This is a genomic window from Brevundimonas sp. SL161, assembly GCF_049896985.1.
GTDB lineage: Bacteria > Pseudomonadota > Alphaproteobacteria > Caulobacterales > Caulobacteraceae > Brevundimonas.
This window is the reverse complement of record NZ_JAFCVJ010000010.1, coordinates 1-111,608: the sequence shown is the minus strand read 5'-3', so window position 1 is coordinate 111,608 and position 111,608 is coordinate 1. Positions and strand designations below refer to the sequence as shown.

The window sequence follows — 111,608 nt, the reverse complement described above, 5'->3', positions numbered from 1 at the left end:
AAGCCGCCCGGGCGATGACCCGGTCGCGTCCCGTGGCCTTGGCCTCGTAGACGCCTTCGTCGGCGCGTTTCAGCAGGGCCTCAGGCGTATCGCCCGCCCCCAGGGTCGCCGCCACTCCGATCGATATGGTCACCGTCAGGTGCTCCTGACCGCCCATGACCCGGAACGGGGTCGAGCCGACGTCGCGGCGGATGCGTTCGGCAATGCGCTGGGCGTCCTCGAGCCTGGTGCCCGGCATGATGACGACGAACTCCTCCCCCCCCTGTCGGCAGGGCAGGTCAACGGCGCGAACGTTGGTGGCCAGCCGCACGGCGAACTCGCGCAGCACCTCGTCGCCCGCGTCGTGGCCGAAGCCGTCGTTGACCTTCTTGAAGTGATCGATGTCCACGACCAGCACCGAGACCGGCTCGCCGCCCTGGGCCGCCCGAGTGACAAAGGCTTGAAGCTGGCCCGCCATATAGCGGCGGTTGTGCAGCCCCGTCAGGGCGTCGGTGACGGCCATTTCCAGGCTGTAATCCAGCTTCTCCTTGAGGAAGTCGGTGTAGCGCTTCCTGCGGATTTGCGTCCGCGCCCGCGCCGCCAGCTCCTCGGGGTCCACGGGCTTCATCAGGATGTCGTTGACGCCCAGCTCCAGCGCCTTGACCAGCCGCGGCCGGTCCGACGGATCGACCACGGCCAGGATGGGCAGGTGCCGCGTCGGCTCGACCGACCGAACCTGGGCGATCAGGCGCAGGCCGTCGAACTCGGCGGCCGCCACATTGATGATCATCAGGTCGATCGCACCCCTGGACGCCAGCAGCCCCCCGGCCGCATCGCTCTCGACCGTCGGCCGGTGCTCGCGCGTCAGCTCCTCGGCGATCCGCTGCGCCTGGCGCGCATTGTCGTCGACGATCAGGACCCGGCCGCCCGAGCCGCGCAGTCGCCCGGCTCCGTCCGTCGTGACTCCCAGCCGCCGTCCGCTCTCCTCGCGCTCGCGCAGCTCGTCCATGACCAGTTTCAGCCGGGTCAGCGACCGCACGCGGGCGAACAGCACCACGTCGTCCAGCGGCTTGGTGACGAAGTCGTCGGCCCCCGCCTCCAGCCCCTTGATCCGGTCCTCGCGTCCGTCCAGCGCCGTCACCAGCACGACGGGAATATGGTTGGTGAGCGGATCGGCCTTAAGACGCCGGCAGGTCTCGAACCCGTCCATGCCGGGCATCATGACGTCCAGCAGGATGATGTCCGGCTGTTCCGCCGCCGCGAGGGTCAGCGCCTTTGCCCCGTCCTGACACGTCAGGACGTCATAGTATTCCAGCGTCAGCTTGGCCTCGAGGAGACGGACGTTGGCCTCGACATCGTCGACCACAAGAATACGCGCGGTCATTGAACGGCTATCCCACTGCTACCGGCTGGCTGAGGTGCTTCTTCACGGTTTCCAGGAAATGCATCACCGAGATCGGCTTGGAGATATAGGCCTCGCAGCCGCCCTGCCGAATCCGTTCCTCGTCGCCCTTCATGGCGAAGGCGGTCACGGCGATGATCGGGATATGGGCCAGTTCCTCGTCGTCCTTGAGCCATTTGGTCACCTCCAGCCCCGAGATCTCCGGCAGCTGGATGTCCATCAGGATCAGGTCGGGCATATGCTGGCGCGCCATGGCCATCGCCTGCATCCCCTCGCGGGTCTGCAGGATCTCATAGCCCTGCGAGTCGAGCAGATCATGAAACAGCTTCATGTTCAGCTCGTTATCCTCGACGATGAGGACTTTCTTGGACATCTTCACCCGGTCTGGCCGCCTCGACTGGCGCGGACGTCGCGCTGACAGGCATGCCGCTTCTTCGATTGGGATTGTGGCGGCCCAGTCTTAAGTTGGGGTGAAGTCGGGAATTCAAGCTTCACCATGAAAGCCATCTGTCGCGACTGCCTGTGGGCCGGGGAGGATTCGGTCGTCCGCTGCCCGTCCTGCGGCTCGCCGCGCGTGGTCTGCGACCCCGAGCTGGACCGGCTGTCGATTGCCCACCTCGACTGCGACGCCTTCTACGCCTCGGTGGAAAAGCGCGACCGCCCCGAACTGCGCGACAGGCCCGTCATCGTCGGCGGCGGGGTGCGCGGCGTGGTCTCGACCTGCTGCTACATCGCCCGCCAGTCCGGCGTCCATTCGGCCATGCCGATGTTCAAGGCGCTCAAGGCCTGTCCCGACGCCGTGGTCCTCAAGCCGGATTTCTCGAAATACGTCCCCGAATCGGAGCGCATCTTCCGCTTCGTCGGCGAGCTGACGCCCCTGGTCCAGACCCTGTCCCTCGACGAGGCCTGGATCGACCTGTCCGGCACCGAACGCCTCAACGGCGGCCCGCCCGCGCTCCAGCTGATCCGCCTCCAGAAACGGATCGAGGACGAGACCGGCCTCGGCGTCTCCATCGGCCTGGCCCCCAACCGCTTCCTCGCCAAGATCGCCTCCGAACTGGACAAGCCGCGCGGATTCTCCGTCATCGGCACGGCCAATGCCCAGACGCTCCTGGCCCCGAAATCCGTCCGCATCCTGCCCGGCGTCGGTCCCGTCTTCGGCAAGACCCTGGTCTCGGACGGTTTCGCCACCGTCGGCGACCTCGCCGCCGCCGACGTCCGCGATCTGGTCAAACGCTACGGCGAAACGGGCCTTCGGCTCCACGACCTCGCTCACGCTCGCGACGCCCGCTCCGTGAACCCCGAGCACGACCGGCGCGGCATGAGCGCGGAGAATACCTTCAACATCGACCTGACCGCGCTCGAGGCGCTGGAGGCCGAACTCTGGCCCCTGTGCGAGAAGGTCGCCTCCAAGGCCCGCCGCGACGGCGTCTCCAGCCGCGTCGTGGTGCTAAAGCTGCGCCGCACCGACTTCAGGATCGTCACCCGGCGCAAGACCCTGCTCGACCCGGTCCAGACCGCCCGCGCCCTGTTCGCCGTCGGCCGAGAGCTGCTTGCCCCCGAGCTCGGCCGACCCTATCGCCTGATCGGCATCGGCCTGGCCGACGTCCAGGACGCGGAGGACAGGCCCGAAGGCCTGTTCGCCTCATCCGAGCGCCGCACCCTCACGACCGAGACCACCATCGACGCCCTGCGCCAGAGATTCGGCGCCTCCGCCGTGGTGGCCGGGAGGGCGTTGAAGCCGAAAACAAAATGATTCCGCTCATCCCCGCGAAAGCGGGGACCCAGTGCTTTGGGCGAACGGCCTACGGAGCGAGCGCAGACAGGGATCCCGCGCACCGTGGCTTTGCTAAAACCTGCATCCCCGCCTTCGCGGGGATGCACGGAAATGTGGAGCGGAAGGGAGGGATTAACTCGCGCGATCTAGGATGAAGAAATGTCCGCCTTTCTCGACAAGATGCGCCGCCGCGGTGGCCGCTACCTCGGCGTCCGCCCCGCGCCGGTCCGCCCGCAGCGCGGTGTCTTCAGCCTGTCATTCGACGACATCCCGGTGACCGCCTGGACCGAGGCCGGCCCCATCCTCAAGGAGCATGGCGTCACCGCCACCTACTATGTCGCCGGCGGCCTGTCGGGCGGACAGAACCTGGGCCTGCCCCAGTTCACCACCGACCACCTCCAGGCCCTGTTCGGCGCCGGCCACGAGGTCGGCTGCCACTCCTTCGGCCACACCAGCGCCCTCGCGGTCTCGCCCGAGGCCTACGCCGCCGATCTGGACAGGAACGCCGCCTGGGTGGCCGAAAGGCTGGCGGGCCATGTCATGACGACCTTCGCCTGGCCCTACGGAGACGTCTCGGTCGGCGCCAAGGCCATGGTCGCGGACCGCTTCGCCCTCGCCCGCGGCGTCCGCGACGGCGTCAACGCCGGCAGCGCCGACCGCGCCAACCTCCAGGCCATCGGCCTCGAAAGCCGCCGCCTGCCCGGCTACGACCTCGATGCCCTCATGGCCGCGACCGCCGCCCGCAAGGGCTGGCTCATCGCCTACGGCCACGACGTCATGGACGGCCCGACGCCTTACGGCTGCACCCCGGACGACCTCGATCGCGTGATCCGGCTGGCGAAAGCGGCGGGGCTGGAGATCATGCCGGTGGGCGAGGCGTGGCAAAAGATGGCGGCCTGATTTCAGTCCCCTCTCCCGCAGGGGAGAGGGAGGGTGGGGGCCATACCCATCAACGGATCGCCCAAATCCGCTCTTAAAATCAACGCTCGGCTCTACCGGGAGCCTTTATCGCAAGCGCCCCTCGAAACCGTGCGACACTGCGGCTGGTCTTTGACATCGCCGCTCCAACACCCTCCCGGATGTAGACTCTGTCGACTCGGTCGACTCCCCTTTTGGAGTCGCACGACCCGAACGCTTCGAACGCTCCGTACGCTTCGGACGGTGTATTGCCGTTCGCACGCCTGGCCTCACCCCGCCCATTCGTCACACCAACACGAACCAGCCTGCACTGTCAGACCCGCGACAATTCAACACCTTAGCGCGACCATCCCGCGCCTTGACCTTCCCGCCCCTCGCCTATAGGTTCCGCGCCGAATTCAGACCCCTGTCGGGGCCCGCAAATCCATGCGTGGCCGGGCGGGGTTCGAAACAAACAAAGCCCATGTCCCTGCCCCCGGAATCGCGCGAAGAGGCGATCAAACGCCTCACCGACAGCGCTTCGTCTCTGGAGGCGCGCACTGCCCGCGAGGTTTCTCACGAGGCGGCGGGTCAGGCGGCGGCCGGTCAGGCGTGGCGGATCATCGCCGACCTGTTCGGCGGCGTGTTCGTGGGTCTGGCGCTCGGCGCCATCGTGGACTGGTATTTCCATACCAATCCTTGGGGTTTGATCGGCGGCGTCCTTCTGGGCTTCGCCGTTTCGGTTTGGATGGCCTGGTCGACGGCGCAACGCCTGATGGCCCAGGCGAAAGCAAGCGGAGTGGAGCCGAAGTCGGTTCCCTTCGACGATGACGAAGAAGACTAAAAGGCGCCCATGGCTGATCCGCTTCACCAGTTCCAGATCGTTCCCCTTGTCGACTTCGGCACGGTGACCCTGCCTGTCATCGGCGAGCAGCAGCTCGCCTTCACCAACTCGCACCTGGCCATGACCGTCGCCTTCGGCGTGGTCGTCCTGTTCCTTCAGGTCGTGACCGCCGGCGCCAAGGTCGTCCCGGGCCGCTGGCAGTCCGCCGGTGAGACCATGTTCGGCATGATCGACGGCATCGTCGATTCCATCATCGGCCATGATGGGCGCAAGCTGTTCCCGTTCGTCTTCACGGTCTTCACCTTCATCCTGGCCATGAACTTCATCGGCCTGTTCCTGACCTTCACGGCCACCTCGCAGATCGCCGTCACCGCCACCTTCGGCGTGCTGACCATCCTGCTGGTGCTGGCCATCGGTTTCGCCAAGCACGGCCTCGGCTTCTTCAAGCTGTTCGTCCCGTCGGGCGTGCCGTGGCCGGTCCTGCCCTTCGTTATCGTCATTGAGTTCGTCTCCTTCCTGCTGCGCCCGGTCACCCTGACCCTTCGTCTGTTCGGCAACATGATGGGCGGCCACGTGGCCCTGAAGGTCTTCGCCGGCTTCGTCGTGGTGGGCGTCGGCGGGTCCGTCGGCCTCGGCCTCGGCATCCCGATCGCCCTGCTGTCGATGGGCATGACCGTCGGACTGACCGCGCTGGAGTTCCTGGTGGCCTTCCTCCAGGCCTTCGTCTTCGCCGTTCTGACCTGCATCTACCTCAACGATGTGGTCAACCTGGGCCACGGGCACTAAAGCCTCCACCCAGTTTTCGTCCCTAACCAACCAACCTCAGACTAGGACTAAAGATTATGGAAGCAGAAGCCGCCAAGCTCATCGGCGCCGGCCTCGCAATGACCGGCATGATCGGCGCCGGCATCGGCGTCGGCAACATCTTCGGCTCGTTCCTGACGGGCGCCCTGCGCAACCCGTCGGCCGCCGGCTCGCAAATCGGCAACCTGTTCGTGGGCGCCGCCCTGGCCGAAGCCCTGGGCATCCTGTCCTTCGTTCTGGGCATTCTGCTCTACTCGGCCTGATCGCCGAACCCGATCAGGCGCGGCGCCGGTGATCCGGCTGCCGCGCCTTTTCGCCTGATTTCAGAACAGACGGACCATGGCTGCACAAACTCCCGAACTCGTACTTCCCGCGTCCGACACAGCCCCTGTCGATGTCGCGACGACGCATGCCTCGACCGAAGCCGCACACGGCGAAGGCGGGGGCCTGCCCCAGTTCGAGTTCCAGCACTGGTTCGGACAGATCGTCTATCTGATCTTCCTGTTCGCCATCCTCTACTGGCTGATCGCCAAGGTCTTCACCCCGCGCATGCGCCGCGTGTTCGACGAGCGTGAGACCACCATCTCCACCGCCGTCGCCACCGCCCGCCAGGTTCAGGCGGAGGCCGCCGGCCAGGCCGAGGCCGCCAAGGCCGAGGTCGAGAAAGCCCGCGCTGACTCGCGCGCCGCCTCCGTCGCCGCCAAGGCTCGGGTCACCGACGAGGCCAACCGTCGCGCCGCCGAGGAAGAAGTCGTCGTCAACGCCCGCATCGCCGAGGCCGAGATCGCCATCGGCAAGACCCGCGACGCCGCCATGGCCAATGTCGCCACCATCGCCGCCGACACAGCCTCGGCCATCGTCGAGCGCCTGACCGGCAAGGCCCCCTCGGCCGCCGAGGCCACCGCCGCCGTCAAGGGAGCCGTCTGATGAACATGTTCATGGAAGAGGGCTTCTGGGGTCTCCAGAGCGCCGAGATGTGGGTCCTTGTCGGCCTGCTGATTTTCATCGGCATCTGCATCTACGTCGGCGTGCCGAAACTGGTCGCCGGCCAGCTGGACGCCAAGGGCGCCAAGATCCAGTCCGAACTGGATGAGGCCCAGCGCCTGCGCGCCGAGGCCGAGGCTCTTCTCGCCACCATCCGCGCCGAGAAGACTGCCGCCGAGGCCCAGGCTCGCGACATGCTGGCCGCCGCCGAGGCCGACGCCCGCATCATGGAAGCCGAGGCCAAGGTCCGCCTCGAAGAGACCCTGGCCCGTCGCCAGGCCCTTGCCGAGCGCCGCATCGCCTCCGCCGAGATCCAGGCCACGGCAGAGGTCAAGGCCGCCGCCGCCGAGGTCGCCGCCCAGGCCGCCGAGACCATCCTCACCGCCCGTATCGCCGGCGCGAAGACCGACCCCCTGCTCGACGCCGCCATCGCCCAGATCGGCACGCGCCTGAACTAAGGGGCTAACGCCTGAAGTCATGCGAATGGGCGGCGCACCGGTCCGGTGCGCCGCCCTTCCCTTTTCCAGACCGCTCAGTGCGCCGGTGCGACGCCGTCCATCAGCTTGGCGGCGCGCTTCTCCCGCGCCACCAGCCGAGCGTAGACATTGCCCAGCACGATGCCGAACACGGCATGGCTGACCAGCATCCAGGCCACCATTCCGAATCCGCCCGAGCCGCGGAGAATCCGCGAATCGCCGAACAGGAACACTGCCACCATCAGCACCGCCCAGGCGCCGACGGCAAAGATGATCCCCTTGGTCTCAGGCGTCTGACCCGGCATCCGCGGACACAGGATCCCGAACAGGCCCCCCAAGATCACCGTGCCGGCGATAAAGTGAGCGATCCACCCCACGGCCAGGTTCCCGGGCATCCCGATCAGACTGGCGACAAAGAGTGGAAACGGCTCCACCCAAGGTCCAGCAAACACATTCACGGCTTCGAGTATTGAGACCGCGACCGTGGCGAACAGGCCGGCGATCATTCCCTTTTGTACGCGTGACATCATAACGACAGCGCCTCCCAACGCTTATTGTCTGTTCCGATAACGCGGGGAGGACTCTACGCCTCTCGAGGCGAGACACTAAACAGCCATATTTCACAAAGCCGTGCTTCGCAGTTGCGAAGGAACGGGAAAGCGTTGCCCTTCCTGCAACCCTTGCTAGAGTTCACATAGCAAGGGGAGGTGCCTGTGTTTCGTTCGAGCGTGTTTTGGGGGCGCCTGTCCCGACTCCCCTATTTACTCTCCGTGCTTGGCCTGTCGCTGATCCTGCTGTTGGCCCAGCCTTTGCTGCTCGAACTGCCGAACTTCATCGAGAGCGGACGGATTCTGGATTCACTCTGGCGCGGCGACTATGAGGTCTACGGCGCGGCGACTGACGCTGCGATCCAGCAGACGGACTATCAGACGGCCCGCTACGCTGCCCTCGCGGCTCTGACGATGGCTCTCTTCGCGGCTTTCCTGATCCTCAGCGCCCGTCGCCTCCGCGATCTCGGACGCCCCGGTCTCTACGCCTGGATCGCCCTGGTCCCGTTCGTCGGCGCCGAGGCCCTGTTCGCTGTGCTGATCAGGAAGAGGAACATGGCGTCCGTCCGGCCGCTCGAGCCTGACATGAACGCCCTGTCTGGATTTTTCAGCTTCGAAGGCCGCGCCCGTTGCAGCGCCTCCGCCTGGGTCGCCGCCCAGGCGGCCGAGACGCTCTTGGCCGCCCGCATCGCCGGCGCGCAGACTGCTCCCTGCTCGACGCCGCCATCGCCCACATCGGCCAGCACCTGAACTAGGCGGCGAACCGGACGCCCAGTATCTGCCCGGTAACGTCCCACAACCGCGCCGCTGCGGCTGTATCCAGGGCCTGGGGTTCGGCCTTCACCGGCCCGGGCGGACCCTTCAGCTCGTTCATCCGGGTCGCCCCCATATAGGCTCCGCCCTTCACGGTCGGCTCCGTCGCCGACATCAGGATCGGCAGGGCACCGGCCTGCTGCGAATGACTGATCAACGGCTCGATGAACGGCCGATACAGCAGGCCCATCACGGTTCGCGACACCGGCCGCCCGGTCAGCGGCCCGTTGCCGATCAGACCTGTCCGGGCATAGCCGGGATGGGCCACCACACTGGTCAATCCCCACCCATGGGCGGCGCTGCGGCGGTCCAGCTCAAGCCCGAACATCAGCATCGCCAGTTTCGACTGCGCATAGACCGGCCAGGCCTTATACTGGCGCGCATGGTTCAGATCGTCGAACTGGATACGGCCCCGGCGGTGGGCAATGCTGGACAGCTGGACCACCCGCGCCTGTCCCGCCTTCAGCTGCGGCAGCAACCGCGCGGTCAGGGCGAAATGGCCCGGGTAGTTGGTCGCCAGCTGCATCTCGAACCCGTCCACGGTCACTTCGCGCTCCGGCAGGGCCATGACACCGGCGTTGTTGACCAGGATATCGATCGGCCATCCCTGCCCCAGCACGCGATCCGAAAAGGCGGTCACCGACGCCTGGCTGGCCAGGTCCAGTGCTTCAAATCGTACGGCTGCGGCGGGCACGCTGCGGCGAATGCGTCGGATCGCCGCCTCGCCCTTCGTTGGATTGCGCGCCGCGATGACGACCTCGGCGCCTTTGCGGGCGAGTGCGAGAGCAGTCTCGAATCCTGTGCCGCCGGTCGAGCCGGTGACGATCGCCAGTTTTCCGGTCTGGTCGGGAATGTCGTCTGTCGTGAAAAAGGCCATGACGATCAAGTCGGCATGGCCTCCATCATTCACAAGGCGTCGAAGCTACTCGGCCGCGATGTTCGTGCCTTCCGGCGCGGTCCAGCGCAGCTTGGGCGAACGCGCCGCGCGGGTCTCGTCGAGGCGACGCAGGGGCGCATGGAAGGGGGCACCCTTAAAGCGGTCCACCTCGCCGGCCTTCGCCGCCTGGGCCAGCAGACGCAGGGCGTTGATGAACCGGTCGAGCTCAGCCTTGGATTCCGTCTCGGTCGGCTCGATCAGCATGGCCCCGTGGACGACCAGCGGGAAATACATGGTCATCGGGTGGAAGCCCTCGTCGATCATCGCCTTGGCGAAGTCGAGCGTGGTGATGTCCGTGCCCTTCAGCCATTCGTCGTCGAACAGGGCCTCGTGCATGCACGGACCCTCGGTGAAGGCGGCGCTCATCACGTCCGACAGTCGGGCCTTGATGTAGTTGGCGTTCAGCACCGCATCCTCGGCGACCTGTCGCAGGCCGTCAGAGCCGTGGCTCATCATGTAGCTGAGGGCCCGGGTGTACATGCCCATCTGGCCCTGAAAGGCGCACATCCGGCCGAAGGCCTGGGCGGCCTCGTCCTCCTCGCGCTCGACCAGGCGATAGCCATCCGCGTCATGCACGACCCAGGGGGCCGGGGCGAACGGGGCCAGGGCGGCCGACAGCACGACCGGACCCGAGCCGGGACCGCCGCCGCCGTGGGGCGTTGAGAAGGTCTTGTGCAGGTTGATGTGCATGGCATCGACGCCCAGATCGCCCGGGCGGACCCGACCGACGATGGCGTTGAAGTTGGCCCCGTCGCAGTAGAAATAGGCGCCCGCTTCGTGCGTCAGGCGACTTATCTCGAGGATGTCGCGCTCGAACAGGCCGCAGGTGTTCGGATTGGTCACCATGATGGCGGCGACGTCGGGACCCAGTTTCGAGGCCAGGTCGGCCACATCGACCCGGCCGTCTTCGGTCTGGGCCACTTCGACCACGGTGTAGCCGACGAAGGCGGCGGTCGCCGGATTGGTCCCGTGGGCCGAGGTCGGCACCAGCACCTTGCGGCGCTGCTCGTGCTGGCCCGAGGCCTCATGCGCGGCGCGGATGGCCATCAGGCCGCACAGCTCGCCATGGGCGCCGGCCTTGGGCGACAGGGCCACGGCGGGCATGCCCGTCAGTGTCTTCAGCCAGTGCGCCAGGGTGTCCATCAACTCCAGCGCGCCCTGCACCGTCGAGGTCGGCTGCAACGGGTGGATGTCGGAGAAGCCCGGCAGGCGCGCCATCTTCTCGTTGAGGCGCGGATTGTGCTTCATCGTGCACGAGCCCAGCGGATAGATGGCCAGGTCGATGGCGTGGTTCTTCTGCGACAGGCGCACATAATGGCGCATCGTCTCCGGCTCGCTCAGACCTGGCAGGCCGATCGGATCGCGGCGGACCAGATCGCCCAGATCAGACCCGTCCGTCTTCGGTTCGGGCAGGTCGACGCCGGTCTTGCCCCAGCCGTCGCTCTCGAAGATCAGGTGCTCGGCCTGCAACAGGCCTCGCCCGCCGGTCAGGGTCGGATACTTGTAGTCGTGATCATTCGCGGTCGGGGCGGTCGGACGGCCGACAGTGTTCATCGTGCTCATGATCAGGCTCCCAGGATCTTGGTCAGGGACTTGGCGAGGATCTGGATGTCGGCATCCAGGGTCGTCTCGGTCGCGGCGACCAGCAGGACGTCGTCCATGCCGGCGTCGGGCGCCAGTCGGCTGTAAGGCACGCCGGCCAGCACATGATGCGCCGCCAGTTGATCCACCACCTCGGCGGCATTCTTCGGCAGCTTCACAGCGAACTCGTTGAAGAACCGACCCGTCAGGATCTCGACCCCCGGAATGGCCGCCAGCGCATCCCGCGTCGCCAGGGCCTTCTCGTGGTTCAGCAGGGCCAGCTTGCGCAGGCCCGTCTCGCCCAGCAGGCTCATGTGGATGGTGAAGGCCAGGCTGCACAGACCGGAGTTGGTGCAGATGTTCGACGTCGCCTTGTCGCGACGGATGTGCTGCTCGCGCGTCGACAGGGTCAACACGAAGCCCCGCTCGCCGTCCGCATCCACCGTCTCGCCGCACAGGCGGCCCGGCATCTGGCGGATCAGCTTCTCGCGCGTCGCGAACAGGCCGACATAGGGTCCGCCGTAGTTCAGTGCGTTGCCGATCGACTGGCCCTCGGCGGCCACGATGTCGGCCCCCATCTCGCCCGGCGACTTCAACAGGCCCATCGACACGGCCTCGGTGACCACCACGATAAGCAGGGCGCCGGCGGCGTGGGCGGCCTCTGCGATCTTCGTCACGTCGGTCGCCGTGCCGAACACGTTCGGGGTCTGGACGACGACACAGGCCGTGTCCGGTCCGATCCGGGCGATGACGTCGGCTTCCGCGTCCACAGCGGCGGCCAGGACCTCGGTCTCGACGCCCACGGCGTGAACGACCGTCTCGGTCGCCTTGACGTAGTGCGGATGCACCCCGCCCGAGATGACCGCCTTGTTCCGGCGCGTCACCCGCGTGGCCATCAGCACACCCTCGGCCATGGCGGTCGAGCCGTCGTAGAGGGAGGCGTTGGCCACATCCATGCCCGTCAGGTTCGCGACCTGGGTCTGGAACTCATAGAGATACTGCAGCGTCCCCTGGGCGATCTCCGGCTGGTACGGCGTGTAGCTGGTCAGGAACTCCGAGCGCTGGATCACGTGATCCACCGTCGCCGGCACGTGGTGACGATAGGCCCCGGCGCCACAGAAGAAGGGCACGTCGCCCGCCGCCGTGTTCTTGCCCGCCAGCGTCTTCAACGCCCGCTCGACCTCCAGCTCGCCCATGACGCGCGGCAGGTCGACGAACCCGTCCCGCCGCGCCGCCTCGGGCACGTCCACGAACAGATCGTCGATCGATTTCACGCCGATGGCGGCGAGCATCGCCGTGCGGTCGTCGGGGGTCAGGGGCAGGTAGCGCATCTATTTTGTTCCGCTCATCCCCGCGAAAGCGGGGAGCCAGTGCTTTGGGCGAAGACCGTCGCCGGGGAGGACGAACCGCTCATCCCAGCCACCCTGCCTCGCGACAGGACTGGGTCCCCGCTTTCGCGGGGATGAGCGGGCAGATTAAAGCGAGGCCAGAAACGCGTCGTAAGCGGCGCGGTCCATCAGGCCGTCGATCTGGCCGGCGTCCGACACCTTGATCTTCGCGAACCAGCCCTCGCCTTCGGGGTCGGCATTGACGGTCTCGGGGGCGGTGGCCAGGACGACATTGCCCTCGATCACCTCACCCGACACCGGCGCATAGACGTCCGAGGCCGCCTTGACGCTCTCCACGACGGCAAAGCTGTCGCCCTTGCCGACGGTCTTGCCGGCTTCCGGCGTCTCGACGAACACCACGTCGCCCAGTTGGTCGGCGGCGTGTTTCGAGATGCCGACAGTGGCGACGTCGCCCTCGAGGCGAACCCACTCGTGATCCTTGGTGAAGTGCATGGCGTGTTCCTTTTTCTCGTCATCCTCCGGCTCGACCGGGGGATCAGGCCTTGGGTTTGCGGTAATAGCGTTGGGCGACGAACGGCATGTCGATGACCTCGGCGGCGGCGGCCTTGCCGCGCACAATGACCTTCAGCGCGGTCCCCAGGGCGGCGTGCGACGGCGGCACATAGCCCATGGCGATGTTGCGACCCAGGGTCGGCGACGGCCCACCCGAGGTCACCGTGCCGATGACCTTGCCGTCCAGATCCGTGATCTCCGCGCCCTCGCGCGCCGGGGCGCCCTCCTTAACGCTCAGGCCCACGCGAACCCGCGACGAACCCTCGGCCAGCTCCTTCAGGATGCGTTCGGCGCCGTTGAAGTCGGCGGCCTCCTTGCGGGACTTCGACAGGGCGAAGGTCAGCGCCCCCTCGACCGGCGAGGTTGTCGGATCGATGTCATGCCCATGCAGCGGCAGCCCGGCCTCCAGACGCAGGCTGTCGCGCGCTCCCAGGCCGATCGGCTTGACCCGGGCGTCCTCCAGAATGGTGTTCCAGACCCGCTCGGCGTCGGCTGCCGGGACAGAAATCTCGTAGCCGTCCTCACCGGTATAGCCCGAGCGCGAGACGTAGCAGTCGACCCCGAACAGCATCAGGCGGGCGCAATCCATGAAGCCGAACTCGGCCAGCACCGGCTCATGCTTCACCATGACCTCGGCCGCCTCCGGCCCCTGGATGGCGATCAGGGCGCGGTCGTCGAGCACGGTCAGCGTCGCGTCGCCCGACAGATACTCGGCCCAGAAGGCGAAGTCCTCGTCCTTGTTGCCGGCGTTGACGACGACGAACAGGCCGTCGTGATCGGGCTTGCCCGCCATCAGGTCGTCGATGATCCCGCCGTCCTGGTTCAGCACCAGGCTGTATTTCTGGCGGCCTGTCTTCAGCACCTGATAGTCGCCGGGGACGAAGCGCTGGAACTGGGCGATGGCGTCGACGCCGGTGATCTTGCACTGGCCCATGTGCGATACGTCGAACAGGCCGGCGTGCTCGCGCGTCCAGCGGTGCTCGGCCAGGACGCCCTCGTACTGCACCGGCATGTCGTAGCCGCCGAACCCGACCATGCGGGCGCCGGCGGCACGGTGCGCGGCGTTCAGAACGGTGGTCTTCAGCGTATCGTCGGTCATGCGGGTCCAGACTTTCAGGGTCGCGTCTCGAGGCGGAAAGCTCCGCCGTCCTCGCGCCCCCGCTGTCTTTGAAGCCTGAGAGATTCCGGCGCCTGCCATCCCTGCTGGAATGCGAGGCGTCTTGCTCCGTCGGCGCACCCGCGAAGGGTGACTTTCCAGCGTCCGAATGTCCTCGCGGTCCGTTTGCCTGAGCGTTTCCGGGGCGGTTGCGCCTTCGGCTTCGGGTCGGTTTTCACGCCGCCCGATCTCTCCCGCGAGAGCGAGGTGACCAAGGCCCCGACTCCGGCGCGAAGTCAAGCTTGGGCTTGTGAACCGGCCGTTGTAATCCCGGCCGTAGCGAAGCGAAGAGCCGGGACGGGACGCTCCCATTAATCTTGCCCCGGAGAGCGCAGCTCATCCGGGGCCAGGCCGATCCACTATCCCTCGGCCCGGTTCAGCCAAGCGGCCGACCGCGCCACAAATTAATATACGAACCCGTCCCGGATCAGCGCTTCGCGCTGTCCGGGATGACAAGATGCCCACCTTGGAACGAGGATTTCGATGTCGAACATAAAATCTTACGCGCATCCCGAAACACCACCACGGCTGATCCAGAAGCCCGTGCGACCCCGTTTGTTAGCCCTGGTATCCCGCTGACGTACACTGCACGCCAGGTTCGCGGAGAGAGCGAGCAAACGGATTGTTCGTCCGTTTCGTCTGTTTCGTCAGGGTGTTTTTCGTCCGGACAGGCGGACGAAACGTCAGCCCGCGTAGGCGTCGACCTCGGCCAGAAGCTTCGCCTTCTCGGCTTCCGACAGGAACGACCCCTCGAAACTGTTCCGCGCCAGCTGCGTCACATGCTCGCGGCTTAGCCCCACGGCCTCCGCCAGCCTCGAATAGTTGGCGTTCACGTAACCGCCGAAATAGGCCGGGTCGTCCGAGTTCAGCGTCACATGCAGGCCCCGGCGCAGCATCTCCGGCACCGGATGATCCTTCAGGTCCTTCACGACGCAGAGCTTGAGGTTCGACAGGGGACAGACCGTCAGCGTCATCTGTTCGGCGGCCAGCCGCTGGACCAGACCCTCGTCCTCCATCGAGCGGTTGCCGTGGTCCATCCGGTCGATGTGCAGCAGATCCAGCGCCTCATGCACATAGGCCGGCGGCCCCTCCTCTCCCGCATGGGCGCACAGCTTCAGCCCCAGTTCGCGCGCGGCAGCGAAGACCCGGACGAATTTCGACGGCGGATGCCCGATCTCGGACGAGTCGAGACCGACCCCGATGAAGTGATGCAGATAGGGCCTGGCCATCTCCAGCGTCGCGAAGGCCTCCGCCTCCGACAGGTGCCGCAGGAAGCTCAGAATCAGACCCGAGGTGACGCCCAGTTCCGCCTTCGCCCGGTCCATCCCGGCAATCAGCCCCTCGACCACCACGCCGAACGCGACGCCCCGGTCGGTATGGGTCTGGGGATCGAAGAAGATTTCCGCGTGCCGCACGTTATCCGCCGCCGCCCGCCGGAAATAGGCGAAGGCCAGATCCTCAAAATCCTTGCGCGTCAGCAGGACGTTCGCCCCGGCGTAGTAGATGTCGAGGAAGTCCTGCAGGTTGGAGAAGTCATAGGCCGCCCGTACCGCCTCGACGCTGTCGAACGGGATCTGGACCCCGTTCCGCTGGGCCAGTTCGAACATCAGTTCGGGCTCGAGCGAGCCTTCGATGTGCAGGTGAAGTTCAGCCTTGGGCAGGCCGGCGATATAGGCGTCGAGGGACATGGGTCGCATCCGTTCTGGGTGCGCCAGTCTAACCTACATCCGGTCGGGGGTGTCGATTCCCAGCAGCCGCAGCGCCGTCTCCAGCTGACTCAGCGCCGCCCCGGCCAGGGCCAGTCGCGACGCGACCGTCTCCGGCTCCGACGCCGCCAGCACCGGGCAGGCCGCATAGAATTTGGAGAAGGACTGGGCCAGACGATAGGTGTGCTCGGCGATCAGGTGCGGTGCCCGCTTGTCGTAGGCATCGCCGACAGCCTGATCGAAGGCGTCCAGCGTCAGCACCAGATCCCGCTCTGCTGGCTCACGGACGAAGATCGGCCCGGCAAGGACGCCCTGCGCCTCGGCCTTGCGCAGCAGGGATTTAATCCGCACCGACTGGTAAAGCAGGTAGGGGCCAGTCTTGCCCTCGAAGCTCATAAAACGATCGAGATCAAAGACGTAGCTGGTCGTCCTGCTGTTCGACAGGTCGGCGAATTTGAGAGCCGCCACGGCGACCTTCGACGCGGTGTCCTCGAACTCCGCTTCCGACAGGTCGGCGCCCAGATCGGCCTCTTTCAGTCGTTCGCGCGCCTTGTCCCGGGCCTGGGTGATCAGGTCGTGCAGCTTCAGCACGCCGCCCGCCCGGGTCTTGAAGGGCTTGCCGTCCGACCCGTTCATCGTGCCGTTGGCCGCGTGCTCCAGCTGACCCCGCGTGGCGTAGCCGACCTTGTAGGCAGCCCGGAATACCTGCTCGAAGTGGTCGCCCTGCCGCTGGTCCACACAGTACAGGACCAGGTCGAAGTCGAACTGCTGTCGCCGATCCAGGATCGTGGCCAGATCGGTCGTGCCATACATGGCCGAGCCTTCCGACGAGACCAGCAAAAGCGGCGGCAACTCGCGCTTCTCGCCCTCCTCGGCCACCCGGATGATCCAGGCGCCCTGATCGAACTCGGCCAGACCCCGCGCCTTGATGTCGTCGACCATGGCCGGGATCAGGGGATCAGCGTCCGACTCCCCGTTCCACAGGTCGAAGGTGACGCCCAAGGCTCCGAACTCGCGTTCCAGCGCCGTCTTCGACACCGCCACGAAATGCCGCCACAGGGCGCGATAGCCCGGACGACCACCCTGAAGCTCCGCCGTCGCCTTGCGAGCGCGGTCACGATAGTCGGTGTCTTCCTTGGCCCTGGCCGCCGCTTGCGGATAGAGCCGCTCCAGGTCGTCCAGCGTCACCGGGCTGTGATCCGGGAATGGGCCCTCGCCCTCCGCCAGGAAGCCGTCGGCCTTGCCCTCGTCACCGACGGCCACGATCAGAAGCCCCATCTGGAAGCCCCAATCGCCGAAGTGGGCGTCGCCCCAGACCGTGTCGCCGCGGAACCGGAACAGTCGCTTCAGGCTTTCGCCGATGATCGAGGAGCGCAGGTGCCCGACGTGCATCGGCTTGGCCACGTTCGGCCCGGCGTAGTCGATGACGACCTTGCGCGGTTCGGCGACCTTCGACGCGCCGGCCAGCGCCGCGTCATCGGCCACGCCCTGCGCTCGATGCGCCAGCGCCTCGTCGGAGAGCTTCAGATTAATGAAACCCGGTCCCGCCACCTCGACGCCTGACAGGCGCGGATCAGCGGCCAGGCGTTCAGCGACACGGCCGGCCAGCTCGCGCGGATTGGCCTTCAACGCCTTGGCGGCGGCCAGAGCTCCGTTGGACTGAAAATCGGCCAGGTCGGGCCGGTCGGAAGCGGTGACGCGCGCAACGGACGCTTCCACGCCTTCGGCGGCGAAGGCGGCCGCAACCGCTTCGCCGAGGTCGGTTCTGAGATCGGTCATTCTGCGGGAGGGGCCGCCGCGGCCTGGCCGGCCGTCATGCGGAAACGGCTGCCGGTGCGGTTGAACTCGGCCATCTCGGGCGTGACGTCAAAGCCGATCAGGACCTCGAAATTGCCGCCGCTGGTCTCGGCGGTGGCGCGCGGGATGATGATCGACTGCTCTTCGGTCACCGAAGCCGTCGCGGCGCCTTCGAAGTTCACGGGAAGATCGAAGTATTCCTTGGCCAGCACGGCCTCATTCCGTTCCGTGACCGCGATCCAGTAGCGATAGGTGCGCTGGTCGCCGCCGGCCTGCGGACCACGGCCGAGGTTGAACAGGATGTCCATCTGAACGGAGATCGGCTCGTCCGACTGATAGGCGCAGCCGGCGCTGACGCCCTCGATCTCGCCGGTGTAGCCGACGTTGGCCGCGGCCGCGCGGCCGCCCTCCAGCTCCACGAACCGGGCGGCGTCATAGAGGATCTTCACGAACGGACACGGCCCGGCGTTGGGCACCGACCGCAGCGGCGCGATACGGGGCGGACGACGGCTCTCGCGGCTTTCTTCCTCACTCTGGCCGCCGGCGCTGCGATCACGCTCACGCTGGCCTTGGCCTTGACCCTGCATCTGGGCATGAGCGCCGGTAGAGGCGAAGACCGCCAGGGCGGCGAGGGCGACGGTCGCAAGACGCATTAGGAAATCCGGAAATCTGGCGCTGACGGAACGCGGTCAGGCTTCCCGCCTGATAGCGGCTAAAGCGAGGCGTCGCAAACCAATGAAGCCCGCCACGGTGGCGAGGCGCCGCCGGAACGACTAGGTTTGGCCCATGGACGCCTTCTCCCCCTCTCCCGCCTCCGGTCTTAGGCCCCTGACGGTGCGCATGGCCACGCCGCGCGGCTTCTGCGCCGGCGTCGACCGGGCCATCCAGATCGTCGAGCGCGCCATCGAGAAGTTCGGCGCGCCCGTCTACGTCCGCCACGAGATCGTCCACAACAAGCATGTGGTCGACCGGCTGAAGAGCCTGGGCGCCGTGTTCGTCAAGGACCTGGACGAATGCCCCGACGATCGACCGGTCGTCTTCTCCGCCCATGGCGTGCCGAAATCGGTGCCGGCCACAGCCCGGGCGCGCGAACTGATGTTCCTGGACGCCACCTGTCCGCTGGTCTCGAAAGTCCACGTCGAGGCGGAACGCCACCACGCCAATGGCCGGCACATCATCCTGATCGGCCACGCCGGCCACCCCGAGGTCGTCGGCACGCTGGGCCAACTGCCGCAGGGCGCCATCAGCCTTGTCGAGACGGTCGAGGATGCCGAGGCCTTCCAGCGTCCGGGCGGCCTGCCCCTGGCCTACGCCACCCAGACGACGCTCTCGCTGGACGACACCTCGGAAATCCTGCGCGTGCTCAAACGCCGCTTCCCGGAGCTCCCGGATCCGCACAAGGAAGACATCTGCTACGCCACCACCAACCGCCAGGAGACCGTCAAGCAACTGGCCAACGGCTCGGACCTGGTGCTCGTTGTAGGATCGAAAAACTCTTCCAACTCGGTGCGGCTGGTTGAGGTCGCCCTGCGCGCTGGAGCCGGCAACGCTCAGTTGATCGACGACGCCTCGCAGATCGACTGGAGCTGGCTCGACGGCGTTACGACCGTCGGGGTGACGGCCGGCGCCTCTGCTCCCGAACCGCTGGTCCAGGCCGTGATCCAGGCGCTGCAGGCCCGGTTTGATGTCACCCTCGCCGACGATCCGGGCGAGCAGGAAACCGTGACCTTCAAACTGCCCAGAGCTCTGACAGTTTGAGGCTGGTGCGGGCGGCCGGGGTCGAACCGGCATGACCTAGGTCGACGGATTTTAAGTCCGTTGCGTCTACCAGTTTCGCCACGCCCGCAATCCGGTCACTCCGCCGGGCGCATAGCCCGGAAGTCAACGTCGGAATCCGCGACCAGCCAGACCAGAGCGGCCCAGGCGGCCACGTTCTGGCGCAGTTGCTCGGGATCAATCTTGTCCAGGGTGTCGTCAGCCGTGTGGTGCAGGTCGAAATAACGCAGGCCGTCCTGCTTTAGCCCGAACACGGGCACGCCCGCCTCGACGATCGGGCCGATGTCGGCGCCCCCCTCGGTCTCGGGCACGTTCGAGCGCAGCACACCGATCGGGTAGAGCACCCGGTTGGCGGCGTCGGCGAAGGCGCCGGTCTGGGCCCCGACGGGCAGTTGCAGCGCATAGACGCGGTCCGCGCCGAAATCGCTCTCGCCGGTGAAGACGTGGTTGGCGATGTCTTCCGCCGACAGGCTGCGCAGATAGGCGCCGCCGCCGTTGCCGGTGTCGGTCGGCTGGGCCACCTCTTCCGAGCCGTACAGGATCACGCGCACGGTACGCGCGGTGCGGCCCTGTTCGGCGATGGCCTTGGCCGCCGCGATGGTGATGGCCCCGCCCGCGCCGTCGTCAATGGCGCCGGTGCCCAGGTCCCAGCTGTCCATATGCGAACCGAGGACAATGACCTCCTCAGGCCGCGACCGACCCGGCATGTCGCCGATGACGTTGTGTGACGTCGTCTCGTAGGTATGGGCGGTCGACGACAGATGGATCCGCACAGGAGCGCCGTAGGATACCAGCCGGCTCAACTGGTCCGCGTCAGGTGCGCTGAGCGCGAAGCCCGGCAAGGGAACGACGCCGTTCACATAGCGGGTAGTGCCCGTGTGCGGCATGCGATGCTCGTCCGACCCGGCCGAACGCATGATGAAGGCCAGGGCGCCCTTCTGGGCCGCCACAGCGGGGCCAGCGCCCCGGATCCGGGTCAGGGGGCCGTAGCCGCCGCCCGACTGCATGGCGACCATCTGGCCGGCGTCAACATAGGCGATCTTCCCGGCGAGCGAGCCGTCCGGGACCGACTGCAGGTCTTCCAGCGAGGCGAAGCGCACGACTTCGGCCTCGATGCCGCCGACCGGGGTGCCGGGCGAGTGGCCCAGGGCGGCGACGACCAGTCGCTGCGGGTTGGCGCCGACGATCGAGGCGCTCTCCTGTCCCCGCTCCCAGCCGACCAAAGGGAAGGCCTGGATATGGACGTTCTTGAAGCCCAGTTCGCGCATATGACCGGCGGCCCATTCCGCCGCAGCAGTTTCGGAGGCCGAACCCGCCGGACGCGGTCCGAACCGGGTCGTAAGCTGGGTGACGTAATCCATGGCGACAGCGTCGGTCAGGGCGGCATCGCGGACGCTGATCGCGGCGCGGATCGTGGCTGCGTCCTGCGCCATGGCCGGGCCCGCGATCGCGGCCCCGAGACTGAGAACCGACACGGCGGCGAGCGCCGAACGACGAACGGAAACGAACATGCCGAAACTCCAGATCACGATTGGCCAGGACACTAGGGCCTGATCCCGGAAAGTGTGAGTGGTTTTACGATCGGATTCGGCCCCGGCGAAATCCCCTATGCGACTCCGGAAAAGAGAGTCGACAGAGTCGACAGAGTCGCGCCCTCCCCGGCCCGGAGCGGATCAGCCCTGTCAACGACCGCCCATGCAGATGGACATGGACGGCGTCCAGTGCAAGACGTTATAGGGAATAAATTCTTAGGCCGGGGAGCCCTAACCGACCTGGGCCAGTTGCGGCTCCAGAACCACCTCGCGCCAGGCGTGGGGGGCGGCCAACAGGGCGCGGACCAGCAGATTGTTGACCGCATGACCGGCCCTGTAGCCTTCGTACCGGCCCAGCAAGGGCGCACCCATGACATAGAGGTCGCCGATCGCGTCCAGCGCCTTGTGACGCACGAACTCGCGCCCCATGCGCAGGCCGCCGGGGTTCAGGATGTCGTCGCCGTCGATGACGACCGCGTTCTCCAGCGAACCGCCGCGCGCCAGACCGGCCTGACGCAGGGCCTCGACCTCATGGGCGAAGCCGAAGGTGCGTGCGGCCATGATCTCGTCGCGGAAGGTCTGTTCGTCGACGACGAAATCGATAACCTGGTTGCCGATCACGGGGTTGTCGAAATCGATCTCGAACCGCATCTCATAGCGGTCGCAGGGATAGAGGGCAGCATGCTTGTCGCCGTCCGTGACGTGGATCGGCTCAAGGATCTCGATGTAGCGGACCGGGGCCTCCTGGCGACGGAAGCCCGCGCGGTCAAGCAACTGGACGAACGGCAGAGCCGAACCGTCCAGGATCGGCAGTTCGGGCCCGTCGACCTCGACGATCACGTTGGACACTCCCAGGGCACAGAAGGCGGCCATGAGGTGTTCTATGGTCGATAGCTGAACCCCGGCCGCATTCTCGATCATGGTGTTCAGCCGCGCATCGACCACAACGTCGCCGGACACGACAATGCGATTGTCACGATCCGTGACATCCGTGCGGACGAAGACGATGCCCGTTCCGGTGGGCGCCGGACGAATGGCCAGGCGAACCCGCTGCCCGGTGTGCACACCCACGCCCGCACATATGGCGGGGGCGATCAGCGTCCGTTCGCGATGATCGGGGCGTGGCGGCAAGATTTAATCCACTGGACGCCCGGCGTGCGGAAGCACGCATGAGCGGAAGATCGATCCCTAACCGCAGTGCAGCAAGGCGAAAACCAAAGTCGGGTTTCGAATTGTTTCCGCCGCCTTAACCTTGACCCTAACGCAAGACGCCCCGGGTTTCCCCGGGGCGTCCAAAGCGTTCGTGCGCCGGATCAGTTGGCCAGACGACGCAGGAACGACGGGATTTCGAGATCATCCTCGGCGGCCGCGATTTCGGCTTCCGGCAAAGGCTGAGCCGTCTGACGCATCTGGGGCTGGCCGCGCGATGCGGTCGCCGCCGGAGCGTAGGCGGTCTGGGCGCGCGGCTTCTTGCCGAACAGGCTCCAGCCGGACTTACGATGATCGCGGTCGTCGTAGACCGGTTCGTTGTAGTCGGCGGGCTGTGGGGCCGCGGGGGCGCGGTCCATGTACAGGTCGCCCTGGTCAGCCTGGGCGGTGGCGGCTGGCTGACGGCCCTGGTCGGATTCGAAGGCCTCGACCCACGGATCGACGATCGGCGTCAGGGTGCGCTCTTCAGCGACGTGAATGACGGGCTCAGGCGCACGCGCGACGGGCTCGGGCATCTGGAAGGTCGGGACGACGGGCGCGGGCTCAGGCGCACGATAGGTTTCGGCGCGGACCGGCTCGCGGCGGACAGGCTCGCGCGCACGGGGTGCCTCGGCGACCGGAGCCGCATGACGCGGATCATGGAAGACGGTCTGGCGCGTAGTGGCCGGCTCGATCTTGGCGGTGGCGACTTCGTCCATGCCGGTGGCCACGACCGAGACGCGGATCTTGCCGTCCAGGGCCGGATCGAAGGCTGCGCCGAAGATGATGTTGGCGTCACCGTCCACCTCAGCCGAGATGGCGTTGGCGGCCTCGTCGACTTCCAGCAGGGTCATGTCGAGACCGCCGGTGATGTTGACCAGCACGGCCTTGGCGCCCTTCAGCGACGTCTCGTCCAGCAGCGGGTTGGCGATGGCGTTCTGGGCGGCCAGCAGGGCGCGGTCGTCGCCGGAGGCCTCTCCGGTGCCCATCATCGCCTTGCCCATCTCGGACATCACGGCGCGCACATCGGCGAAGTCGAGGTTGATCAGGCCCGGCAGGATCATCAGGTCGGTGATCGAACGGACGCCCGAGTGCAGCACCTGGTCGGCCATGGCGAAGGCGTCGGCGAAGGTCGTCCGCTCATTGGCGACGCGGAACAGGTTCTGGTTCGGAATGACGATCAGGGTGTCGACGTAGCGCTGCAGCTCCGCGATGCCGGCCTCGGCTAGACGCATGCGGTGACGGCCTTCGAAGGTGAAAGGCTTGGTCACAACGCCGACGGTCAGGATGCCGCGATCGCGGGCGCATTTGGCGATGATCGGCGCCGCGCCGGTTCCGGTGCCGCCACCCATGCCGGCGGTGATGAAGATCATGTGTGCGCCATCGAGGTGCGCATGGATCTCGTCTGCGGACTCCTCGGCGGCGTTCATGCCGACTTCGGGATGGGCGCCGGCGCCCAGGCCTTGCGTGATGGTCTCACCCAACTGGATGCGGCGGTCGGTCTTGGCGAACGACAGATGCTGGGCATCGGTGTTGGCGACGACGAACTCGACCCCTTCGAGGCCGGCGTCGATCATGTTGTTGACCGCGTTGCCGCCTGCGCCGCCGACGCCGAAGACGACGATCCGGGGCTTCAGTTCCGTGGCCGAGGGCCGCACCAGCGAGAGAGACATATCCAAACCGACCTTTTTTCCGACCCTGCCCCTTGAACGTCCAGTGCGAAGTCCCCGCAGATCCGCATTGGTTATGAGCGCGTTAAGGATCGCTCACCGTCGTTAAGAGAAGGTTACCGGATAGCGCGAGTCGGACGGTTTTGAAGGGCGCAGAGCCGACTTTGCGGGAGAAAGAAACGATAGCAGACGTCATCCGCCTAGTCCTCAAAGAAGAAATGGCGGCCCTACGGGCCGCCATTTCAACCTAGGATCGACATCGGTTCGCTTTAGAAGGGCCGGTAGTTCAAGCCGATGAAGAAGCGCGTGCCCCAAGGGTCGAAGTTGCTGGTGGTCGTAGTGCCGAGGTAGCGTGACTGTTCGGCATCGAAGGCATTGACCACACCGAAGCGCATCGACAGGTCCTCGCGGACATTCCAGCGGACCGTGAAATCGTGACGGGCGAAATCGCCCGTGCTGATGCCATCCGGGTTGCGGCTGTCAGCGTTATTGATGAAGTCGCGGGCGTAGATGATGTTCTGAGCTGTTTGCCAGTCCACCGTCCAGTTCACACTCCAGGTCGAGTTCGGCGAGTAGGTCAGAGAGGACGTCAAGCGAACGCGCGGGAAGAACACCGTGCTACCTAGTTCGGTTCCGTCCGTAGGATCGGCCGTGTTCAGGAACTGCTCCTGTTCGATAAGCCACAGGCCGCCGACCGAGTAATCAAGCCGGCCAAGGTTCAGGCCGTGCATCTCCTCGAGATCGTAGGAGTAGCGGGCGGTGAAATCGAGGCCACGTGTCGACAGGGCAGCGTAGTTGATGGAGCCTTGGATGAAGCCGCCGATCGGGTCCCCGGCTGGGGCACCGATGTAGAACTCGCGTCCGGGTGTTGGATCCCGACGGAAGATGGTGGAGCAGGCAGCGTTGTTGAGTGACGACCCGTTGACACAGTTGTTGACAGCGGCCTGGGCTCCCACGGCCGCGATCACATTGGTTATCTCGATCTCGTAGTAGTCGAGGATGATGCTCAGGTTCGGGATGAAGCTGGGCTCAAGCACCGTCGAGAAGGTGAAGGATTCCGACTCTTCGGGCTGCAGGTTCGGGTTGCCGCCGTTCACGCCGGCGATCCCCGAGGTGTAGACCGGGTTGTAGTCATCAACGTTGGTCGGCGTGGAGCCGGCAAAGTCAAAGGTGCGTCCCTGGGCCGCAGCCAGCGCCGTACAGTTCCGGACCCGGTTGGCACGAACCTCTGTATTCACCTGGGTGATGATGTTGGCCGTTGCGCACGGATCAACGACGCCGTTGAAGAACGTCTGGGAGAAGGGCGCGAAGTTTTCACCCAGGTTGGGCACCCGGATCGAAGAATTGAAGCTGGTCTTGAAGGCGATTTCCTGGATCGGACGATAGACGAGGTTCACGCCATAGACTTCCTGGGCACCAACCGTGGAATAGTCAGCGTAGCGGTACGAGCCGCTCAGTTCGGCATATTGCCCGACCCAGCTGTCGCGGAACAGGGGCACGGCGACCTCGGCGAAGGCCTCGTTGCTGTCGTACTCCGCCGCAGCGAAGTCCGCCCCGGTGTTCAGGAACAGGAAACGGTTACCCGTCGTCCGGGTCCGGCCGATACCCTCGGCGAACTCCCGCCGATGTTCTGCACCGACGGCGACCCCGATGGCACCTGCGCCCCAGAAGTCCCACAACTGGCCGGAGACCGCGCCCAGGAACTGCTCCTGTTCATTAGTATGGCTGACGGTGATCGCAGCATCGACGTAGCTGAGACCTGCAGCGCTCTGATTGCCGTCACCGAAGACATTCAGCGGCTGGCACTGATTCAGGTCAAGTGTGCCTTGGGCAGTGTCGCGCAGATCACCACCACGCGAGCGGTCGGCCACTACGGTCCCGGGGGTCGCGGCGAGAATGCGTGCCCGGCAAACGATAGCTCCGCGGGTTCCGAGAATACCGGCCGTATCCACAACAGCGTCTGCGGCGAGGGCGAACCGCAGGACATCGACGCCGCGCTCGATATTCTCGTTCTTGGCCTGGCCGTAAACATAGGAAAGATCCCACGCGATGTTGTTTACAAAAAGGAAGCGATCATGCTGCCCGTTAAGTCCGACGACATAGCGCTGAATTTCCCGCGTGTTATCCTGGGTCCGTTGAGGACCGAACATGGCGTGGCGGGCGAAGGGAGCGGCGGTCGCCGCCAGCGGCGTGCCGGCGGAAGTCGCTGTCGGGGCAGTGAAGTTCGTGACCGTATTGGCGAGGATGGCGTTCCGCAGGTTCGCTGGCAGGAAGGCGTTGTCCAGACGCAGATCGAACTGGGATGTGGCACGAAGGATGTTGGTCTGGGTTGCCGTGTAGGTCGTGTCGGACAGGAAGATATCGAAGAACGTCGGCTGACCGATGTCGAACGTATCCTCGGTAATGTATTTGGCTTCGAGGCTCAGGTTGATGTCGGCCGTCACCGCGAAGTTCGCACCCACCTGATAACGCTGCGATTCCGACTCGGGAGTCCGAGACTCCTGACCGAAGTTGGCCGGATTCTCGCCGTCACCCCCGACGTTGAACGGGCGGCTGGACCCGGTGTTGCCGATACGCTGACCGAAGTTGGCCAGACGGGCCGTGCCGCCGTCGAACCAGTAGGTGCGGGTCGGATCAACGCTGTAGCAGTTGCCGCTGGTGATGGCGGTGCAACTCGCGAGAGCGACGTCCGGATCGTTCAGCGGGCTGGGCTGCTGGGAATTGGCGAGAGTGGTCTGGCCCCACCGCGGGCGATCCAGGCGCCGCAAGTTGTTGAACAGCTCGGCGTCACGGCTGCTGTCGAAGTTGGCGGCCGCCGGATCGGCGTCTGTCCCGACCAGAAGCCAGGCCTCACGAAGCCAGTCGACGTCGAGCGTTCGGACCTCCTCGTTACGGTCATACTCAGCGTGCGCATAGACGTTCAGACGGTCATCAAACAGATTGATGCCGGCCAGCATGGAGACGCGATTGTTGGCCTGGCCGTCCTGGTTGATCTGGCCATAGTTGGCGTCGATCTCCAAGCCTTCGAAATCCTTGCGCAGAATGAAGTTCAGCACGCCCGAGACGGCGTCGGCCCCATAGACCGACGAGGCCCCGCCGGTGACGATCTCGATGTTCTGGATGAGCAGGCGCGGGATGCTGTCGACGTCAACCGCGAGGCTGCCTTGCGCAGCACCGACGTGACGCCGGCCATCAACCAGCGTCAGGGTACGGCCCGAACCTAAGCTGCGCAGGTTCGGCAGGGACAGACCGCCGTCATTCAGGCCGCCGCCAGTCGTGTCGGACGGCACGACCGAGTTGGACAGGGCCGGGATGGTGGCCAGGTAGTCGATCACGCTCGTCTGCCCGGTGCTCAGCAAGGTTTCGCGCGAAACCTGGATCAGCGGCGTGGCAGCATTCGTCGGATCGCGACGGATACGCGACCCGGTGACGATGACTTCTTCAACCTGGACCGACTCTTCGTCCTGGGCCGGCTGGGTCGACTGAGCGAACGCCGGGGCGGACAGCGTCAGAACGCCCGCGAGGATGGTGGTTCCGAAGAGATACTTGCGAGTGGTTAGCATGGTGCTTGGCCCCGATGACTGAATGACGCGCGGCAAACTTCTCCGAGTCTGGCCGTTCAGGGACGTTGCTAGTCAGAGAATTGCGCCACGGCAACCATTGGGGCGCGACTGCGGCAATCGGAACTCGGATTTGTTACACTTCAGACACACCAAGGACACAGGGGTTTGAAGCCTGAATCTCCTACAGGTTGTCGCGTAGCCAGCCGGCCGCCCGGGCGACGAGATTTCCGCCCTGAACGCCCGGGGCGTCGGCAGCGGTAATCTGGCGCGACATCAGCTTTCTGGCGGAGACGGCTTCGCGCGGACCATAGGCGGCGCGCAACAGGACCCCAGCCGCCGAGCAGAAGGCCGGGCCCGCCGCCGAGTCCGCCAGGTGAGGCGCTCGCTGGGGACGGCCGAGCCTGACAGGGCGGTCGAAAACGCGAACAGCGAGCTCCCGCACGCCGTTCAGCTGACTGGCTCCGCCCGCAAGCACAAGACCCGCGCCTGGTTCAAGACCGACGCCGGCGTTCCTCAGGCGGTCGCGCAGCAGTTCGAGGGTCTCTTCAACACGCGGCGCGATCACCGTCTTCAGCATGGCCCGGGGCACGATGACCGGACCAGACCCGGCGTCCTCGCCGCGCGGCGGGGCTTCGAGCATCTCGCGGTCCTCGTTGGCGCTGGCCATGGCCGAGCCATGCAGGGTCTTCAGTCGCTCGGCGCCGGCCCTGGACGTCGACAGGCCGCGCGCAATGTCGGCCGTGACATGATCGCCGCCGACATTCAGTGATTCGATGTGCAGCAAGGACCTGCCGCCCCACACGGCAGCGGAGGTCGAACCGCCGCCCATGTCGATGCAGACGCAGCCGAGATCCATCTCGTCCACTTCCAGCGAGGCGAGCGAGGAGACCACCGGCGCGGCGGCGACGCCCTGCAGGTCGAGGTGCGCCAGTTCCAGACAATGACTCAAGGACGCGAAGGCCCCCTCCGCCATCGATACGACCAGCAGGTCAAGGCCCAGCGAATGCCCGCGCATGGCGCGCGGGTCATGGACTCCGCGTGCGCCGTCCACCGACCAGGCGATGGGCAGAACGTGGATCGGCCTCCGGTTAGGCAGGCGTATCTGGGCCAGGGCCATGCCAATGGCCCTGGCCAGGTCGGCGTCGCTGACCGGGTTGGCGCCGAGAGAGACGCGGGCCTGTACCCGATGGCTGGCCATCTGGCCGATGGCCGTGGTGACGATGACGCCGGAGACCGGAGCGCCCGCGGTGCGCTCGGCGCGTTCGACGGCGTGACCGATGGCCTGCGCGGCCTCGTCCATGTTGACGATCGCCCCGCCGCGCACACCCTTCGACTGGACGTGGCTGGCTCCGGCGACGCGGATGGTCCGGTCGGCGTGACGCACGCCGTCCGGCTTCATGATGAAGCAGGCAACCTTGGACTGGCCCAGATCGAGCGCAGCGACCACGGGCGCGCGCGCGGCCGCACGGCCGTCGTTTCTGGCCGCTTCTGTCGTCGGATCCGCCTTCTTGCCCGCCATGATGCCTGCCGCCCTACTCGAAACTGTGTGTTGTTAGACGCCGGCGCCCGGCCGGACCGCGACCTGGCCCTCGGTTCGGAGGTCGATGCGGGAAAAGCCCAGCTCCAGCAGCCGCTCGCGTTGGTCCAGGGCGTCAAGCTGGATCAGGGCCGCCTCCTGTTTGACGGCCGGCAGCTGAATGATGCCGCCGTCCTTCAGTCGCAGGTCCCAGCGGCGCTCGTCGACCCGCACCAAGGCGTCGATCCGGCTCATCAGCCGGGGACGTTGCGTCAGCAGAGGCAGGATGTCGCCCGCCGCCTTGTCCGCTCCGACGCCGACGATCAGGGGCAAGCCCGGATAGCGTCCGGCGTCCGCGCCCGGAATGGCGCGGCCCTCTCCGTCGATGACGAAGACGCGCCCGCCGGCCTGCCACACGGCCAGGCGGTCATGTTCCTTGACCTCGACGATCAAGGTATCGGGCAACAGTCGTACCACGCGCGCCTCCTTGACCCAGCCGACGGCCTGGATGCTGGCCTGCAGCGCACCGAGATCCAGGCTGGTGATCGGCTGGCCTGCCTCGACGTTCAGCGCGCGTTGGATCGCGGGGGTCGCCTCGGCCGAGGCGCCGGTGATGTGCACCCGACGGAGCTTCAACCCCATGCCGGTGGTGATCTGGTCCATGCCGTGGGTGACCGACTGGCCGATGCGCTCGGCTCGGGCGCCGGTGGCCAGCACCAGGGCCAGAACGCCGAATCCCGCGCAGATGGAAAGAATAACGGCGCGCGGAGTCATATCCAGCTTGCCCAGCGCAGCCATCTTGCCGGGAACGCCGCCGGCATTGCGAGGCGCGCCTCCACGCGAGCGCCCGCCCTGCCCTTTCGGACCCCCGCTTCGCTTGGGCGCAGGCGCGACATTCGCGCGCCGACCGCCGCGAACTACCGCGGGCATGAGGCGTCCTCCACCATCCACCGGACCAGATCTTGATAACTCATCCCGACGTAGGCGGCCTGCTCCGGAACCAGAGAGGTCGGCGTCATGCCGGGCTGGGTATTGACCTCCAGAAGGACCAGTTCGTCCTTAACATCGTCATAACGGAAGTCGGTCCGCGACACGCCCCGACACCCCAGTGCGGCATGCGCCTGCTCGGATTCCCGAAGCGCCGCCTCGAAAACGTGAGGGGGGAGATCGGCCGGAAGCTTGTGGACGGAACCGCCCGGCGCGTACTTGGCCTCGTAGTCGTAGAAGCCTTTCACCGGGGTGATGTCGGTAACGGTGAGCGCGCGTGGGCCAGTCACCTCGCCAATCACGGCGACGGCCAGTTCCTTGCCCGGAATGTAGGGCTCGACCATCACCATCTCACCATAGGTCCAGTCGTCGGCCCCGACCTCGGTCTGCGGGCCGTTGGCCCCCGCGAGCACCAGATAGACGCCGACCGACGACCCCTCGGCATTGGGCTTGATGATGTAAGGCGGCTCGATCACGTGGCGACGCGCCACCTCGCGCCGGTCGAACAGCCCGCCGCCCGGCACCTTGACCCCTGCCGCGCCCAGCACGGCCTTGGTCTTGTCCTTGTCCATCGTCAAGGCCGAGGCCAGGACGCCGGAATGGCTGTAGGGAATCTGCAGCGTCTCGAGGATGCCCTGGACGCAGCCGTCCTCGCCCCATTCGCCGTGCAGCGCATTCAGGACGACGTCGGGCTTCAGATCAGCCAGCACCTGGGCCAGGTCGCGGCCGGCGTCGATGCGGGTGACGCGAGCCGCCTGCCCTTCCAGGGCCTTGGCGCACTGCTCGCCCGAGGACAGCGACACGTCCCGTTCCGAGGACAGCCCGCCCATCAGGACGGCGACGTGCAGTTCTGACAGGGGACGGGTCATCTGGGTTCTGGGAGCGTTCTGCGGTTACAGGGGTCGGCCGACCCTCTTGATCTCCCATTCGAGGTTTACGCCGAGTTTACTTTGAACGTCGGCGCGGACAGTTTCCCCCAATCCCTCGATGTCGGCGGCGGTCGCCTCACCCGGGTTGATCATGAAATTGGAGTGCAGCTCGCTGAACTTCGCGCCCCCACCGGTGACGGCGTGCAGCTTTCCGCGCCAGCCCGCCTCGTCGACCAATTTCCACGACGAATGGCCGGGCGGGTTCTTGAAGGTCGAGCCGCCGGTCTTTTCCCGGATCGGCTGGGTCTGTTCGCGGCGAGACGTGATCTCGGCGATGCGGGCGGCGACCGCTTCGGGCGCGTCCGGCGTCCCGCGATAGACAGCCTGGATCCAGATGATTTCGGCGGGCGCCTCGGAGTGGCGGTAGGTGTAGCCGAAATCGGCCAGCGAATAGTCGACCCGCTCTCCTGCACGCGTCAGGCCCGAGGCCGAGAGCAGGATGTCCTTTGTCTCGGAACCATAGCAGCCGGCGTTCATGGTCAGGGCGCCGCCGACGGTCCCCGGTATTCCGGCATAGAACTCCAGACCGGCGAGCCCGGCCCTGGCCGAAGCCTTGGCGACCATGGCGTCCAGCGCGCCGGCTCCGGCCGTGATCGTGTCGCCTTCGGTCGTGATGCCGGCGAAGGGCCGACCGGCCAGACGAATGACCACGCCCTCGATCCCGCCGTCCCTGACGATGACGTTGGAGCCGACGCCGAGCACCATGACAGGCACGGCGGGGTCGACGGCCTTCAGGAATGCGGCCAGATCGTCGGCCTCAGCCGGGATGAACAATGCATCCGCCGACCCGCCGACCCGGAACCAGGTGAACGGCCCAAGCGGTTCGTCTCGCAGGAGTTTGCCGCGCACGGAGGGCAGAGCGTCATGCCAGCTCATGCCAACGCTTCCAGTTGCGCCGGCAAAGCATAGGCCCAGGCGGTGATGTCGCCCGCGCCCAGCAGGACGACCACGTCCCCCGCCTTCGCTTCCTCGGCGATCACGCGTGGCAGGACGGCGGCGTTTTCCAGCGCCGATACGCGCAGGTGGCCGTAGCGGCGGATGCCGTCCACCAACGCCTGTTTGTCCACGCCCTCGATCGGGGCCTCGCCCGCGGCATAGACGTCGGCAACGATGACGCTGTCGGCGTCCGAGAAACTGGTCGAGAACTCGTCCATCAGGTCACGCAGCCGGGTGAACCGGTGCGGCTGGACCACGGCGATGACCCGCCCCTCCGCGACCTGACGCGCGGCCTTCAGCACGGCCGCGATCTCGACCGGATGGTGCCCGTAGTCGTCGACGATCCGCACGCCGCCCACCACGCCCGTTGTCGTGAACCGCCGCTTGACCCCCGCGAACGCCGCCAGACCTGACCGGATTGCGTCATCCGAGACGTCCAGCTCCCGCGCCACGGCGATGGCGGCCAGGGCATTGGCGACATTGTGCCAGCCGGCCATCGGCAGGTGCAGGCCGGTAATCCGCACCGGCGCCTCCAGCGCGGCCTGGCCACGTCCCTGGATCAGGACGTCGAACCGGCAGCCGTCCGGGCTCATCTGGCAGTTGTCGGCGCGGACCATGGCCTGGGGGTTCATGCCATAGGTCACGATCCGGCGGTTATCGATCTGGGCGACCAGCCGCTGGACCTCGGGGTGGTCGAGACAGACGGCAGCGAAGCCGTAGAAGGGGATGTTCTCGACGAAGTCGCAGAACGCCTTCCGCACCGCGTCGAAGTCGCCGTAGTGGTCCAGGTGCTCCGGGTCGATGTTGGTGACGATGGCCACCGTGGATTTCAGGCGGAGGAAGCTGCCGTCCGACTCGTCCGCCTCGACCACGATCCAGTCGCCGTCACCGACCTTGGCGTTGGTGCCATAGGCGTTGATGATCCCGCCGTTGACCACCGTCGGGTCCAGCCCGGCCGCGTCCAGCAGGGCCGCGACCATGGAGGTCGTCGTCGTCTTGCCGTGGGTGCCGCCCACCGCGATCGAGAACTGCAGCCGCATCAGCTCGGCCAGCATCTCGGCCCGGCGGACCAGGGGGATGCGACGCTCGCGCGCGGTCATCATCTCCGGATTGGTCGCCTTGACCGCCGTCGAATAGACGACTGCCGAGACGCCCTCGCCGACATGGGCGGCGTCATGGCCGATGAAAATCTTCGCGCCCAGGGCCGCCAGCCGCTCCGTGTTGGCCGAAGACCTGGCGTCCGAGCCCTGCACCGAATAGCCGATCTTGAGCATGATCTCGGCGATGCCGCTCATGCCGATCCCGCCGATGCCTACGAAATGCACAGGGCCGAGGTCGAAGGGTATGGGGCGAAGGCGAGCGATCATGGAAGCGTCATAGCCATGCCGATTTCGATTTGCACGAGCCTTGCCCCACTTCCGCTCTCGACGTGGGCGATCTCTGTCGGGATAAACGAACAACGACCAGAGACCAGACGGACCCGGACCATGCGCATCGCCGCCCTTGCCGCCGCCCTTGCCGCTACCCTGACGGCCGCCGGCCTTTCTCCGGCCCGTGCCCAGGACGCCCTCGATGCGACCGGCGAACTTCGCATTGCCGCTGTGGGCCAGACACGCGTCGTCATGGTGCAGGGCGTCAGCGCCGACCCCTTGGTCTGGGAATGGAGTTTCCTCGACGAGGAAGTGACCTCCGACGAGGGCATGATCGACGCGGTGGCGATGAGCGTCATGTATGACTGCGCCGCCCGCACCCGCCGCCCCCTGGCGCTTGAGGCCTATCGCGACGGGGCCTTCGTTTCCCAGAGCCCCGTCTATGAGGAGCCGGCGCCGGTCGCCCCGGGCACTCTGGTCGACGGCGCCCTCGAGGTCGTGTGCGAACCAGACGCCAACTCCGACGGCGCCGCCTTCCCGAACATGGCCGCGGCCCGCGCGGCGATGGACGTGCGAAAAGGCCCGGTGGTTACCCCACCTTAACCGTGATGATTCACGGTTCGGCCCTCAAGCTGTGTGGGGCCGTGTTTCGTGACCGATCTGAAGACCGACATCATCCACCGGGGCGACTGCATCGAAATCCTGCGGTCCCTGCCCGACAAGTCCGTCGACATGGTCTTCGCCGACCCGCCCTATAATCTGCAGCTGGGCGGCGACCTGCTGCGACCCGACAACTCCAAGGTCGATGCGGTCGATGACGACTGGGACAAGTTCGACAGCTTCGCCGCCTACGACGCCTTCTGCCGTGACTGGCTGAAGGAATGCCGCCGCGTCCTCAAGGACGAGGGCTCGATCTGGGTGATCGGCAGCTATCACAATGTCTTCCGCCTGGGCTCGGCGATCCAGGACCTCGGGTTCTGGGTGCTGAACGACATCATCTGGCGCAAGACCAACCCGATGCCAAACTTCAAGGGGACGCGTTTCACCAACGCCCACGAAACCCTGATCTGGGCCGCCAAGAGCCGTGAGCAGAAGCGCTATACCTTCAACTACGATGCGCTGAAGGCCTTCAACGAAGACACCCAGATGCGCTCGGACTGGACCTTTGCGCTCTGCACCGGCGAGGAGCGGATCAAGGGCGAGGACGGCAAGAAGGCGCATCCGACCCAGAAGCCCGAGGCCCTGTTGCACCGGGTGATCCTGGCCGCGACCCGGCCCGGCGACGTGATCCTGGACCCCTTCTTCGGCACGGGAACCACCGGCGCGGCCGCCAAGCGGCTGGGCCGTCACTACATCGGCATCGAACGCGATGCCGAATACGCCAAAGTCGCCGAGACGCGGATCAAGGCGGTCATCCCGGCCCGGCCGGAGGACCTCGTGGTCACGGGCTCCAAACGCGCCGAGGTCAAGGTTCCGTTCGGCGCCCTGGTCGAGGCCGGGCTGCTGTCGCCGGGCGATGTCCTCTACTGTCCAAAGGGCGAGCGCGAGGCTCGCGTCCGCGCTGACGGGTCTCTGGTGTCGGGCGCCATGACAGGCTCGATCCACAAGCTGGGAGCCCTGTTCGAGAATGCCCCGGCCTGCAACGGCTGGACCTATTGGCGCTTCCGTACCGATACGGGTCTGCGCTCCATCGACGCCCTGCGCGCCGAGGTCAGGGCTGGGATGCAATAGTCTCGACCAGGTCCTTCATCTGCTTGAGGCGGACCGCAGAAGTGTCGGGAAGCGAACCTTTGGTCCGCGCTAACGCGCCGCAATCATTGCTGAAATTCTCCGTTCCTCAGGGAACTGCGCCGTTGCGATATCATTGATGTCTACGGCCCGGCTGAGCGGGTCGGAGCAAGCCATCATGAAGATCGCCCAGGTCACTCCGCTGTACGAAGCCGTCCCTCCCAAGCTGTACGGAGGCACCGAACGGGTCGTGGGCCACCTGACCGACGCCCTGGTCGATCTGGGCCATGAGGTGACCCTGTTCGCATCGGCAGAGGCGCAGACCCGGGCCAGGCTTGTGCCTGTCCGGGACCAGGCGATCCGGCTGGATCCGGCGCCGCTCAAGTCGGATCTGGCCTCGCACATGAGCATGCTGGCGGAGGTCCTGCGCCGCGCTGACGACTTCGATGTCATTCACTTCCACACTGACATGATCCATTTCCCGTTCTTCGAGCGGATCGCGAACAAGACCCTGACCACCCTGCACGGACGGCTCGACATGAAGGACCTGCCGGAGGTCTATGAGCACTGGCCGCAGTTCGGTCTGGTCTCGATCTCGAACGATCAGCGGCGCCCCCTGGCCTTCGCCAACTGGAAGGCCACCGTTCACCACGGGATGCCGGCGGAGCAGTATGTCTTCTCGCCGAAGTCGAAGGGCTACCTCGCCTTCCTTGGTCGAATCTCGCCCGAGAAGCGTCCCGACCGGGCGATCGAGATCGCCACCAAGCTGGGCAAGCGGCTGAAGATGGCGGCCAAGGTCGATGCGGCGGATCGGGTCTACTACGAGACGAGGATCAAACCGATGATCGACGGCAACCCGTTGATCGAGTTCATCGGCGAGATCGGCGATCACCAGAAGTCGGAGTTCCTGGGCGGCGCCGAGGCCCTGCTGTTCCCGATCGACTGGCCCGAGCCCTTCGGCCTGGTGATGATCGAGGCGATGGCCTGTGGGACGCCGGTCGTCGCCTTCCGCTGCGGCTCGACCACCGAGGTCATCGAGGACGGCGCGACCGGTTTCCTGGTCGACACCCTGGAGCAGGCCGTGGCCGCCGCCGATCGCGCCCCCATGCTCGACCGCGCGGCCGTCAGGGCCTGTTTCGAGCTGCGGTTCTCGGCTGCGGCGATGGCCCGGCGCTATCTCGATGTCTACGGCGACCTGCTGGCGAAGAAGCCTTACGCCGAAGCGATCCTGGACGAAGTGGTGGTTCCGCTGCACGAAGACCGGAGCTTTGCGGTTTCCGCCTGAACCTAACCTCGCCTCGGCCATTGTCCTTTCGCATTGGCACGCCAGGCTGGTGACAGGCGGGGGCGCCAGCGAGGTTCCATGGACGACGGCTATTCGGTTCAGCAGACGGCCGCAGAAAGCGCGGAGAGCGGCGGCCTGGATACTCTGCAGGCGCTGAAGGACGGCGACACCTTCCTGGTGGCGGACAACTGGGGAGACCTGAAGGGCGGGGCCGACGGCCTGTTCGACCGCGACACCCGGATCCTGTCACGGTTCGTGATGACCGTGGGGCTGGCGAGGCCATCGCGGCTGAGTTCGGGCGTGTCGCGGGACAACGTGTTCTTCACGGCCCACACGACCAACAGACCCCTGCCGCCAATGGGTGGTCGGTCGGCGCCGGCGGGGGTGCTGCATATCGAGCGGCGTCGGTTTGTATGGGACCGGCGGCTGTTCGAGCGGGTCCGGATGGTGAACCATGGGATCGAGGACGTCCTGTTACCGCTGGCTTTCGAGTTCGGCGCCGATTTCGCCGATATCTTCCAGGTGCGAGGCACCCTGCGCAAAAAGCGCGGGGCAGGCGAGGTTCCGACCACCGACGGACGTCGTGTCACCTTCCGCTATACCGGGCTCGACGCGGTGGTGCGGACGAGTTGCCTGGCGTTTTCCGAACCGCCCGCCCGACTGAACGGCTCGCGAGCCGAGTTCATGTTCAGCCTGCCGATGGGCAAGGAATTGGATCTCTATATCGAGTGCGGGCCCGAGATGTGCCTGACGCCGGACGCCCAGCGCTGGCGTGGGAACGCGGTGCAGGCGCGGCTGGCGATGCGGCGCCGGCGCCGTCGGGGAGCCTCGCTGAGGGGGCCACGAAGCCCGCGCTTCAACGCCTGGCTGGACCAGTCGCGATCCGACATCGCCCTGCTAACCACCGACCTGCCGACAGGGCCGTATCCCTATGCAGGGACGCCGTGGTTCTCGACGCCGTTCGGGCGGGACGGAATCATCTCGGCCTGGCAGATGCTGTGGCTCGATCCGTCGCTGGCCAAGGGGGTGCTGACCTATCTGGCTGCGCGACAGGCGACCGAGGTCTCACCCTTCCAGGACAGCCAGCCCGGCAAGATCATGCACGAGACCCGGGGCGGCGAGATGAGCGCGCTCGGGGAGGTGCCCTTCGGCCTCTATTACGGCGGGGTAGACACTACCTGTCTGTTCGTCGCCCTGGCCGGGGCCTGGTTCCGCCGGACCGGCGATCTGGAGACGATCCGGGCGCTGTGGCCCAATCTGGTCGCCGCGACGGAGTGGATGCGGGACTATGGCGACAGCAATGGCGACGGGCTGATCGACTACGCCAGGGCGGCCGAAACGGGCCTGTCAAACCAAGGCTGGAAAGATTCCGAGGACTCCATCTTCCATTCCGACGGCCGGTTCCCGAAGGGGCCGATAGCCCTTCTGGAGGTCCAAGGCTACGCCTTCGCGGCCTGGCGGGCGATGGCCGATCTGGGCGCACTGCTGGGCGACGCCCGGGCCCCGGCCTGGAACCGGCAGGCCGAGGAGGTTCGGCTGCTGGTCGAGGACCGGTTCTGGATGGAGGATGAACAGTTCTACGCCATCGCGTTGGACGGCGACGGGAACCCCTGCGAGGCCATCGGGTCGAACGCCGGCCATCTGATGTTCACCGGCCTGCCGTCTGCGGCGCGGGCCGCAGCGGTGACGAAGCGGCTGCTGGGCGCGGAGTTCCGCTCCGGCTGGGGCCTGCGGACGCTGGCGAAGGGGCAGGCCCGGTTCAATCCGATGAGCTATCACAACGGCTCAGTCTGGCCGCACGACACCTCGCTGGGGGTCGCCGGCATGGCCCGCTACGGCGAGAGGGACGCGGTCGGGATGATCCTGGGCGAGATCTATGCCGCCGCCAGCCATTTCCAGATGCGCCTGCCGGAGCTGTTCTGCGGCTTCGAGCGGGAGCCGGGCGAGGGACCGATCGCCTATCCGGTCGCCTGTCTGCCCCAGGCCTGGGCGGCAGGGTCGGTATTCCTGATGCTGCAGGCTTCGCTGGGGGTGTCGATTGACGCCCTGACGAAGACCGTGACGATCGACGCCCCCACACTGCCCGCCGGGATCGAGCGGCTGACCGTCAGCCGGCTCCAGGTCGGCGATGCCGTCCTCGACCTGGCCTTCGAGCGGCTGGGTGACCAGGTGGTGGTCATGCCGAGGAATCGCGTCGGCGAGGTCAGGATCGTGACGACACGGTAGGCCGCCCTCCGTGCAACCGGGGAAGGCGGCAGAGCCAGATCACCGATGGGGACGGCCGGGATTGCGCAAAGGTTTGTGGGCCTTAGCAGCGAGTCTTCCATCTGGACCCCGGCCTTCGCCGGGGTGCACGGAGGTGGGTTGCATTGCCAGAGCCCGTTCCAGCGCCTTGCGGAACACCGTCGGCAAGGCCGCCAGCGCCTCGGCTTCCGGCGTCCAGAGGAAGTCACCCTGCCCCGTCGCGACGCATACGGCCAGCGTCAGGGAGAAGTGGGTGAAGACGTGTTCGACGGCGCCCGCGTCGGTCCAGTCGGCCGCGACCGGCGGGAGGGCATCCGGCGTGGCTTCGAGCCAGTTGCTGGTCGGGAGGCCGGCCATGCCGCCGAGCAGACCCTTGTCCGGGCGGCGGACGAGGGCGATGCGGCCCCCGTCGTCGCGGAGGACCCAGGCGACGCCGCGCCGGTGCGGGCGGGCGGCCTTCTTCGTCCTGACCGGATAGCGTTCGGGCTCTCCGGTCGCGCGGCCGGCGCAGAACCCTGAGATCGGGCACATCAGGCAGAGTGGGGATTTCGGACGGCAGACGGTGGAGCCGAGGTCCATCAGGGCCTGGGCCCAATCCCCGTGTCTGGCTCCCGGGCGATCATCGGCGACGAGGGTCGCGGCCAGACGTTTCAGCTCTGGCCGGGCGGCGGGGACGGGCGTCTCGACGGCGAACAGGCGGGCGACGACGCGCTCGACGTTGCCGTCCACGACATTGGCCGACCGGTCGAAGGCGATCGCGGCGACGGCGGCGGCGGTATAAGCTCCGACCCCCGGCAACGCCAGAAGCGCGACCTCTGTGTCGGGGAAGACGCCGCCGTGATCGTTAGCCACGGCGCGGGCGCAGGCCAGCAGGTTGCGGGCGCGGGCGTAGTAGCCGAGCCCCGCCCAGGCGGCCATCAGGTCACTGTCGGGAGCGGCGGCGAGGTCTCCGACGGTCGGCCAGCGCGCGGTGAACCGCTCGAAATAGGGGGCGGCATGGGGGACGGTGGTCTGCTGCAGCATCACCTCGGACAGCCAGACGCGGTAGGGGTCGGTCCGTTCGGCCGCGCCCGGGGGGCTGCGCCACTGCAGGGTGCGCGCATGGGCGTCGTACCAGGCCAGCAGGGCGGCGCGCAGGGTGGCGATGTCGGCGGGAGGCATGGGTGATCCCATAGCCTCTCCCTCCCCGTTCGGGGAGGGTGGTCGGAGCGTAGCGGAGACCGGGTGGGGGCGGCCGCGCGATGCGGACACCGCTCTGAGTGGCTTGCCTTGCCGCCCCCACCCGGTCGCTGCGCGACCTGCACTCCCCCGAGGGGGAGGGAGAAGTCGGCGCGAATATCGGTTAGGGTGCGGTCATGGCGCGCGATCTGCCCACAGACGCTGAGACCCGCGAGATCCTGTCGCGGCGACGGACCCGGCCCATGCCGCGCCCGACGCCTCCGGCCGGTCGGGCCCTGGCGCCGCTGATCCGCGAACTGGACGAGAAGTTCGGGCGCGGCGCGGGGGCGCTGGAGCCGCGCTGGCGCGAGATCGTCGGCGACCAGCTGGCCCGCGTCACCCGGCCGCAGAAACTGACCAAGGGCCGGGCCGGAACCGGCGGGACGCTGGAGCTGCGCGTCGCGGGCCCGGCGGCACTGCTGGTCCAGCACCAGTCGGCCGACATCCTGGCGCGGGTGAACCTGTTCCTCGGTCCCGGCGCGGTGGACAAGCTGCGCATCGCCCAGGGGCCGGTGAAGCCCCTGCCCCAGATCGCCGCCTCGACGCGCGGCGCGCGGCGGCGGATCGATCCGCTGGATGCAGCGGCGGAGGCTGAACTGACGAAGTCGGTCGCAGCCGCACCGGACGGGCTGAAGGCGGCGCTGGCGAACCTGGGGCGGGCCGTGCTTTCGGATGAGGCCAAGGGGCGGCGGCGATAAGCGCATTTCGCGTGTCCGTCTCGCTGCGCTGCGCCTGGAATGACGAAAGGAAGAGGGATCCGTCAACGATGCGTCGTTTAGCCCGCCGCCTCCAGTCAGATTCCGAGGGCTGGCCCTTGACCTTTTTCCGCCGCACCTGTTCTCGACAACCATGGAATTCGCGCAGCCGTCGGGGAATCGCGCGATCATCCAGAGTCTGAGTTCTTAAGGAAGACGCCATGCGCGCCAGCGGCCCGTTCAAATACGCCTCCATGAGCCGCCGCGCGGCCGTGACAGGAACCGCCCTGGCGGCCATGGCCATGCTGGCCGCCTGCTCCGGCGCCCAGACCGGCGCCCCGGCTGAGGGCGACATGGCGCTGGGGGCCCCTGAAGGAGCCAAGGTCACCGTGGTCGAATACGCCTCGGTCACCTGCAGCCACTGCGCCGCCTGGCAGGCGCAGGTCTATCCGGAGTTCAAGACCAAATACGTCGACACCAACCAGGTCCGATATGTCTTCCGCGAATTCCCGACCGCGCCTGAATCCGTGGCCGTCGCCGGCTTCCTGATCGCGCGCTGCGCCGGGCCGGACAAATATTTCCCGGTGATCCACGAGATCATGGCCAGCCAGGCCGAGATCTTCGGCGGCGTGCCGCCCCGCTCCGTCCTGCTGCGCATCGCCAACGGCGCGGGCCTGTCGGAAGAGCAGTTCCAGGCCTGCGTCACCGACGCCGATGCGATCAAGGCCATGGACACCCGCATCGAGTCGGCGCTCGACGCCGGCGTGACCGGCACCCCCTATTTCATGGTCAATGGCGAACATGTCGCCGACAGCTCGCTGAGCGGGCTGTCGGAAAAGATCGACGCCGCCATAGCTGCGAGCTGATCCGATGATCCTGTTCCGCAACCTGTTCCTCGCCCTTTCCGCCCTGGCCCTCGCCTCGTGCGGGGGGTCGAAGGCGGTCGTCAACGGCGACATGGCCTTGGGCGCAGCCGAAGGCGCCAAGGTCACGTTTGTCGAGTACGCCTCGCCCACCTGCCCCCACTGCGCCCTGTGGCAGCAGAATACCTGGCCGGCATTCAAGGCCGCCTATGTCGACACCAACAAGGTCCGCTACGTCTTCCGAGAACTGCCGACGCCGCCGGCCGAGGTCGCCGCGGCCGGCTTCCTGCTGGCCCGCTGCGCCGGACCGGACAAGTATTTCGACGTCATCCACGCCATCATGGAGAGCCAGACGGAATGGCGCACGGGGACCAACCCGCGCGACAGCCTGATCCGAATCGCCGGCGGCGTGGGCATTGACGAGGCGGCGTTCACCCGTTGCGTGACCAATCCCGAGGGGATCGCCGCGCTCGAGGCCCGGGTGAAGGCCGCGACGGACGCCGGCGTGATCAACACGCCGACCTTCTTCGTGAATGGAAGACAGGTCTCGTCGCCCGGCGGCGAAGGCACGGTCATGGCCGACCTGGCGCCGGCCATCGAAGCCGAGTTGGCCAAATGATCCGTTCGCTGGTCCTGATGCTGGCGCTAGTCGCCACCCCGATGGCGGCGTCCGCCCAGGCTGCGGCCGCTCCGCCTGCGGTGACGAGCGCCGACCGGGTGCTGGGTCGCGCCGACGCGCCGGTGACGGTGATCGAATACGCCTCGTTCGTCTGCTCGCACTGCGCCCACTGGCACACGACCGTCCTGCCGGGCTTCAAGGCGCGGTTCATCGACACCGGCCAGGTGCGGCTGGTGTTCCGCAACCTACCGACCGCACCGGCCCAGGTGGCGGCGCGCGCCGCCGGAATCGCCCGCTGCGCGGCTCCGGCCCGGTTCTACGAGGTGGCCTCGTCCTTCATGACCGGTCAGGCCGCGATCATCGACGGCGCGCCGCTGGCCGACTGGTACGCCACAGGGGTCGCCGCCAGCGGACGGACCCAGGCCGAGATCGACGCCTGCCTGGCCGATCCGGCGACGCTGAACGGCATCCGCGCCGAGGTCGCGGGGGCCACAGCCGCCGGGGTCCAGGGCACGCCGAGCTTCTTCGTCAACGGCCGCGCCGTGTCGGACACCTCGCTGGACGGTCTGTCCGCTGCGATCCGGCCCCTGCTGCCCCGCAGCTGACGAAGGCATGCAGTTCCAGCGCCTCCGGCTCGTCGGCTTCAAGTCGTTCGTCGACCCGGCGGAGGTCTGGATCGAGCCGGGTCTGACGGGGATCGTGGGACCGAACGGCTGCGGCAAGTCTAACGTGCTGGAGAGCATGCGCTGGGTCATGGGCGCGAACTCGGCCAAGGCCATGCGCGGCACGGGCATGGACGACGTGATCTTCTCCGGGGCCTCGAACCGCCCGCCCCGGAACCACGCCGAAGTCCAGCTGACCATCGACAACGCCCAGCGGAAGGCGCCCCAGCCCTTCACCGACAGCGCCATCATCGAGGTGTCGCGCCGGATCGACCGGGGCCAGGGCTCGACCTATCGCATCAACGGCAAGGAGGTGCGGGCGCGGGACGTCCAGCTGCTGTTCGCCGATGCCTCGACGGGGGCGAACTCTCCGGCCCTGGTGCGTCAGGGGCAGATCAGCGAGCTGATCGCGGCCAAGCCGCAGAACCGACGGCGGATCCTCGAGGAGGCCGGCGGGGTGGCGGGCCTGCATACCCGACGGCACGAGGCGGAGCTGAGGCTCAAGGCGGCCGAGACCAATCTGGAGCGGCTGGACGACATCGGGCGCGAGCTTGAGACAGCTCTGACGCGGCTGAAGCGCGAGGCGCGGCAGGCGGAGAAGTACAAGAAGATCTCGGCCGAGATCAGGGCCCTGCAGGCGGCCCTGCTGTTCGTGCGCTGGAACGACGCGCGGCTGGCGGCGGAGACGGCGGCGGCGGAGCTGGCGGCGGCGGACCGGGCGGTCGCCGAGGCGACGGCGGCGGCGGCCAGGGCCCAGACGGCGGCCCTGTCGGCGCAGGAAGGCTTGAAGCCGGCGCGGGAAGAGGATGCGGTGGCGGCGGCCCTGCTGCACCGCGCCTCGCTCGAGCGCGACCGGCTGGACATGGCCGAGCAGTCGGCGCGGGCCGAGGTCGACCGTCTCACTGCCGAAGCGCAGCGGATCGCCAACGACACCGAACGCGAGATCGCCATGGCGGGCGACGCCGAGGGCGAACTGGCGCGGCGGGGGTCCGAGCTGGAGGTGCTGACAGCCGAGATCGCCGCGGCGCCCGGGCGCGGGCCGGAGCTGGAGCGGGCGCTGGAGGCGGCGGAAGAGGCCCGTCGCGCAGCCGATGCCGAGGTCGAACGGCTGGCGGGCTCGCTCGCGGCGGTCGAGGCGCGCGCGAATGCCGAGACGGCGCGGAAACGCGACGCCGAGGCGCGGGTGGCGCGGGCGGTCGCGGCCCTGGACGGCGCCAGGCGAGAGCGCGAGGCGCTGGGGCCGCTGGAGACGCCGGAACTGGCCGCCGCGCGCGAGGCGCTGGAGACGGCGACGGCCGCGCTGACCGTGGCGCGGGCGGGTGTGGAAGCCGCCGAGGCCGATCGGGCGGAACGCGCGCGGGCCGAGCAGGAGGCGCGGACGACGGCGCGGGCGGCCGAGGATCGGCTGGGGCGGTTGCAGACCGAGGCGCGGGGGCTGGCGTCGCTGCTGCTCTCGGGGCGTCGGGACCATTCGCCGGCGCTGGACCAGGTCGGGGCGGACAAGGGATACGAGGCCGCTCTGGCCGCGGCGCTGGGCGACGACCTGGACGCGGCGCTGGATGCGAAGGCGGCGGCCTATTGGGGCGGGGCGAACGTGCCAGCACCCGTCTGGCCGGCAGGAATCGAGCCGTTGGCCAATCATGTGAGGGCGCCCGAGGCGCTGGCGGCGCGGCTGGCCCTGTGCGGGGTCGCGGCGAAGGCTGAGGCCGCAGGGCTGGCAAAGTCGCTGCCGGTCGGGGCGCGACTGGTGACGCGGGAGGGCGACCTCTATCGTTGGGACGGGTTCGTCAGCCGGGCCGATGCGCCGAGACCGGCGGCCGTGCGGATGGCCCAGCGCACGCGGCTGGCCGAACTGGAAGCGGACATCGATGCGGGCAAGCCGGCGCTGGAGACGGCGCAGGCGGCTTTGAAGGCGGCCACCGAAGCCTTCCGGGCTTCGGAGGAGGCGGTCAAGGCGGCGCGGCTGCTGCCCTTCGCGGCCGACAAGGCCGTGACCACGGCGCGGGACGCGGTGCAGCGGCTGACCAATGAACAGGCCCGGCGCGAGGCGCGGGCGACGGCGCTGGACGAGACGCTGGAACGGCTGGCGGTCGAGCATGAGGCGGCGGAGGCGGCGCTGGCCGAGGCGCTGGCGACCGACGCGCCATCCGAGACGCTGTCGGGACTGAAGGCCGAGCTGGCGACGGCGCGCACGGCGGCGGATGCGGCGCGTGGCGCTGCGGCCGGGGCGCGGGCGGACCGGGATGCAGAGGCGCGGGACCGGGCCGGACGCGAGCAGCGGCTGGGCTCCCTGACGCGGGAGCGCGACAGCTGGGCGGCGCGGGCCAGGGATTCGACGGCGCGGATCATGGTGCTGGAGGGCGACACGGGCAAGACGGCCGCGTTGCTGTTGCAGGCCGAACGGGCGCCGGAAGCCTTGGCTGCACAGCGATTGAAGCTGATGGACATGCTGACCTCAGCCGAGACGCGGCGGAAGACGGCGGCGGATAGGCTGGCGGTGGCCGAAGGCGAGGCCGGCGATTCGGACCGGGCCAGCCGCGCGGCTGATGCGACGGCGGCGAGCGCGCGCGAGGCCCGGGCCGGTCTGGCGGCGCGGTCGGAGGCGGCGGCCGAACGGCTGCTGGACGCCGCGAACAACGTCCGCGAGACGGCGCAGATGTCGCCGGAAGACCTGGGGCAGAAATTGACCGACGACGCCATCGCCCGGCCGCCGGACGCGGCGGGGGCGGAGAGCCTGCTGTTCGGTCTCGAGCGCGAGCGGGAGATGCTCGGCGCGGTCAATCTCCTGGCCGAGGACGAGGCCGAGGAGTACGGCGAGCGGCTGCAAACCATGCGGCTGGAGCGGTCGGACCTGACCGGCGCCATTGCCAAGCTGCGCGACGGCATTGACGAACTGAACGCCGAAGGGCGTGAGCGGCTGGTGGCGGCGTTCGACGTCATCAACGACAACTTCAAGAGCCTGTTCGAAGCGCTGTTCGGCGGCGGCCAGGCGGAGCTGAAACTGGTCGAGTCCGACGATCCGCTGGAGGCCGGACTGGAGATCTTCGCCTGTCCGCCCGGCAAGCGGCTGTCGGTCATGAGTTTGATGTCGGGCGGAGAGCAGGCCCTGACGGCGGCGGCGCTGATCTTTGCGGTCTTCCTGGCCAATCCGGCGCCGGTCTGCGTGCTGGACGAGGTGGATGCGCCGCTGGACGACGCCAACGTGGATCGCTTCTGCCGGATGCTGAACGAGATGCGGAACCGGACGGACACGCGGTTCATCGTCATCACCCACAATCCGGTGACCATGAGCCGGATGGATCGGCTGTACGGCGTGACCATGCCCGAGCGCGGGGTGTCACAGCTGGTCAGCGTCGACCTGACCCAGGCCGAGACGCTGGTCGCGTGATCCAGGCCGCTGCGTCTCTCCCGCCCGAGGCGCATGCGCTGGTCCTGACCGGGGTCGGTCGATTCGTCGTGTTCGCGGACGCAGCCACGATCCGGCGGGAGCCGGACGGGGTGCGGATGCGGTCGCTGCAGGTCGTGGAGGAGGACTTCACGGTCGGGACGACACGGTATCTGGGTGGCTGGTCCTGGTGGCGGTTCGGCTGTGATGCCGGGACGGCGGACCGGCTGGACTTCGCCTCGGTGGCGGTCGGCGGAGCCGAGGGACCGAGCACGCCGGAAGGGCAGCCGGCCTATCCGGCGGCGCCGGGCGGGGATGCGGCAGAGTTGCTGGCAGTGGCCTGTGGGACTGTGGAGCAGAAGGTCGTGGCGACGACGGTGGAGGCTGCGGTGCGGATCGGGCGGGCGGCGATGGCGGAATGACCCCTCTCCCGGTGGGAGAGGGCTTGAGCGTCTGAGAGCCGTCAGGCGATCAGACTTGCGCGAAAGGGTGAGGGTCGTGCCTCACCGGTCAGCACCCGACCCTCACCCTTTCGGCCAAGTCGCATCGCTTTGCTCTGCGGGCCTCAAGCCCTCTCCCACCGGGAGAGGGAAGTTGAGCCGATCCTGCGGCAGGGCCTCCGGGCACTGGTCCCGCATGAAGGCCAGCATCTTCTCCCTGATCTCGCAGCGCAGGTCGAAGGCCACCGGTGCCGAGCGCGCGCTGGCAAGGCAGCGGACCTGGGCGACACGGTCGGTGATGTCGGTGACCTGGAGGTTGACGATGTCGCCGTCCCACAGCGGCGAGGCCTTGCAGATGCGTTCCAGCTCGGCGCGGAGGCGGTCCATCGGGGCCTCGTAGTCGACGTAGAGCATGGCCGTGCCGATCAGGCGTGACGTCTCTCGGGTCCAGTTCTGGAACGGCTTCTCGATGAAATAGCTGAGCGGCAGGATCATCCGCCGCCAGTCCCACAGCTTGATCACGACATAGGTGGAGGTGATTTCCTCGACCGTGCCCCACTCCCCTTCCACGATGACGGCGTCGTCGATGCGGATGGGCTGGGCGGTGGCGATCTGGATGCCGGCGATCAGGTTGGTCAGATAGGGCTGCAGCGCGAGGCCGGCGATGATGCCGACCACGCCGGCGGAGGCCAGCAGCGAGACGCCCCACTGACGCACGGCCCCGATGGTCATCAGGGCCAGGGCCACAGTGATCAGACCGATGAGGATGACAGCAGCGCGTTGCAGGATGCGCGTCTGGGTGACGTGCTTGCGTGCGACCAGATTGTCCTCGGTCTGCATGTTGAACTGACGGAGATGGACGACGGCCCACATGTCGACGGCGCCGGCGACGATCCAGCCGAGGACGAGGATGGTCAGGAACAGGATGACGGCGCGAACGCTCTGGGACGGCTCCGGGTCCAGTGGCGAGACGGTGATCGAGAAGCCGATGGCGATCAGGATAATCAGGATGCGCAGTTTCTTGCGGACCCGTTCGAGCACCCCGCGCCAGTACAGGTCACGGTTCTTCACGACGCGACGAAGAATGGAGAAGACGATGCGGTGGATGATCCAGCCAGCGCCGACGAAGACGGTCACCACGATGGCGACCACGAGCCACTCCGGGAGCCAGTAGAACTGGCGCCACAGGGTGACGATCTGGCGGGTCAGGTTGGTGATTTCGGGGGGCATAGACGCAAACAGCGTGTCAACGGCGTCTTCTGTTCCCACCGGCGGCAGGGCCGCGCCGGTCATCCGGCCGTAGCCTCGGCGAGATCCGCGAGGCGTTGGGCCGCGTCGGGTATGGCCACGGAGCGGGCCGCGGCGCTCATGGAGGCAAGGCGCGCGGGGTCAGCGAGGACGCCCGCGACAGCGGCCGCCATGGCGGCGACGGTGACGTCGTCCTCGAGGATCACCTCGGCGGCGCCGACGTCGGTCAGCAGTTTGGGGTTGAGACGCTGGTGGTCGTCGGTGGCGATCTTCAGCGGGATCAGGATCGACGGCATGGCCGCGACGGCCAGCTCGGCGCAGGTCGAGGCGCCGGCGCGGCCGACGACCAGGTGGGCGGCGGACAGGCGGGAGGCCATGTCGCGGAAGAAGGGGGCGACCTCGGCCTCGATGCCAGCATCGAGGTAGATCTGGCGCGAGGTCTCCAGGGTCTCGGGGCGGGACTGCTGCTGAACCTTGAGGCGGCGTTTGATCGCGTCCGGCAAGGTCGCCAGCGCGCGGGGGGTGGTCTCGGAAAGAAGGCGGGCGCCCTGGCTGCCGCCCGTGACGAGGATGCGGATGGGACCGTCGCCCGGAGGCGTCCAGGTGCGGTCGAACAGGGCGCGGATGTCGGCGCGGACCGGGGCGCCGACGACCTGGGCGCGGGCCTTCACGGCCGGCGAGGCGCGCTCCAGCGTCGGGAAGGACGAGGCCACAGCGCGGACGTGGGGGGCGAGGGCGCGGTTGGTGCGGCCGAGGACGGCGTTCTGTTCGTGGATCAGGGTCGGGCGCTTCTGCAGGATAGCGGCGACCAGGGCGGGGGCGGACGGATAGCCGCCGAAGCCGACGACGACCTGGGCGTCCAGCCGGTTGAAGGCGGTTTGGGCCTGACCAATGCCGCGCACGATGGCGACGCCGGCCTTGATCAGGCCGATCGGACCGGAGCCGGTGGCGGCGTCGAGGGCGAGGCGCTCCTCGGCCGGGAAGGCCTGGGCGTACTGTTCGCCGCGATGGTCGGTGGCCAGGACAACGCGCCAGCCGCGCGCGGCCATCTCGCGGGCCAAGGCCTCGGCCGGGAACATGTGGCCGCCGGTTCCGCCGGCGGCGACGACGCAGAGCTTGGTCATGTCGATGGCTTAGCCGACGCGTTGGCGATCGTCATCCTCTCCCTCCCCCGAGTGGGAGGGAGAGGATTGCTACGGCATCAACAACCGACGCGGCCGCTGGAGGCTGGCCCCCGGCTCGTAGGCTCCAGGGCGTTTCCGCGTCAACGCCAGGGCGAAGCCCATGGTCAGGCCCATGGCCATCATGGACGAGCCGCCATAGCTGATGAAGGGAAGCGTCATCCCCTTGGTCGGGATCAGGTTCAGGTTCACCGCGACATTGATCGACGCCTGCAGGCCGATCAGCATGAACAGGCCGGCAGCCGCCGTCTGTTCGAATGGATCGTTCAGCTTCATCGCCCGGCCCATGCCGCGGAAGACGATGAAGGCGTAGAGGCCGATCATGACGAGGCTGAGGACCAGTCCGAACTCCTCGGCGCCGACGGAATAGATGAAGTCGGTGTGCAGGTCGGGGACGGAGCGTTTCATGACCCCTTCGCCCACGCCGCGCCCGACCAGGCCGCCGGCGCGGATGGCCTCGGAGGCGCGGTCGATCTGGTGGGTGTCCTCGACGCCGGGCGAGACGAACTTGGCGACGCGCGCCTGGACGTGGGGGAAGAGCAGATAGATGGCGGTCATGCCGGCGACGAACATCCCGCCGAGAACCGCGACCCAGCGTAGGGGTACGCCGGCCATGAAGAAGACGGCCATAAAGGTGGTGGTGATCAGAAGCGTCTGGCCGATGTCCGGCTGGATCAGCAGCAGGGCTACGGTCACAACGTAGAAGCCGAAGGCGATGGAGACGCCGGGAACGCCCTGCCCCTTCTGGCCTTCGGCGAACATCCAGGCGGCGAAGACGATCAGGCTGGGCTTGGCGAACTCGGAGGGCTGGAGGCTGAATGGGCCGAGGTTCACCCAGCGCGCCGCGCCCTTCACCGTGTCGCCGATGAAGGGCAGCATGGCCATGACAACAATGGCGCCGAGCAGGCCGAGGACCGCGATCCGTCGCACGCCTCGGGGCGACAGCAGCGACATGGTCAGCATCAGGCCGATGCCGCCGCTGGCCCAGACGATCATGCGCCAGGAATAGTGGAAGGGGTCGGTGATCGACTCATCGGCCAGGATGGCGGCCGGGGACGAGGCGAACGACAGCATGACGCCCAGGCCCATGAGGGCGAGCGCCGCGCCGAGCAGGCCGCGATCCACCGTCCAGAACCACTGGGCGATCGGGCTCTGGTCGTTGCGCGAAAACGGATGGGAATAGACGGCCTGGGTCATGGTTTCTCAACCATGAACGGAAGGGGTAGCTCCGAGGTTAAGAACGGCGGCCCGGAACGCTTCTCCGCGCGCCTCGAAGTCGGGGAACTGGTCGAAGCTGGCGCAGGCTGGGCTGAGGAGGACGACGGGGTCGCCGCCGGCTCTCGCGGCGTCCTCGGACGCGAGGGCGACAGCCGCGGCCATATCCCTGGCGATGACGTGGGGCGTGTCGCCGAGGGTCGATGCGAAATCCTTCGCCGCTTCGCCGATCAGATAGGCCTTGGCCACGCGCGGGAAGAGGTCGGCCAGTTCGGCGATGCCGCCATCCTTGGCTCGCCCGCCGGCGATCCAGAAGGAGCTCGGATAGGACATCAGGGCCTGACGGGCGGCGTCGGCGTTGGTAGCCTTGGAGTCGTTGACGAAGCGCACGGCACAGAGATGGCCGACCGTCTCCATCCGATGGGCGAGGCCGAGGAAGGTCATCAGGCCTTCGACGGCGGTGTCGTGCGACACGCCGATGGCGCGAGCGGCGGCATAGGCGAAGGCGGCGTTCTGGGCATTATGGCGGCCGGGCAGCGAGCGGGCGGGGGCGAGGTCGGCGATGGCGACGCCGTCGGCGACGAGCTTGCCGTTGGTCGCATCGACGATGATGAACCGGCCCGCGTCAAAGGCGGCGACCTGATCGGGTAGGCGGGCGGCGAGGTCGGCGACGGGGACTGCGCCGGTCGGGTCGATGAACTCGGGCGGAGTGCGGGTGGTGATGGTCGAGACCCGCAGGCGGCGGTCGTTGAGGGCGTTGACGGTCTTCCAGCCCCAGTCTTCGTCGACGCCGATCAGGGCGACTTTGTCGGACGACATGACCTGGAACAGCCGGGTCTTGGCCGCGACATAGCCCTCCATACCGCCGTGGCGGTCGAGGTGGTCGGGGCTGATGTTGGTCAGGATGGCGACGTCGGGGGCGAAGGAAGTGGTCAGGTCGAGCTGGTAGCTGGAGACCTCGATGACATAGGCCTGGACCTCGGCGGGTGGCGGCAGGGCCAGGACGCCGATGCCGATATTGCCGCCGACGGCGATCTTCATGCCTGCCTGCTTGAGCACCCAGCCGATCAGGGCGGTGGTGGTGGACTTGCCGTTGGTGCCGGTGATGGCGATCACCTTCGGCCGCAGGGAGGCCGGGGTGGCGGCGAGCGCGCGGGCGAACAGTTCGATGTCGCCGATGACGGGGATGCCGGCGGCTTTCGCCTTGTCGACGGTCCAGTGAGGCTTCGGGTGGGTCAGGGGCGCGCCGGGCGACAGGACGAGGGCCGCGAAGTCTGACCAGTCCGCAGCAGTCAGGTCCTCGACCTCGAACCCTTCGGCCTCGGCCTGCATGCGGCCGGAGACGCCGTCGTCCCACAGGATGGGCTCTGCGCCGCCGGCCTTGAGGGCGCGGGCGGCGGTGATGCCCGAGCGGCCGAGGCCGAACACCGCGACGCGACGGCCTTCGAAGCCGGGAACCGGGGTCATGCTTCCCTCTCCCGGTGGGAGAGGGCTTGAGCGCCCGAGAGCCGCAGGCGATCGGACTTGCGCGAAAGGGTGAGGGTTCGACCTCGCCTCATTCGCACCATCCGCCCCTCACCCTTTCGGCTTGCGGATCGCTGCGCTCTCCGAGCCTCAAGCCCTCTCCCAACGGGAGAGGGAGCAGCAATGCGCGCCCTCACCGGAGTTTCAGCGTGCTGAGCCCCACCAGCGCCAGCATGGCGGCGACGATCCAGAAGCGGATGACGACGGTCGATTCCGGCCAGCCCATCTTCTCGAAATGGTGGTGGATAGGGGCCATAAGGAAGATCCGCTTCTTGGTAGCCTTGAAATAGGCGACCTGGATCATGACCGAGGCGGCCTCGATGACGAACAGGCCGCCGACGATGCCCAGGACCAGCTCGTGCTTGGTGGCGACGGCGATCGAGCCGAGCGCGCCGCCCAGGGCCAGGGACCCCGTGTCGCCCATGAAGATCTTGGCCGGCGGGGCGTTGTACCAGAGGAAGCCCACGCCGCCGCCGATGATGGCGGCGCAGAAGATGGCCAGCTCGCCCGAGCCCGGCACGTGGTGGACGCCCAGATACTCCGAGAAGATGAAGTTGCCGACGAGGTAGGAGATGATGCCGAAGGCCGCCGCCGACATCATCACCGGCACGATCGCGAGGCCGTCGAGGCCGTCGGTCAGGTTCACCGCATTGGAGAAGCCGACCATCGTGAAAGCGGCGAAGGCGACGTAGAACCAGCCGACGTTGAGCAGCACGTCCTTGAAGAATGGGAAGGCGATCGAGGTCTCGAGACCCGGCGAGGTGGGCGAGCGCCACATCCACAGGACGACGCAGACGCCCGCGATCACCGAGACGACGACCTGGGCCAGCAGCTTCTGTTTCGAGGTCAGGCCGGCCGAGGTCTGTTTCGTCACCTTGGCGTAGTCGTCGACGAAGCCCAGCACGCCGAAGGCCGCCGTCACGCCGGAGACGATCCAGATATAGGGGTTGGTCAGGTCGCCCCACAGGAAGACGGCGACGGCGATGCCCGCAAGGATCATCAGTCCGCCCATCGTGGGCGTGCCGACCTTGGAAAGGTGCGAAACCGGCCCGTCGGCGCGGATCGGCTGACCCTTGCCCTGTTTGACCCGCATGAAGGAGATGAACCGGCTGCCCATCGCCACCGCGACGATCATGGCCGTGGCCATGGCCAGGGCGACGCGCACGGTCTGGTACTGAACCAGGTTCAGCAGCGGATACTCGTTCGCGACGTCGGCGTAGTAGAGATAAAGCAGATAGAACATTGTTTTTGGCCCCTGTCGGGTCGCGCGCGGCGCTACCCTACTGGAGGGGCGCCTCCCCTGTGGATGTGTCTAGCCGCGCCAGCGCCGCCGCGACAAGCGACGCTTTCGACCCGTTCGAGCCCTTGACCATGACGATGTCGGTCGGCCCGACCAGATCGGCGGCCTGGGCCGCGAGATCGGCGGCGCTTTCGGCCCACACGCCGCGACGGGCGGGCGGCAGGGCGTCATAGAGGTGGCGCATCTCCGACCCTGCGGCATGGACGATATCGAGGCCCGCCTGGTCGATCGGGGCGGCAAGGCCGGCGTGAAGCGCTTCGGACTGGTCGCCGAGTTCCAGCATGTCGGTCAGGACCACGATGCGACGGCCGCCCTGCGCTATGGGCTTGGCGCCCAGCGAGCGGAAACCGGCCGTCATCGACAGCGGATTGGCGTTGTAGCTCTCGTCGATCAGGGTGAAGCCGCCGCCGGGGATGCGGACTGTGCGGGTCTCGCCCCGGCCCTTCAGCGGTTCGAAATCAGCCAGGGCGGCGAGCGCCGTCTCGACCGGCACATCAAGCGCGTCGAGCATCAGGATGACCGCCAGGCTGTTGAGGCCCCAGTGGAAGCCCGACTGTTTCAGCGGGAAGACGTGGCTGCGGCCGTAGATTTCGGCGGTGACGACGGCGCCGAGGGGATTGGGGGTGAAGTCGATCAGGCGGGCGTCGTGGGCGGGCTCGGAGCCGAACGCAGCCACCCGGGCGCCGACATGCAGCGCCGCCTGACGCAGCATCGGCTCCCAGACGTTGTCACCGTTGATGACCGCCAGACCGCCTGGGCCTAGGCCCTGGAAGATGGCGGCCTTTTCGCGGGCAACCCCGGCTTCGCCGTCGGCGAAGGCCTCGATGTGGACCGGGCCGACGGTGGTGACGCAGGCGGCATGCGGCTGGACCATTCGGGCCAGGGGCGCGATCTCGCCGGGCGCGTTCATGCCGATCTCGAACACGGCGCGTTCGACCGAGGGGTGCATGCGGGCGAGCGTCAGGGGCACGCCGATGTGGTTATTGTAGCTCTTGATCGAGGCGTGGGCCGGACCAGCCAGATCGAGGCCGGCCTTGATCGCCTGGGTCACGCTGGTCTTGCCGACGCTGCCGGTGACGGCGCCGCGACGGACATGAGGAGCGCGGTCGCGGGCGGCGGCGCCCAGGGCCTCGAGCGCGTGCAGAGTGTCGGGTACGACGATGCAGGGACCGCCATCGACCGGGTGTTCGACGAGCGCGCCCGAGGCTCCGGCGGCGAAGGCCGAGGCGGCGAAGGCGTGGCCGTCGCGTGCGCCCTTCAGCGCGAGGAACAGCTCGCCCTGCCCGATCTCGCGGCTGTTATAGGTCAGGCCGTTGGCGGCGAAATCTCCGCCTTCGAGCCGCCCGCCGGTGGCCGTTGCGATGTCGGTCGCCGTCCAGAGAGGCGGGATCGTGTCAGGGTGAGAACTCATTCGCAGGTAGGCGCCAACAAGAGTTTTTCTTTCCGCTCATCCCTGCGAAAGCGGGGACCCAGTCCTTTGGGCGATGACTGACACCGAGACCGCACCACCGTAAAGCCCAAACACCGCGCCACACTTAAGAACTGGGACCCCGCTTTCGCGGGGATGAGCGGAACTAGGTGTGTTTCAGGGCCTCGGCGAGTTCGGTGGCGTCGTCAAAGGGATGAGTCGTCCCGCCCACGATCTGACCCTGTTCATGCCCTTTTCCGGCGACGACGACCACATCTCCGTCGCCCATCATGGCCGTGGCCTCGCGGATGGCGGCGCGGCGGTCGCCGATCTCCATGGCGTCAGGGCAACCCGCGCGGACCTCGGCCCGGATGACGGCGGGGTCCTCGGACCGGGGATTGTCGTCGGTGACGATGGCGACGTCGGCGAGGCGACCGGCGATCTCGCCCATCAGGGGACGCTTGCCCTTATCGCGGTCGCCCCCGGCGCCGAAGACGACGATCAGGCGGCCGGTCGCGTGGGGACGAAGCGCCTTGAGCACGGTCTCGAGTCCGTCGGGCGTGTGGGCGTAGTCGACGTAGGCCTCGCCCCCTCTCACGCTAGCCGGCCCGCCCGAGACGCGCTGCAGCCGGCCAGCCGCGCCGGTGATCTTTTCAAGGGCGTGCAACACTCTAGCGGCATCCTCGCCGGCGGCGATGCACAGGCCAGCCGCGACCAGGGCGTTGGAGGCCTGGAAGGCGCCGGCCAGCGGCAGCAGGACGTCGTGGCGGTCGCCACGCACGTCGAGGATCAGGCGCTGGCCCTCTGGCACGGCGCGACGTTCGATCAGCGACAGGTCCCTGCCCCGCTCGCCGACACCCATGACACCGAGGCCGGACATGATCGAGGCGGCGGCGAAGGCGTTGTAGGCATCGGAATCGGCGTTCAGGACGGCAGTGCGGCCGCGCGGCAGCAGGGTCTCGAACAGGCGCATCTTGGCGGCGCGATAGGCCTCCATGTCGCCGTGATAGTCGAGGTGGTCCTGGGTCAGGTTGGTGAAGGCGGCGGCCTTCAGCGTCACGCCGTCGAGGCGGCGCTGGTCGATGCCGTGGGACGAGGCTTCGAGCGCCAGGTGGGTCACGCCGCCCTCGGCCAGGGTGGCCAGAAGGCGGGCGGCGTCGCCGGCGTCCGGGCTGGTCAGGCCGGGCGGGGTCAGGATCTCGGTGGTCGCACCGACCTGGGCGACGACGCCCAGGGTGCCCATGCTGGCAGCCTTGATGCCAAGGGCGGCCCAGATCTGACGGCAGAAGGCGGCGACCGAGGTCTTACCGTTGGTGCCGGTGACAGCGACGCAGGTGGCGGGTTGAGCGCCATAGAAGCCGCGTGCCGCGAGCGCATAGGCGCGGCGGACGTCACCGGAACGGACCAGCAGGGGCGCCAAGCCCTCCGGCGTGTCCTGGGGTGCGAGGACGGCGGCCGCGCCTTGCGACAGGGCTTGGGGGATGAAGGCGCGGCCGTCGGCGGCGCTGCCCGGCAAGGCCACGAACAGGGAGCCGGGCGCTACCTTGCGGCTATCGGCCGTCACGCCCGTGATCATCGGGTCGGTCGCGACGTCGCGGCGCAACAGGTCGGAGAGGCGAACGGCGCTCATCGAGCAACCTCGGCCGCGACGGGCGGATCGATGCGGCGCTGGAGGCCGAGGAAGCCGGCGATGCGGTCTGCCACCCGACCGACGACGGGGGCGGCAATAGCCCCGCCAAGGCGCGACCCCTGGCTGGGCTCGTCGATCAGGACGAAGATGACGTAGCGCTGCGCATCCTCCGGGCCGTCGGCCGGGAAGACGGCGGCGAACGAGCCGACGCCGTGGCTGGCGTCATAGCGGCCGTTGACCAGCTTGTTGGCCGAGCCGGTCTTGCCGCCGACGCGCAGCCCCGTCGCGTCGGCCTGACCGCCCGAACCGCGCAGGACGTTGGCGCGCATCAACTGACGGATGGCGGCGGAGGTCTCGACGCTGACCACGCGATGGCCTTCCGAACCCGCGCCGCCGCGGCGCAGCGATAGCGGACGATAAATCCCGCCATTGACCAGGGCGACCGTAGCCGCCGTCATCTGCAGCGGGGTGATCATGATGCCGTAGCCGAACGACATGGAGGCGCGGGTCGTATCGCTCCAGTCCTGCGGACGGCGTGGACGGGCGCTCTCGCGCAGCTCGATCGGGGCAGCGTCGAGCAGGCCCAGTTTGGTGAAATAGGAGCGCATCGTGTCGGCGCCCATTTCGACGGCCAGGCGCGAGGTGCCGATGTTGGAGGAGTGCAGATAGACATCCTCCAGCGACAGGATCTTGTTGGTCGCGTGGAAGTCCGAGATGCGGCGGTTGCCGATCATATAGGCCTGGGACGCGTCGATCATGGTGTCGAGATCGGCCAGGCCTGTGTCGATGGCGGTGGCGACGGCGAAGGTCTTGAACACCGATCCCATCTCGTAGTGGGCCGAGGTGACGCGGTTCAGGGCGGCGTCGTCGGAGGCCTGGCCCCGGCGGTTGGCGTCGTAGGTCGGCCAGCTGGCCATGCCGAGGATCTCGCCCGTCCGGGCGTCGGCGACGACCCCGACCGCGCCCTTGGCGCCGGCTTCCTCAGCGGTGGCCGCCAGCTCGTTCTCGAGCACGCCCTGAACGCGAAGGTCGATGGACAGGGCGAAATCCGCGCCCGCCGCGCCCGCCTGGCGGATGGTATCATTGAAGGCCAGTTCGGCGCCGGAGACGCCCTGACCGCCGGTATCGGCAGCGCCGATCAGGTGAGCGGCGGAGCTGTTCAATGGATAGACGCGGCGATCCTCGGGCTCGAACGAGAGACCTCCCAGGGCCAGGGCATGCACCGCCTGGCGCTCGGCAGGGGTCAGGCCGGGCTGGGCGATCAGGCGACGGTCGCCGGCCAGGACGCGGCGCAGGCGGGTCGCCGAGATCCCCGGCAGGGCGCGGCGGATCTGGCGGAAGGCGGCGTCCTTGTCCCAGACCTCGGACGGATCGATGTAGAGGCCGTAGTGGGTGATGTTGGTGGCTAGCAGGGCCCCGTTGCGGTCGGTCAGGTCCGCACGCTGCAGGGCGCCCGCGACGTGGGCGGCGCCGGACCCGCCCGTGGGCGCCAGCAAGGCCGCGCGGGCAGCGCCCAGTGCCAGCAGGCTGAACACCGCGACGAAGACCATGCGGATCAGGAAGATGCGGACGCGGGTGTCCTCCTCCGGCCGGGCATCGGCGCGAGCACGTTCGAAGGCGTGTTCGACAAACCAGACCGCCTCGCCCATCCAGCGCAGCCAGGGCGAGACGGTCGACGTCAGAGGGCGGTTGGCGCCGGGAGCCGGACGGTAGGCGCGGGGATCCTGAACCGTCATCGGCCAGCCTCGGCGGCGGCGGCGGCGGCGGCGGGGGGAGCGGGCGCGGCCCCGGCGGGTTCGGCGACGGCCGGAGCGGGAGCGGCCGGTACGGGCGTGACGACCGGGACGTGGACCGGTTTCAGGGTCGGCAGGGCATTCTCGTCGACCTGCCGCTCGGCCTTGACCGGAGCCAGGGCGGCGCCGCGCGACAGGGTCTCGAGGCGGCCGGGCTGTTCCAGCCGCGCAGCCTCGGCGCGGAGAAGGCGGACACGCTGGGAGTTCTCGGCGATCTGGCGTTCCAGCTGGCCAATGGCGGCGCTTTCGCGGGCGGCGGCGGCCTTGGCGACATAGACCGAGAAGACCATGGCGGCGACGCACGTGACGCCGACGATCTCGATCCAGCGGATGCCGCGGATCTTCCAGTCGAACAGGCGCTGGACTGGATTGCGGTTCATGCAGCCGCCTTCCAGGCCGGAGCCTCGGTGCGGACGGCGGCGCGCAGCTTGGCCGAGCGCGAGCGCGGATTGGCGGCCAGTTCGGCCTGGCCCGCCTCGCGCGCGCCTTTGAACTGGAGCGTGAAGCTGGGCTTGCGAGTCTCGATGGCGACCGGGGCGTGACGCGAACCGCCGGGCGCATTGCCGCTGCGCTCGGTCAGGAAGGCCTTCACGATTCGGTCTTCCAGCGAGTGGAAGGTCACAACGGCCAGACGCCCGCCCGGCGACAGGGTGCGTTCGGCGGCCTCCAGCCCCTTGATCAGCTCGCCCAGCTCATCGTTGACGGCGATGCGCAGGGCCTGGAAGGTGCGGGTCGCCGGATGGGTCGGGGCGCCGCGACGGCCGCCGAGCGCCTTCTCGACGACGTCGGCGAGATCAAGGGTGTGGGCGAAGGGCTGGGTGACACGGCGGCGCAGGATGGCGGTGGCGATGCGGCCGGACTGACGCTCGTCACCGTATTGTTTCAGGATGTGGGCCAGGGGGCCGTGGTCCCAGCCGTTGACGATGTCGGCGGCGCTCTCGCCCTCGCTGGACATGCGCATGTCCAGCGGGCCGTCACGCATGAAGGAGAAGCCGCGCTCGGCCTCGTCCAGCTGCATGGAGGAGACGCCGATGTCGAAGACGGCCCCATCGAGCTTCGTCTCACCGGTTTCAGCAAAGGCGTCGGCGAGGCCCGAGAAGGCGGTGCGGATCAGCTGGAATTTGCTGGGGAAGTCGTTGGCGACGGCGTCGGCGTGACGCTGGACCGTCGGGTCGCGATCCAGAGCGATGACCCGGGCGCCGGTGGCGAGGATCGCGCGGGTGTAGCCGCCGGCGCCGAAGGTCGCATCGATGATCACATCGCCCGACTTCGGGGCCAGGGCCTCGATGACTTCATCCAGCAGGACGGGGGCGTGCGGGCCGGTCACGTGTCGTTGCCCGGCATGCGGCGGCGAGCGACGTCGCCACGTTCGCGCATGGCCTTCCTCGCCAGCTCGCGGCGCTCGTCCTTGCGGGCGTTCCAGCGGGCGCGATCCCAGATCTGGAAGCGGGGGCCGAGACCGACGATGACCACATCCTCGCCGAGGCCCGCTTCCTGGCACAGGCTTTCCGGCAGGGTAATGCGGCCGCCGCCGTCATAGGCGAGCTGTTTCTGGCCGCCGTAGACGGTCTCTTCCAGGGCTGTGCGCCAGTCATCGCCGAACGGCAGGGCCTCGATCATGGCGACGTACTCGGCCATCAGCTTGTCGCCGCCGGCCTCGAGGCAGTCGGACTCGACCGAGAAGAAGCAGAAGACGCCCAGGTCGGCGCCGTTTTCGGAGGTGCGGAACTCCTGCGGGATCAGGAGACGGCGCTTGCCATCCAGCTGCTTCTCACTGGTTCCGAGAAACACGCCCGTCCCAATCGAGCCTGTCGGCCCGCCCCTGAGTTCATCCCCGCGCCTGAATCGCCGGCGCCGCCAATCCCCGCATAGTTGTTATGGGATAGCATGGGATGCACTGGGTCTCAATGGGAATGGTTGACGGTATTTAACCAAGTTGCCGATGTTGCAGGATCGCGACAGCACAAATCAGAACATACATAGAACATGACAAGTATTAACAGGCTGGGGATTGTGTGCCGTGGTTTGGTCCCAGGGGTTAATGGGACGAGGCCAGAACCCCTCCGTCACGGCACGAAGATGCGCCGCGCCACCTCCCCATCCGCCAAGCGGCGGACAGGGATGAGACTGCCCTCATCGGGCCAAAGCAGCGAGCGACCGCGTCGCGACCGGTAGCCCCCAACAAGGATCAAAATGCCAGACGGCCTGTAAGCCGGGTTCTGTTCCGCCCGAAAGCGGTGACGATCATTCCTCTGGACCGCCCATCGCTGGACGGTTCTCGCGACCTACCCGGACGCCTCGGGCGGTGAACCCTGCGACCGAAGTCGCGCGACGTCCCTATTCGGTCTTGCTCCAGGCGGGGCTTGCCATGCCGTCGCTGTTACCAGCAACGCGGTGGGCTCTTACCCCACCCTTTCACCCTTACCCGCGCCGAAACGCAGGAGGTTTGCTTTCTGTGGCGCTGTCCCTCGGGTCGCCCCGGGCGGGCATTACCCGCCGCCTTTTCACCGTGGAGCCCGGACTTTCCTCGACGGGAGCAAGTCCCGCCGCGACCGCCCGGCCGTCTGGCGGAGGTTCAGTGCGCGCTCAGGCCGCGAAGGTCAACGCCGGGCGTTAGTTCAGCACGCCGGTCACACTCTCGGCCGTCGCCAGCTGCAGCACGCCCATCAGCGTCACGCGGGTCTCGCCGTCGGCGATGCCGTCGACCTTCGACGGACGCCAGTGGCGTTGGAAGGCCTCGACAGTGATGCGGGTCTCGTCGGTGTATTTGCCGTCTGGCAGAGGCTCGTAGCCCAGGCGGTGCAGTCCGGCCTGCAGGACGTGGACGCCAAGGCCTTCGTCGCCGATCGTCAGGGGCGGGCCAAGGGCGGCGATGCGCTCGGGGGCGGTTTCGAACCACAGGCCCTGGCGATGAGCGGCGAGGGTCTTCCACGGGAAGCGTTCGCCGGGATCCTGTTTGCGGGCCGGCGCGACGTCAGAGTGGCCGAGGATGCGGGCGTCCTCGATGGCCCAGCGCGTGCGGATCTGGTCGATCAGTTCGATGACCGAGGCGACCTGGGCATCTGGAAAATCGCGATAGCCAAACTCATGGCCCGGATTGACGATCTCGATTCCGATGGAGACGGCGTTGATGTCGGTCCCGCCCTTCCAGCAGGACTTGCCGGCGTGCCAGGCGCGGCGCTCCTCGGGCACGAGGCGAAGGACCGCCCCGTCCTCATCAACGACGTAGTGGGCCGAGACCCTGGCCTCGGGGTCGCGCAGGCGCGCCACCGCGGCCTCGGCGGTCTGCATGCCCGTGTAGTGGAGCAGGACCATGTCGGGCGGACCGCGACGCTGGTCGAAATTGGGCGAAGGCACCTCGGCGATGGTCGTCATGGGCTTAGCGCCGATGCTTAGCGATGGGGACGTTCCCACCCGTAGGCGACCCAGGTTTCGCCGACCTTCTCAGCCTCGATCACATCGTCATTGCGGCGGGCGCGGACGGTCACGCGACGACGGGCCCGCATGGCCAGTCCGGCAAAAAAGATCAGGATACTGGCGCAGAGGGCGATCACGGCGACAGCGGCGGCCGTGAAGACCGCCAGCAGCGCCCCTACGGTCAGAGCCGCCACGGTCGCGATCAGGCCGCACAGCCACATGATCGGCGCGAGCAGGCCCTGGGGCCGACGGCGATTCTGAAAACCGAGGGTGGCGAACGGATCCTGCGTCATCTCTATTCCTTGTCGAGCGTCCCGCAGAACGCCTGAACACCAATGTCGGTCCACAGAGGCGAACCGTCAATGACCGGCCGCTTCACAGGCGAGTGTTAATCGCCGCACCCTGACGGGGGAGAGGGCTCGAAGCGAAGCGCAGAGATGGAGGGGGCTGGCCCCAGACTCCTGCGCGTGAGGTTTGCCCCCTCCACCACTTCGTGGTTCCCCTCCCGATGGGGGAGGATTTACAGAGGCTGGTCGGCGAGGACCGAGGCCCCCTGCCCACGCATCCGCTCGGTTTCGACGCGCGACAGGACGGCCTGTGCGCGCGGGTCGGCCATGACGCCGCCGAGGGCGACGAGGGTCCGGGCGGCCTCGGACTGGACGCCAAAGGCCGACGACAGCGCTTCCCACGGCGACTGGGGCGTGGGGAAGCGTTTGAAGCGGACCGACTGCGACTCGGGAATCCCGGCCAATTCCCTCGCCTTGCCGATGGCCTCGGTCAGGCCGCCCAGTTGGTCGACGAGGCCCAGGGTCTTGCCCTGGGCGCCCGTCCAGACGCGGCCGCGAGCGATTTCGCGCACGCGGGCGATCGGAATGCGGCGGCCGGTGGAAACCCGCTGGACGAACTCCTCGTAGGTGCGGTCCATCGAGGCGGAGAAGGCCGCACGCTGCGATTCGGAGAAGCCGGACGAGGGGCTGAAGGCGTCGGAGTATTCGCCGCCGACCGACAGGCCGCGCAGGTCGACGCCGAAGCGGCCGAGCGCCTCGGACACTACGAACTTGCCGCCGAAGACGCCGATCGAACCCGTCAGGGTCGAGGGCTGGGCCACGATCCAGTTCGCTTCCGACGAAATCCAGTAGCCTCCCGAGGCCGCATAGTCGCCCATCGAGACCACGACCGGCTTGCCCGCGGCCTTGGCCGCGCGGACGGCGGCCAGGATCTGTTCAGAGGCCTCCGGCGAGCCCCCAGGCGAGGAGACGCGGAATACGATGGCCTTCACCGACCGGTCCTCGATGGCGTCGTAGATAGCCTCGGCCGTAACGTCGGAATGGATCGAGGATCCGCCGCCGAAGCCACCGCTTCCGCCCGTCCCGGTCACGATCGCGCCCTCACCGCCAACGATGGCGATGGCGTCGCGGCCGGAGCCCATGCGCTCGCCCTGGGACGAAGCGTAGTCGGAGAATTCTATGATGTCGGCTCCCTTGCCCGCGCGACGCCTGGCCTCGGCCTCGGCCTCCTCGACCTGACCGATCTTGTCGATCAGCTTCAGCTGGAGCGCCTGGCTTGCGGAATAGGGGCCGGCTTCGATCGTGGTCTTCAGCGCCGGCGCCTCGACCTTGCGGTCGACGGCGGCGTTGGCCAGGGCGGAGTCGTAAATCGATGTCATCCAGGCTGTCATTGCCTCGCGGTGGGGGCCGGTGTAGTCGGACTGAGTGAACTCGTTGACGGCGTTCTTGTACTCGTAGCGCTGCTCGAACTCGGCGCGGACGCCGTAGCGTTCAAAGGCGCGCCCCAGGAAGATGCTGTCGGCCGAAAAACCCGTCGCCTGGAAGTTGGCGGTGTTCTGCATCCACAGCTCGGAGGCGGCGGCGCCGACCATATAGCTGGAGATTACCGTGCCGACGGGCATGAAGCCCTGGGAGTGGGCTATGACAGGCTTGCCCGAAGCGCGGAAGCGGCGGACGGCCTGACGGATCTCGTCGGCGGCGGCGGGAGCGAGGCCCGCTTCCGGCAAGCGGATCAGCAGAACTTTGACGTGGGTGTCCTTTTCCGCCTGGGCCAGGGTGTCGACAATGCCGACGACGGACAGGCCCGAGCCCCCGAAGGCGGCGAAGGGATTGGTCGAGACCTGGTCGGTGAGGCCTTCGCGCAGGTCCAGCTCGAGGACCGCGTTGGCGGGCGTGGCCGGCTCGCTCGACGAGGCCGCAGCCGCGATGATCAGCACGATCGGCAGAACGACGAGGAACAGGATCAGGCCGGTGAAGACACCAAGCACCGTCAGGAAGAATTGTTTCATGGGCGAGGGAGCGTCCGGTCCGGCGGCCAGGGTCGGCCTGAGCCTGAACATAGGGACCGCGGCGTTGCGGTCAAATGAACGTGGTGCAACGGGGGAATCCGTCAGAGGAGCTCCGTTCGCAATCGCAGCATTGCGATTGATGGCGGGCCGGGAAATCCCTATATCAGCGACCTGCGAGCGGGGGCCTATGCCCCGCGTCATGACTGGACCGCACCTCCCATGCTGGTCACCCTGATGAAGGCCAAGCTGCACCGCGCGACGGTGACCCAGGCCGATCTCGACTACGAAGGCTCCATCGCCATTGACGGCGACCTGCTGGATGCCGCCGGCATCTTCCCGCACGAGCAGGTCGATGTGCTGAACATCACCAACGGCGCCCGCTTCACGACCTATGCGATCGAGGCCCCCCGCGGGTCGAAGGTCATCGGCGTCAACGGCGCCGCCGCGCGCCTGGTGCAGAAGAACGACAAGATCATCGTGGTGACCTATGGCCAACTGCCTGCCGAAGAAGCGCGCCAGTGGTCGCCGACCGTCGTGCTGCTGGACGAGGGCAATGTGGTGAAGGCGGCGGCTTAAGGCGCCGAAATTTCCCTCCCCGGCCGGGGAGGGTCGTCGCGAAGCGACGGGGTGGGAACGGCGGGCGATCCAGAGACAGATCGGAGGGCCTTGCCGCCCCCACCCGGTCTTCGCTGCGCTCCGACCACCCTCCCCCAGGTGGGAGGGATAAGCCTTTACGCCCGCACTGCGCCTCTGGCCGTCGCCACACCCAGCGCCTTCAGCGCCGATGCCGCGATGTGCTCCGCGTCCAGTCCCGCCGCGGCGTACTGCGCCGCCGGGCTGTCCTGGTCCTGGAAGACGTCGGGCAGGTGCAACGTCCGTATCCTAAGGCCCCCATCCAGGGCGCCCGCCCCGGCCAGATACTGAAGCACGAAGGCCCCGAAGCCGCCCATCGCCCCTTCCTCCACCGTGATCAGCGCCTCGTGCTCGCGCGCCAGGCGGGTGATCAGGTCGTGGTCGAGGGGCTTGGCGAAGCGGGCGTCGGCGACGGTGGCCGAAATGCCGTGGGTGGCCAGCAGGTCGGCCGCCTTGAGCGATTCCTGCAGGCGTGTGCCGAAGGACAGGATGGCGACAGCTGTGCCCTCGCGGACGATCCGGCCGCGACCGATCTCCAGCGGGGCGGACAGTTCGGGAATTTCCACGCCGACGCCGTCGCCGCGCGGATAGCGGAAGGCGGACGGACGGTCGTCGATCTCGCAGGCTGTCGCGATCATGGCGGCGAGGTCGGCCTCGTCCGCCGCGGCCATCAGCACCATGCCCGGAAGCGCGCCCATATAGCCGATGTCGAAACTGCCCGCGTGGGTGCAGCCGTCGGCGCCGACCAGACCGGCGCGGTCCATGGCGAAACGGACCGGCAGCTTCTGGATCGCCACGTCGTGGACGACCTGATCGTAGCCGCGCTGAAGGAAGGTCGAATAGATGGCGCAGAACGGCTTCATCCCGTCGGCGGCGAGGCCCGCGGCGAAGGTGACCGCATGCTGCTCGGCGATTCCGACGTCATAGGTGCGGTCCGGGAAGGCCTGGCCGAACAGGTCGAGGCCGGTGCCCGACGGCATGGCGGCAGTGATGGCGACGATCGCAGGATCGCGTGCGGCTCGCTTAATCAGTTCGGCGCCGAACACCTTGGTGTAGCTGGGAGCGTTGGACACGGACTTGTTCTGCTTGCCCGAGACCACGTCAAACTTGACCACCGCATGCAGCTTGTCGGCGCTGCTTTCGGCCGGGGCGTAGCCCTTGCCCTTCTGTGTCACGACGTGGACCAGGACCGGGCGGTCAGTGATGGCGGCGGCGTTCTTCAGGATCGGAACGAGGTTGTCCATGTCGTGCCCGTCGACCGGGCCGATGTAGTAGAAGCCGAGCTCCTCGAAGAAGGTGCCGCCGACAATCATGCCGCGCGCATATTCTTCGGCCTTGCGCGCCGCATTGCGGAACGGGCGTGGCATGTGTTCGGCGACCTTCTTGCCGAACTCGCGCAGGTTCCTGTAGGCGCCGCCAGAAACCTGTTTGGCGAGATAGGCGCTCATCCCGCCGACTGGAGGGGCGATCGACATGTCGTTGTCGTTGAGGATGACGGTCAACTGGCCGGTCGTCTCGGCCGCGTTGTTCATCGCCTCGTAGGCCATGCCTGCAGACATGGAGCCGTCGCCGATGACGGCCACGACCTTGTTCTTCTCGCCCTTCTGGTCGCGGGCGGCGCAGAAGCCGAGGGCGGCGCTGATCGAGGTGGAGGCGTGGGCCGCACCGAACGGGTCGTATTCGCTCTCGCTGCGCTTGGTAAAGCCGCTGAGGCCGCCGGGCTGGCGGAGGGTGCGGATGCGGTCGCGGCGGCCGGTCAGGATCTTGTGCGGATAGCACTGGTGACCGACGTCCCAGATCAGGATGTCCTTCGGCGTCTCGAACACATGGTGCAGGGCGACGGTCAGCTCGACCACGCCGAGGCCGGCGCCGAGGTGACCGCCGGTCGTGGAGACCGCGTCGATCGTCTCGGCCCGCAGCTCGTCCGCCAGCTGACGCAACTGCGCAGCGTCGAAGCCGCGCATGTCAGCGGGAGTGTGGACCTTGTCGAGCAGGGGGGTGTCAGACATCAATAACTCTAACGCGCGTCAAGACCGACGGTTTAGCACGAAGTCCACGCTCGCCTTGAGATTTTCGGCGTCGGAACCGAACACGTCGAGGTGGCTGCGAGCCTGATCGGCGAGGTGCGCGACGCGATGTCGCGCCGCGTCGACGCCCAGCAGGGTGACGAAATTGGTCTTGCCCTGGGCGGCGTCCTTGCCATTGGCGGCCTTGCCCAGGATGTCCTCGTCGCCGTCCACGTCCAGCAGGTCGTCGACGATCTGATACGCCAGGCCGATGTCGTGGGCGAAGCTGGTCAGGGCCTGGCACTGGTTGTCGCGCGCGCCGGCGATGATCAGCGGGATCTCAAAGGCGTAGGTGAACAGGGCGCCGGTCTTCAGCCGCTGCATCCGGGCGACGCCGCCCAGGTCGTCGCGGACTCCGAGCAGGTCGATCATCTGGCCGCCCGCCATGCCGCGTGCGCCGGAGGCCAGCGACAGCCGGGCCGCGAGGGCGCAGCGGATGGCGGCGTCCTCATGGGTGTCGGGGTGCAGGATGATGTCGAAGGCGGCGGTCTGGAGCGCGTCGCCAGCGAGAATGGCCGTCGCCTCGTCATAGGCGATGTGCAGCGTCGGCCGGCCACGACGCATGTCGTCGTTGTCCATCGCCGGCAGGTCGTCGTGGACCAGCGAATAGGCGTGGACGCATTCCAGGGCGCAGGCGGCGCGCAGCACTGGACGCTCCTCGATGTCGAACAGCCGGGCCGCCTCCATCGCAAAATAGGGACGCAGCCGCTTGCCGGGCCCGAGCGCCGCATAGCGCATGGCCTCGGTCAGGCGGGACTCCGGCCCGTCGGCGCGGGGCAGAAGTTCGTCCAGCGCCACGGTGACGAGGTCGGCGACCTCGGCGACACGGTCGATGACCGATTGTTCCGGAGAGTTGGCGGCGTGGGGTTTCGCGAGAGGCGGCTGGGTCAAAACAGCCTCCCGCCGATCACCGCATCGCGATCGACGCCGGCCAGCACGACCTCACCGTCCGCGTCCGGGAAGCCGAGCGTCAGGACCTCGGACATGAAGGGACCGATCTGGCGCGGCACGAAGTTCACCACCGCCGCCACCTTGCGACCGGTCAACTGGTCCAGGGTGTAGTGGCGGGTGATCTGGGCCGATGAGCGCTTCACCCCGATGTCGGGTCCGAAGTCGATGGTCAGCCGGTAGGCGGGCTTCCGCGCCTCGGGGAACGGCTCGGCGCGGAGGACTTCGCCGATGCGGATATCGACCTTCATGAAGTCGTCGAAGGCGATGCGGTCGGCGACAGGACTGGCGGCGACGGCTGTGGTCATCAGCTGAACTCGGCCGGTTCGACGCCCTTGGCGGAGCCGTCCGCGCCGACGACGATCTTGTCGACCCGCAGCTGGGCAGCCTTCAGACGGGCCTCGCAATGCTGCTTCAGCTTCGCGCCCTGCTCGTAGAGGCTGATCGATTCCTCCAGCGGCGCCTGGCCGGACTCCAGGCGTGAGACGATAGTCTCCAGACGCGACAGGGCGTCCTCGAAGCTGAGATCGGCGGGAATGGAGGGCGCTGCGTCTGACATTGGAGCAACCCTAGAGGCGAGCCGCTTTCGCTTCAACGGGGAACAGGCCTCGCAGGGTAAACGGCTTTCAGCCGCGCTCGTAGCGACGCTGGGACCAGTATTTGAAGCCCTGGTTGTGAACCAGCTTCCAGCCGTCAGCCTTCAGTCGTCCGCCGACCATGTGGTTGAAATACCCGTGGGCGAGGACCAGCACGTCCTCGCCAGCCTCGGAGCGGGCGATCAGCCGCTGCGCCGCCTGTTCGGCCCGAACCTCGGCCTGGGCCCGGGTTTCCTGTCCATCATGGTGGTCGAAGGCGTGCCACCAGAAGCGGGCTACCGCGCCCCAGTATTTCGGCGGCAGCTTGAACCACGACGGGAAGTGCGGCGGCGGCAGGGGCGCCTCGATGAACATGACGTCCGAGGTGATCTCGCGGCCCGCCGAGATCGCGAGCGCGGTTTCCTGGGCGCGCTGGCGGGTCGAGGCGAAGATGACGCCGGCACCGGCCGCTGTGGTCAGCAGTTCTGGCGGGGGGGTCTGGCCGGCCAGGAGGCCGCCGAGCTCATACTTCGCCCACCAGTCGCGGTACTGATCGGACGTCAGCATGCACTTTCGCGATAGGGCGGGCTCGCCATGACGGGCGAGGGTGATCGAGCCGGGGCGCGAGGGCTTCAGCATCTGGCCGGCATCTTGTTCGACACTGTCTGACGTCATGCTGCGGATGAAAGGGAAGACGGCCCAAGATAACCGGGTGCCGACATGGACCTTCCTTACGCCTCCCCCAGGGCCCGCACGTGGGCGAGGGCCGATTGGCCCAGTCCTTCGAGGTCGTAACCGCCCTCCAGCGAAGAGACAACCTTGCCGCCGCAATGCCGCCGCGCGACCTCCAGCACCGCGCGGGTCGCCCAGGCAAAATCTTCAGCCTCAAGGCTCTGGTGAGCGAGCGGATCGCGCCGGTGGGCGTCGAAACCGGCGGAGATGATCACAAGATCCGGAGCGAAGGCGTCGAGCGCTGACATCAGTCCCCCGGCGAAGGTGGCGCGCCATGATTCGCGGGCGGCGTGCGGCTCGACCGGCGCGTTGACGATATTGCCGACACCCGTCTCCGATGGCGCGCCGGTGCCCGGATAGAGGGGCATCTGGTGGATGGAGGCCAGGAACAGGGTCGGGTCGGCCTCGAACGCCGCCTGGGTGCCGTTGCCGTGGTGGACATCGAAATCGACGACCGCGACCCGGGCCAGGCCGAGAGACTGAGCCACACGGGCGGCGACAGCGACGTTGGAGAAGAGGCAGAAGCCCATGGCCTGGTTCGGTTCGGCATGGTGGCCGGGTGGGCGGACGGCGGCGAAGGCGCGCCGGGTCTGGCCGGCGACGATGGCCCGAACTGCGTCGATGGCGGCGCCGGCGGCGAGACGGGCGGCGCGGACGCTGCCGGGCGACAGGATGGTGTCGGCGTCGAGCTGGGCCCGGCCGGTCGCGGGCGAGGCCTCGATCATGCGGGCGACGTAGGCGGCGGGGTGGATGCGCTCGAGATCAGCGACGGCGGCCTCGGTGGCCTCGCGGCGATCCAGCTTCAAGTCGGCGTCGTCCAGGGCGGCGAGGACGGCGGCGAGGCGCTCGGGCCGTTCGGGGTGACCCGCACCGGGGGCGTGGGCGATCATGTCGGTGTGGGTGAACAGGGCGACGGACATCGGGTCAGCTTACAAGGGCATCGGGATGCGCGGAATAAAATGTTGAGCGATCGCGTCGACCAAGCGAAACCCTCCGGATGACAGACGCCGTGATCCGCCCCCCTCGCCCCGAAGACGCCGCAGCGCTCGGCGCGCTGGGACGCCAGACTTTCATCGACACCTTCGTGGCCGAAGACGGGTTCGCCATCCCCTACCCCGCCGACGACCTGGCGGCCTTCCTTGACGCCAGCTTCAGCGCCGAGGCCACCGCCAAGAAACTGGCCGAACCGGACGCGGCCTGGTGGGTGGCGGAGCGCGGCGGCGACCTGCTGGCCTTCGCCAATGCGGGCCCTAACACCCTGCCCCACCCCGAGAGCGCGCCGACCCAGATGGAACTGAGAAGGCTCTACGTCGGCAAATCGGCACAGGGGCTGGGTCTCGGGACACAACTGCTCAAGCTGTCGCTGGACTGGATGGAGGCCAACAGCACCGGGCCTCTGTGGATCGGTGTCTGGAACGGGAACCTGAAGGCCCAGAAGCTTTACGAGGCCTACGGATTCACGAAGGCGGGCGAGTACCAGTACCCCGTCGGCGCCTGGCGGGACGACGAGTTCATCTTGCGGCGCGGCTGACCTGGGTCCAGGGTTTCAGAAATGCTCCTCCCCTTCTTCACCGCGCTGCGGCAGGCGAAAGTCCCCGTCTCCACCAAGGAATGGCTCCATCTGATGGAGGCCATGGACAAGGATGTGGCCGGGGGTCGGGTCGAGGACTTCTACCACCTGTCACGCGCGGTGCTGGTCAAGGACGAGAAACACTACGACCGGTTCGATCAGGTGTTCAGCACGGTGTTCAAGGGCATCGAGACCATCGGCGCGGGCGACGAGCCCAGCCTGGACGTGCCCGAGGACTGGCTGAAACTGCTCAACGAAAAATTTCTGACCGACGAGGAGAAGGCCGAGATCGAGGCGCTGGGCGGCTTCGAGAAGCTGATGGAAACGCTGAAACAGCGGATGGAGGAGCAGGAGAAGCGCCACGAAGGCGGGAACAAGTGGATCGGCACCGGCGGGACCAGCCCGTTCGGCCATGGCGGCTACAACCCCGAGGGCGTGCGCATCGGCGGACCGGCCAAACAGGGTCGCGCGGTCAAGGTTTGGGAGAAGCGCGAATACAGGAACCTGGACGACACGGTCGAACTGGGGACACGCAACATCAAGGTCGCCCTGCGCCGCCTGCGCCGGTTCGCACGCGAAGGCGCGGCCGAGGAACTGGATATCGACGGCACCATCGACGGCACCGCGCGCCAGGGCTGGCTCGACATCCGCATGCGGCCGGAGCGGCGGAACACCATCAAGGTGTTGCTGTTCCTGGACGTCGGCGGTTCGATGGATGGGCACATCAAGCTTTGTGAGGAGCTGTTCAGCGCGGCGAAGACGGAGTTCAAGAACCTGGAGTTCTTCTACTTCCACAACTGCCTCTACGAGGGTGTGTGGAAGGACAACCGGCGTCGCCACGGCGAAAAGATCCCGACCTGGGACCTGCTGAACAAATATCCCGGCGACTGGCGGGCGATCTTCGTCGGCGACGCGACCATGAGCCCCTATGAGGTCACCATGCCCGGCGGCTCGGTCGAGCACTGGAACGAGGAGGCCGGCGCGGTCTGGATGCGGCGCGCGCGGCTGCAATGGGACAAGTCAGTGTGGCTGAACCCCGTGGCCGAGAGGTTCTGGAGCTATACGGCGTCAGTGAAGCTGCTCAGCGAGGTCATGAACGAGAGGATGTATCCGCTGACGCTTGACGGTCTGGACCGGGCCATGCGGGCGCTGACGCGCTAGGACGGGTTCGCTGACACGCAGGCGTGAGGTGTCCAAACCCACGTTTCATGCGAACCTCGCGGCTGTTCAGGAGGGCCCAAGATGCTGACCGTTTTCGCCATGACCCTGGTGATGCAACAGGCCGGAGGCGCGATGAGCTGGCAGGAGCCCGTACCGGACCTCGATCCCGGACCAGAACCTGCCATCGTCTCGACAACCCTACCCGCCTGGGCGCTGGCCGATCCATTCGCCTGGGAACGGTCGCAGTGCAGTCCGCTGGTGAGCCGCGAACCGCTCGACATCTGCCAGGCGCGGGTACGGACCGAGCTGTCAGCGGCGCTGGGGGACCGGTTGCCGGCGGGATTGAGGCCTGCGGGCGAACCGTTGCCATGCCTGGCCACGCCGGGCGACGACGGTGCCTATCCGGTCCAGTGCGGTACGCCTGAGCGACAGGCGGCGGCGGCGGTGACGCCGCCTGCTGCCGACTGCCGTCCCCGTCCGCAGCGTCAGGGCGGATCGGTGGCCTTCATCACCGATTGCCGGGCGGAGAACGCGGGCGACCGTGGATTGTCGTTCCGGCTGTTCGGCAAGGACTGAGCCCGGACAGAAAAAGGCCGCCCCGAGGGACGGCCTTTCATGTTTTCGACTCTGACGGCTGTCAGTGCTTTTCGTTGATGGCGTCCTTGATGCCGCCGATGGTGTTCTGGACCTTGCCTTCGACCTGTTCGGCCTTGCCTTCGGCTTTCAGCTTCTCGTCGCCGGTCACGTTGCCGACGCCTTCCTTCATCTTGCCGCCCATATTCTTTGCGGTGCCTTCGATGCGATCATTGTCAGCCATGGGGGGAGATCCTGGTACTGGCGTCGCCCCGGCGGCGGCGCTTCACCTTGGAGAGCGGGCAAAGGCCATCGCCGTTCCGTATGGCGACGCTTAGGCCTTGCGCCTCAACCACCGGGCCACGGCCCAGGCGTGTGCGTCGTGCCGCAGTTCGGCCAGCGCCGTGCCCGGATGCAGCCAGACCAGTTCGTGGTCGTCCTCGACCTTCCTCGATGGATCGAGCGCGATCATCGCGGCGACCCAGAAGCCGCCGACATTGTTGACCGCCTCGCCGTCGGACTTGCGGAAGAACTGCCCGGCCTCGGCGATGCGCTCGATCGCGCGGACGCTCATGCCGGTCTCTTCGACGTACTCGCGGACCAGAGCCTGTTCCTCGGTCTCGACGCCGTCCACCGCGCCGCCGGGCAGGTCGTAGTAGGGGGTGTCGCGAGTGACGCGGACGCAGGCGATCTTCTCGTCATGAAAGACCAGGCCGAAGGTCGCGGGGCGGAACACATAGTCGACGCCGTCGTCGGCGCGGCCGAACTGGAGGGAGGGCTTCACAGGTCGAAGGCCAGACGGGCGCGGACGCCCTTGTGGGCGCCGTCGAACTCCACGGCGGAACGCAGGCCCGAGGCCATGGCGGTGATGATCTTGCCGCCGAGGCCAGTGCCCTTGGGCTTGCCGTCGCCCAAGCCCGGGCCGTCGTCCTCGACCGTCAGGATGGCGCGGCCCGAAGGGTCGGGCGCCAGGCTGACACGGATCTCGCCCGCCTCGCCGGCCGCATAGGCGTATTTCACTGCGTTGGTGACCAGTTCGGTGACGATGACGCCCAGCGACACGGCCTGGTCGGTGGAGACGCGCATGGGCTCCGCCTGAAGGGTGATGTTCGGCGAGGCGGCGTCGGATCCCAGCGACTTGGTCAGCTCGCCGACCAGACCATCGAGATAGGCCTGCATGTCCACCGTCTCCATGTCGCCCGAGGTGTAAAGGCGGCGGTGCACATGGGCGACGGCCTCGATGCGAGCCTGGGCTTCGCGGAGCGCATCGCGGGCGCCCTCGTCGGCCATGTGACGCAGTTGCAGCGACATGAAGGTCGAGACGAGCTGGAGCGAATTGCCGACGCGATGATTGACCTCGCGCAGCATGGCCTCGGCGCGGTCCCGGGCAATGCGGACCTGTTCCTGGGCCTCCTCGTTCTCGCGTTCGAGGCGGCGACGCAGCAGCGCGTCTTCGAGCGCCGAGCGCAGCAGGGCGGTGAAGTCCTCTGACACGTCCTTGATGACATAGTCGGCGGCCCCGGCGCGCAGGGCGGCGACGGCGATCCGGCCCTCCTGGGCCCCCGTTACATAGACGACGGGCGGGGGCGCGGGGCGATGCAGGATGTCGGGCAGGACGTCGAGGCCGTCTCGGCCGGGCATGTAGTGGTCGAGCGCGCAGATATCGAAATCGTCGGCATCCAGCGCCGCCACGCCCGCGTCTCCATCGGCGGCGAGGGTGACCTCATACCCGTGACGGCCGAGTTCCTTCTGTACGAGCCGCGACAGGCCGAGGTCGTCGTCGATGTAGAGGAGCCGGATGGGCGGCCTTTCGGTCGTCATTCGATCTCGGGCGCCTGCATGACGGACAGGAACAGGCCCAGCTGGCGGATGGCGCCGGCGAAGCTCTCATAGTCCACCGGCTTGGTGATATAGACGTTGCAGCCCAGATCGTAGCAACGCTGGATCTCGACCTTGTCGTCGGTGGTTGTCAGCACCACGACGGGGACGCGTTTCAGCCGCTCGTCCTTTTTGACCTCGGCCAGGATGTCGGTGCCCTGCATGTCCGGCAGGTTCAGGTCCAGCAGGATCAGCATCGGGCCGTTGGCGCGGACGTCCTCGCTGAACAGATAGTCCAGCGCCGGCTGACCGTGGTCGAAATGGACGATCTCGTTGGAGATGTTGGCCCGGCGAATATTCTTCTCGATCAGCTTGGCGTGGCCATGGTCGTCCTCGACCATGACGATCTTTACGGGGTTGCTCACTGGGTGTCTCCGGCCTCGTCGAGGATCAGGCGTTTGGGGAATTTCAGACGGAATGTCGAGCCTTCGCCGAGGGCGGATTCGACGTCGATGGCGCCGCCGAGACGGCGAACGCTGTTCCGCACAAAGGCCAGCCCCAGCCCTTCGCCCGAACGGTCCTGGCGGCCTGAGCGGCGGAACAGTTCGAAGATGCGTTCGTGGTCCCTGGGTGCGATGCCACGCCCCTGGTCCGCGATGGCGATCTCGACCCACCCGCCAGCCAGATCGCGGCCACTGACCTCAATGCGGTTGGGGCGGGACGCGTGCGAGTATTTGACGGCGTTCTCGATCAGGTTGCCGATGATCTGCTCGATCGCCAGACGGTCGCTTTCGAAGGCGACCATTTCGCCGATCATAACTTCGGTCCCGGTCTCTTCCAACTGATGGCGGATGCTGTCGGCGGCGGCCTTGGCCATTTCGCCGACGTCGATCGTTTCCGCGACAAGACCACGCCGGCCGTCGCGCGACAGCTTCAGGATGGCGTTGATCAAGCGGTCCATCTTCTGGGTTGAGGCGCGGATGAAGCCGATCGCCTCAGGCATGTCCTCGCGAGCGGCGACGATCGCGTCCTTCTCGATCAGGTCGGGCGCGACGGTCTCCACCTTGGTCAGCTGCAGGTCGATGGTCCTACCGGCCTGTTCCAGCTCGGCGGTGTAGCCCATGACGTTGACGAGCGGCGAGCGCAGATCATGGCTGACGATATAGGCGAAGCGCTGCACCTCTTCGTTGGCGCGGGTCAGGGCGGCGGTGCGGGCCTTAATCGTATCCTCCAGTCCGGCGTTGACGCGATCGAGATCGGCGCGCGCGCTCGCCAGGTCCATCAGGTATCGACGAATCAGGATGGCGACGATGCCGCCGAGGACAAGAATCAGGACGGCGGCAAGGGCGTTGACGATGATGGTGAAGACGGCGGACCCCTCGGACCTCGCCCGCTGGGCCGACAGCCGGGCACCGAGCTGAGAATCGAGGGCGGAGATTTCGGTGTCCATCTGCTCCATCAAGGTCTTGCCTCGACCGGAGCGGACCTGATCCAGCGCTTGGGCGCTCTGCCCCCGCCGCGACAGGTCGGTGATGCTGGACATGTCCAGGAATTTGTCGCGCGACAGCCGCGTTAGGGACTCCACCGAAGCCTGACCGACCTCGTCGCTGCCGGCGAGCTCGGTCAGCCGCTCGAGCAGCCGCGGCGCGGCCTCGGCGCTCTGGTCGTAGGTCAGCAGGAAGCTGGTCTGGCCAGTGAGCAGATAACCGCGCTGGGCTGCCTCAGCGTCCTTGATGTTCAGCAGGACGGTCCGCGCCGCGCGACGCAGCTGCCATGTCGCGTCGACCTGCTCGTTGAAGGCCGCGGTGCGCTGGATCAGGATGAAGGTCGAGAGGTTGACCAGCAGCAGCAGGGCGATCGCGCCCGCCAGCAGCAGAGAGATCGATCGGCCGAGCGTTCCCTCGCGCAGGAACCGGCCGAACTGTGAGAGGGTTTTGGGAAGGATCGACGACATACAGCGCAAGCTTTAGCGGCGCACATTCGCGTGTCCAGTGAAGTCATTCGCGGCGCAAGCTGTGCAGGACCAAAGTGTTCCGTTAACAAGCTTTGCCGTTTCGGGAGTGGATTGCATGTTCTGGTGGTGGTGGATCGCACCGACGGCCCTGGCCATCATCGGCGTCCTGATTCTGTTCGTCGGACTGGGCTCGCTGTTCAAAGGCAAGTTCTTCGGCGGGTTGTTCGGCACGGCCGGGGGCGCGGCGTTGCTGGCGGCGGCCCTGGCGGGCGGTCTGCTGGGCCAGAACGTCCAGACCTATTCGCGCCTGACCTATGAGCGGCCGGTCGCGAGTTTGTCGATCCGACAGCTGGCACCACAGTATTTCGAGGTCGTCTTGACCCAGCCGGCCCAGGGCGAGGCGCCCGCCCGCACTGCCGTCTATCCGGTCAACGGCGACGAATGGCGGATGGAGGCCCAGGTCCTGAAGTGGAAGCCGTGGGCAAATGTGGTCGGTCTTGATTCCCAATACCGGCTCGACCGTCTCTCGGGCCGCTATCAGACCATCGAGCAGGAACGCACCGGCGCCCGCAGCGTCCACGCCCTGTCGGGGGGCGACGTGAAGACCGGGCCCCTCGCCTATGTGCCGTGGACCCTCAGCGTCTGGGATGTGGCGCGGAAATACCGTCGCTATGTCGACGCGGTTGACACCCTCTATGGTTCCGCAGCCTATATGCCGATGGCGAACGGGGCGACCTATGAGGTCTGGATCACCCAGTCCGGCCTGATCGCCCGGCCGACCAACGATGCGGCGCGCGAGGCGTCGGCGGGCGGGTTCGTGCGGGTGAACTGAGATAAAGTGCGCTTCTCCTGCCCGTCCGAAGGACGGGGAGGAGAGCCCTTACACCGACCCCAGCGTCCGCAGGCGCGCCTTGGGGTGCACCTCGTTCTGGCTCATCACCACGGTCTGACCGCGGAAGCGTTCGATAATGGAGCGGACGTAGGGGCGGATCTGGGGGCCGGTCAGCAGGACCGCACTCTCGCCCGACATGGCGGCGCGTTCGAAGACGTCGCGGACAGCGCGGATGAAGTCCTGGAGCCGCGAGGGAGCCATGGCCAGCTGCTTGTCCTCGCCCTGGCCGACCAGGGCCTCGGCAAAGGCGGCCTCCCAATCGGGGGACAGGGTGATGATCGGCAGGGCACCGTCGTCGCCCTTGTTCTGCCAGCACAGCTGACGGGCCAGGCGGGTGCGGACGTGTTCAACCAGGGTGGTGATCGACGACGAGTGCGGCGCGGCCTCGGCCAGGCCTTCCAGGATGGCGCCGAGATCGCGGATCGAGACCTTCTCGCGCAGCAGGGTCTGGAGCACGCGCTGCAGGGTGGTGACGGTGACGACGGAGGGTACGAGTTCTTCGACCAGCTTCTTCTCCTCCGGCCCCAGTTCCTTGAGCAGCTTCTGCACCTCGGCATAGGTCAGCAGGTCCGCCATATTCTCCTTCAGGATCTCGGTCAAATGCGTCGTCAGCACCGTCGAGGGATCGACGATGGTGTAGCCGCGGAAGGTGGCCTCCTCGCGCAGGCTCTCATCGATCCAGGTGGCGGGCAGGCCGAAGGCGGGCTCCTTGGTGTGCTCGCCGGGCAGTTCGACCTGGCGGCCGGCCGGGTCCATGGCCATCAGCGACCCCAGACGGACCTCGCCGGCGCCAGCCTCCATCTCCTTGATGCGGATGGCGTAGCCCTGGGTCGGCAGGCGCATGTTGTCGAGGATCCGCACCGACGGCATGACGAAGCCATACTCCTGGGCAAGGGCGCGCCGCAGCGCGCGGACCTGGTCGGTCAGGCGGCGGCCCTCCAGGTCGTTGATCAGGGTCAGCAGTGAATAGCCGAGCTCGATCTTGACCTCGTCGATGGTCAGGGCCGTGCCGATGGGCTCTTCCGCATCGTCCTTGGGCTTGCCCGCGTTGGCCGCGGCCGCGAGTTCGGCCTCGGTCGGCTGCGGCTTCAATTTCGCCCGCCCGTGATGCCAGGCCATGTAACCGCAGCCGATGGCCAAACCGGCGAAGGGCAGGATCGGCATGCCGGGGATCAGGGCCAGCAGGGCGGATGCGGCGGCGACCATGCCGAGGCTGACGGGGTTGGTGGCCAGTTGGGCGACCAGGGCTTTGTCGGCGGAACCCTCGACGCCCGCCTTGGACACGAGGAAGCCGGCGGCGATCGAGATGATGATGGCCGGAACCTGGGTCACCAGGCCGTCGCCGATGGTCAGTTGGATATAGGTGTTGGCCGCTTCGCCGATCGGGAGGCTGTGCTGGATCGTGCCGATCAGGATGCCGCCGATGGCGTTGATGGCGACGATGATCAGGCCGGCGACGGCGTCGCCGCGCACGAACTTGGAGGCGCCGTCCATGGCCCCAAAGAAGGTCGATTCCTGCTCCAGCTCCTTGCGGCGCAGCTTGGCCTGGTCCTCGGTGATCAGGCCGGACGACAGATCGGCATCGATGGCCATCTGCTTGCCGGGCATGGAGTCCAGGGTGAAGCGGGCGCTGACCTCGGCGATCCGGGTCGAACCCTTGGTGATGACCACGAAATTCACCACCAGGATGATGGCGAAGATGATGATGCCGATGATGAAGGAGCCGCCCATCATCAGGGCGCCGAAGGCGTTGATGACCTGACCGGCCGCGTCGTGGCCCTCGTGGCCGTGGGTCAGGACCAGGCGCGTCGAGGCCAGGTTCAGGCCCAAACGGAACAGGGTCGAGATCAACAGGACTGTCGGGAAGATGGCGAAGTCCAGCGGGCGCTTCATCATCAGGGCCGTCATCAGGATCAGCACGGACGAGACCAGCGAGATCGCCAGCAGCAGGTCCAGCAGCATCTTCGGAACGGGCAGGATCAGCAGCAGGATGACGCCGATCACGCCGACCGCCATGCCGACCTCGCCGCGCATCAGCCAGCCTCGGATGTCCCCGCCGGTCGGACGGGCCATGCCGTCCTTCATCATCACGGGTGTGTCGGTCATGCGCGACCGAGCTGAGCCAGGGCCCGACGGGTCGCCTCGGCCATGACGGCCTCGTTGGCCGGCGCTTCGGACGCGGCATGGTAGTAGGCGGCGACGATGATCGGCTCGCCGGTCGGCGGATACAGGATGCCGATGTCGTTGGTCGGGCCGTAGCCGCCGGTGCCGGTCTTGTGCGCCACGCGCCAGTCGGCCGGAACACCCGCCTTGATGCGATCGACGCCGGTCGGCGAGGAGAACATCCAGCCCAGCAGCATCGTCTTCGAGTCCTGCGACAGGGGCGAGGCCGGATCTGTGAACAAGCGGTGGATGTCGGCGGCCGACTGGGCCGGGGTGATGGTGTCCTTGTCGCCGTCGAGGCGGTTCATCTCGGGCTCGAACCGGTCCACGCGCGTCGAGGCGTCGCCGATGCCACGATAGAAGGCCTGCATCGGTGCGATGCCGCCCAGCGCCTTCAGGAGCAGGTTGGCGGCGGGGTTGTCCGAGACCTCGACCACCGCCTGCATCATACGCTCGACCGTCAGGCTCGAGCCGATTGCGGGTTCCGTCACCGGAGCATGGTTGATCATGTCGGCGCGGGTCACGGAGATCAGACGGTCGAGCTGTTCCTCGCCGGACTGGACGCGCAGCAGGGTCGCGGCGGCGAGGTACATCTTGAACGTCGAACAATAGACGAACCGCTCGTCGCCGCGCGCCGTCAACTGGCGGCCCGTGCCGAGGTCATGGGCGAACAGACCGAAGCGACCACCGTGCGCCTGTTCCAGACCAGACAGGTCGAGCGTTTCCGGCGCGGGCGGCGCGACGGGAGCAGCGGCCTCGCCCCTGGGCGCGCAGCCGATCAGACCGAGCGCGCCAAGACCCGCCAGGACCATCCGGCGATCGGTCACGCCGCTTTCGCGCCGTAGGCGCTCGTGGCGATGCCCGTCTGGGGCGCCATGATCTGCGTCCCCTCGTCAGAATACTCATTCAGCTTGTTGCGCAGGGTGCGGATCGAGATGCCCAGGATGTTGGCCGCGTGCGTCCGGTTGCCCAGGCAGTGGGTCAGGGTGTCCAGGATCAGGGTCTTTTCCATCTGGGCGACCGTCTGGCCGACATAGGCGCGGGAAACGGCGTCGGCGGTCTCGGCGGCGCGGGCGGCGGGACCGGCGTCGGAACCGGCGATCGCGCCCGTCAGCGGCTGGCCGTCGGGCAGGCGGATGGCCTCAGCGTCGATCTCGGCGCCGACGGCCAGAAGGACCGCGCGGTGCATGGCGTTCTCAAGCTCCCGCACGTTGCCGGGCCAGCGGTGGGCGGCGAGTGCGAGGCGAGCATCCTGCGACAGCGGCCGGGCCGGCACGCCGTTGGCGGCGGCGTATTTTTTGACGAAGTGATCGGCCAGCACGGCCACGTCGCCGGGACGTTCGCGCAGAGACGGAAGACGGAGGTTCACGACATTCAGGCGATACAGCAGGTCTTCGCGGAACACGCCCTCCGCCACGGCCTTGGCCAGGTCGCGGTTGGAGGTGGCGAGGATGCGAATGTTGACGGGCACAGGCTTGGTGCCGCCGACGCGGTCGATGACCCGCTCCTGGATCGCGCGCAGCAGCTTGGCCTGAAGCCGGGCGTCCATCTCCGAGATTTCGTCCAGTAGCAGCGTACCGCCGTCGGCCTCCTCGAACTTGCCGATCCGGCGGGCGACGGCGCCCGTGAAGGCGCCCTTCTCGTGCCCGAACAATTCGGATTCCAGCAGGTTGTCCGGGATGGCGGCGCAATTGACGCTGATGAAGGCCCGTTCGGCGCGCTTGGATTGCTGGTGCAGATAGCGCGCCATCACTTCCTTACCGACGCCGCTTTCGCCGGTGATCAGGATGGAGGCTTCCGAGCGCGCGACCTGGTCGGCCAGTTTGATCACGGCCTGCATCGACGGATCGGCCGAGATCAGCGGGCGCTCGTCGTCGGCGACGGCGGCCAGGACGGCGGCGATCAGGTCGGCGTCAGGCGGAAGCGGGATGAACTCCTTGGCTCCGGCGCGAATGGCGGCGGCGGCTTTTTCGGCGTCGTTGTCGACGCCGCAGGCGACGACCGGCACGAAGATCCGCTCGGCGTCGTTGGCGGCGATCAGGGCCCCGATGTCGAGATTGTAGTCGACCATCAGCAGGTCGGCCCCCTGCCCGCGCCGGAGCTGTTCCGTCGCCTGATCCGTGCGTTCGACGTGGCTGACCTTGGCGCCGTGCGCCATGGCCATCTTCACCGCCGCCGCGAGCTGTCCCGAAAGCCGTCCGACCACCAGAAGCCGCATGGGTCTTCTCCCTTAATCCGTACCGGAACCGGCGCGCCCTAGGCGGCCGAATCCTCTGTCTTGATGATTTCCGTCATGGTCACGCCCAGGCGATCCTCGACGACGACGACTTCCCCGCGCGCGACCAGACGGTTGTTGACGAAGATGTCGATGGCCTCGCCGACCTTGCGGTCCAGCTCGAGCACCGACCCGCGATTGAGCTTCAGCAGCTGAGCCACCGTCATGTGGGCCTTGCCCAGGACGGCGGAGATATTGACCGGCACGTCGAAGACGGTCGACAGGTCGGCGGCGGACTTGTCCCCGGCCTCGTCCATCATGGCGAGGGATGTCGACTCGGGAAACTCTTCGAGGGCGAGATCGTCGGCGGCCATCAGAGGTCACTTCCGTTGATGAGGGGTTCGGCATGCCCGGCCTCGGCGGCGAGGGCGGAGGCCAGGGCGGCGGCGATCCGGTCGGCGGCGGCGGCGGGATCGAAGTCGGCCCGGCCGTCGGCCCATTCCAGCTGGAAGGCCGCGAGCGGCAGGGACAGGTCTTCGCGGAAGGCGACCATGCCGGTGAAGCCGGCATCGATACAGATCGCCTGGATCCTCTCCTGGACCCCGGGCTCCAGGCCCGAGGCGCGGACCACGAGACGGGGCGAGCTGTCGATCTCCTGGCCCAGGCTTTCCAGCGCCGATTGCAGCGGGCCGATCGGTAGCCGCTCCAGGGCGGCGGCGGCGATGACGCGGGCGGCGGCGAGCGCGAGACCGGCCGATTGCTCGCGATGGGTCTGGGCGACATGGGTCAGGGCCGGAATGGCCTGGCCCATGGCCTGACCGATGGCGGCGACGCCCATGGCCTCGATGCTGGCGGCCTCGGCCAGGGCCGACTCGCGCGCCTCGAACCGGGCCTGGGCGACCAGGGCCTCGACCTCGGACGGCATGTAGGCGCGCTTGGTCGGACGGAACTCGGAGGCGTGCACGACAGAGCCCGCGCCGTCGAACTCGGTGTCGAAGGCGAAGGGGCGGCTGGTGATGGGAGCGTGATCGGTCATGTCAGTAGATCAACTCGTCGTCGCCGGCCGCACCGGCCAGCATGATCTCACCGCGCGCCGCCAGATCCTTGGCGACCTGGACCATGGCCATCTGGGCGGTGTCGACATCCTTCAGGCGCACGGGCCCCATGGATTCCATGTCCTCGCGCATGATCTTGGACGCCCGCTCGGACATGTTGGTAAAGAACATCTCGCGCAGGCTTTCCGAGGCGCCCTTCAGGGCCAGGCCGAGGGAATCCTTCTCGACCGACCGCAGCAGGGTCTGGACGCCGCCCGGGTCCAGCTTGCTCAGATCCTCGAAGACGAACATCAGTGCGCGAATGCGTTCGGCGGACTCACGATTGCGCTCTTCCAGGGCGCCGATGAACCGGGCCTCGGTCTGGCGGTCGAACGAGTTGAAGATGTCGGCCATCGCCTCGTGGCTGTCGCGCTTGGAGGTGCGGGCCAGGTTCGACATGAACTCGTTGCGCAGCGTCTGTTCGATCTTGTCGAGAATTTCGCGCTGGACCGGCTCCATGCGCAGCATGCGCTGGACGCATTCGAGGGCGAAATCCTCGGGCAGGGAGGTCAGCACGCGAGCGGCGTGGTCGGGCTTAACCTTGGACAGGATCACGGCGACCGTCTGCGGGTATTCGTTCTTCAGATAGTTGGCGAGGACCGCCTCGTTCACATTGCCGAGCTTGTCCCACATGGTCCGGCCGGCGGGACCGCGGATTTCCTCCATCAGCCCTTCGACGCGGTCGGAGGGCATGAAAGAGGCCAGCAGGCGCTGCGTCTGTTCGAAGCTGCCCATGATCGTGCCGGAGCCGGACATGCCGGAGACGAACTCGATCAGCAACTCCTCGACCACCGTCGAGCTGACAGTGCCGAGGCCGGCCATGGCCTGGGAGATTTCCTTGACCTCTTCGTCGTCAAGACCCTGCCACAGGCGGGTGTGCTCCTCGCCAAGCGACAGCAGGATGACCGCCGCCTTTTCCGGGCCGGACAGCTTCTTGGCGTCGTCGACGGATGCTTTCTTGTTTGCCATCCTGGCGACCATCAGCCTTCGTGGACCCAGCTGCGCAGGATGGACGTCGACTCATCGGGATGCTTCTCGACGAAGTCCGCGACCTTCTTGACGGACGACGCCTTCACCTGACCCTCGATACGGGCGATGTCGAGCCGCTGATCCATGTCAGACGGACCGGCCAGCTGGCCCGCGGCACCGACGACGCTGGTTTGCAAAGAGGTGACGCCGATCTGGCCGCCGCCCGCGCCGGCCAGGGCGGGCATGCCGCCGGGCCCGGTCGCCGACTTCAGCAGCGGTCGCAGGACGAAGAAGATCAGCAGCAGGCCGGTGATCAGGAGAACGAGCAGCTCGACCCCGCGCATGATGTCGTTCTTGGTGAAGTTGAACAGCGGCGAGCCGCCATCGGTGCCCCCGGCCGACACCAGGGCATCCCGGTTGAAGCGCACGTTAGTGACCCGCACCTGGTCGCCCCGCGTCTGGTCGAAGCCCATTGCCGCCTTCACCAGATCCTCGATCTGGGTGATTTCTTCCGGCGTGCGGGCGGTGTAGCTCGGCTCGCCGCCGGCCTCGGCGGGCGGAGTCAGCTTTCCGTCCACGGCCACGGCCACCGACAGCTTGCGCACCTCGCCCGGCTCCTTGGTCGTGGTCGTGGTGGTATTGGAAATCTCGTAGTTGGTGGTCTCGCCCGTCGTGCTCTCGGTCGAGCCGGCTGCCGCGTTGGCGGGCGCCGCCCCGCCAGGGATGTTGTTCGTTGCGGTAGCGCCGCCGTCGGGCGTACCCTCGGTGTTCTGGGACTGGGCGCCGTTGGTCGAGGTCGAACGGACAACCTGGCCGTCGGGATCGTATTTCTGCTCCTGGGTGGTGGAGCGGCTCATGTCGATGTCGGCGGTGACCTGGACCCGCGCGGCGCCCGGCCCGACAACACCCTCGACCAGATCCTTGATACGGGCCTGAAGCTGGGCCTCGGTGTTGGTTTTGGCGGCCTCGGCGTTGGCGGAGGAGAAGCCCTCCTCATCGTCGGCTGCAGCGAGGGTCTGGTTGGTCTCGTCGACCACGGTGACCTTGCCGGGCTTCAGGTTCGGCACGGACGAGGCGACGACATTGCGGATGGCGCGAACCTGGTCGGCGCTCAGGGCGCGACCGCCCAGGCCGACGACGACGGCGGCGGTGGGCTCGGCGGCGTCCTGGGCGAACAGTTCGCGGCGCGGCAAGGCGATCTGCACGCGGGCCGAAGAGATGCCGCGCATGGACATGATGGTGCGGGACAGTTCGCCCTGCAGGGCGCGCTGTTCCGAAATCTGCTGCTGGAACTCGGTCTGGCCCAGCACCGACTGGTTGTCGAACAGCTCGTAGCCCACAGAGCCGGAGCTCACGAGCCCCTTGCCGGCCAGCATTAGGCGGGCCGTGCCGACGTCGTCGCGATTGACCATGATGGTCGAGCCGTCGCCACGGGTGGAATATTTGATGCCCGCCTGGTCCAGCGAGGACGTGATCTCGCCGGCCTCGCGCAGGTCGAGGTTGGAATACAGCAGGGCGTCCGGCGCCTGGCCGACGCGCAGCATCAAGGCCACCAGGACGGCGGCGACGCCGGCCCCGACGCCGAGGACCATGGCAAGCCGCCCAATCCCAAATCTCTGCAACGCCGCCGTGAAGCCGCCCACGCGTCCCCGCCCAAATACTGTCACGGGGGAGCCGACTGCCCTCGCTAGGCAGAAACTGCCGCCCGCGTGGTTAACGGCGGTTTAAGTGTCAGGGTTAGCTCGCCGATTTTCGGGGTTAACGTCCAAGTTCGTCCAGCACCGGGCCGGCGCCGGACGGCAGGGCCGCGTCCGGATCGCGCAGCAGGGCCTCGACATCGCGGAACATCACCTCCGCCTGCCAGTCGCGGTTCAGCAGGTGCCAGCCGTCGGGATACCAGCCGGTGCGCAGGTTCGGCGGATCGCCGGCGCGGATCAGGGCACGGCGCATGGGACCCTGTTCGATAATCTGGTCCTTGGCGCCGTATAGCAGCAGCGTCGGCGCCCTCACCTGCCCCAGCTTGAGGGTCGCGCTCTCCATCAAATCGACGAGGCCGGACAGGGCGTCGAACCGCGTCGAGCGGATGAAGCCCGGATCGTTCCCGTTGGCGACCAGTTCGATCAGGTTATCTGTGGCCCGGATGCGCCGGACAGCCCAATCCGGCGGCGTAATCGAGCGAGACCCCATCAGCCGCGCTGCGGCCCACAGGCTGGCGCGGTTGGGCAGGCTCTGGCTGGACCAGCCCCAGACAGCGGGGGCCAGCAGGATCAACTGGTCGGCGACAGGCGGCCGATCCGATGCGAAGGCCGAGATGGCGACTGCCCCGCCCATACTCTCTCCCGCCACCGCGATGCGGGCGGTCGGATGGCGGGCGCGGACCAGGGCGACGACCGTGCGCAGATCCTCCGCCATCCGGGCCTCGCCCGCCCACACGCCCCGACCGGGGGACGCGCCGAAGCCGCGCTGGTCATAGGCGTAGGTGGCGATGCCGCGCTCCGCCCACCACGGACCCGCGAGTCGGAAGGCGGCGGCATGGTCGTTCATGCCGTGCAGGCCGATAACGATGACCTCCGGCTCCTCGGGTCCCCAGCGCAGGTAGGGCAACCTCGCCCCGTCATCGACAACGAAGGCGCCCCGCTCGATGCGGGGACCGGCGAAACCTGCGGGCGGCGTCAACGGCGGCTGGACATGGGGCGTGGCGCAGGCGGCGAGGCCTAGCAGCATCATGGACAGGGCTAGCGCGCGGATCATGTGGACAGGATGCCCCGGACCCTTTGGCGAAGATACGGCACGACCTCGGCCTCGAACCACGGATTGCGCCTGAGCCAGGCGGTGTTCCGCCACGACGGATGGGGCATGGGCAGGATGTCAGGGGCGTACTCCCGCCAGGCGCGGACGGTGTCGGTCATATTGGCCCTGGCCCGTTCACTGAGCGCCCAGACCTGGGCATGGCCGCCGACCAGCAGGGTCAGCTCCATCCGGGGCAGGGCCTCCAGCAGCCTGGGTCGCCACAGGGTCGCGCAGCGCTTCGGCGGCGGATAGTCGCCGCCGCTTCTTCCATTTTTCGGGGGCGCCGTGCCGGGATAGCAGAAGGCTTGGGCCGCCACGCCGATGCGGTGGTCGTCGTAGAAGGCCTCGTCGTCCACGCCCATCCAGTCGCGCAGCCGGTCGCCGGACGGATCGGTGAAGGGCATCCCGCTCTCATGCACCCGACGGCCGGGCGCCTGGCCGCAGATCAGCAGGCGGGTCTCGGGAAAGACCCGGACCACCGGTCGCGGTTCGTGCGGCAGGTCGCCGAGACACGCCCGGCAGGCCCGAATATCCGAAAGGACGTCTTCGAGGCACTCCCCTTTCCGCTCATCCCCGTGAAGGCGGGGATGCTCGGATCTAGTCGTCGGCGTCTTCATTCGCCTTGGGCGGCAGGGCGGCAAGCGCCGCAGCGGTCTCCGCCTCGGTCGGCAGGCGCAGACGGGTCACGCCGCGGAAGTTGGTCGGATCGACGACCTTGCCCTTCTTGGTGATGGTCAATTTGCCCTGACGCATCAGGCCAAGCGCGGTCGCCCGGACCTTGGGCAGGACGCGCTGCCACTGTTCGGTCTGGATATGTTTGGCCACATCCGCCGGCTCCACGGACTTGCCGCCGACGCCCTTGGGGTCAGCTTTCGCCAGGGTCTCGAAAATTGCTGCTTCGATTGGATCGCTCATGGGGCCTATATGCTGCACTGCGACAGTGAAAAGAAGGCGAGTTCGGAAATGGTCGAGAAGATCACGGTCACGGAGGGCGAGTTCACAGGTTGGCAGACGTACGACCTGCACGGCACCTTCGATCAGGTCGTGGGTCCCTTCTACTTCAAGCCGGATCCGGATGGGAGGATGCGCTGCGCCTTCCGTGCCGAGCCCAAACACATGAACGCAGGGCACAGGATGCACGGTGGCTGCCTGATGACCTTCGCCGACATCGCCCTGTTCCAGACCGCGTATCAGCAGATGGAGGGAATGAACGGCGTGACCGTACAGCTCGATTCCACCCTGATCGACGGGGCCTATGTCGGCGAATTGGTCGAGGCGACGGGCGAAGTGGTGCGCGCCGGCGGATCGCTGATCTTCGTGCGGGGCCAGATCAGCACGGGCGAGCGGACGTTGATGACCTACAGCGGGATCATCCGGAAATTCACGCCGCGCTGATCACACCCCCGCCTTGGCCGCCGGTCTCGCGCGGCAGTCGTCCAGCCAGCGGTACAGGTGGGTGAACTCCTCTGGCGGGCGGTATTTGACGAGCCTGGCGAAATCCAGCCCCACGACGCCGACGATATCGGCGATGGTGAACCGATCCAGGGCGATGAAGGAATGGTCGGCCAGGTGCCGGTCCAGCGTCTTCATGAACCGCTCAGCCGACAGCCGGTTGTAGTCCGCGACCTCGGTCTGGGCAGCCTCCAGGATGGCCAGGGCGGGGTGGGTCAGGCGCACGTTCAGCATGATCGGGTTGGCCAGATAGAACTCGCAGCGGCGGGTCCACATCTCGACGATGGCCTGTTCGCGGGCGTCGACTCCGAACAGGTTCGGCTCCGGATACATCGACTCCAGATAGCGGCCGATGGCGACGGACTCCGAGATGGTGGTGCCATCGTCCAGCTCCAGCGCGGGGACGTGGGGGACGCCCACGCGGGCTCGATATTCCGGCGCCTTGTGCTCGCCCGACATGATGTCGATAGGCACGATCTCGACGTCCTCGATGCCCTTCTCGGCCATGACCCAGCGGACGCGCCGGGGATTGGGGGCGCGGTGGCTGTCGTAGAGCTTCATAGAGCGGGTCTCCGGTTCAGCGGAATATGGAGGCTGGCATGGCGCCGACAACCGCCGCCGTCATCAAGGTCGCCAGGAATCCGGCGAACAGCGCTTTCCACACCATGCCCAGCACCTCTTCGCGGCGCTCGGGAATCAGGACCGACAGACCGGTGACCGTGATCCCGACCGAGCCGATGTTGGCGAAGCCGCACAGGGCATAGGTCAGCAGCATCCGGGTGCGCTCGCTCATCTCGCCGGCCGGAACCTCGCCCAGACGCATGAAGGCCACGAACTCGGTCAGGGTCAGCTTGACACCCAGCAGCCAGCCCGCCTTGCCCGCCTCGGACCAGTCGATGCCGATGAGCCAGGCCAGGGGCATGAAGATCCAGCCCAGCAGGCGTTCGACCGTGATGTGATCGCCGAACAGCCAGAACCCGCCCAGCATGATGTTCACCAGGGCGACCAGGGCCACGAAGACGATCAGGACGGCGGAGATGTTGAGGACAACCATCAGGCCGTCGGCCGTGCCCTTGACGATGGCATCGATGGCCGAGTCGTATTTCAGCGCTGAGCCATAGTCCGCCACCTGACCGCCCTCGCCCGGCTTTTCAGGGATGATGATGCGGGCCAGCAGAACGCCCGCGGGCGCAGAAACAATGGAGGCCACCAGCACATGACCGGCGGCGTTCGGCAGGGTCGCCGAAAGGATGGTCGCATAGGCCACCATGGTCGAGCCGGCGACCGTCGCCAAGCCTACGACCATCATGAGGAAAATCTCGGACCGGGTCAGCTTGTCGAGATAGGCCCGGATCACGATCGGACTCTCGATCATGCCGAGGAAGATATTGGCCGCGACCGCCAGGGCCGAGGCTCCGCCCAGGCCCATGGTCTTCTGGAACAGGATGCCGAAGCCGTGCGTCAGCCACTTCAGGATCTTCCAGTGCCACAGCAACGCCGACAGGGCCGAGATCACAAGGATCATCGGCAGGACGTTGAAGGCGAAGGTGAACAGGCCGCCCGCGTTGGTCACGGCATAGGGCTGGTCGCCGCCGGCGAGATAGCCGAACACGAATTTCGCCCCCTCGGACGTGGCACGCGACAGGCCGTCGACGGCGCCGGTGATCGCGGCGAGCACCGTCTGCGAGCCCGGGATGGCGAACAGGGCCAGCACCAGCACGGCCTGCACGCCGATGGCGCCCAGCGTCAGCCGCCAGGGAAAGGCGCGCTTGTTCTCCGACAGCGCCCAGCAGGCGGCGACAATGACGAACAGGCCCAGAAGGCTCTGAAGATTCAGAATGCTGAACATGGAAACGACGGTCTTCCCCACACCGGCGTCGCCGGGTCCGTCCCGGTTGAACGCCAGTGCGCGCCGGGCCGCAAGTCCATTTGTCGCAGCCCACAAGGCAGAACGGCCCGGCGTCGCCGCCGGGCCGTGCGTCTTGTCTCGAAGGCGTCGTCTTACTTGATGCGGCGAACCAGCTTGCCGTAGTCGTCCATGAGGGTCAGCGACAGGTCGCCCGGCGTGAAGGCGTACTCGCCGATCGACTGGACCGGCGTCACCTCGGCGGCCGAACCGGTCAGGAAGCATTCGCTGAAGGTCGACAGTTCTTCGGGCCGAATGTGGCGCACCACGACCTCGATGCCCTTGGCCTCGGCGAGGTCGATGACCGTCTGCCGGGTGATGCCGTTCAGGATGTGGGTCACGTCCGGCGTGTGGATCACGCCGTCCTGGACGAAGAAGACGTTGGCGCCGGTCGCCTCGGCGACATAGCCGCGCCAATCCAGCATCATGGCGTCCGCAAAGCCGCGCTTCTCGGCCGCATTCTTGGACATGGTGCAGATCATGTAGAGGCCGGCGGCCTTGGCCGTCGTCGGGGCCGTCAGCGGGTCGGGGCGGCGCCACTTGGCCCACTCCAGCTTGATGCCCTTCTTCTTGACCTCGGGGTCGAAATAGCTGGGCCAGTCCCAAACGGCGATGGCGACGTGGACCTTGTTGTTCAGGGCCGAGACACTGACCTGTTCCGGGCCGAGGTAGGCGACGGGGCGGACGTAGGCGTCCTCCATGCCCATCTTCGCGCAGGTTTCCCTGCAGGCCTGATCGATTTCAGCGGTGCTGTAAGGCAGCTCGAAGTCCAGCAGGTTCGCGGACCGGGCCAAACGCTCGGAATGCTCTGTCAGCTTGAAGATTTCCCCGCCATACATACGCTCACCCTCGAACACCGACGAGCCGTAGTGAAGGGCGTGGGTCAAAACGTGCGTTTTCGCTTCCCGCCACGGAATGAATTCACCATTCATCCAGATCCAACCGTCACGATCGTCGAAAGGAACCAAGGCCATTGAACAACGTCTCCTGCGCAGATTTGCCGGTTAGAACGCCCGAAGCGCCGAAGGTCAACGGCGCGCGCACGGGAATGTTCGCATGAGCAGCAGCCGTTCAGGGCCTGTGGCGGGCGCCGGCGTTGGTCGCCACCTGCTGATCGTCGACGACGACGACCGGATTCGCGAGCTGCTGAAGGAGTATCTGGCGCGCGAGGGCTATCGCGTGACCGGGGCCGCGCACGCCGCGGCGGCGCGTCGCCTGATGGAGTTGATCGAGTTCGACCTGGTCGTGCTGGACGTGATGATGCCGGGCGAGAGCGGGCTGGAGCTGACCACCTGGGTGCGGTCAAAGGCGCAACTGTCCAGGACGCCCGTGTTGCTGCTGACCGCGCGCGGCGAGGCATCGGACCGGATCGATGGCCTGTCGCGCGGCGCCGACGACTATATGTCCAAGCCCTTCGACCCGAAGGAACTGGCCCTGCGTATCGACGCCATTCTGAGACGGACAGGCGTGAAGCCGATCATGCCGCGCGAGATCAAGCTGGGCACGGCCACGTTTGATCTGGAGCGCCTTGAGCTGACCCGTGACGGCGCGCCGATGCGGCTGACCGAGGCCGAGGGGCAGTTGCTGAAGACGCTCGCCCTGCACGCCCACGCGCCGGTCGAGCGGATGGACCTGTCGCCGGACACGGCCGACATCACCGGCCGCGCGGTCGATGTTCAGGTGACCCGCCTGCGCAGGAAGCTGGAAGCCGATCCGAAGAACCCGCGCTATCTCCAGACGGTGCGTGGCGTGGGCTATATGCTGGCGCCCGACTGACATGAGGCTGCTGCCCTTCCCCGTCCTGGCGCGGTTTCTGAAGCGGCAGTTGCCGACATCGCTCTGGGGCCGGTCGCTGCTGATCATCGTCCTGCCGATCCTGATCATGCAGGGGGCGGTGACCTGGGCCTTCTTCGACATGCACTGGCAGACGGTGACGGCGCGGCTGTCCGAGGGGCTGGCCGGTGACGTGGCCTGGGCGGCGGAGAGCTATCGCGACGAACCGACCGAGGCGAACCTGGCGGTGATCGCCGACCGGGGCGAGCGATCGATGCAGTTGTCGATCGCGCTGCGGCCCGGCGCCACCCTGCCCGAGGAACAGCGACGCGGGGCGATCGGGGTGGTGGACCGGACACTGGAGGCGGCGCTGGCGTCGCGTCTGGACCAGCCCTTCTGGTTCGATACGACCCGCTATCCCGCCTATGTCGACATCCAGGTACAGCAGCCGACAGGGGTGCTGCGCATTATCGCGCCGCGGGAGCGGGCCGTGGCGACCCAGGCGCATATCTTCGTCCTGTGGCTGATGCTGGCGACGGTGCTGCTGATGAGTGTGGCCATCCTGTTCATCCGCAATCAGGTCCGCGCCATCGAGCGGCTGGCCGAGGCGGCGGAAGCCTTCGGTCGGGGCGAAATGTCGCCGAAATTCAAGCCGCATGGCGCGCGCGAGGTGCGTCAGGCGGCGGTCGCCTTCCTGGCCATGCGCGACCGGATCCAGCGGCATATCGAACAGCGGACAGCCTTGCTGGCCTCGGTCAGCCACGACCTGCGCACGCCCCTGACCCGGCTGCGGCTGGAGCTGGAGCTGGCCCCGCAGTTCAAGCGTCAGGCCGCCATGAAGGGCGACCTCGACGAGATGGAGCATATGATCGACGAATACCTCGCCTTCGCGAAGGGCGAGGCCGGCGAGGCGACGCAACCCGTCGATGTCTCGGCCCTGCTGAAGGCGGCAGGCGAGGACGTGAAACGGGCGGGGGCCGAGGTCGAGATCGCCGCGCCCGCCGACCTGACCGCCTCGCTGCGCCCCCTGGCCTTCAAGCGCGCCCTGGCCAACCTCGCGGGCAATGCGGCGGCGCATGGAGACCATGTGCGGCTGTCGGCGCGGGCTCTGGCGTCCGGCGGACTGGAGATCGCGATCGAGGACGACGGTCCGGGCATTCCCGACGACATGCACGAGGAGGCCTTCCGCCCGTTCAGTCGGCTGGACCAGAGCCGCAACCAGAACCGAAAGGGCGTCGGGCTCGGCCTGGCCATCGCGCGGGACGTGGCGCGGGGGCACGGCGGCGACATCACCCTGGCGCGCAGTGATCTGGGGGGCCTGCGGGCGCTGATCCGCCTCCCGGGCTGAAAGCATCTGCGTCACGGTGGCGTCTATCGGGCGCGGCCCTTGCGCAAGGATTGCGGAGACGGGCCGCCGAGCCCATCTTCCCTGTGACAAGGACCTCCCGGAGATCGTCATGCGCAGCTTCGCCTTTCTCGCCCCGCTCGCTCTCGCCGCGGCCCTCGCGGCGCCCGCATTCGCCCAGACGCCGCAGGTGACGGTGACCGTTGGCGGCGATCTGACCGAAGAGGTCAACAGGCTCGGTCAACGCGACGTGGATCGCCAGCTTGAACGGCTGCAGACGGTCGTCGAACGTCGCCTGGCCCGCGACGGCGCGCTCGAAGGCGCGACCATCAACCTCGTGATCACCGACCTGAAGCCGAACCGTCCGACCTGGCAGCAGGCCGCCGACAGGCCCGGACTGTCGATCATGGACAGCTTCTCCATCGGGGGCGCAACGGTGGAGGGTGAGGTCGTCACCGCCGACGGCCAGCGACTGCCGGTGCGCTATTCGAACTATTCGAGTTCGATCGCCGAGGTGCGGGGCTACAACACCTGGCAGGACGCCGAGCAGACTTACGACCGGTTAGCGAACAATCTCGCCTCAGGCCGGCTGGTCGCCCGCTAGACTTTGCGTAAACGCATAGATTGCGTTGCGCGCCCGATAGTGGCATCGTTGTTTCAACCAGAAGAGGGTTCGAGATGACTGGTGCGAAACGCCTTTCGATGTTGCCGGCTCTTCTCGTGTGCGCTGGCGGCCTGTCCGCGTGCGCGGCGGCGAATACGGCCGCCCCGAGCCAGACCCAAACGGCCTATCAGGCTCCCAGTGCCTGTGTCCGGACCGGCCCGGTTATCAATGTCAATAGAGTCGACGATCGGACCGTCTACGTCGCCACAGAGCGGGGTTATGTCTTCCGGGTGGACATGCCCAGCGGGTGCCCTGCTACAGGGTTTATCGGAGCGTTCAGCAGCAACGTCGAGACCTGCAACGGAAGTCAGGTGAGGGTGGGGGCCGGCACCATGACCAGCCGCCCGATGCTCGTGTGCGTCGCCCAGATCACCGGCCCCTACACCGACAGCCGTGTGACCGGCCTCTGGTCACGGACCGTCGCCAACTGATCAACGCGCTCGGCGACTGCTTCAGTCGCCGGTCAAACCGTGGGCCCGGCGCACGGCGGCGGCTACGGCGGTGCTGGCCGCCGAAGCCAGTCCGTGTCCCTCGGCGAACGCCATAAGGCCCGCTTGGGTGGTGCCGCCGGGTGACGCGATGCGGGCGATCAGGGCTTCGAGCGACGCCTCGGTAGCCGCGCCTGATCCTGCCGAGCGCAGCGCGCCGCGCGTCAGGCGTTCGGCTGCGTCCGGGGTCAGCCCTTCCGCCACTCCGGCCGCCGCCAGAGCCTGGGCGAGGGCGTAGAAGAAGGCCGGCGCCGAGCCGGCCACGGCTGTTGCGGCGTCGATCAGTACTTCCTCGTCGAGATCGACCGTGTCGGCGACAGGGTCGAACAGGGCGTGGGCCAGGGCGCGCGCGGCGGCATCATCGGACCAGATGGCGGCGACGCCCTGAGCTTGGGCCACGGCGGTCGTGGGCATGACGCGGGCCACGGCCCGGCCCGGCAAGGCGGCGGACAGGTCAGCGGCGCGGACGCCGGCCATGACGGAGATCACGGTCGCGTCGGCCGGCAGGGTCGCCAGAATCGGAGCGACGGCCTGGCGCCAGGCGGCGGGCTTGACGGCGATCACCAGGGCAAGGGTGTCAGGCGGGCAGACCGGCGGGACGGCGCGGGTCAGGACGGTGGGGCAAGGAACCGTCCCGGTCAGCCGCCAGCCCTCGGCGATCGCGGAGCCGAGGCGGCCGTGGCCGAGGAGGGTGACCTGCATCAGAGCCCTCGCGGAGGATCAGGCCGTGCCGACGGTCTCGAACAGGCAGCTGTCGATCGCATCCTGGGGCTTCTTGTGGCCGCGGATCATGAAGTCGAAGGCCGGGTAGTAGCGGTCGGCGGCCTCGACGGCGGCATCGATCATCGACGCGGCCTGGGCCAGGGTCGGCCGCTCGCCGTGCGGCAGGGCCAGGGAGTGACGGAAGACGATCTCGCCATCCTCGGACCAGACCTCGAAATGGCCCATCCAGGTGCGCTGGTTGACCATGGAGACGAGCTCGTAGGCGGCGTTGCGGCGGGACTTGGTCGCGCGCAGGTCCAGGGCGCAGCACAGCTGCAGGCAGTCGCCCTCGGGGCGCCATGCGAACCAGAGTTCGTAGTCCTTCCAGTCCCCGGCCAGAGCGAAGGCAAGGTCGCCGTCGTCCGTCCGGTCGAACGGGAGGTTCTCGGCGTTCAGCACATGCTCGACCACGTCAAGCGGATCGTAGGGGACGTCGACCTCTTGGGGTCCGGCAGCATCCATCAGGTGAACTCGATCTCGCGGGAGGGCAGGGACGACAAGGTCTCGGGCGACTCAGGGCCGCCTTCGAAAAGACGGTAGGCGTGTTCGGAGATTCGGCTCAACCGGCTGCGTCCGGGAGACGAGTTCCATCTGTGGAGGTTCCCGTCTGAGGCTTCTTCGCCTTGGTCGGGGCGGCTCTCAGCGTCGCCAGCTCGGCGCGCAGCGCGGCGACCTCAGCCTTCAGAGCGTCGAACTCGTCGCGCCGGACCAGGTCCATCTCGGCGACGACGCGGTCGGACTGGGCGCGGAAGGCCGCCTTGGCTTCCTCGCCGGCGGCCTGGGCCAGGCCCATGGCGCTGGTCGAGAGCTTGGCGAACTCGTCGAGGATGGGGTTGCGCGTCTGCATGGTCGTCTCCGGCCCGCGAGCGGCGGGCGTCGTTAAGGGAAGGTTGCCTGATATGGTGAACGAAACCTTTCCAGACACCCCTGATTGGGGGCAATCGGGGCCGAAACGTGTCACGCTCGCGCGACCGAGCGACGCTTGCTAAAGGCGGAGCGAACCGTCGCAGGAGCCTTGCTTGACCTTTCCCGAGTTCGATCCGGTCCTGATCCATCTGGGGCCATTGCCGATCCGCTGGTACGCCCTTGCCTATGTGGCCGGCATCGTGCTGGGCTGGATCTATGCCGCGCGGATCCTCAAGAGCGACCGGGTCTGGGCGCCGGGCAAGCCGCCACTGGCGGGCCCGCAGCTGGACGACCTGATCCTGTGGATCACCCTCGGCATCATCCTGGGCGGCCGGTTCGGTTACGCCCTGTTCTACAAGCCGGTCCTGTTCCTGCAGCTGTTCACGGGTTCGAGCCTCGGCGAGCGGCTTGAGCTGTTCCAGCTCTGGACCGGCGGGATGTCGTTCCACGGCGGGATGCTGGGCTGCACGCTTGCGGTGCTGATCTACGCCTGGAGGACGAAGGCCAATGCGCTGAGCATCGGCGACATGGCCCTGGCGGCCGCGCCGATCGGCCTGCTCTTCGGACGGATGGCGAACTTCGTGAACGGCGAGCTGTGGGGGCGGACGACGGACGTGCCCTGGGCCATCCGCTTCTGCAACGCCCGCATCGAACAGATGTACGGCTTCTGCCCGGCCGGAAACGAACCGCGTCACCCGAGCCAGCTGTACGAGGCGGGGCTTGAGGGGGTTCTGCTCTTCATCGTGCTCGGCCTGGCGGTCTGGAAATGGAAGCTGCTGGCCAAGCCCGGCTATGTCACCGGCCTGTTCCTCGTCGGCTACGGCGCGTCGCGGGCGCTGCTGGAGAATGTGCGCCAGCCCGACGCCGGGATGGAGAATTTCCCGCTCGGCCTGACCATGGGGATGATGCTGTCGATCCCGATGATCCTGGTCGGGGCGTGGTTGATCCACCGCGCGTGGAAGCGTCCTCCGGTCGCCGCCGCAGGCTGAGATGTCGCTGAAGGATCGACTGGCGCGGGAGATCGCCCTGACCGGGCCAATGACAGTAGCCGACTATGTCACCCGCTGCCTGCACGATCCCAGGGACGGCTACTACGCGACCCGGCCCGCGCTGGGCGAAGGCGGGGACTTCATCACTGCGCCCCTGGTCAGCCAGATGTTCGGCGAACTGATCGGCCTGTGGGCGGTCGAGACCTGGCATCGGCTGGGCGCGCCGGAGCGGTTCCGGCTGGTCGAGGTCGGGCCCGGCGACGGCGCCCTGATGGACGATGCCCTGCGGGCAGCACGCGTCGCGCCGGGGTTCCTTGAGGCCTGCGACCTGATCCTCATCGAGCCCTCGGGGCCCTTGCGGGAGATTCAGGCGCGCAGGCTGGCCCAGGCTGACGTCTCGCCCCGCTGGGTCGGGTCGCTGGGCCAGATCGACACCGATGCGCCGGTCATCCTGATCGCGAACGAGGTACTGGACTGTCTGCCGGCGCGTCAGTTCGTGCGGACCGACGGCGGCTGGGCCGAGCGGCGGGTCGGGGTGACCGACGACGGCGGACTGATCTTCGGACTGGTGGGGATCACCGGCGGGTTCGAACGGCCGCAGTTCGACGTCGAGCCGGGCCAGGTGGTCGAGGTCTCGGACCAGCAGGCCGCGTTCGGGCGGGATCTGGGCGCCCTGCTGCACGAGACGTCGGGGGCGGCCCTGCTGATCGACTACGGCCGCGACCGGCCGGGCGTGGGCGATACGCTGCAGGGCTTGCGGCGGCATGCGAAGGTCGATGTGCTGGCGACGCCGGGCGAGGCGGACCTGACCCAGTGGGCCGACTTCCCGGCGGTGCAGGAGGCGGCGATCCGGACCGGCGCCGACGTCACGGGCTGCGTCGGCCAGGGCGAGTTCCTGAGGCGGCTTGGGATCGAAGCGCGGGCCGAGCGGTTGTCCTCGGGAAGGCCCGAGGCGGCACCCGTCATCGCCCGCCAGCTGGCGCGGCTGACGGCGGCGGACCAGATGGGCGGCCTGTTCAAGGCGGCGGCGATCTTCTCGCCCCGCAGCCTGCCCGTTCCGGGGTTCGAGGCATGACCGAGACGACGCCGATCACCCATCCGCTGCTGGATAAGGCGGGCCTTCGCCACGGCTTCTTCACGCGGCGGGGCGGGGTTTCGACCGGGCTCTACGAGGGGCTGAACACCGGCCTGGGGTCGGCGGACGACCCGGCGGCGGTCGAAGAGAACCGGCGGCGGGTGGCGGCGGCGCTGGGCGGCCAGCCCGACGATCTGGCGGCCTGCTACCAGATCCATTCCAGCCTGACGCGCGTCGCGACCGGCCCGTGGGCCGGGGAGCGGCCGGAGGGGGATGCCGTGGTCTCGGCGACAGTCGGGGTGATCCCGGCTGTGCTGACGGCGGACTGCGCGCCGGTGCTGCTGGCCGACGCCGAGGCGCGGGTGGTGGGCGCGGTCCATGCGGGCTGGAAGGGGGCCCTGGGCGGGGTCGTGCACTCCGCCCTGACAGCGATGGAAGCGCTGGGCGCGCGACCGGACCGGATTGTCGCCGTGATCGGCCCCTGCATCGGTCAGGCCTCGTATGAGGTCGGGGCCGACTTCGAGGCGCGGTTCGATCACCATGATCCGGGCGCCGCGCGGTTCTTCGTCGAGGGCGCGACGGCGGACAAGCGGATGTTCGACCTGCCCGGATTTGTCCTGTGGCGGCTGGAACAGGCGGGGGTCGGCGAGGCGGCCTGGACCGGGCACGACACCTGCGTCGACGCGGCGGCCTTCTATTCGAACCGGCGGGCATTCCAGAGAGGAGAGCCGGACTTCGGGCGGCTGATGTCGGCGATTCGACTGGTCTGAGGGTCAGCTGGGCCGACGGATTGGACTCTAAAAAACAGAGTCCAAGAGTGCAATTCGAAGAAAATCAGGCATTTATTGTCAACTCCGAATTGCACTGCGTGACACGGTGTATCCCGGGCCCGACGCGTTGACGGGCCTGGCCACAACATGGGGCTCGCTGGCCGTCACGCAAGGGGAAGATAGGAATAAATCCTCCCCGCAACTTTCGTCATCCTCGGGCGGCTCTTCACCGAGAGCGGCAGTCGCGCGTCGCAGCGGTTTGAACGTCCGGGAGCGGCGCGGCGACACGATCCAAGATGACGGGCGACGGTGCATCGGTCGTTGCCGCGCTTTGCTGACCAGCCACCACCCGCATCGCCACCGGTCGGCCATCGTCGGAGCGCCGAGGATGGAAGAACAACCCGAATATTTCCGTCTCCCGACCACTGGCAAACGCTGAGACGGTGAGAGGAGTTCTATCGTCAAGGTTGAAAGGAGGACGGTTCACTTCCCAGCCCAGGGGACCTCCAGGGCGTCCGCCGCTGGGCGGGTGACGCGAGGCCCGCTGTCGGGCGGGAGGCCGACGACCGATCCGACCCATTGCGGAGGCTCACAGACAGGTCCCCAGCGCGTAATGTCGCCAAGCCGACTCACCCTGTCGCCTGATCCAAATCCGAGCTTATTTGACTGACGCTCGGTGTAACCTTGCGGTGGGATCGCCCGACCGACATTCAGCCCCTTCCATGTCGGTCGGGAGGGTTCTCTCCACCTCAGGCGGCTGATCGATGTGGCGCGGTGTGTTCGATGTCCTGCCGATAGCGGGTGATGGTCGAATAACACTCACAGGAAGCTCGTTCGAGGCCGGGCCGGTCCAGGATATATATCGCCCCCCGTCCAACCCTGATCAGGCCAGCTTTCCTCAGCACGCTGATCGCCGCGTTCAGCGTCGTCCGTTGAGCCCCCAGCATCGCGGCGAGAAACTCCTGGGTCAGATACAAACTTTCGTAGCCCGTTCGATCCTGGCACTCGAGCAGCCACCACGCCAAACGGGGCTGCACCTTATGATGCGACCGACACGCCGCCGTCTGCCGGATCTCGGCCAGGTTCAGTTCCGTATGACGGGCCACCGCGCGTTGGAGCACCACGCTCCCCCTTAGCAGACTGAGGTATTCGCTTGTTGGCATGCGGACAGCGTTCAAGTCGATCTGCACCACGGCGCGATAAAGCATACGACCACTGCCTGCCGCCTCCACCATGCCAAGCGCGCCTTCTCGACCGACGATGCCGGTCTCGGCTTCGTCACCGTTGCGCATGACGGAAATGAGCGAGATCAAGCCCGCAATCGGGAAGTAGACCCAATCCACCTCGTCAAGCGGAAGGTAGAGGTCCGTCCCAGAGGAGACCCGGATTGGCTCCAGGGAACGGCCTAGCCGGTCCTGAACATGGGCCGGAAGCGTCAGCAGAAAGGCGTTGTTGAGCATCCCCTTCACGAGGAAACGATGTCGCGCGCTCGGATTGTCGCGATATGCTGGTCTTCCGAGAAGATATGTGCCGCATAAGCCCGCCGGTGCTGGCGCAACAGTCCCGCCGCTTCCGTCCGGGCGCCATCGACGGACTCCGCGTCCATCGGCTGCATATGCTGCACCCCGCTTAGCGAGCTTTCGACGAAACAGAAATAGGTCACGACAGGCTCCCCAAGCCATTTTGGCGGGAGCGTGCGGCGTGCGGTGCCGGCCTCTCTCAACCGCTGAACCCGGAAAGTCATCAGCGACAGATTGTTGTATGTCAGAAACCGACGCAGGGCGAGTCTGACTGAGACCTCGCCGCCCAACAACATTTGTGTCCGGTAGCGCTCATAGTCCTCGTGCAGTGAACAACATCTCGCGTCGGATCAGCATCGCGGAGCCTGCCAACTTTGACCGAGTTTCCGTGTCATCACCGAGCCTGCCGATATGCCTCTCCTGCGGCTGTAGAAGGTCAGGTTGAGGCGATCGACCTGCCCGAGGCGAAGTTGAAAATGACCACAGACGCGGCCGGCATTTTCAGCAATCCGGCTTCTCGACGCGCCCACAAGAGCGCGAGACTCATAACCAGATCGGGTCCGGGTTCGCCCGATCCGCGGCATGCGTCATGGCTCGAAAGCGTCCATCGCCCACCCGGCGACCCGCTTTGTCGGTAACGATCTGTCCCCTCATTTCAGGGCGACGCGCAGCGAAGACCGGGGCCACGGCGGCGCAGAAGGCGATCCTCGAGGCAGGATGCCGGAAACGGCGAACCTCGCGACAGGTTCACGCGCGCGCGCCTCCCCCGGTCCACGCTCCGCATGGCCGGAGGATGACGAAAGGATTGAAGACGGGGGAGAGGGCGTCAGCCCTCGGCTTCGCCCTCGACGACGCTGTTCTGGAAATAGGGTTCGACCTCGCCCTGGAGTTTGACGGTCAGAGCATTGCCCTTGCGGTCGACAGCCTTGCCGACGGCAAGCCGGACCCAGCCTTCGGAGACGCAGTATTCGTCGACGTTGGTCTTTTCCTCGCCCTTGAACTTGATGCCCACGCCGCGCTGAAGCACGTCGGCGTCATAGTATTTGTTGTTCGGGTTGACCGAGAGACGGTCGGGGGGCGTGTCGGACATGGCGGGGCCTTCGGAAGTGACAGGCGCGGTGCATAGCCGCCCGCGCCCGATCCGACAACGCTGGACTAACCCAGGCCGCTGAACCCGCGCCCCACGCTCCAGCCGCCGTCGGCGGGCAGGACGACGCCCGAGACATAGCGGGCGTATTCGGAGGCCAGGAACAGACAGACGTCGGCGACGTCGTCGACCGTGCCCAGCCGGTTGAGCGGCACGGCGCGGGCGGCAGCGGCCTTGGCCTCCGGTGTGGGGGCAAGACGGTCTATGCCTTCAGTCCCGTCGATGGGTCCCGGGGAGACGGAGTTCACCCGCACCCCCTCCCCGCCCCATTCGATGGCCAGGGTCTTGGTGATCATGTCGACGCCGGCCTTGGCGGCGCAGACGTGAACCTGAAGCGCCATGGGAATCCAGGCCTGGGGCGCGGTGATGTTGATGATGCTGGCGCCCGGTTTGGTCAGGTGTTCGTGGGGGGCGCGGAGCACGTGGAAGGTGCCCAGGGTGTCGATATCGGTGACGGTCCGGAAGCCGTTGGAACTGAGGGCGGCGGCCGGGACCGGGAAGTTGCCCGCCGCGCCGGAGACCAGGACGTCGATCGTGCCGCGCTTGTCGCGGAAGTCGGCGATCGCGGCCTTCACCGCGTCGAAGTCGCGGACGTCGAGGCTGTAGCCCAGCGCCGGCGTGTCAAGAGACAGGCTCTCGACGGCCGCATCGACCTTGTCCTGGCTGCGGCTGGCGACGCCGAGTTTTGCGCCGGCCCTGGCGAAAGCCTTTGCGATACCGAGATTGATGCCGGAGGTCCCGCCGAAGACCATCACGGTCTTGCCGGTGAAATCAAACGCCATGGATGTCTCCCCCTGTTGTTGTTCCGGCACCGTGCACCCCGGCGAAGGCCGTGGTCCAGATGGAAAGCGCGGGCAGCCGGTCAGGGGACGCGGTGCGACATCCCGGAGGTCAGCCTCCGTGATCTGGACCCCGGCCTTCGCCGGGGTGCACGGAGCCGGGAATCACTGAACCGACTGGCGCGGCGCGGCCGGGTTGGCGGCGCCCGACGCGGCCGGCGTCGGGGCGTAGGGCTGGGGCCCTGCCGGCGCGGGAGGCGTGGCGGCCGAGGTCGTCGCGCGCGGCGTCTGACGCGCCGGGGTGCGCGGGGGCGTACGGGCCGGGGCGCGGTTGACGGCCGGCTGGGCGGCCGGAGGCGTCATGGCGGCCGGAGCGGTGGTCTGGGTCGGGGTCGGGGCCGGAGCGTTCGGCGCCGGGGGCGTCGCAGCGGCCTGGGTCGGAGCGACCGGAGCGGAGGCGGAGGCGGCGGCGGCGCGGGCGGCCAGTTGCTGGGCTTGGAAGCGACGCGCCAGTTTCTCGGTCAGTTCGCGGGCGGCGGGGGCCGGCATCTGGGCCAGGATCGCCGAGAGGCCGCGCGGCCGCATGGCCGCGGCGATCGGGAGGCGCACGCTGTCGTCGAGGGCCGTGAAAATGGGCGCCGCCTCGCGCGGGCGCATGGCGGAATAGACGGCGACCAGACGGGCGGTCTCGGCAGCCTCGCGCTCGTCGACCTGACCCAGCAGTGCCTGGACCTCGGCCTTGATGGCGTTGAGGGCGGTGATCTTTGCGTCCAGCTTCTGTTCGGCTGCGACCATCAGCGGCAGGGTGGTGGCGAAGTCGGCGTCGCGGGCGTCCAGTTCGGTGCGCCGGGCGCTGAGCGACTGAATGATGCGCAGTTCGGCCGGGGAGATGCCGGCCTGCTGGGCCAGTTGCTCCGGCGTCAGGGCGCAGACAGCCGGCGGGGGCGTGCGCGCGGCGGCGGGCGAGGCGACGGTTTCGCTAACGGCGGCAGTGGCTTCCGCGGCCCAGGCGCTGGCGCCCTGGAACAGGTCAGGCCCGGCACCGACGGCGCGCACGGCCACGACCCCGCCGATGGCGACGGCGATCAGGGGCAGGAGGCGGGGCAGCTTGGCCATTGCGTCATCAGTCCAGTTTCGCCCTCAAGTCGCCGGCTACTGCGGGCGAGGCATGGGGCGCAAAAAAGCGTTAGGCGGCGAACATGTCGTCGTCGGGGGCGAGGTTTACGCGCGCACGGTTGAGGGTTTGCTTCGCGGCGTGGTTAGCGGTCAGAGCGTGCAGGATGGCCTGGACGTTGCCCGCGCCGGCGGCGGCGGGGACCGGCGTGGCCATGCCGTGGATACGTTCGGCCAGGGCGGCCATGCGGAAGGCGCGGTCCTCGGGGTCGGCGGCGGCGGGGGGCGTGGGTTCGGCGTTGACGTTCTCCCTCCCCCTGCGGGGGAGGGTAGTCGCGGAGCGACCGGGTGGGGGCGACTCAGCAACGCGCGGGCGATCGGAGTCTGGTTCGCCTTGCCGCCCCCACCCGGTCTCCGCTTCGCTCCGACCACCCTCCCCCGAGGGGGAGGGAGAAGAGCGCCCCGCCCGCGTGATCAGTTGCTCCAGCTCGGTTTTCAGCGTGCGGGCCTTGATGATGCGGTCGTGCAGGAGGTCGGCTTCCTCGCCCGAGGCGCGGAGCGATCCCAGGGCGTTCTCGGCGCGGGCGCAGGCGGCGTTCAGTTCGGTCACGGCGCCGGCGAAGGCGATCTGGCCGGCGCGGAGCTGGCTCAACTTCTTCTCCAGGCGAACGCCGTAGCCGAGGGCGGCCACCAGCAGCAGCATCAGGATGGCGTCCAGGATCATGCCGGTCATGTTAGCGCCTTCCCTTGGTCAGGCTGTTGGCGGTCTCGACGCTGATCGGCGCCTCGACCCGCACTGCGATGTACTGGCCCTTGCGGCCCATCTTGCCCGTGGTGACCGGGATGGTGCCGCAGCGGATCGAGACGTCGGAATCCGGCGTCGCATTCAGCATGAAGGTGTCGCCGACCTTGAGCCCCAGGGCCTGGGACAGGGGCACCTGCTGCTCGTCGAGGACGGCGCGGACCTCGGTGTCCGTGGTCCAGAGCTCGGTGGCCAGGTGGCCTTCCCAGATGTTGTCGCGGCCGAACTTTTCACCCATGAACTGCTGCAGCAGCATCTTGCGGATGGGCTCCAGCGTCGCATAGGGCAGCAGCAGTTCGACCCGGCCGCCGCGGTCCTCCATGTCGATGCGCAGCTTGACCAGGATGGCGGCGTTGGCCGGGCGGGCAATGGCGGCGAAGCGGGGGTTGGTCTCCAGACGATCCAGATTGAAGTGGACGGGCGTCAGAGGCTCGAACGCGGCCTGGGCATCGGCGAGGATGACCTCGACCATCCGCTGGACCAGGACCCGCTCGATCGTTGTGTAAGGACGGCCCTCGATGCGCAGCGCCGCCGTGCCGCGACGACCGCCCAGCAACACGTCGACGATCGAATAGATCAGGTTGGAATCGACCGTCAGCAGGCCGTAATTGTCCAGCTCCTCGGCCCGGAACACCGCCAGGATCGCTGGCAGGGGGATGGAGTTCAGATAGTCGCCGAAGCGGATCGAAGAGATGTTGTCGAGCGAGACCTCGACGTTGTCCGAGGTAAAGTTGCGCAGGCTGGTCGTCATCAGCCGCACCAGGCGGTCGAAGACGATCTCGAGCATCGGCAGACGCTCGTAGGAGACGAGTGCGGAGTTGATGATGGCGCGAATGCCGGTCCGTTCGGAACCATCGTCGTCGCCGAGGTCGAAACCGAGGAGGTTGTCGATCTCGTCCTGGTTCAGGACGCGTTCGGAGGCAGCCGCGCCGGCCCGGTCCTCGCCGAAGGAGTCGGCGGCGGCGAAGGGATCCAGTTCGCTGTCGGTCACGCCGGCGTCGCTCATCGCGTCCGCCGGATTTCGTCAGGCGACCGCCCCGTGCCGGAGCATGAGCTGGTCAGAACACCGCTGACGCGTTTCGGGCTCATACTTACTGAACCAGCATTTCTTCGATGAGCACGGCGTCGACCGTTGCCGGGGCGGCGACCAGGTTCACGCGACGAAGGATTTCGGCGCGCAGCTGGAACTGGCCAGCCGAACCGGCCAGATCCTCGGGCCGCAGTTCTCGCAGGAACCCCTGGAACATGTCCTGCATGCGCGGCATCTCGCTCTGAAGCCGATAGGCCAGATCGATGTCCTTCATCTCGAGCGTCAGGCCCAGCTTCATCACCGTGGGACGGCCGTCCGGGGACTGGATGTTCACCACCATGTCCGGCAGGGTCAGGAAGGTCACGCCGTCAGGCCCCTCGCTGATCTTGCCGAGCGACGGGTCGGCCTCCCCCTCGGGCGCAGCGCCGTGGCCGCCGCCCTTCTTTTCCTCGCCGTGACCGCCGGCCTTCTCCTCGCCGTGACCGCCCTTGGCCGCCTCTTCGCCTGCAGCGGCGGCCGGCTTGGGCTGGAGCATGAAGAAGGCCCCTGCCCCGCCCCCGCCCAGGACCAGCAAGGCCACGGGCGCGATGATGAACAGCAGCGGCAGCTTCTTCTTCTTGGGCGGTTCGTCGCCATCGACTTCGGCGCCGTGGGCGACGGCCAGGTCGGTTGCCCCATCCTTGGGCGCCTTGTCCTTCTTCTTGCCGAGTTTGATCATGCGGAGCCTGCCCCGGAAATTCCCAGAGACCGGGATGGCCCCGGTTTGGTTAACGCGAGGTGTAAATCCGGCAAGATTTGCCGGGCGTCGACGGCCTGAAACCGGGTGAAACGCCCTCAGGACGGGCATTAACCGTGTTGGCACGGTCGTTGCGTGGGAGGGAGCGAAGGAGCTTCGGAGCCTACGTGGAAAACGCCGCCTACATCGGACTGTCACGGCAGATGACGCTGCGTCGCGAACTCGACATCGCGGCCAACAACATCGCCAATGCGGACACCACCGGCTTCAAGGCCGAGCAGTTGCTGCTGGGCACCGAGGTCGGCAACCGCGCACGCAACGACTCGGTACGGCCGGGCGTCAGCTTCGTGCTGGACAAGGGCGTGGGCCGCGACTTCTCGCAGGGCTCGCTGGAGCAGACGGGTCGTGACCTGGACTTCGCCATCGACGGCGAGGGCGCGTTCTTCAAGATCCAGGACGGCGCCAACGAGGCCTATACCCGCGACGGCGCCTTCACCATCAGCCCCGAGGGCGAACTGGTCACCAAGGCCGGTCTGCCCGTGCTGGGCGAGGGCGGCCCGATCGTCATCGACCCGGCGCGGGGCCCGATCACCGTCGCCGACGACGGCAACATCAGCCAGAACGGCATCGCCATCGGCCAGCTGGGTCTGGCCCGGTTCGACAACCTGGCAGTCCTGTCCAAGGAAGGCGACGGCCTGTACCGCAACGCCTCCAACGCCGTCCCCATCGATGCCACCGGAGCGCAGGTGCGCCAGGGCATGCTGGAGGGGTCCAACGTCAATCCCCTCGTTGAAATCACCCAGTTGATCGAGATCAGCCGCGCCTACGAACGCGCGTCGAAAATGATCGAGAACGTCTCCGATCTGTCCCGTCGCGCCGTCGAGCGGCTGGGTAAGTCGAGCTAAGGAACACCTGAATGCGCGCTCTCAGAACCGCTGCCTCCGGCATGGCCGCCCAGCAGCTGAACGTGGAGGTCATCTCCAACAACATCGCGAACATGAACACCGTCGGCTACAAGCGCCAGCGAGCCGAGTTCCAGGATCTGATCTATCAGAACGTCGAACGGATGGGTGCGCAGTCGTCCAGCCAGGGCACGGTCGTCCCGACTGGCGTCCAGGTCGGCCTGGGCGTCAAGGCGGGCAGCGTCTATCGCATCACCGACCAGGGCACGCCGCAACAGACGGGCAGCGACTACGACGTCGCCATCGACGGCCAGGGCTATTTCCAGATCACCCTGCCCTCCGGCGAGATCGGCTTCACCCGCGCCGGCAACTTTTCCCTGAGCGGCGAGGGCCAGCTGGTCACCGAGGACGGCTATTCGGTCGAACCTGCGATCTCGATCCCGCAGGACGCGGTCGACGTCATCATCTCCAAGACCGGCCAGGTGCAGGTCATCACGGCAGGTTCGCCCGAGCCGGCGACCGTGGGTCAGCTGGAGCTGGCGACCTTCTTCAACGAGGCAGGCCTGGAAGCCATCGGGGACAACCTGCTGCTCGAGACCGCCGCGTCCGGCCCGGCCACGACCGGCACGCCCGGCGAGACCGGCTTCGGCCAGTTACTGCAGGGCTATACCGAGGCGTCGAACGTGGACGCCGTGACCGAGATCAGCTCGCTGATCATCGCCCAGCGCGCCTATGAGATGAACTCCAAGGTCATCTCCACGGCCGACGAGATGATGAGCGTCGCGTCCCAGGTCAAAGGCTGATGATCCGGCTTCTGACGCCAATCCTGACGATGGGGGTGGCCGCTCTGGCGCTGGTCGCCGCCCCCGCCCTCGCCGACCCGGTGATGCTGCGGGCCAATCCGGTCGACGACGACGGGCGGGTGACCTTGGGCGATATCTTCGACGGAGCCGGATCGGCCTCGGGCGTCGTGGTGGCCAATCGCGCCGGGCCGTCGGTCGTGTTCGAGGCCGGCCAGCTTCAGACCATGGCCTCGCGCGCAGGCCTTCAGTGGGCCAACCCGCAGGGTCTGCGCCGCGTGGTGGTCCGCAATGCCGCGCTCGCGCCGGGCGCCGCCGCTCCGACCACCGCCGGCGTCGCTGCCGCCCCCGCCGCAACCCGGGGCGCCACGACCGAGGTCCTGACCTATGCCCGCAACCTGGCGGCCGGGGACGTGGTGCAGCCGGAGGACATCATCTGGTCCACCGTACAGGCGCATCTGGCGCAGGGCGGTTCGCCCTCCGACGCCGAACAGGTCATCGGCCTGAGCGCCCGCCGGGCCCTGCGCGCAGGAGCCGTGGTCGGCGCCCGGGATCTGGTCTCGACGCGCGTCATCGCCCGCAACGATTTGGTCGAGGTGGCCTTCATCGCCGGAGGGGTGAGGCTGACCGTCACCGGACGCGCGACGCGCGACGCCGCTGTCGGCGAGCCCGTGCCGGTCCTGAACACCACGTCCGGCCGCACCATCGCCGCCGTCGCCTCCGGACCCGGTCAAGCCATGGCCGGCGCCGGGGCCCGCGCCGCCGCCGCCTCCAACCAGTTCGCCCGCCACGGAATGTAAGTCATGCGTAAGCCCGTCCTCGCCGCCGCCCTCGCCGCCCTGTCTTTGGGCGCCTGCTCCACCGTCGTCGAGACGGTGCAGGGCCCGCAGCTGGCGCCGATCGGCTATCCGGCCCAGCTGGTCCCGGTCAGCCAGGCCTATATCGCCGCGCCCGAGCCGCGCTCGGCCAGCGCCAACTCCCTGTGGCGGACGGGCGCGCGCGCCTTCTTCGGCGACCAGCGGGCGCGGAACATCGGCGACATCCTGACCGTCAACATCGACATCAACGATCAGGCCCAGACCTCGAACACGACGAACCGCAGCCGGACCAACGACATCACCGGCGGGGTGACCAACTTCTTCGGGCTGGAGAACAGCCTGGGCCGCGCCTTCCCTGGCGGCTTCGACCCGCAGGCCCTCGTCGGCGTTCAGGGCCAGTCCAACGCCAACGGCACCGGCTCGGTCAACCGTTCGGAGCGGGTCAGCCTGACCGTCGCCGCCGTGGTCACCGACATCCTGTCCAACGGCAACCTTGTCATCCAGGGTCGGCAAGAAGTGCGCACCAACCGCGAGGTGCGTGAACTGACCGTCGCCGGCATCGTGCGGCCCGAGGACATCTCCTCGGCCAATACCATCGCCCACACGCAGATCGCCGAGGCGCGCATCAGCTATGGCGGGCGCGGCGACATCAGCCGGGTCCAGGCCACCCCGGCCGCCCAGAGCCTGGTGGAGCGGTTCAGTCCATTCTAGGGCGCTAACGCGCGCGACGCGGTCGCGCGCTGCTTGAGCGCGGCCCCACTCTCTCCGTGCACCCCGGCGAAGGCGGGGGTGCACGGAGAGGGTGGGTTAGCACCGTGTCCTGAACATCACGGGTCAGTCAGGACCGAAGCTTTGCCGTGAACCGTTAACGGAAACCCGCGTTGGCCTTCAGACGCAAGGTTTCCAGTGATGTTCAAGGTTCTCGTTCCCGCCGTCGCCGCTCTCGGTCTGGTCGCCTTCGCGGCCCAGTCCAGCGATGTCGCGCCCGACCTCGCGACTGCAGGCCTCATGGCCGCGCCGGTCATGGGCTGGAGCGTGCATCACGAGGGCGCCCTGGCGAAACTGGCCTATGGCGTGGCCAACTCCGATCAGCTGGCGCTTATGGTCACCTGCATGCCGGGCGACCGCACCGCCGCCGTCTATGGCGACGTCCAGGTCGAGGGCGCGCGCATGACGCAGGCCAGCATCGAGATCGATCCTTTGTCGGGCGGCTCTGCCGATGAAACCACTATTGCGGTCAATGATCCGGCCCTGGCCGGGCTGGCCCGCGACGGCCGAATGACGGTTGTCGGCGACGCTGGCCGCTTCCAGCTGGCCGCGAGCACCGAGGAACGTCACCTCGTGCGCGATTTTCTGTCCTATTGTTCTCCGGGACGGGCATAGATACCCAGTCCGGGCGGGGGGCCTGAACCATGACACTGCTGACGATGATCGCTGCGATTGCAGCGCTCCAAGGTGCTGCGCTCCAGGGTGCCTGGACCTGGACCCTCTATGAGGACGGGCCGCTGGTGCTGGCCAATGAGATCCCCGACACGCCCCAGCTGAAGGCCATTCTGGAATGCCAGCCGGGCGCCGGCGTGGCGCGGCTGGACCTGTTCGGCGCGACGGCGGCGGGCATTGCCACCATCGTCTCGGGAACGGCCACCGCGACGGGCGAGAGCGAAGCCTTCTCCGACCATCAGTCGGTGGCCCTGCGCACCGATCATCCGGTCTTCGGCCAGTTCCTGGTCACCGGCGCGCTCGACGTCGCCGTGGGCGGGGCCCACCAGGCCGTGGCGGTGCCGACGGCCCACCTTGCCAAGCTGCGCCGCTTCACCGAGCTTTGCAGCGGGTGAACCGGGGAGGTCGCATGCGGATTCTATGGCTGCCGGTCCTGGCGATGGCCGCACTGGAGACGGCCTGCGCCAGCGTGGGGGCACCTGAGCCCGTGGTCGTGGCCGCCGCGTCGCCGGCGCCCGCGCCGGTGGCCGGATACGACTGGCACTATACGCCGGACGGGGACATCGCCCGGCTGGCTTACGGCGTCGAGGCCAGCGACGACCTGCGTCTCGGCCTCGACTGCACGGCGGGGTCCGGCAAGGTCGATCTGACTGCGCTCGGCCAGACCGGCGATCGCGAGATCTCTCTGGAATCCGGCGGAGAGACCGAGCGGTTCGCCGCCGAGGGCGAGCCGTCGCAACTGCATGACGGCGACATCCTGACCGCCACGGCCGCGACCAGCGACCCCGTGCTGCAGCGCTTCCGCCGCGTCGGCTGGATCGCGCAATGGGTAGACGGGAAGCGGGAGGTCTATGCACCACATTCGGGGTCGGAGGCGGGGGTGGAGCGGTTCTTCGCGCTGTGCGGCTGACCTGGGGGCAGGGCCGTGGCGGTGCTGTCAGTCCAACGCCAAATTTTCTCCAAGTGACGCATTATGGGCAGATGACGCGATGCCTATGTGGCGAGCATCTTCCACTCGGCCAGGGCGGCTGAGCGTTGGGCTTTGTATGTCTCTCTGCTGATGAGGTGGCGATCCTGATTGAAGTGGTTGTGGAAGGCGGCGTGGACTGAGCTGAACTTCTGCAGGGTCTTCATCTGGCGGAACCGCAGCATGGCCCGCTCTTGTCGTCGGAACGGCAGGTGTGAGTTCTCGACTCGGTTGTTCGCCCAGCGGCCGAACTCCTGGCTGGCGGTGTTGCCCAGCTCCTTCATCGCGGCCTTGTAGGAGCGCAGCCCGTCGGTCGTGATGGCCTTGGCGCGACCGTGCCGCTTCATGATTTTCTTCATGAAAGTCAGAGCGGCGGCCTTGTCCCTGGTCTTGCTAGCAAAGGATTCCAGCACCTCGCCCTCCTGGTCCACGGCGCGCCAGAGGTAATGCATCTCGCCGTTGATCTTCACGTAGACCTCGTCGAGATGCCACCTCCAGTGGGTGAAGGCCCCCATGTGCTGAACCCGCTTTCGCCGGATCTCGGGGGCGAACATCGGGCCAAACCGGTTCCACCACAGGCGCACCGTCTCATGGCAGATGTCGATGCCGCGCTCGGCCAGCAGGTCCTCCACATTCCGAAGCGACAGCGGGTACTTTACGTACATCATCACCACCGTCCGGATCACCTCCGGCGAGCTGTCGAAGTAGCGGAACGGATTGGTGCTCTTGGCCATCCCAAAGAGCTAGCCGCCCTCCCCTTACCGCCGGCCTAAGTTTGGGCTGACAGAGCCTCGTTCGTCCACCCGTGGCGGCGTAGGACGCCCTCATATGTCTCAATGTTTTCAGTCAAAATCTGAATGGCCTCCTCGCGCGTCATACCCTCCGCAAGGAGCCCGCCACCTTTGACGTCGGACAATGTTTTGACTGCCTCGTCGCGGTATCGGCGAGTGTCGGACAGGATGTCGATCAACAGTTCCATGACGGTATGATGGGCCCTTAGCCGGTCCTGCGCCACGGCCAACGGAACCGCCGATTTCAAACTGAGACACCAACCACTTTCAGACCAGAGTGCTTCATCGCGATATAGGGCGCGGGAACGTTTGCGGAGCAGCAACCGAGGAGGAAAGCGACCCCCACCACGGCCATCCAAATCCAAGGGGTCGATCGCGGCTCTCCAACCAGATCCTCTGAACTCATCACGTTTTCCCTACTGAGGTCTCGGAGGCGTCTAACCCGCTGTGATTGGATCGGGGCTTGCCGCGTCGGCCGTGCGGCGTAGGCGCAGTAGGTCGCGAGCCACCGAGCGACTCTGCAACTGTTGAAGTTCAGCGTAGCCGAACCCTTCCGCCTTCAGCAGTACGAGGAGATCTTTGCTGCTCCGACACTTGCCCGATCCGGCAATCGCGTAGGCGCGCTCAAGAAGTCTGTCGTTTGACATTCCAGGAACCTCGCACGCCACGAGTAAGTTGTGGAGTCGGAGCCGGCTGACGCGAGGGGTGGCCCGGCAACTGCGCCCCTCCAGGCTTCCTCACGGCTGCAACCTTGGCCCTCGGTTCACGCCGGGGGCTTTTTGCGTTTCAGCCGTCCTGCTGCGCCCTGATCCGCGTCGACCTCGCCACGTCGTGCCGATTGGTCGAGATCATGGGCGTGGTGTGTTGATCGGCGTTGAAGGCGGGACCTCACCCGATATGAAATAACATATTGAAGGAGCTTAATATTTCGGGACGAGACGGGGTCCCGACAGACGCCTGTCAGCATGCGCGCCAACGTATTGTTATATGGCGAATTCAACCACCTAGGCTGCCACTCGATGGGGTCCGATTTCGACGCCGATCCACAATCGCGGTCAGGATGCGGAAGCGGCGGCCATCGGTGAGCTGGTCGGACACGAAGTCCAGCGACCAGCGCTGGTTCGCGACCAGAGGGATCTCCAGCGGACGCCGCGTGCCCATGGCCCGTTTACGCCCGCCGCGCCGGCGCACCGCCAGCTTCTCCTCACGGTAGATCCGCTGGACCCGCTTCCTGTTGACCGCATGCCCCTCGCGCCGGAG

At 67.5% G+C, this 111,608-nt stretch carries 109 protein-coding genes, 1 tRNA gene, 1 other RNA gene, 1 pseudogene and 2 riboswitches (1 of these 114 running past the window's edge); of the genes and pseudogenes, 38 read left to right on the top strand and 74 right to left on the bottom strand.

Going from position 1 to position 111,608, the window contains the following annotated elements; all coding sequences use genetic code 11:
- Both ACP7AU_RS09410 and ACP7AU_RS09405 read right to left on the bottom strand, forming a co-directional pair.
- Positions 1-1,363: the 5' portion of a PleD family two-component system response regulator gene (locus ACP7AU_RS09410; protein ID WP_426038982.1), read on the bottom strand. It extends 2 nt beyond the left edge of the window; the window shows 1,363 of its 1,365 coding nt (coding positions 1-1,363); the start codon lies at positions 1,361-1,363; its stop codon straddles the left edge of the window (only 1 of its three bases is visible, at position 1).
- Between the two features lie 7 nt (positions 1,364-1,370).
- Positions 1,371-1,754 (bottom strand): response regulator, encoded by a 384-nt coding sequence (locus ACP7AU_RS09405; protein ID WP_303696273.1) that lies wholly within the window; start codon positions 1,752-1,754, stop codon positions 1,371-1,373.
- 123 nt (positions 1,755-1,877) lie between these two features.
- Between ACP7AU_RS09405 and ACP7AU_RS09400 the strand changes: the two genes are divergently transcribed.
- From ACP7AU_RS09400 to ACP7AU_RS09370, 7 genes are all read left to right on the top strand, one after another.
- Positions 1,878-3,137: a DNA polymerase IV gene (locus ACP7AU_RS09400; RefSeq protein WP_426051246.1), complete on the top strand. Its 1,260-nt coding sequence runs from the start codon at positions 1,878-1,880 to the stop codon at positions 3,135-3,137.
- Positions 3,138-3,317: 180 nt separating this feature from the next.
- Positions 3,318-4,058 carry a polysaccharide deacetylase family protein gene (locus ACP7AU_RS09395; RefSeq protein WP_426038980.1) on the top strand — a complete coding sequence of 247 codons (741 nt, stop codon included), beginning with the start codon at positions 3,318-3,320 and terminating at the stop codon, positions 4,056-4,058.
- Between the two features lie 481 nt (positions 4,059-4,539).
- Positions 4,540-4,899 (top strand): AtpZ/AtpI family protein, encoded by a 360-nt coding sequence (locus ACP7AU_RS09390; RefSeq protein WP_303696276.1) that lies wholly within the window; start codon positions 4,540-4,542, stop codon positions 4,897-4,899.
- Positions 4,900-4,908: 9 nt separating this feature from the next.
- The gene (locus ACP7AU_RS09385; protein WP_303696277.1) at positions 4,909-5,685 is read left to right on the top strand and encodes a F0F1 ATP synthase subunit A; all 777 of its coding nucleotides are present in this window, start codon (positions 4,909-4,911) and stop codon (positions 5,683-5,685) included.
- Positions 5,686-5,741: 56 nt separating this feature from the next.
- Positions 5,742-5,966 (top strand): F0F1 ATP synthase subunit C, encoded by a 225-nt coding sequence (locus tag ACP7AU_RS09380; RefSeq protein ID WP_168045007.1) that lies wholly within the window; start codon positions 5,742-5,744, stop codon positions 5,964-5,966.
- 76 nt (positions 5,967-6,042) lie between these two features.
- Entirely contained in the window at positions 6,043-6,630 is a 588-nt protein-coding gene (locus ACP7AU_RS09375; RefSeq protein ID WP_426051245.1) for a hypothetical protein, read from the top strand.
- Positions 6,630-7,145, top strand: coding sequence for a F0F1 ATP synthase subunit B (locus tag ACP7AU_RS09370; RefSeq protein WP_426038979.1), 516 nt, complete (start codon positions 6,630-6,632; stop codon positions 7,143-7,145). Before ACP7AU_RS09375 ends, ACP7AU_RS09370 begins: the two co-directional genes overlap by 1 nt.
- A 74-nt stretch (positions 7,146-7,219) precedes the next feature.
- On the opposite strand, the gene ACP7AU_RS09365 is transcribed toward ACP7AU_RS09370, so the two are convergent.
- Positions 7,220-7,690 (bottom strand): DUF6789 family protein, encoded by a 471-nt coding sequence (locus ACP7AU_RS09365; RefSeq protein ID WP_426038993.1) that lies wholly within the window; start codon positions 7,688-7,690, stop codon positions 7,220-7,222.
- A gap of 180 nt (positions 7,691-7,870) precedes the next feature.
- On the opposite strand from ACP7AU_RS09365, the gene ACP7AU_RS09360 reads away from it, so the two are divergent.
- Entirely contained in the window at positions 7,871-8,461 is a 591-nt protein-coding gene (locus ACP7AU_RS09360) for a DUF805 domain-containing protein (protein ID WP_426051244.1), read from the top strand.
- A gap of 1 nt (position 8,462) precedes the next feature.
- Here ACP7AU_RS09360 and ACP7AU_RS09355 read toward each other — a convergent pair whose 3' ends face one another.
- From ACP7AU_RS09355 to ACP7AU_RS09320, 8 genes are all read right to left on the bottom strand, one after another.
- Positions 8,463-9,401, bottom strand: a complete 939-nt coding sequence (locus ACP7AU_RS09355; RefSeq protein WP_426051243.1) for an SDR family oxidoreductase — start codon at positions 9,399-9,401, stop codon at positions 8,463-8,465.
- A 45-nt stretch (positions 9,402-9,446) separates the two neighbouring features.
- On the bottom strand, positions 9,447-11,024 hold the full coding sequence (gcvPB, locus tag ACP7AU_RS09350; RefSeq protein WP_426051242.1) for an aminomethyl-transferring glycine dehydrogenase subunit GcvPB: 1,578 nt from the start codon (positions 11,022-11,024) through the stop codon (positions 9,447-9,449).
- Positions 11,025-11,026: 2 nt separating this feature from the next.
- The gene (gene gcvPA / locus ACP7AU_RS09345) at positions 11,027-12,373 is read right to left on the bottom strand and encodes an aminomethyl-transferring glycine dehydrogenase subunit GcvPA (RefSeq protein ID WP_426038975.1); all 1,347 of its coding nucleotides are present in this window, start codon (positions 12,371-12,373) and stop codon (positions 11,027-11,029) included.
- 144 nt (positions 12,374-12,517) lie between these two features.
- Positions 12,518-12,883 (bottom strand): glycine cleavage system protein GcvH, encoded by a 366-nt coding sequence (gcvH, locus tag ACP7AU_RS09340; protein ID WP_426038974.1) that lies wholly within the window; start codon positions 12,881-12,883, stop codon positions 12,518-12,520.
- Positions 12,884-12,926: 43 nt separating this feature from the next.
- Positions 12,927-14,042, bottom strand: a complete 1,116-nt coding sequence (gene gcvT, locus ACP7AU_RS09335) for a glycine cleavage system aminomethyltransferase GcvT (RefSeq protein ID WP_426051241.1) — start codon at positions 14,040-14,042, stop codon at positions 12,927-12,929.
- A gap of 60 nt (positions 14,043-14,102) precedes the next feature.
- A riboswitch (glycine riboswitch) is annotated at positions 14,103-14,203 on the bottom strand.
- 4 nt (positions 14,204-14,207) lie between these two features.
- Positions 14,208-14,306, bottom strand: a riboswitch (glycine riboswitch).
- A gap of 476 nt (positions 14,307-14,782) precedes the next feature.
- Positions 14,783-15,796: an adenosine deaminase gene (locus ACP7AU_RS09330; RefSeq protein WP_426051240.1), complete on the bottom strand. Its 1,014-nt coding sequence runs from the start codon at positions 15,794-15,796 to the stop codon at positions 14,783-14,785.
- A gap of 24 nt (positions 15,797-15,820) precedes the next feature.
- Positions 15,821-17,584 carry an arginine--tRNA ligase gene (argS, locus tag ACP7AU_RS09325; protein WP_426051239.1) on the bottom strand — a complete coding sequence of 588 codons (1,764 nt, stop codon included), beginning with the start codon at positions 17,582-17,584 and terminating at the stop codon, positions 15,821-15,823.
- Positions 17,581-18,255: a Tat pathway signal sequence domain protein gene (locus ACP7AU_RS09320; protein ID WP_426051238.1), complete on the bottom strand. Its 675-nt coding sequence runs from the start codon at positions 18,253-18,255 to the stop codon at positions 17,581-17,583. The genes argS and ACP7AU_RS09320 overlap by 4 nt, the downstream gene beginning before the upstream one ends.
- 133 nt (positions 18,256-18,388) lie before the next feature.
- Here ACP7AU_RS09320 and ispH point away from each other — a divergent pair, with 133 nt between their 5' ends.
- Positions 18,389-19,360 (top strand): 4-hydroxy-3-methylbut-2-enyl diphosphate reductase, encoded by a 972-nt coding sequence (gene ispH / locus ACP7AU_RS09315; RefSeq protein ID WP_426051237.1) that lies wholly within the window; start codon positions 18,389-18,391, stop codon positions 19,358-19,360.
- Between the two features lie 3 nt (positions 19,361-19,363).
- Here the strand turns inward: ispH and ACP7AU_RS09310 are convergent.
- The 10 genes from ACP7AU_RS09310 to murC form a co-directional block, all read right to left on the bottom strand.
- Positions 19,364-19,448 (bottom strand) — tRNA-Leu (locus ACP7AU_RS09310).
- Positions 19,449-19,455: 7 nt separating this feature from the next.
- Positions 19,456-20,889 (bottom strand): M20/M25/M40 family metallo-hydrolase, encoded by a 1,434-nt coding sequence (locus tag ACP7AU_RS09305; RefSeq protein ID WP_426051236.1) that lies wholly within the window; start codon positions 20,887-20,889, stop codon positions 19,456-19,458.
- Positions 20,890-21,141: 252 nt separating this feature from the next.
- Positions 21,142-22,041: a UDP-3-O-acyl-N-acetylglucosamine deacetylase gene (gene lpxC / locus ACP7AU_RS09300; protein ID WP_426051235.1), complete on the bottom strand. Its 900-nt coding sequence runs from the start codon at positions 22,039-22,041 to the stop codon at positions 21,142-21,144.
- Between the two features lie 182 nt (positions 22,042-22,223).
- Entirely contained in the window at positions 22,224-23,771 is a 1,548-nt protein-coding gene (ftsZ, locus tag ACP7AU_RS09295; protein WP_426051249.1) for a cell division protein FtsZ, read from the bottom strand.
- Positions 23,772-24,037: 266 nt separating this feature from the next.
- Positions 24,038-27,331 carry a TonB-dependent receptor domain-containing protein gene (locus ACP7AU_RS09290; RefSeq protein WP_426051234.1) on the bottom strand — a complete coding sequence of 1,098 codons (3,294 nt, stop codon included), beginning with the start codon at positions 27,329-27,331 and terminating at the stop codon, positions 24,038-24,040.
- 181 nt (positions 27,332-27,512) lie between these two features.
- On the bottom strand, positions 27,513-28,850 hold the full coding sequence (gene ftsA / locus ACP7AU_RS09285; RefSeq protein ID WP_426051233.1) for a cell division protein FtsA: 1,338 nt from the start codon (positions 28,848-28,850) through the stop codon (positions 27,513-27,515).
- 33 nt (positions 28,851-28,883) lie between these two features.
- Positions 28,884-29,777, bottom strand: a complete 894-nt coding sequence (locus ACP7AU_RS09280) for a cell division protein FtsQ/DivIB (RefSeq protein ID WP_426051232.1) — start codon at positions 29,775-29,777, stop codon at positions 28,884-28,886.
- Positions 29,765-30,703, bottom strand: coding sequence for a D-alanine--D-alanine ligase (locus ACP7AU_RS09275; RefSeq protein WP_426051231.1), 939 nt, complete (start codon positions 30,701-30,703; stop codon positions 29,765-29,767). Before ACP7AU_RS09275 ends, ACP7AU_RS09280 begins: the two co-directional genes overlap by 13 nt.
- 24 nt (positions 30,704-30,727) lie before the next feature.
- A complete protein-coding gene (gene murB / locus ACP7AU_RS09270) occupies positions 30,728-31,639 on the bottom strand; it encodes a UDP-N-acetylmuramate dehydrogenase (RefSeq protein ID WP_426051230.1) in 912 nt (303 codons plus the stop codon).
- Positions 31,636-33,066 (bottom strand): UDP-N-acetylmuramate--L-alanine ligase, encoded by a 1,431-nt coding sequence (gene murC, locus ACP7AU_RS09265; RefSeq protein WP_426051229.1) that lies wholly within the window; start codon positions 33,064-33,066, stop codon positions 31,636-31,638. The genes murB and murC overlap by 4 nt, the downstream gene beginning before the upstream one ends.
- A 120-nt stretch (positions 33,067-33,186) precedes the next feature.
- Here murC and ACP7AU_RS09260 point away from each other — a divergent pair, with 120 nt between their 5' ends.
- From ACP7AU_RS09260 to ACP7AU_RS09245, 4 genes are all read left to right on the top strand, one after another.
- A complete protein-coding gene (locus ACP7AU_RS09260; RefSeq protein ID WP_426051228.1) occupies positions 33,187-33,672 on the top strand; it encodes a hypothetical protein in 486 nt (161 codons plus the stop codon).
- Between the two features lie 48 nt (positions 33,673-33,720).
- Positions 33,721-34,800: a site-specific DNA-methyltransferase gene (locus ACP7AU_RS09255; RefSeq protein WP_426038960.1), complete on the top strand. Its 1,080-nt coding sequence runs from the start codon at positions 33,721-33,723 to the stop codon at positions 34,798-34,800.
- Between the two features lie 175 nt (positions 34,801-34,975).
- A complete protein-coding gene (locus tag ACP7AU_RS09250) occupies positions 34,976-36,082 on the top strand; it encodes a glycosyltransferase family 4 protein (protein ID WP_426051227.1) in 1,107 nt (368 codons plus the stop codon).
- A 78-nt stretch (positions 36,083-36,160) separates the two neighbouring features.
- The gene (locus tag ACP7AU_RS09245) at positions 36,161-38,308 is read left to right on the top strand and encodes a glycogen debranching N-terminal domain-containing protein (RefSeq protein WP_426051226.1); all 2,148 of its coding nucleotides are present in this window, start codon (positions 36,161-36,163) and stop codon (positions 38,306-38,308) included.
- A 39-nt stretch (positions 38,309-38,347) separates the two neighbouring features.
- Here ACP7AU_RS09245 and ACP7AU_RS09240 read toward each other — a convergent pair whose 3' ends face one another.
- Entirely contained in the window at positions 38,348-39,487 is a 1,140-nt protein-coding gene (locus ACP7AU_RS09240) for an A/G-specific adenine glycosylase (RefSeq protein ID WP_426051225.1), read from the bottom strand.
- Positions 39,488-39,681: 194 nt separating this feature from the next.
- Here ACP7AU_RS09240 and ACP7AU_RS09235 point away from each other — a divergent pair, with 194 nt between their 5' ends.
- From ACP7AU_RS09235 to ACP7AU_RS09210, 6 genes are all read left to right on the top strand, one after another.
- Positions 39,682-40,242: a DUF721 domain-containing protein gene (locus tag ACP7AU_RS09235; protein ID WP_426038956.1), complete on the top strand. Its 561-nt coding sequence runs from the start codon at positions 39,682-39,684 to the stop codon at positions 40,240-40,242.
- A 218-nt stretch (positions 40,243-40,460) separates the two neighbouring features.
- Entirely contained in the window at positions 40,461-41,105 is a 645-nt protein-coding gene (locus ACP7AU_RS09230; RefSeq protein WP_426051224.1) for a DsbA family protein, read from the top strand.
- A gap of 4 nt (positions 41,106-41,109) precedes the next feature.
- Positions 41,110-41,721, top strand: a complete 612-nt coding sequence (locus ACP7AU_RS09225) for a thioredoxin domain-containing protein (protein WP_426051223.1) — start codon at positions 41,110-41,112, stop codon at positions 41,719-41,721.
- A complete protein-coding gene (locus tag ACP7AU_RS09220) occupies positions 41,718-42,326 on the top strand; it encodes a thioredoxin domain-containing protein (RefSeq protein ID WP_426051222.1) in 609 nt (202 codons plus the stop codon). The genes ACP7AU_RS09225 and ACP7AU_RS09220 overlap by 4 nt, the downstream gene beginning before the upstream one ends.
- 7 nt (positions 42,327-42,333) lie before the next feature.
- The gene (smc, locus tag ACP7AU_RS09215; RefSeq protein ID WP_426051221.1) at positions 42,334-45,771 is read left to right on the top strand and encodes a chromosome segregation protein SMC; all 3,438 of its coding nucleotides are present in this window, start codon (positions 42,334-42,336) and stop codon (positions 45,769-45,771) included.
- Positions 45,768-46,190: a hypothetical protein gene (locus ACP7AU_RS09210; RefSeq protein ID WP_426051220.1), complete on the top strand. Its 423-nt coding sequence runs from the start codon at positions 45,768-45,770 to the stop codon at positions 46,188-46,190. Before smc ends, ACP7AU_RS09210 begins: the two co-directional genes overlap by 4 nt.
- Positions 46,191-46,292: 102 nt before the next feature.
- On the opposite strand, the gene ACP7AU_RS09205 is transcribed toward ACP7AU_RS09210, so the two are convergent.
- From ACP7AU_RS09205 to sppA, 15 genes are all read right to left on the bottom strand, one after another.
- Positions 46,293-47,438, bottom strand: coding sequence for a mechanosensitive ion channel family protein (locus tag ACP7AU_RS09205; RefSeq protein ID WP_426038950.1), 1,146 nt, complete (start codon positions 47,436-47,438; stop codon positions 46,293-46,295).
- 59 nt (positions 47,439-47,497) lie between these two features.
- Entirely contained in the window at positions 47,498-48,580 is a 1,083-nt protein-coding gene (gene murG, locus ACP7AU_RS09200; RefSeq protein WP_426051219.1) for an undecaprenyldiphospho-muramoylpentapeptide beta-N-acetylglucosaminyltransferase, read from the bottom strand.
- Positions 48,581-48,649: 69 nt separating this feature from the next.
- Positions 48,650-49,834: a peptidoglycan glycosyltransferase FtsW gene (locus tag ACP7AU_RS09195; RefSeq protein WP_426038948.1), complete on the bottom strand. Its 1,185-nt coding sequence runs from the start codon at positions 49,832-49,834 to the stop codon at positions 48,650-48,652.
- Positions 49,835-49,840: 6 nt separating this feature from the next.
- On the bottom strand, positions 49,841-51,319 hold the full coding sequence (gene murD, locus ACP7AU_RS09190) for a UDP-N-acetylmuramoyl-L-alanine--D-glutamate ligase (protein WP_426051218.1): 1,479 nt from the start codon (positions 51,317-51,319) through the stop codon (positions 49,841-49,843).
- 190 nt (positions 51,320-51,509) lie between these two features.
- On the bottom strand, positions 51,510-52,619 hold the full coding sequence (gene mraY / locus ACP7AU_RS09185; protein WP_426051217.1) for a phospho-N-acetylmuramoyl-pentapeptide-transferase: 1,110 nt from the start codon (positions 52,617-52,619) through the stop codon (positions 51,510-51,512).
- 37 nt (positions 52,620-52,656) lie between these two features.
- On the bottom strand, positions 52,657-54,087 hold the full coding sequence (locus tag ACP7AU_RS09180) for a UDP-N-acetylmuramoyl-tripeptide--D-alanyl-D-alanine ligase (protein WP_426051216.1): 1,431 nt from the start codon (positions 54,085-54,087) through the stop codon (positions 52,657-52,659).
- A gap of 163 nt (positions 54,088-54,250) precedes the next feature.
- The gene (locus tag ACP7AU_RS09175) at positions 54,251-55,714 is read right to left on the bottom strand and encodes a UDP-N-acetylmuramoyl-L-alanyl-D-glutamate--2,6-diaminopimelate ligase (RefSeq protein ID WP_426051215.1); all 1,464 of its coding nucleotides are present in this window, start codon (positions 55,712-55,714) and stop codon (positions 54,251-54,253) included.
- Positions 55,711-57,363 carry a peptidoglycan D,D-transpeptidase FtsI family protein gene (locus tag ACP7AU_RS09170; RefSeq protein ID WP_426051248.1) on the bottom strand — a complete coding sequence of 551 codons (1,653 nt, stop codon included), beginning with the start codon at positions 57,361-57,363 and terminating at the stop codon, positions 55,711-55,713. The genes ACP7AU_RS09175 and ACP7AU_RS09170 overlap by 4 nt, the downstream gene beginning before the upstream one ends.
- An 83-nt stretch (positions 57,364-57,446) precedes the next feature.
- Positions 57,447-57,887, bottom strand: coding sequence for a cell division protein FtsL (gene ftsL / locus ACP7AU_RS09165; protein ID WP_426051214.1), 441 nt, complete (start codon positions 57,885-57,887; stop codon positions 57,447-57,449).
- Complete coding sequence (rsmH, locus tag ACP7AU_RS09160) at positions 57,884-58,834, bottom strand: 16S rRNA (cytosine(1402)-N(4))-methyltransferase RsmH (RefSeq protein WP_426051213.1); 951 nt, start codon at positions 58,832-58,834, stop codon at positions 57,884-57,886. Before rsmH ends, ftsL begins: the two co-directional genes overlap by 4 nt.
- Positions 58,831-59,298 carry a division/cell wall cluster transcriptional repressor MraZ gene (locus ACP7AU_RS09155; RefSeq protein WP_426051212.1) on the bottom strand — a complete coding sequence of 156 codons (468 nt, stop codon included), beginning with the start codon at positions 59,296-59,298 and terminating at the stop codon, positions 58,831-58,833. Before ACP7AU_RS09155 ends, rsmH begins: the two co-directional genes overlap by 4 nt.
- 401 nt (positions 59,299-59,699) lie before the next feature.
- An RNA gene (rnpB, locus tag ACP7AU_RS09150) (RNase P RNA component class A) lies at positions 59,700-60,075 on the bottom strand.
- A gap of 45 nt (positions 60,076-60,120) precedes the next feature.
- Positions 60,121-60,882: a peptidoglycan recognition protein family protein gene (locus ACP7AU_RS09145; RefSeq protein WP_426051211.1), complete on the bottom strand. Its 762-nt coding sequence runs from the start codon at positions 60,880-60,882 to the stop codon at positions 60,121-60,123.
- Positions 60,883-60,899: 17 nt separating this feature from the next.
- Positions 60,900-61,217, bottom strand: coding sequence for a hypothetical protein (locus ACP7AU_RS09140; RefSeq protein WP_426051210.1), 318 nt, complete (start codon positions 61,215-61,217; stop codon positions 60,900-60,902).
- Positions 61,218-61,444: 227 nt separating this feature from the next.
- A complete protein-coding gene (gene sppA, locus ACP7AU_RS09135; protein ID WP_426051209.1) occupies positions 61,445-63,220 on the bottom strand; it encodes a signal peptide peptidase SppA in 1,776 nt (591 codons plus the stop codon).
- Positions 63,221-63,439: 219 nt separating this feature from the next.
- On the opposite strand from sppA, the gene panD reads away from it, so the two are divergent.
- Complete coding sequence (panD, locus tag ACP7AU_RS09130) at positions 63,440-63,796, top strand: aspartate 1-decarboxylase (RefSeq protein WP_426038937.1); 357 nt, start codon at positions 63,440-63,442, stop codon at positions 63,794-63,796.
- A gap of 155 nt (positions 63,797-63,951) precedes the next feature.
- Here panD and dxs read toward each other — a convergent pair whose 3' ends face one another.
- The 6 genes from dxs to ACP7AU_RS09100 all read right to left on the bottom strand — a co-directional run bounded on the left by dxs (position 63,952) and on the right by ACP7AU_RS09100 (position 69,094).
- Positions 63,952-65,865, bottom strand: a complete 1,914-nt coding sequence (gene dxs, locus ACP7AU_RS09125; RefSeq protein ID WP_426051208.1) for a 1-deoxy-D-xylulose-5-phosphate synthase — start codon at positions 65,863-65,865, stop codon at positions 63,952-63,954.
- Between the two features lie 15 nt (positions 65,866-65,880).
- Positions 65,881-66,753 (bottom strand): polyprenyl synthetase family protein, encoded by an 873-nt coding sequence (locus tag ACP7AU_RS09120; RefSeq protein ID WP_303696368.1) that lies wholly within the window; start codon positions 66,751-66,753, stop codon positions 65,881-65,883.
- 53 nt (positions 66,754-66,806) lie between these two features.
- Positions 66,807-67,175 (bottom strand): tRNA-binding protein, encoded by a 369-nt coding sequence (locus tag ACP7AU_RS09115; RefSeq protein WP_425991344.1) that lies wholly within the window; start codon positions 67,173-67,175, stop codon positions 66,807-66,809.
- Complete coding sequence (locus ACP7AU_RS09110) at positions 67,175-67,426, bottom strand: exodeoxyribonuclease VII small subunit (RefSeq protein WP_303696330.1); 252 nt, start codon at positions 67,424-67,426, stop codon at positions 67,175-67,177. Before ACP7AU_RS09110 ends, ACP7AU_RS09115 begins: the two co-directional genes overlap by 1 nt.
- A 67-nt stretch (positions 67,427-67,493) precedes the next feature.
- Positions 67,494-68,081, bottom strand: coding sequence for a histidine phosphatase family protein (locus tag ACP7AU_RS09105; RefSeq protein ID WP_426038935.1), 588 nt, complete (start codon positions 68,079-68,081; stop codon positions 67,494-67,496).
- 92 nt (positions 68,082-68,173) lie between these two features.
- On the bottom strand, positions 68,174-69,094 hold the full coding sequence (locus ACP7AU_RS09100) for a histone deacetylase family protein (protein WP_426038934.1): 921 nt from the start codon (positions 69,092-69,094) through the stop codon (positions 68,174-68,176).
- A gap of 89 nt (positions 69,095-69,183) precedes the next feature.
- Here ACP7AU_RS09100 and ACP7AU_RS09095 point away from each other — a divergent pair, with 89 nt between their 5' ends.
- The 3 genes from ACP7AU_RS09095 to ACP7AU_RS09085 all read left to right on the top strand — a co-directional run bounded on the left by ACP7AU_RS09095 (position 69,184) and on the right by ACP7AU_RS09085 (position 71,481).
- On the top strand, positions 69,184-69,705 hold the full coding sequence (locus tag ACP7AU_RS09095) for a GNAT family N-acetyltransferase (RefSeq protein ID WP_426051207.1): 522 nt from the start codon (positions 69,184-69,186) through the stop codon (positions 69,703-69,705).
- Positions 69,706-69,726: 21 nt separating this feature from the next.
- Positions 69,727-70,905, top strand: a complete 1,179-nt coding sequence (locus tag ACP7AU_RS09090) for a vWA domain-containing protein (protein ID WP_426051206.1) — start codon at positions 69,727-69,729, stop codon at positions 70,903-70,905.
- Positions 70,906-70,986: 81 nt separating this feature from the next.
- Positions 70,987-71,481 (top strand): hypothetical protein, encoded by a 495-nt coding sequence (locus ACP7AU_RS09085; protein ID WP_426051205.1) that lies wholly within the window; start codon positions 70,987-70,989, stop codon positions 71,479-71,481.
- Positions 71,482-71,542: 61 nt separating this feature from the next.
- Here ACP7AU_RS09085 and ACP7AU_RS09080 read toward each other — a convergent pair whose 3' ends face one another.
- The 5 genes from ACP7AU_RS09080 to ACP7AU_RS09060 all read right to left on the bottom strand — a co-directional run bounded on the left by ACP7AU_RS09080 (position 71,543) and on the right by ACP7AU_RS09060 (position 75,250).
- Positions 71,543-71,722 carry a CsbD family protein gene (locus ACP7AU_RS09080; protein WP_426051204.1) on the bottom strand — a complete coding sequence of 60 codons (180 nt, stop codon included), beginning with the start codon at positions 71,720-71,722 and terminating at the stop codon, positions 71,543-71,545.
- Positions 71,723-71,812: 90 nt separating this feature from the next.
- Positions 71,813-72,262: an NUDIX domain-containing protein gene (locus ACP7AU_RS09075; protein WP_426051203.1), complete on the bottom strand. Its 450-nt coding sequence runs from the start codon at positions 72,260-72,262 to the stop codon at positions 71,813-71,815.
- Positions 72,259-73,299, bottom strand: a complete 1,041-nt coding sequence (locus ACP7AU_RS09070) for a sensor histidine kinase (protein WP_426051202.1) — start codon at positions 73,297-73,299, stop codon at positions 72,259-72,261. Before ACP7AU_RS09070 ends, ACP7AU_RS09075 begins: the two co-directional genes overlap by 4 nt.
- Entirely contained in the window at positions 73,296-73,697 is a 402-nt protein-coding gene (locus tag ACP7AU_RS09065) for a response regulator (protein ID WP_426040408.1), read from the bottom strand. Before ACP7AU_RS09065 ends, ACP7AU_RS09070 begins: the two co-directional genes overlap by 4 nt.
- A 20-nt stretch (positions 73,698-73,717) precedes the next feature.
- On the bottom strand, positions 73,718-75,250 hold the full coding sequence (locus tag ACP7AU_RS09060) for a sensor histidine kinase (RefSeq protein ID WP_426051201.1): 1,533 nt from the start codon (positions 75,248-75,250) through the stop codon (positions 73,718-73,720).
- Positions 75,251-75,365: 115 nt separating this feature from the next.
- On the opposite strand from ACP7AU_RS09060, the gene ACP7AU_RS09055 reads away from it, so the two are divergent.
- Positions 75,366-76,082 (top strand): hypothetical protein, encoded by a 717-nt coding sequence (locus ACP7AU_RS09055; protein ID WP_426038926.1) that lies wholly within the window; start codon positions 75,366-75,368, stop codon positions 76,080-76,082.
- Positions 76,083-76,130: 48 nt separating this feature from the next.
- On the opposite strand, the gene flhA is transcribed toward ACP7AU_RS09055, so the two are convergent.
- From flhA to ACP7AU_RS09005, 10 genes are all read right to left on the bottom strand, one after another.
- Positions 76,131-78,230 (bottom strand): flagellar biosynthesis protein FlhA, encoded by a 2,100-nt coding sequence (gene flhA, locus ACP7AU_RS09050; RefSeq protein WP_426051247.1) that lies wholly within the window; start codon positions 78,228-78,230, stop codon positions 76,131-76,133.
- A 14-nt stretch (positions 78,231-78,244) separates the two neighbouring features.
- A complete protein-coding gene (gene bla, locus ACP7AU_RS09045) occupies positions 78,245-79,132 on the bottom strand; it encodes a class A beta-lactamase (RefSeq protein ID WP_426051200.1) in 888 nt (295 codons plus the stop codon).
- A complete protein-coding gene (locus ACP7AU_RS09040; RefSeq protein WP_426051199.1) occupies positions 79,129-80,523 on the bottom strand; it encodes a sigma-54 interaction domain-containing protein in 1,395 nt (464 codons plus the stop codon). Before ACP7AU_RS09040 ends, bla begins: the two co-directional genes overlap by 4 nt.
- A 38-nt stretch (positions 80,524-80,561) precedes the next feature.
- Positions 80,562-80,894 carry a flagellar motor switch protein FliN gene (gene fliN / locus ACP7AU_RS09035; RefSeq protein WP_425991374.1) on the bottom strand — a complete coding sequence of 111 codons (333 nt, stop codon included), beginning with the start codon at positions 80,892-80,894 and terminating at the stop codon, positions 80,562-80,564.
- Entirely contained in the window at positions 80,894-81,556 is a 663-nt protein-coding gene (locus ACP7AU_RS09030) for a flagellar assembly protein FlbE (RefSeq protein ID WP_426051198.1), read from the bottom strand. Before ACP7AU_RS09030 ends, fliN begins: the two co-directional genes overlap by 1 nt.
- A gap of 1 nt (position 81,557) precedes the next feature.
- A complete protein-coding gene (fliG, locus tag ACP7AU_RS09025) occupies positions 81,558-82,595 on the bottom strand; it encodes a flagellar motor switch protein FliG (RefSeq protein ID WP_303696345.1) in 1,038 nt (345 codons plus the stop codon).
- Entirely contained in the window at positions 82,595-84,226 is a 1,632-nt protein-coding gene (fliF, locus tag ACP7AU_RS09020) for a flagellar basal-body MS-ring/collar protein FliF (protein ID WP_426051197.1), read from the bottom strand. The genes fliG and fliF overlap by 1 nt, the downstream gene beginning before the upstream one ends.
- A 115-nt stretch (positions 84,227-84,341) precedes the next feature.
- Positions 84,342-85,334 (bottom strand): alpha/beta fold hydrolase, encoded by a 993-nt coding sequence (locus ACP7AU_RS09015; protein WP_426051196.1) that lies wholly within the window; start codon positions 85,332-85,334, stop codon positions 84,342-84,344.
- On the bottom strand, positions 85,331-85,903 hold the full coding sequence (locus tag ACP7AU_RS09010; RefSeq protein ID WP_426038988.1) for a uracil-DNA glycosylase family protein: 573 nt from the start codon (positions 85,901-85,903) through the stop codon (positions 85,331-85,333). Before ACP7AU_RS09010 ends, ACP7AU_RS09015 begins: the two co-directional genes overlap by 4 nt.
- Before the next feature lie 67 nt (positions 85,904-85,970).
- Positions 85,971-86,288 carry a DUF3253 domain-containing protein gene (locus ACP7AU_RS09005; protein ID WP_426038920.1) on the bottom strand — a complete coding sequence of 106 codons (318 nt, stop codon included), beginning with the start codon at positions 86,286-86,288 and terminating at the stop codon, positions 85,971-85,973.
- Between the two features lie 48 nt (positions 86,289-86,336).
- On the opposite strand from ACP7AU_RS09005, the gene ACP7AU_RS09000 reads away from it, so the two are divergent.
- Positions 86,337-86,768, top strand: coding sequence for a PaaI family thioesterase (locus ACP7AU_RS09000; RefSeq protein ID WP_426038987.1), 432 nt, complete (start codon positions 86,337-86,339; stop codon positions 86,766-86,768).
- Here ACP7AU_RS09000 and ACP7AU_RS08995 read toward each other — a convergent pair whose 3' ends face one another.
- The 3 genes from ACP7AU_RS08995 to ACP7AU_RS08985 all read right to left on the bottom strand — a co-directional run bounded on the left by ACP7AU_RS08995 (position 86,769) and on the right by ACP7AU_RS08985 (position 89,705).
- Positions 86,769-87,386, bottom strand: a complete 618-nt coding sequence (locus ACP7AU_RS08995; protein ID WP_426038919.1) for a glutathione S-transferase family protein — start codon at positions 87,384-87,386, stop codon at positions 86,769-86,771. It abuts the gene before it with no gap.
- 16 nt (positions 87,387-87,402) lie between these two features.
- Positions 87,403-88,674, bottom strand: coding sequence for a NupC/NupG family nucleoside CNT transporter (locus ACP7AU_RS08990; protein WP_426051195.1), 1,272 nt, complete (start codon positions 88,672-88,674; stop codon positions 87,403-87,405).
- Between the two features lie 152 nt (positions 88,675-88,826).
- On the bottom strand, positions 88,827-89,705 hold the full coding sequence (locus ACP7AU_RS08985; protein WP_426051194.1) for a branched-chain amino acid aminotransferase: 879 nt from the start codon (positions 89,703-89,705) through the stop codon (positions 88,827-88,829).
- 82 nt (positions 89,706-89,787) lie between these two features.
- Between ACP7AU_RS08985 and ACP7AU_RS08980 the strand changes: the two genes are divergently transcribed.
- The 3 genes from ACP7AU_RS08980 to ACP7AU_RS08970 all read left to right on the top strand — a co-directional run bounded on the left by ACP7AU_RS08980 (position 89,788) and on the right by ACP7AU_RS08970 (position 92,453).
- Positions 89,788-90,507 (top strand): response regulator, encoded by a 720-nt coding sequence (locus ACP7AU_RS08980; protein WP_303696354.1) that lies wholly within the window; start codon positions 89,788-89,790, stop codon positions 90,505-90,507.
- A 1-nt stretch (position 90,508) separates the two neighbouring features.
- Complete coding sequence (locus ACP7AU_RS08975) at positions 90,509-91,852, top strand: ATP-binding protein (protein WP_426051193.1); 1,344 nt, start codon at positions 90,509-90,511, stop codon at positions 91,850-91,852.
- Between the two features lie 109 nt (positions 91,853-91,961).
- Positions 91,962-92,453 (top strand): hypothetical protein, encoded by a 492-nt coding sequence (locus ACP7AU_RS08970; protein ID WP_426051192.1) that lies wholly within the window; start codon positions 91,962-91,964, stop codon positions 92,451-92,453.
- Positions 92,454-92,965: 512 nt separating this feature from the next.
- Here ACP7AU_RS08970 and ACP7AU_RS08965 read toward each other — a convergent pair.
- The 3 genes from ACP7AU_RS08965 to ACP7AU_RS08955 form a co-directional block, all read right to left on the bottom strand.
- Entirely contained in the window at positions 92,966-93,703 is a 738-nt protein-coding gene (locus tag ACP7AU_RS08965; protein WP_426051191.1) for a pyrroline-5-carboxylate reductase family protein, read from the bottom strand.
- Positions 93,704-93,721: 18 nt separating this feature from the next.
- The gene (locus ACP7AU_RS08960) at positions 93,722-94,225 is read right to left on the bottom strand and encodes a YbjN domain-containing protein (RefSeq protein ID WP_425991404.1); all 504 of its coding nucleotides are present in this window, start codon (positions 94,223-94,225) and stop codon (positions 93,722-93,724) included.
- Between the two features lie 97 nt (positions 94,226-94,322).
- Complete coding sequence (locus ACP7AU_RS08955) at positions 94,323-94,610, bottom strand: accessory factor UbiK family protein (RefSeq protein WP_426038913.1); 288 nt, start codon at positions 94,608-94,610, stop codon at positions 94,323-94,325.
- Positions 94,611-94,782: 172 nt separating this feature from the next.
- Between ACP7AU_RS08955 and lgt the strand changes: the two genes are divergently transcribed.
- The 3 genes from lgt to pgeF are packed head-to-tail and all read left to right on the top strand — an operon-like array spanning position 94,783 to position 97,503.
- Positions 94,783-95,658, top strand: coding sequence for a prolipoprotein diacylglyceryl transferase (lgt, locus tag ACP7AU_RS08950; RefSeq protein ID WP_426051190.1), 876 nt, complete (start codon positions 94,783-94,785; stop codon positions 95,656-95,658).
- Between the two features lies 1 nt (position 95,659).
- Complete coding sequence (locus tag ACP7AU_RS08945) at positions 95,660-96,733, top strand: class I SAM-dependent methyltransferase (RefSeq protein ID WP_426051189.1); 1,074 nt, start codon at positions 95,660-95,662, stop codon at positions 96,731-96,733.
- Positions 96,730-97,503 (top strand): peptidoglycan editing factor PgeF, encoded by a 774-nt coding sequence (gene pgeF / locus ACP7AU_RS08940; RefSeq protein WP_426038910.1) that lies wholly within the window; start codon positions 96,730-96,732, stop codon positions 97,501-97,503. The genes ACP7AU_RS08945 and pgeF overlap by 4 nt, the downstream gene beginning before the upstream one ends.
- Before the next feature lie 749 nt (positions 97,504-98,252).
- Here the strand turns inward: pgeF and ACP7AU_RS08935 are convergent.
- From ACP7AU_RS08935 to ACP7AU_RS08900, 8 genes are all read right to left on the bottom strand, one after another.
- On the bottom strand, positions 98,253-98,963 hold the full coding sequence (locus tag ACP7AU_RS08935) for a Crp/Fnr family transcriptional regulator (RefSeq protein WP_426051188.1): 711 nt from the start codon (positions 98,961-98,963) through the stop codon (positions 98,253-98,255).
- Positions 98,964-98,968: 5 nt separating this feature from the next.
- Entirely contained in the window at positions 98,969-99,313 is a 345-nt protein-coding gene (locus ACP7AU_RS08930) for a hypothetical protein (RefSeq protein ID WP_426051187.1), read from the bottom strand.
- A gap of 536 nt (positions 99,314-99,849) precedes the next feature.
- Entirely contained in the window at positions 99,850-100,113 is a 264-nt protein-coding gene (locus tag ACP7AU_RS08925; protein ID WP_426051186.1) for a DUF3297 family protein, read from the bottom strand.
- 65 nt (positions 100,114-100,178) lie between these two features.
- Positions 100,179-100,952 (bottom strand): SDR family oxidoreductase, encoded by a 774-nt coding sequence (locus ACP7AU_RS08920; RefSeq protein WP_426051185.1) that lies wholly within the window; start codon positions 100,950-100,952, stop codon positions 100,179-100,181.
- A gap of 162 nt (positions 100,953-101,114) precedes the next feature.
- A complete protein-coding gene (locus tag ACP7AU_RS08915; protein WP_426051184.1) occupies positions 101,115-102,065 on the bottom strand; it encodes a MotE family protein in 951 nt (316 codons plus the stop codon).
- Positions 102,066-102,135: 70 nt separating this feature from the next.
- On the bottom strand, positions 102,136-102,795 hold the full coding sequence (locus tag ACP7AU_RS08910; RefSeq protein ID WP_426051183.1) for a DUF6468 domain-containing protein: 660 nt from the start codon (positions 102,793-102,795) through the stop codon (positions 102,136-102,138).
- A 1-nt stretch (position 102,796) separates the two neighbouring features.
- Complete coding sequence (gene fliM, locus ACP7AU_RS08905) at positions 102,797-103,870, bottom strand: flagellar motor switch protein FliM (protein WP_426051182.1); 1,074 nt, start codon at positions 103,868-103,870, stop codon at positions 102,797-102,799.
- A gap of 85 nt (positions 103,871-103,955) precedes the next feature.
- Positions 103,956-104,612, bottom strand: a complete 657-nt coding sequence (locus ACP7AU_RS08900) for a flagellar basal body-associated FliL family protein (RefSeq protein ID WP_426051181.1) — start codon at positions 104,610-104,612, stop codon at positions 103,956-103,958.
- 185 nt (positions 104,613-104,797) lie between these two features.
- Between ACP7AU_RS08900 and flgF the strand changes: the two genes are divergently transcribed.
- The 7 genes from flgF to ACP7AU_RS08865 all read left to right on the top strand — a co-directional run bounded on the left by flgF (position 104,798) and on the right by ACP7AU_RS08865 (position 109,500).
- Positions 104,798-105,535, top strand: coding sequence for a flagellar basal-body rod protein FlgF (flgF, locus tag ACP7AU_RS08895; protein ID WP_426038901.1), 738 nt, complete (start codon positions 104,798-104,800; stop codon positions 105,533-105,535).
- An 11-nt stretch (positions 105,536-105,546) separates the two neighbouring features.
- The gene (gene flgG / locus ACP7AU_RS08890; protein WP_303693909.1) at positions 105,547-106,335 is read left to right on the top strand and encodes a flagellar basal-body rod protein FlgG; all 789 of its coding nucleotides are present in this window, start codon (positions 105,547-105,549) and stop codon (positions 106,333-106,335) included.
- On the top strand, positions 106,335-107,132 hold the full coding sequence (gene flgA, locus ACP7AU_RS08885; protein ID WP_426051180.1) for a flagellar basal body P-ring formation chaperone FlgA: 798 nt from the start codon (positions 106,335-106,337) through the stop codon (positions 107,130-107,132). The genes flgG and flgA overlap by 1 nt, the downstream gene beginning before the upstream one ends.
- 3 nt (positions 107,133-107,135) lie before the next feature.
- Positions 107,136-107,861 (top strand): flagellar basal body L-ring protein FlgH, encoded by a 726-nt coding sequence (flgH, locus tag ACP7AU_RS08880; RefSeq protein WP_426038899.1) that lies wholly within the window; start codon positions 107,136-107,138, stop codon positions 107,859-107,861.
- Positions 107,862-108,059: 198 nt separating this feature from the next.
- Positions 108,060-108,533 carry a hypothetical protein gene (locus ACP7AU_RS08875; RefSeq protein ID WP_426051179.1) on the top strand — a complete coding sequence of 158 codons (474 nt, stop codon included), beginning with the start codon at positions 108,060-108,062 and terminating at the stop codon, positions 108,531-108,533.
- A 29-nt stretch (positions 108,534-108,562) separates the two neighbouring features.
- On the top strand, positions 108,563-108,985 hold the full coding sequence (locus ACP7AU_RS08870; RefSeq protein ID WP_426051178.1) for a hypothetical protein: 423 nt from the start codon (positions 108,563-108,565) through the stop codon (positions 108,983-108,985).
- 14 nt (positions 108,986-108,999) lie between these two features.
- The gene (locus tag ACP7AU_RS08865) at positions 109,000-109,500 is read left to right on the top strand and encodes a hypothetical protein (RefSeq protein ID WP_426051177.1); all 501 of its coding nucleotides are present in this window, start codon (positions 109,000-109,002) and stop codon (positions 109,498-109,500) included.
- Between the two features lie 83 nt (positions 109,501-109,583).
- On the opposite strand, the gene ACP7AU_RS08860 is transcribed toward ACP7AU_RS08865, so the two are convergent.
- Both ACP7AU_RS08860 and ACP7AU_RS08855 read right to left on the bottom strand, forming a co-directional pair.
- A complete protein-coding gene (locus tag ACP7AU_RS08860) occupies positions 109,584-110,291 on the bottom strand; it encodes an IS6 family transposase (RefSeq protein WP_426051176.1) in 708 nt (235 codons plus the stop codon).
- Positions 110,292-111,380: 1,089 nt separating this feature from the next.
- Positions 111,381-111,608: pseudogene (locus ACP7AU_RS08855) on the bottom strand (IS3 family transposase); the annotation flags it as partial.

Coding starts and splice junctions, on each gene's coding strand:
- ACP7AU_RS09290 (WP_426051234.1), bottom strand. CDS start 27,331: ATGCTAACCACTCGCAAGTATCTCTTCGGAACCACCATCCTCGCGGGC.
- gcvH (WP_426038974.1), bottom strand. CDS start 12,883: ATGCACTTCACCAAGGATCACGAGTGGGTTCGCCTCGAGGGCGACGTC.
- fliG (WP_303696345.1), bottom strand. CDS start 82,595: ATGGTCGCCAGGATGGCAAACAAGAAAGCATCCGTCGACGACGCCAAG.
- ACP7AU_RS09110 (WP_303696330.1), bottom strand. CDS start 67,426: ATGTCAGACGCAGCGCCCTCCATTCCCGCCGATCTCAGCTTCGAGGAC.
- ACP7AU_RS09065 (WP_426040408.1), bottom strand. CDS start 73,697: ATGGTCGAGGACGACCATGGCCACGCCAAGCTGATCGAGAAGAATATT.
- gcvPA (WP_426038975.1), bottom strand. CDS start 12,373: ATGCGCTACCTGCCCCTGACCCCCGACGACCGCACGGCGATGCTCGCC.
- ACP7AU_RS09400 (WP_426051246.1), top strand. CDS start 1,878: ATGAAAGCCATCTGTCGCGACTGCCTGTGGGCCGGGGAGGATTCGGTC.
- argS (WP_426051239.1), bottom strand. CDS start 17,584: ATGACCGATCTCAGAACCGACCTCGGCGAAGCGGTTGCGGCCGCCTTC.
- ACP7AU_RS09375 (WP_426051245.1), top strand. CDS start 6,043: ATGGCTGCACAAACTCCCGAACTCGTACTTCCCGCGTCCGACACAGCC.
- ACP7AU_RS08935 (WP_426051188.1), bottom strand. CDS start 98,963: ATGCTCAACAACGCCTTTCTGCTGACGCTTCCGGCCCATGTTCAGGAC.
- ACP7AU_RS09380 (WP_168045007.1), top strand. CDS start 5,742: ATGGAAGCAGAAGCCGCCAAGCTCATCGGCGCCGGCCTCGCAATGACC.
- ftsZ (WP_426051249.1), bottom strand. CDS start 23,771: ATGTCTCTCTCGCTGGTGCGGCCCTCGGCCACGGAACTGAAGCCCCGG.
- fliN (WP_425991374.1), bottom strand. CDS start 80,894: ATGGCCGCCGACGATCTCGCCCTCGAAGAGTTTCCCGAGTCGACATCC.
- ACP7AU_RS08925 (WP_426051186.1), bottom strand. CDS start 100,113: ATGTCCGACACGCCCCCCGACCGTCTCTCGGTCAACCCGAACAACAAA.
- ACP7AU_RS09180 (WP_426051216.1), bottom strand. CDS start 54,087: ATGAGTTCTCACCCTGACACGATCCCGCCTCTCTGGACGGCGACCGAC.
- ACP7AU_RS08865 (WP_426051177.1), top strand. CDS start 109,000: ATGCGGATTCTATGGCTGCCGGTCCTGGCGATGGCCGCACTGGAGACG.
- flgG (WP_303693909.1), top strand. CDS start 105,547: ATGCGCGCTCTCAGAACCGCTGCCTCCGGCATGGCCGCCCAGCAGCTG.
- ACP7AU_RS09245 (WP_426051226.1), top strand. CDS start 36,161: ATGGACGACGGCTATTCGGTTCAGCAGACGGCCGCAGAAAGCGCGGAG.
- ACP7AU_RS09390 (WP_303696276.1), top strand. CDS start 4,540: ATGTCCCTGCCCCCGGAATCGCGCGAAGAGGCGATCAAACGCCTCACC.
- ACP7AU_RS08870 (WP_426051178.1), top strand. CDS start 108,563: ATGACACTGCTGACGATGATCGCTGCGATTGCAGCGCTCCAAGGTGCT.
- ACP7AU_RS09015 (WP_426051196.1), bottom strand. CDS start 85,334: ATGATCCGCGCGCTAGCCCTGTCCATGATGCTGCTAGGCCTCGCCGCC.
- ACP7AU_RS09395 (WP_426038980.1), top strand. CDS start 3,318: ATGTCCGCCTTTCTCGACAAGATGCGCCGCCGCGGTGGCCGCTACCTC.
- ACP7AU_RS09055 (WP_426038926.1), top strand. CDS start 75,366: ATGTTCTGGTGGTGGTGGATCGCACCGACGGCCCTGGCCATCATCGGC.
- ACP7AU_RS09175 (WP_426051215.1), bottom strand. CDS start 55,714: ATGAGCGCCGTTCGCCTCTCCGACCTGTTGCGCCGCGACGTCGCGACC.
- flgA (WP_426051180.1), top strand. CDS start 106,335: ATGATCCGGCTTCTGACGCCAATCCTGACGATGGGGGTGGCCGCTCTG.
- murC (WP_426051229.1), bottom strand. CDS start 33,066: ATGATCGCTCGCCTTCGCCCCATACCCTTCGACCTCGGCCCTGTGCAT.
- flhA (WP_426051247.1), bottom strand. CDS start 78,230: ATGATGAAGGACGGCATGGCCCGTCCGACCGGCGGGGACATCCGAGGC.
- ACP7AU_RS08965 (WP_426051191.1), bottom strand. CDS start 93,703: ATGCAGGTCACCCTCCTCGGCCACGGCCGCCTCGGCTCCGCGATCGCC.
- ACP7AU_RS08860 (WP_426051176.1), bottom strand. CDS start 110,291: ATGGCCAAGAGCACCAATCCGTTCCGCTACTTCGACAGCTCGCCGGAG.
- sppA (WP_426051209.1), bottom strand. CDS start 63,220: ATGAAACAATTCTTCCTGACGGTGCTTGGTGTCTTCACCGGCCTGATC.
- ACP7AU_RS09080 (WP_426051204.1), bottom strand. CDS start 71,722: ATGGCTGACAATGATCGCATCGAAGGCACCGCAAAGAATATGGGCGGC.
- ACP7AU_RS09235 (WP_426038956.1), top strand. CDS start 39,682: ATGGCGCGCGATCTGCCCACAGACGCTGAGACCCGCGAGATCCTGTCG.
- ACP7AU_RS09030 (WP_426051198.1), bottom strand. CDS start 81,556: ATGACCGATCACGCTCCCATCACCAGCCGCCCCTTCGCCTTCGACACC.
- ACP7AU_RS09070 (WP_426051202.1), bottom strand. CDS start 73,299: ATGACGACCGAAAGGCCGCCCATCCGGCTCCTCTACATCGACGACGAC.
- ACP7AU_RS09385 (WP_303696277.1), top strand. CDS start 4,909: ATGGCTGATCCGCTTCACCAGTTCCAGATCGTTCCCCTTGTCGACTTC.
- ACP7AU_RS09170 (WP_426051248.1), bottom strand. CDS start 57,363: ATGGGCGAGGCGGTCTGGTTTGTCGAACACGCCTTCGAACGTGCTCGC.
- gcvT (WP_426051241.1), bottom strand. CDS start 14,042: ATGACCGACGATACGCTGAAGACCACCGTTCTGAACGCCGCGCACCGT.
- ACP7AU_RS09090 (WP_426051206.1), top strand. CDS start 69,727: ATGCTCCTCCCCTTCTTCACCGCGCTGCGGCAGGCGAAAGTCCCCGTC.
- ACP7AU_RS09250 (WP_426051227.1), top strand. CDS start 34,976: ATGAAGATCGCCCAGGTCACTCCGCTGTACGAAGCCGTCCCTCCCAAG.
- ACP7AU_RS08995 (WP_426038919.1), bottom strand. CDS start 87,386: ATGAAGCTCTACGACAGCCACCGCGCCCCCAATCCCCGGCGCGTCCGC.
- ACP7AU_RS09040 (WP_426051199.1), bottom strand. CDS start 80,523: ATGCGGCTTCTGGTGGTCGGACGGCTTTCGGGACAGCTCGCGGCGGCG.
- ACP7AU_RS08910 (WP_426051183.1), bottom strand. CDS start 102,795: ATGACCGGCATGATCCTGGACGCCATCCTGATGCTGCTGCTGGTGGCC.
- ftsA (WP_426051233.1), bottom strand. CDS start 28,850: ATGGCGGGCAAGAAGGCGGATCCGACGACAGAAGCGGCCAGAAACGAC.
- ACP7AU_RS08975 (WP_426051193.1), top strand. CDS start 90,509: ATGAGGCTGCTGCCCTTCCCCGTCCTGGCGCGGTTTCTGAAGCGGCAG.
- panD (WP_426038937.1), top strand. CDS start 63,440: ATGCTGGTCACCCTGATGAAGGCCAAGCTGCACCGCGCGACGGTGACC.
- ACP7AU_RS08960 (WP_425991404.1), bottom strand. CDS start 94,225: ATGGATGCTGCCGGACCCCAAGAGGTCGACGTCCCCTACGATCCGCTT.
- ACP7AU_RS08990 (WP_426051195.1), bottom strand. CDS start 88,674: ATGTTCAGCATTCTGAATCTTCAGAGCCTTCTGGGCCTGTTCGTCATT.
- ACP7AU_RS09225 (WP_426051223.1), top strand. CDS start 41,110: ATGATCCTGTTCCGCAACCTGTTCCTCGCCCTTTCCGCCCTGGCCCTC.
- ACP7AU_RS09240 (WP_426051225.1), bottom strand. CDS start 39,487: ATGCCTCCCGCCGACATCGCCACCCTGCGCGCCGCCCTGCTGGCCTGG.
- ACP7AU_RS09060 (WP_426051201.1), bottom strand. CDS start 75,250: ATGTCGTCGATCCTTCCCAAAACCCTCTCACAGTTCGGCCGGTTCCTG.
- ACP7AU_RS09085 (WP_426051205.1), top strand. CDS start 70,987: ATGCTGACCGTTTTCGCCATGACCCTGGTGATGCAACAGGCCGGAGGC.
- mraY (WP_426051217.1), bottom strand. CDS start 52,619: ATGTTCTATCTGCTTTATCTCTACTACGCCGACGTCGCGAACGAGTAT.
- ACP7AU_RS09220 (WP_426051222.1), top strand. CDS start 41,718: ATGATCCGTTCGCTGGTCCTGATGCTGGCGCTAGTCGCCACCCCGATG.
- ACP7AU_RS09000 (WP_426038987.1), top strand. CDS start 86,337: ATGGTCGAGAAGATCACGGTCACGGAGGGCGAGTTCACAGGTTGGCAG.
- ACP7AU_RS08915 (WP_426051184.1), bottom strand. CDS start 102,065: ATGGCCAAGCTGCCCCGCCTCCTGCCCCTGATCGCCGTCGCCATCGGC.
- ACP7AU_RS08970 (WP_426051192.1), top strand. CDS start 91,962: ATGCGCAGCTTCGCCTTTCTCGCCCCGCTCGCTCTCGCCGCGGCCCTC.
- flgH (WP_426038899.1), top strand. CDS start 107,136: ATGCGTAAGCCCGTCCTCGCCGCCGCCCTCGCCGCCCTGTCTTTGGGC.
- fliM (WP_426051182.1), bottom strand. CDS start 103,870: ATGAGCGACGCCGGCGTGACCGACAGCGAACTGGATCCCTTCGCCGCC.
- ACP7AU_RS08900 (WP_426051181.1), bottom strand. CDS start 104,612: ATGATCAAACTCGGCAAGAAGAAGGACAAGGCGCCCAAGGATGGGGCA.
- ACP7AU_RS09005 (WP_426038920.1), bottom strand. CDS start 86,288: ATGAGCGATCCAATCGAAGCAGCAATTTTCGAGACCCTGGCGAAAGCT.
- ACP7AU_RS08985 (WP_426051194.1), bottom strand. CDS start 89,705: ATGGCCTTGGTTCCTTTCGACGATCGTGACGGTTGGATCTGGATGAAT.
- ftsL (WP_426051214.1), bottom strand. CDS start 57,887: ATGAACCGCAATCCAGTCCAGCGCCTGTTCGACTGGAAGATCCGCGGC.
- ACP7AU_RS09320 (WP_426051238.1), bottom strand. CDS start 18,255: ATGCGTCTTGCGACCGTCGCCCTCGCCGCCCTGGCGGTCTTCGCCTCT.
- ACP7AU_RS09230 (WP_426051224.1), top strand. CDS start 40,461: ATGCGCGCCAGCGGCCCGTTCAAATACGCCTCCATGAGCCGCCGCGCG.
- ACP7AU_RS09370 (WP_426038979.1), top strand. CDS start 6,630: ATGAACATGTTCATGGAAGAGGGCTTCTGGGGTCTCCAGAGCGCCGAG.
- ACP7AU_RS09115 (WP_425991344.1), bottom strand. CDS start 67,175: ATGACCACAGCCGTCGCCGCCAGTCCTGTCGCCGACCGCATCGCCTTC.
- ACP7AU_RS09205 (WP_426038950.1), bottom strand. CDS start 47,438: ATGCCCCCCGAAATCACCAACCTGACCCGCCAGATCGTCACCCTGTGG.
- ACP7AU_RS09330 (WP_426051240.1), bottom strand. CDS start 15,796: ATGCGACCCATGTCCCTCGACGCCTATATCGCCGGCCTGCCCAAGGCT.
- ACP7AU_RS09195 (WP_426038948.1), bottom strand. CDS start 49,834: ATGACCCAGGCCGTCTATTCCCATCCGTTTTCGCGCAACGACCAGAGC.
- ACP7AU_RS09355 (WP_426051243.1), bottom strand. CDS start 9,401: ATGGCCTTTTTCACGACAGACGACATTCCCGACCAGACCGGAAAACTG.
- murD (WP_426051218.1), bottom strand. CDS start 51,319: ATGACCCCGGTTCCCGGCTTCGAAGGCCGTCGCGTCGCGGTGTTCGGC.
- ACP7AU_RS09275 (WP_426051231.1), bottom strand. CDS start 30,703: ATGACCCGTCCCCTGTCAGAACTGCACGTCGCCGTCCTGATGGGCGGG.
- ispH (WP_426051237.1), top strand. CDS start 18,389: ATGGACGCCTTCTCCCCCTCTCCCGCCTCCGGTCTTAGGCCCCTGACG.
- ACP7AU_RS08980 (WP_303696354.1), top strand. CDS start 89,788: ATGAGCAGCAGCCGTTCAGGGCCTGTGGCGGGCGCCGGCGTTGGTCGC.
- murB (WP_426051230.1), bottom strand. CDS start 31,639: ATGAGCTGGCATGACGCTCTGCCCTCCGTGCGCGGCAAACTCCTGCGA.
- murG (WP_426051219.1), bottom strand. CDS start 48,580: ATGACCAAGCTCTGCGTCGTCGCCGCCGGCGGAACCGGCGGCCACATG.
- ACP7AU_RS09280 (WP_426051232.1), bottom strand. CDS start 29,777: ATGCCCGCGGTAGTTCGCGGCGGTCGGCGCGCGAATGTCGCGCCTGCG.
- ACP7AU_RS08955 (WP_426038913.1), bottom strand. CDS start 94,610: ATGCAGACGCGCAACCCCATCCTCGACGAGTTCGCCAAGCTCTCGACC.
- ACP7AU_RS09305 (WP_426051236.1), bottom strand. CDS start 20,889: ATGTTCGTTTCCGTTCGTCGTTCGGCGCTCGCCGCCGTGTCGGTTCTC.
- ACP7AU_RS09365 (WP_426038993.1), bottom strand. CDS start 7,690: ATGTCACGCGTACAAAAGGGAATGATCGCCGGCCTGTTCGCCACGGTC.
- ACP7AU_RS09100 (WP_426038934.1), bottom strand. CDS start 69,094: ATGTCCGTCGCCCTGTTCACCCACACCGACATGATCGCCCACGCCCCC.
- ACP7AU_RS09140 (WP_426051210.1), bottom strand. CDS start 61,217: ATGACGCAGGATCCGTTCGCCACCCTCGGTTTTCAGAATCGCCGTCGG.
- ACP7AU_RS09145 (WP_426051211.1), bottom strand. CDS start 60,882: ATGACGACCATCGCCGAGGTGCCTTCGCCCAATTTCGACCAGCGTCGC.
- gcvPB (WP_426051242.1), bottom strand. CDS start 11,024: ATGAGCACGATGAACACTGTCGGCCGTCCGACCGCCCCGACCGCGAAT.
- smc (WP_426051221.1), top strand. CDS start 42,334: ATGCAGTTCCAGCGCCTCCGGCTCGTCGGCTTCAAGTCGTTCGTCGAC.
- ACP7AU_RS09260 (WP_426051228.1), top strand. CDS start 33,187: ATGCGCATCGCCGCCCTTGCCGCCGCCCTTGCCGCTACCCTGACGGCC.
- ACP7AU_RS09405 (WP_303696273.1), bottom strand. CDS start 1,754: ATGTCCAAGAAAGTCCTCATCGTCGAGGATAACGAGCTGAACATGAAG.
- ACP7AU_RS08920 (WP_426051185.1), bottom strand. CDS start 100,952: ATGGCGTTTGATTTCACCGGCAAGACCGTGATGGTCTTCGGCGGGACC.
- ACP7AU_RS09105 (WP_426038935.1), bottom strand. CDS start 68,081: ATGCTGAAGCCCTCGCGCCCCGGCTCGATCACCCTCGCCCGTCATGGC.
- ACP7AU_RS08945 (WP_426051189.1), top strand. CDS start 95,660: ATGTCGCTGAAGGATCGACTGGCGCGGGAGATCGCCCTGACCGGGCCA.
- pgeF (WP_426038910.1), top strand. CDS start 96,730: ATGACCGAGACGACGCCGATCACCCATCCGCTGCTGGATAAGGCGGGC.
- ACP7AU_RS08875 (WP_426051179.1), top strand. CDS start 108,060: ATGTTCAAGGTTCTCGTTCCCGCCGTCGCCGCTCTCGGTCTGGTCGCC.